At 47.7% G+C, this 115,343-nt stretch carries 100 protein-coding genes, 2 tRNA genes, 3 rRNA genes, 1 pseudogene and 1 other annotated feature (1 of these 107 cut by a window edge); of the genes and pseudogenes, 88 read left to right on the forward strand and 18 right to left on the reverse strand.

What is annotated here, in order from left to right:
- On the reverse strand, positions 1 to 1,258 hold the 5' portion of the coding sequence (gene brnQ, locus LAJLEIBI_RS02190; RefSeq protein ID WP_050765559.1) for a branched-chain amino acid transport system II carrier protein. The gene continues 59 nt to the left of window position 1, outside the view; only the first 1,258 of its 1,317 coding nucleotides appear in the window; it begins with the start codon at positions 1,256 to 1,258; its stop codon lies beyond the left edge, outside the window.
- Positions 1,259 to 1,471: 213 nt separating this feature from the next.
- On the opposite strand from brnQ, the gene LAJLEIBI_RS02195 reads away from it, so the two are divergent.
- From LAJLEIBI_RS02195 to LAJLEIBI_RS02210, 4 genes are all read left to right on the forward strand, one after another.
- Positions 1,472 to 2,173 carry a helix-turn-helix domain-containing protein gene (locus LAJLEIBI_RS02195; protein WP_006444675.1) on the forward strand — a complete coding sequence of 234 codons (702 nt, stop codon included), beginning with the start codon at positions 1,472 to 1,474 and terminating at the stop codon, positions 2,171 to 2,173.
- 15 nt (positions 2,174 to 2,188) lie between these two features.
- Positions 2,189 to 3,448, forward strand: coding sequence for a dicarboxylate/amino acid:cation symporter (locus tag LAJLEIBI_RS02200; protein ID WP_006444674.1), 1,260 nt, complete (start codon positions 2,189 to 2,191; stop codon positions 3,446 to 3,448).
- Positions 3,449 to 3,574: 126 nt separating this feature from the next.
- The gene (locus LAJLEIBI_RS02205; RefSeq protein WP_006444673.1) at positions 3,575 to 4,819 is read left to right on the forward strand and encodes a 5-bromo-4-chloroindolyl phosphate hydrolysis family protein; all 1,245 of its coding nucleotides are present in this window, start codon (positions 3,575 to 3,577) and stop codon (positions 4,817 to 4,819) included.
- Between the two features lie 49 nt (positions 4,820 to 4,868).
- A complete protein-coding gene (locus LAJLEIBI_RS02210; RefSeq protein WP_006444672.1) occupies positions 4,869 to 6,005 on the forward strand; it encodes a toxic anion resistance protein in 1,137 nt (378 codons plus the stop codon).
- Here the strand turns inward: LAJLEIBI_RS02210 and LAJLEIBI_RS02215 are convergent, their stop codons facing one another.
- Together LAJLEIBI_RS02215 and LAJLEIBI_RS02220 are read right to left on the reverse strand one after the other, a co-directional pair.
- Positions 6,006 to 6,293: a hypothetical protein gene (locus tag LAJLEIBI_RS02215; RefSeq protein WP_147570535.1), complete on the reverse strand. Its 288-nt coding sequence runs from the start codon at positions 6,291 to 6,293 to the stop codon at positions 6,006 to 6,008. It abuts the gene before it with no gap.
- 482 nt (positions 6,294 to 6,775) lie between these two features.
- On the reverse strand, positions 6,776 to 8,134 hold the full coding sequence (locus tag LAJLEIBI_RS02220; RefSeq protein ID WP_006444669.1) for an MATE family efflux transporter: 1,359 nt from the start codon (positions 8,132 to 8,134) through the stop codon (positions 6,776 to 6,778).
- Positions 8,135 to 8,274: 140 nt separating this feature from the next.
- Here LAJLEIBI_RS02220 and LAJLEIBI_RS02225 point away from each other — a divergent pair, with 140 nt between their 5' ends.
- A complete protein-coding gene (locus LAJLEIBI_RS02225; protein ID WP_006444668.1) occupies positions 8,275 to 8,802 on the forward strand; it encodes a spore maturation protein in 528 nt (175 codons plus the stop codon).
- A gap of 169 nt (positions 8,803 to 8,971) precedes the next feature.
- On the opposite strand, the gene LAJLEIBI_RS02230 is transcribed toward LAJLEIBI_RS02225, so the two are convergent.
- A complete protein-coding gene (locus tag LAJLEIBI_RS02230; RefSeq protein WP_006444667.1) occupies positions 8,972 to 10,690 on the reverse strand; it encodes a DUF885 domain-containing protein in 1,719 nt (572 codons plus the stop codon).
- Positions 10,691 to 11,244: 554 nt separating this feature from the next.
- Between LAJLEIBI_RS02230 and metG the strand changes: the two are divergent.
- The 12 genes and pseudogenes from metG to LAJLEIBI_RS02290 form a co-directional block, all read left to right on the forward strand.
- A pseudogene (gene metG / locus LAJLEIBI_RS02235) lies at positions 11,245 to 13,152 on the forward strand (methionine--tRNA ligase); the annotation flags it as partial.
- A 118-nt stretch (positions 13,153 to 13,270) separates the two neighbouring features.
- The gene (locus tag LAJLEIBI_RS02240; protein ID WP_006444665.1) at positions 13,271 to 14,257 is read left to right on the forward strand and encodes a diaminopimelate dehydrogenase; all 987 of its coding nucleotides are present in this window, start codon (positions 13,271 to 13,273) and stop codon (positions 14,255 to 14,257) included.
- Between the two features lie 113 nt (positions 14,258 to 14,370).
- Positions 14,371 to 15,150 (forward strand): TatD family hydrolase, encoded by a 780-nt coding sequence (locus LAJLEIBI_RS02245; RefSeq protein WP_006444664.1) that lies wholly within the window; start codon positions 14,371 to 14,373, stop codon positions 15,148 to 15,150.
- A gap of 36 nt (positions 15,151 to 15,186) precedes the next feature.
- Entirely contained in the window at positions 15,187 to 16,062 is an 876-nt protein-coding gene (gene rsmA, locus LAJLEIBI_RS02250; protein WP_006444663.1) for a 16S rRNA (adenine(1518)-N(6)/adenine(1519)-N(6))-dimethyltransferase RsmA, read from the forward strand.
- Between the two features lie 71 nt (positions 16,063 to 16,133).
- Positions 16,134 to 17,504 carry a citrate/2-methylcitrate synthase gene (locus LAJLEIBI_RS02255; protein ID WP_040435877.1) on the forward strand — a complete coding sequence of 457 codons (1,371 nt, stop codon included), beginning with the start codon at positions 16,134 to 16,136 and terminating at the stop codon, positions 17,502 to 17,504.
- An 85-nt stretch (positions 17,505 to 17,589) separates the two neighbouring features.
- Entirely contained in the window at positions 17,590 to 18,540 is a 951-nt protein-coding gene (locus LAJLEIBI_RS02260; RefSeq protein WP_006444661.1) for an alpha/beta fold hydrolase, read from the forward strand.
- A gap of 166 nt (positions 18,541 to 18,706) precedes the next feature.
- Positions 18,707 to 19,564, forward strand: coding sequence for an aminotransferase class IV (locus tag LAJLEIBI_RS02265; RefSeq protein ID WP_040435925.1), 858 nt, complete (start codon positions 18,707 to 18,709; stop codon positions 19,562 to 19,564).
- 17 nt (positions 19,565 to 19,581) lie between these two features.
- On the forward strand, positions 19,582 to 20,316 hold the full coding sequence (gene pxpB / locus LAJLEIBI_RS02270) for a 5-oxoprolinase subunit PxpB (protein ID WP_040435876.1): 735 nt from the start codon (positions 19,582 to 19,584) through the stop codon (positions 20,314 to 20,316).
- On the forward strand, positions 20,307 to 21,215 hold the full coding sequence (locus tag LAJLEIBI_RS02275) for a 5-oxoprolinase subunit C family protein (RefSeq protein ID WP_006444658.1): 909 nt from the start codon (positions 20,307 to 20,309) through the stop codon (positions 21,213 to 21,215). Before pxpB ends, LAJLEIBI_RS02275 begins: the two co-directional genes overlap by 10 nt.
- Positions 21,212 to 22,000: a putative hydro-lyase gene (locus LAJLEIBI_RS02280; protein WP_006444657.1), complete on the forward strand. Its 789-nt coding sequence runs from the start codon at positions 21,212 to 21,214 to the stop codon at positions 21,998 to 22,000. Before LAJLEIBI_RS02275 ends, LAJLEIBI_RS02280 begins: the two co-directional genes overlap by 4 nt.
- A gap of 16 nt (positions 22,001 to 22,016) precedes the next feature.
- Entirely contained in the window at positions 22,017 to 22,787 is a 771-nt protein-coding gene (locus LAJLEIBI_RS02285) for a LamB/YcsF family protein (RefSeq protein WP_040435875.1), read from the forward strand.
- Positions 22,788 to 22,799: 12 nt separating this feature from the next.
- Complete coding sequence (locus LAJLEIBI_RS02290) at positions 22,800 to 23,681, forward strand: DUF4392 domain-containing protein (protein WP_006444655.1); 882 nt, start codon at positions 22,800 to 22,802, stop codon at positions 23,679 to 23,681.
- Positions 23,682 to 23,690: 9 nt separating this feature from the next.
- On the opposite strand, the gene LAJLEIBI_RS02295 is transcribed toward LAJLEIBI_RS02290, so the two are convergent.
- From LAJLEIBI_RS02295 to LAJLEIBI_RS02305, 3 genes are all read right to left on the reverse strand, one after another.
- A complete protein-coding gene (locus tag LAJLEIBI_RS02295; protein WP_006444654.1) occupies positions 23,691 to 24,152 on the reverse strand; it encodes an Lrp/AsnC family transcriptional regulator in 462 nt (153 codons plus the stop codon).
- Between the two features lie 368 nt (positions 24,153 to 24,520).
- Entirely contained in the window at positions 24,521 to 24,997 is a 477-nt protein-coding gene (locus tag LAJLEIBI_RS02300; RefSeq protein ID WP_006444653.1) for an ImmA/IrrE family metallo-endopeptidase, read from the reverse strand.
- A gap of 57 nt (positions 24,998 to 25,054) precedes the next feature.
- The gene (locus LAJLEIBI_RS02305) at positions 25,055 to 25,381 is read right to left on the reverse strand and encodes a helix-turn-helix domain-containing protein (protein ID WP_040435874.1); all 327 of its coding nucleotides are present in this window, start codon (positions 25,379 to 25,381) and stop codon (positions 25,055 to 25,057) included.
- 475 nt (positions 25,382 to 25,856) lie between these two features.
- Between LAJLEIBI_RS02305 and LAJLEIBI_RS02310 the strand changes: the two genes are divergently transcribed.
- The 3 genes from LAJLEIBI_RS02310 to LAJLEIBI_RS02320 are packed head-to-tail and all read left to right on the forward strand — an operon-like array spanning position 25,857 to position 26,770.
- On the forward strand, positions 25,857 to 26,045 hold the full coding sequence (locus LAJLEIBI_RS02310) for a hypothetical protein (protein ID WP_040435872.1): 189 nt from the start codon (positions 25,857 to 25,859) through the stop codon (positions 26,043 to 26,045).
- The gene (locus LAJLEIBI_RS02315; RefSeq protein ID WP_050765558.1) at positions 26,026 to 26,445 is read left to right on the forward strand and encodes a hypothetical protein; all 420 of its coding nucleotides are present in this window, start codon (positions 26,026 to 26,028) and stop codon (positions 26,443 to 26,445) included. The genes LAJLEIBI_RS02310 and LAJLEIBI_RS02315 overlap by 20 nt, the downstream gene beginning before the upstream one ends.
- Positions 26,446 to 26,476: 31 nt before the next feature.
- Positions 26,477 to 26,770, forward strand: coding sequence for a hypothetical protein (locus LAJLEIBI_RS02320; protein ID WP_006444648.1), 294 nt, complete (start codon positions 26,477 to 26,479; stop codon positions 26,768 to 26,770).
- An 11-nt stretch (positions 26,771 to 26,781) separates the two neighbouring features.
- On the opposite strand, the gene LAJLEIBI_RS02325 is transcribed toward LAJLEIBI_RS02320, so the two are convergent.
- Positions 26,782 to 26,866 (reverse strand) — tRNA-Ser (locus tag LAJLEIBI_RS02325).
- A gap of 115 nt (positions 26,867 to 26,981) precedes the next feature.
- Between LAJLEIBI_RS02325 and LAJLEIBI_RS02330 the strand changes: the two genes are divergently transcribed.
- From LAJLEIBI_RS02330 to LAJLEIBI_RS02340, 3 genes are all read left to right on the forward strand, one after another.
- Positions 26,982 to 27,911 carry a ComEC/Rec2 family competence protein gene (locus tag LAJLEIBI_RS02330; RefSeq protein WP_006444647.1) on the forward strand — a complete coding sequence of 310 codons (930 nt, stop codon included), beginning with the start codon at positions 26,982 to 26,984 and terminating at the stop codon, positions 27,909 to 27,911.
- A gap of 316 nt (positions 27,912 to 28,227) precedes the next feature.
- Positions 28,228 to 29,772 (forward strand): DUF1538 domain-containing protein, encoded by a 1,545-nt coding sequence (locus LAJLEIBI_RS02335; RefSeq protein WP_006444646.1) that lies wholly within the window; start codon positions 28,228 to 28,230, stop codon positions 29,770 to 29,772.
- 11 nt (positions 29,773 to 29,783) lie between these two features.
- Entirely contained in the window at positions 29,784 to 30,473 is a 690-nt protein-coding gene (locus LAJLEIBI_RS02340) for a P-II family nitrogen regulator (protein WP_040435871.1), read from the forward strand.
- A gap of 337 nt (positions 30,474 to 30,810) precedes the next feature.
- Here LAJLEIBI_RS02340 and LAJLEIBI_RS02345 read toward each other — a convergent pair whose 3' ends face one another.
- On the reverse strand, positions 30,811 to 31,155 hold the full coding sequence (locus LAJLEIBI_RS02345) for a sporulation initiation factor Spo0A C-terminal domain-containing protein (RefSeq protein WP_040435868.1): 345 nt from the start codon (positions 31,153 to 31,155) through the stop codon (positions 30,811 to 30,813).
- A 150-nt stretch (positions 31,156 to 31,305) separates the two neighbouring features.
- Here LAJLEIBI_RS02345 and LAJLEIBI_RS02350 point away from each other — a divergent pair, with 150 nt between their 5' ends.
- The 5 genes from LAJLEIBI_RS02350 (at position 31,306) to LAJLEIBI_RS02370 (ending at position 39,837) form a co-directional block, all read left to right on the forward strand.
- A complete protein-coding gene (locus LAJLEIBI_RS02350) occupies positions 31,306 to 32,283 on the forward strand; it encodes a LysM peptidoglycan-binding domain-containing protein (RefSeq protein ID WP_006444643.1) in 978 nt (325 codons plus the stop codon).
- Between the two features lie 525 nt (positions 32,284 to 32,808).
- A complete protein-coding gene (locus LAJLEIBI_RS02355; RefSeq protein WP_040435866.1) occupies positions 32,809 to 33,504 on the forward strand; it encodes a response regulator transcription factor in 696 nt (231 codons plus the stop codon).
- Positions 33,505 to 33,516: 12 nt separating this feature from the next.
- Positions 33,517 to 36,144: a sensor histidine kinase gene (locus tag LAJLEIBI_RS02360; protein WP_006444640.1), complete on the forward strand. Its 2,628-nt coding sequence runs from the start codon at positions 33,517 to 33,519 to the stop codon at positions 36,142 to 36,144.
- A gap of 82 nt (positions 36,145 to 36,226) precedes the next feature.
- Positions 36,227 to 37,378, forward strand: coding sequence for a class I SAM-dependent methyltransferase (locus LAJLEIBI_RS02365; RefSeq protein ID WP_040435865.1), 1,152 nt, complete (start codon positions 36,227 to 36,229; stop codon positions 37,376 to 37,378).
- Complete coding sequence (locus tag LAJLEIBI_RS02370; protein WP_006444638.1) at positions 37,378 to 39,837, forward strand: hypothetical protein; 2,460 nt, start codon at positions 37,378 to 37,380, stop codon at positions 39,835 to 39,837. Before LAJLEIBI_RS02365 ends, LAJLEIBI_RS02370 begins: the two co-directional genes overlap by 1 nt.
- Before the next feature lie 76 nt (positions 39,838 to 39,913).
- On the opposite strand, the gene LAJLEIBI_RS02375 is transcribed toward LAJLEIBI_RS02370, so the two are convergent.
- Complete coding sequence (locus LAJLEIBI_RS02375) at positions 39,914 to 40,405, reverse strand: QueT transporter family protein (protein ID WP_006444637.1); 492 nt, start codon at positions 40,403 to 40,405, stop codon at positions 39,914 to 39,916.
- A 283-nt stretch (positions 40,406 to 40,688) separates the two neighbouring features.
- Between LAJLEIBI_RS02375 and asnS the strand changes: the two genes are divergently transcribed.
- Genes asnS through LAJLEIBI_RS02400 form a run of 5 tightly spaced genes read left to right on the forward strand, consistent with a single transcriptional unit; the run spans position 40,689 to position 46,527 of the window.
- On the forward strand, positions 40,689 to 42,080 hold the full coding sequence (asnS, locus tag LAJLEIBI_RS02380; protein WP_040435863.1) for an asparagine--tRNA ligase: 1,392 nt from the start codon (positions 40,689 to 40,691) through the stop codon (positions 42,078 to 42,080).
- Between the two features lie 18 nt (positions 42,081 to 42,098).
- Positions 42,099 to 42,788: a VanR-ABDEGLN family response regulator transcription factor gene (gene vanR, locus LAJLEIBI_RS02385; RefSeq protein WP_006444635.1), complete on the forward strand. Its 690-nt coding sequence runs from the start codon at positions 42,099 to 42,101 to the stop codon at positions 42,786 to 42,788.
- Entirely contained in the window at positions 42,778 to 44,016 is a 1,239-nt protein-coding gene (locus LAJLEIBI_RS02390; protein ID WP_006444634.1) for a sensor histidine kinase, read from the forward strand. Before vanR ends, LAJLEIBI_RS02390 begins: the two co-directional genes overlap by 11 nt.
- Positions 43,922 to 44,983 carry a metallophosphoesterase family protein gene (locus tag LAJLEIBI_RS02395; RefSeq protein WP_040435862.1) on the forward strand — a complete coding sequence of 354 codons (1,062 nt, stop codon included), beginning with the start codon at positions 43,922 to 43,924 and terminating at the stop codon, positions 44,981 to 44,983. Before LAJLEIBI_RS02390 ends, LAJLEIBI_RS02395 begins: the two co-directional genes overlap by 95 nt.
- Complete coding sequence (locus LAJLEIBI_RS02400) at positions 44,980 to 46,527, forward strand: ATP-binding protein (RefSeq protein WP_006444632.1); 1,548 nt, start codon at positions 44,980 to 44,982, stop codon at positions 46,525 to 46,527. Before LAJLEIBI_RS02395 ends, LAJLEIBI_RS02400 begins: the two co-directional genes overlap by 4 nt.
- Before the next feature lie 82 nt (positions 46,528 to 46,609).
- On the opposite strand, the gene LAJLEIBI_RS02405 is transcribed toward LAJLEIBI_RS02400, so the two are convergent.
- Complete coding sequence (locus LAJLEIBI_RS02405; RefSeq protein WP_006444631.1) at positions 46,610 to 47,620, reverse strand: LacI family DNA-binding transcriptional regulator; 1,011 nt, start codon at positions 47,618 to 47,620, stop codon at positions 46,610 to 46,612.
- Positions 47,621 to 47,809: 189 nt separating this feature from the next.
- Between LAJLEIBI_RS02405 and LAJLEIBI_RS02410 the strand changes: the two genes are divergently transcribed.
- The 7 genes from LAJLEIBI_RS02410 to LAJLEIBI_RS02440 are packed head-to-tail and all read left to right on the forward strand — an operon-like array spanning position 47,810 to position 54,892.
- Positions 47,810 to 48,736, forward strand: a complete 927-nt coding sequence (locus tag LAJLEIBI_RS02410; protein WP_006444629.1) for a sugar phosphate isomerase/epimerase family protein — start codon at positions 47,810 to 47,812, stop codon at positions 48,734 to 48,736.
- Entirely contained in the window at positions 48,733 to 49,869 is a 1,137-nt protein-coding gene (locus LAJLEIBI_RS02415) for a Gfo/Idh/MocA family protein (RefSeq protein WP_006444628.1), read from the forward strand. The genes LAJLEIBI_RS02410 and LAJLEIBI_RS02415 overlap by 4 nt, the downstream gene beginning before the upstream one ends.
- A 27-nt stretch (positions 49,870 to 49,896) precedes the next feature.
- The gene (locus LAJLEIBI_RS02420) at positions 49,897 to 51,180 is read left to right on the forward strand and encodes an ABC transporter substrate-binding protein (protein WP_006444627.1); all 1,284 of its coding nucleotides are present in this window, start codon (positions 49,897 to 49,899) and stop codon (positions 51,178 to 51,180) included.
- A 47-nt stretch (positions 51,181 to 51,227) separates the two neighbouring features.
- Positions 51,228 to 52,124, forward strand: a complete 897-nt coding sequence (locus tag LAJLEIBI_RS02425; protein WP_040435860.1) for a carbohydrate ABC transporter permease — start codon at positions 51,228 to 51,230, stop codon at positions 52,122 to 52,124.
- A complete protein-coding gene (locus LAJLEIBI_RS02430; RefSeq protein ID WP_006444625.1) occupies positions 52,121 to 52,954 on the forward strand; it encodes a carbohydrate ABC transporter permease in 834 nt (277 codons plus the stop codon). Before LAJLEIBI_RS02425 ends, LAJLEIBI_RS02430 begins: the two co-directional genes overlap by 4 nt.
- Positions 52,955 to 52,971: 17 nt before the next feature.
- The gene (locus tag LAJLEIBI_RS02435; protein ID WP_006444624.1) at positions 52,972 to 53,910 is read left to right on the forward strand and encodes a sugar phosphate isomerase/epimerase family protein; all 939 of its coding nucleotides are present in this window, start codon (positions 52,972 to 52,974) and stop codon (positions 53,908 to 53,910) included.
- Between the two features lie 25 nt (positions 53,911 to 53,935).
- Positions 53,936 to 54,892, forward strand: a complete 957-nt coding sequence (locus tag LAJLEIBI_RS02440) for a sugar phosphate isomerase/epimerase family protein (RefSeq protein ID WP_006444623.1) — start codon at positions 53,936 to 53,938, stop codon at positions 54,890 to 54,892.
- 102 nt (positions 54,893 to 54,994) lie between these two features.
- Here LAJLEIBI_RS02440 and LAJLEIBI_RS02445 read toward each other — a convergent pair whose 3' ends face one another.
- The 4 genes from LAJLEIBI_RS02445 to murC form a co-directional block, all read right to left on the reverse strand.
- A complete protein-coding gene (locus LAJLEIBI_RS02445; protein ID WP_006444622.1) occupies positions 54,995 to 56,179 on the reverse strand; it encodes a ribose-phosphate pyrophosphokinase in 1,185 nt (394 codons plus the stop codon).
- Complete coding sequence (locus LAJLEIBI_RS02450; protein WP_006444621.1) at positions 56,166 to 57,179, reverse strand: ATP-binding protein; 1,014 nt, start codon at positions 57,177 to 57,179, stop codon at positions 56,166 to 56,168. Before LAJLEIBI_RS02450 ends, LAJLEIBI_RS02445 begins: the two co-directional genes overlap by 14 nt.
- Positions 57,180 to 57,218: 39 nt before the next feature.
- The gene (locus tag LAJLEIBI_RS02455; protein WP_040435858.1) at positions 57,219 to 58,268 is read right to left on the reverse strand and encodes a DnaD domain protein; all 1,050 of its coding nucleotides are present in this window, start codon (positions 58,266 to 58,268) and stop codon (positions 57,219 to 57,221) included.
- A gap of 136 nt (positions 58,269 to 58,404) precedes the next feature.
- Positions 58,405 to 59,784: a UDP-N-acetylmuramate--L-alanine ligase gene (gene murC, locus LAJLEIBI_RS02460; RefSeq protein WP_006444619.1), complete on the reverse strand. Its 1,380-nt coding sequence runs from the start codon at positions 59,782 to 59,784 to the stop codon at positions 58,405 to 58,407.
- 230 nt (positions 59,785 to 60,014) lie between these two features.
- Between murC and LAJLEIBI_RS02465 the strand changes: the two genes are divergently transcribed.
- From LAJLEIBI_RS02465 to spoVG, 3 genes are read left to right on the forward strand one after another with little or no spacing between them, the layout of a single operon-like run.
- The gene (locus LAJLEIBI_RS02465) at positions 60,015 to 61,289 is read left to right on the forward strand and encodes a glucose-1-phosphate adenylyltransferase (protein WP_006444618.1); all 1,275 of its coding nucleotides are present in this window, start codon (positions 60,015 to 60,017) and stop codon (positions 61,287 to 61,289) included.
- Positions 61,286 to 62,404: a glucose-1-phosphate adenylyltransferase subunit GlgD gene (glgD, locus tag LAJLEIBI_RS02470; RefSeq protein ID WP_006444617.1), complete on the forward strand. Its 1,119-nt coding sequence runs from the start codon at positions 61,286 to 61,288 to the stop codon at positions 62,402 to 62,404. The genes LAJLEIBI_RS02465 and glgD overlap by 4 nt, the downstream gene beginning before the upstream one ends.
- Positions 62,405 to 62,434: 30 nt before the next feature.
- Positions 62,435 to 62,728 (forward strand): septation regulator SpoVG, encoded by a 294-nt coding sequence (gene spoVG / locus LAJLEIBI_RS02475; protein WP_006444616.1) that lies wholly within the window; start codon positions 62,435 to 62,437, stop codon positions 62,726 to 62,728.
- A gap of 171 nt (positions 62,729 to 62,899) precedes the next feature.
- On the opposite strand, the gene LAJLEIBI_RS02485 is transcribed toward spoVG, so the two are convergent.
- A complete protein-coding gene (locus LAJLEIBI_RS02485; RefSeq protein ID WP_006444614.1) occupies positions 62,900 to 63,628 on the reverse strand; it encodes an RluA family pseudouridine synthase in 729 nt (242 codons plus the stop codon).
- 97 nt (positions 63,629 to 63,725) lie between these two features.
- On the opposite strand from LAJLEIBI_RS02485, the gene LAJLEIBI_RS02490 reads away from it, so the two are divergent.
- The 16 genes from LAJLEIBI_RS02490 to LAJLEIBI_RS02565 all read left to right on the forward strand — a co-directional run bounded on the left by LAJLEIBI_RS02490 (position 63,726) and on the right by LAJLEIBI_RS02565 (position 81,190).
- Positions 63,726 to 64,691, forward strand: a complete 966-nt coding sequence (locus tag LAJLEIBI_RS02490) for a calcium/sodium antiporter (protein ID WP_006444613.1) — start codon at positions 63,726 to 63,728, stop codon at positions 64,689 to 64,691.
- Positions 64,692 to 64,790: 99 nt separating this feature from the next.
- Positions 64,791 to 65,004: a binding site (T-box leader), on the forward strand.
- Positions 65,005 to 65,094: 90 nt separating this feature from the next.
- Entirely contained in the window at positions 65,095 to 66,537 is a 1,443-nt protein-coding gene (proS, locus tag LAJLEIBI_RS02495) for a proline--tRNA ligase (RefSeq protein ID WP_006444612.1), read from the forward strand.
- 107 nt (positions 66,538 to 66,644) lie between these two features.
- Positions 66,645 to 67,412, forward strand: coding sequence for a transposase (locus tag LAJLEIBI_RS02500; protein ID WP_040435857.1), 768 nt, complete (start codon positions 66,645 to 66,647; stop codon positions 67,410 to 67,412).
- Between the two features lie 160 nt (positions 67,413 to 67,572).
- Positions 67,573 to 68,907 carry a CCA tRNA nucleotidyltransferase gene (locus LAJLEIBI_RS02505; RefSeq protein ID WP_040435856.1) on the forward strand — a complete coding sequence of 445 codons (1,335 nt, stop codon included), beginning with the start codon at positions 67,573 to 67,575 and terminating at the stop codon, positions 68,905 to 68,907.
- Positions 68,908 to 69,059: 152 nt separating this feature from the next.
- Positions 69,060 to 70,151: a protein kinase family protein gene (locus tag LAJLEIBI_RS02510; protein WP_040435854.1), complete on the forward strand. Its 1,092-nt coding sequence runs from the start codon at positions 69,060 to 69,062 to the stop codon at positions 70,149 to 70,151.
- A 49-nt stretch (positions 70,152 to 70,200) separates the two neighbouring features.
- Positions 70,201 to 71,934: a phospho-sugar mutase gene (locus LAJLEIBI_RS02515; RefSeq protein ID WP_040435852.1), complete on the forward strand. Its 1,734-nt coding sequence runs from the start codon at positions 70,201 to 70,203 to the stop codon at positions 71,932 to 71,934.
- A gap of 144 nt (positions 71,935 to 72,078) precedes the next feature.
- The gene (locus tag LAJLEIBI_RS02520; protein ID WP_227056275.1) at positions 72,079 to 72,387 is read left to right on the forward strand and encodes an HU family DNA-binding protein; all 309 of its coding nucleotides are present in this window, start codon (positions 72,079 to 72,081) and stop codon (positions 72,385 to 72,387) included.
- 82 nt (positions 72,388 to 72,469) lie between these two features.
- The gene (locus LAJLEIBI_RS02525; RefSeq protein ID WP_006444606.1) at positions 72,470 to 72,709 is read left to right on the forward strand and encodes an RNA-binding S4 domain-containing protein; all 240 of its coding nucleotides are present in this window, start codon (positions 72,470 to 72,472) and stop codon (positions 72,707 to 72,709) included.
- A gap of 49 nt (positions 72,710 to 72,758) precedes the next feature.
- Positions 72,759 to 73,043 (forward strand): sporulation protein YabP, encoded by a 285-nt coding sequence (gene yabP, locus LAJLEIBI_RS02530; protein WP_040435920.1) that lies wholly within the window; start codon positions 72,759 to 72,761, stop codon positions 73,041 to 73,043.
- 6 nt (positions 73,044 to 73,049) lie between these two features.
- Entirely contained in the window at positions 73,050 to 73,403 is a 354-nt protein-coding gene (yabQ, locus tag LAJLEIBI_RS02535; RefSeq protein ID WP_006444604.1) for a spore cortex biosynthesis protein YabQ, read from the forward strand.
- Positions 73,404 to 73,466: 63 nt separating this feature from the next.
- Positions 73,467 to 73,790, forward strand: coding sequence for an FtsB family cell division protein (locus tag LAJLEIBI_RS02540; RefSeq protein WP_006444603.1), 324 nt, complete (start codon positions 73,467 to 73,469; stop codon positions 73,788 to 73,790).
- Between the two features lie 90 nt (positions 73,791 to 73,880).
- Positions 73,881 to 75,284 carry a SpoIIE family protein phosphatase gene (locus tag LAJLEIBI_RS02545; protein ID WP_006444602.1) on the forward strand — a complete coding sequence of 468 codons (1,404 nt, stop codon included), beginning with the start codon at positions 73,881 to 73,883 and terminating at the stop codon, positions 75,282 to 75,284.
- 70 nt (positions 75,285 to 75,354) lie between these two features.
- A complete protein-coding gene (gene tilS, locus LAJLEIBI_RS02550; RefSeq protein ID WP_040435850.1) occupies positions 75,355 to 76,725 on the forward strand; it encodes a tRNA lysidine(34) synthetase TilS in 1,371 nt (456 codons plus the stop codon).
- Entirely contained in the window at positions 76,709 to 77,236 is a 528-nt protein-coding gene (gene hpt / locus LAJLEIBI_RS02555) for a hypoxanthine phosphoribosyltransferase (RefSeq protein ID WP_006444600.1), read from the forward strand. The genes tilS and hpt overlap by 17 nt, the downstream gene beginning before the upstream one ends.
- Positions 77,237 to 77,252: 16 nt before the next feature.
- Positions 77,253 to 79,100, forward strand: a complete 1,848-nt coding sequence (ftsH, locus tag LAJLEIBI_RS02560; RefSeq protein WP_006444599.1) for an ATP-dependent zinc metalloprotease FtsH — start codon at positions 77,253 to 77,255, stop codon at positions 79,098 to 79,100.
- A 41-nt stretch (positions 79,101 to 79,141) separates the two neighbouring features.
- Positions 79,142 to 81,190, forward strand: a complete 2,049-nt coding sequence (locus tag LAJLEIBI_RS02565) for a glycoside hydrolase family 13 protein (protein ID WP_006444598.1) — start codon at positions 79,142 to 79,144, stop codon at positions 81,188 to 81,190.
- A 126-nt stretch (positions 81,191 to 81,316) separates the two neighbouring features.
- Here LAJLEIBI_RS02565 and LAJLEIBI_RS02570 read toward each other — a convergent pair whose 3' ends face one another.
- Positions 81,317 to 81,652 carry a helix-turn-helix domain-containing protein gene (locus LAJLEIBI_RS02570; RefSeq protein ID WP_050765557.1) on the reverse strand — a complete coding sequence of 112 codons (336 nt, stop codon included), beginning with the start codon at positions 81,650 to 81,652 and terminating at the stop codon, positions 81,317 to 81,319.
- Between the two features lie 120 nt (positions 81,653 to 81,772).
- On the opposite strand from LAJLEIBI_RS02570, the gene LAJLEIBI_RS02575 reads away from it, so the two are divergent.
- From LAJLEIBI_RS02575 to LAJLEIBI_RS02595, 6 genes are all read left to right on the forward strand, one after another.
- Complete coding sequence (locus tag LAJLEIBI_RS02575; RefSeq protein WP_006444596.1) at positions 81,773 to 82,330, forward strand: hypothetical protein; 558 nt, start codon at positions 81,773 to 81,775, stop codon at positions 82,328 to 82,330.
- An 18-nt stretch (positions 82,331 to 82,348) separates the two neighbouring features.
- Positions 82,349 to 83,074, forward strand: a complete 726-nt coding sequence (locus tag LAJLEIBI_RS02580) for a LytR/AlgR family response regulator transcription factor (RefSeq protein ID WP_006444595.1) — start codon at positions 82,349 to 82,351, stop codon at positions 83,072 to 83,074.
- On the forward strand, positions 83,071 to 84,375 hold the full coding sequence (locus tag LAJLEIBI_RS02585; RefSeq protein ID WP_006444594.1) for a sensor histidine kinase: 1,305 nt from the start codon (positions 83,071 to 83,073) through the stop codon (positions 84,373 to 84,375). Before LAJLEIBI_RS02580 ends, LAJLEIBI_RS02585 begins: the two co-directional genes overlap by 4 nt.
- A 25-nt stretch (positions 84,376 to 84,400) precedes the next feature.
- On the forward strand, positions 84,401 to 84,550 hold the full coding sequence (locus LAJLEIBI_RS18025) for a hypothetical protein (protein ID WP_006444593.1): 150 nt from the start codon (positions 84,401 to 84,403) through the stop codon (positions 84,548 to 84,550).
- Positions 84,551 to 84,630: 80 nt separating this feature from the next.
- Positions 84,631 to 87,756: a type 2 lanthipeptide synthetase LanM family protein gene (locus LAJLEIBI_RS02590; RefSeq protein WP_040435849.1), complete on the forward strand. Its 3,126-nt coding sequence runs from the start codon at positions 84,631 to 84,633 to the stop codon at positions 87,754 to 87,756.
- Between the two features lie 156 nt (positions 87,757 to 87,912).
- On the forward strand, positions 87,913 to 88,470 hold the full coding sequence (locus LAJLEIBI_RS02595) for a DUF3795 domain-containing protein (protein ID WP_006444591.1): 558 nt from the start codon (positions 87,913 to 87,915) through the stop codon (positions 88,468 to 88,470).
- Between the two features lie 2 nt (positions 88,471 to 88,472).
- Here LAJLEIBI_RS02595 and map read toward each other — a convergent pair whose 3' ends face one another.
- Complete coding sequence (gene map / locus LAJLEIBI_RS02600) at positions 88,473 to 89,282, reverse strand: type I methionyl aminopeptidase (RefSeq protein ID WP_006444590.1); 810 nt, start codon at positions 89,280 to 89,282, stop codon at positions 88,473 to 88,475.
- 205 nt (positions 89,283 to 89,487) lie between these two features.
- Here map and LAJLEIBI_RS02605 point away from each other — a divergent pair, with 205 nt between their 5' ends.
- From LAJLEIBI_RS02605 to LAJLEIBI_RS02715, 23 genes are all read left to right on the forward strand, one after another.
- Complete coding sequence (locus LAJLEIBI_RS02605) at positions 89,488 to 90,564, forward strand: 6-phosphofructokinase (RefSeq protein ID WP_006444589.1); 1,077 nt, start codon at positions 89,488 to 89,490, stop codon at positions 90,562 to 90,564.
- 35 nt (positions 90,565 to 90,599) lie between these two features.
- On the forward strand, positions 90,600 to 92,174 hold the full coding sequence (gene dnaX, locus LAJLEIBI_RS02610; protein WP_040435848.1) for a DNA polymerase III subunit gamma/tau: 1,575 nt from the start codon (positions 90,600 to 90,602) through the stop codon (positions 92,172 to 92,174).
- 37 nt (positions 92,175 to 92,211) lie between these two features.
- Positions 92,212 to 92,559, forward strand: a complete 348-nt coding sequence (locus LAJLEIBI_RS02615; RefSeq protein WP_006444584.1) for a YbaB/EbfC family nucleoid-associated protein — start codon at positions 92,212 to 92,214, stop codon at positions 92,557 to 92,559.
- Positions 92,560 to 92,573: 14 nt separating this feature from the next.
- Positions 92,574 to 93,170: a recombination mediator RecR gene (gene recR / locus LAJLEIBI_RS02620; RefSeq protein WP_006444583.1), complete on the forward strand. Its 597-nt coding sequence runs from the start codon at positions 92,574 to 92,576 to the stop codon at positions 93,168 to 93,170.
- A 98-nt stretch (positions 93,171 to 93,268) separates the two neighbouring features.
- Entirely contained in the window at positions 93,269 to 94,366 is a 1,098-nt protein-coding gene (locus LAJLEIBI_RS02625; protein WP_006444582.1) for a LacI family DNA-binding transcriptional regulator, read from the forward strand.
- Between the two features lie 267 nt (positions 94,367 to 94,633).
- The gene (gene fsa / locus LAJLEIBI_RS02630; RefSeq protein ID WP_006444581.1) at positions 94,634 to 95,287 is read left to right on the forward strand and encodes a fructose-6-phosphate aldolase; all 654 of its coding nucleotides are present in this window, start codon (positions 94,634 to 94,636) and stop codon (positions 95,285 to 95,287) included.
- 23 nt (positions 95,288 to 95,310) lie between these two features.
- Positions 95,311 to 96,147, forward strand: coding sequence for a transketolase (locus LAJLEIBI_RS02635; RefSeq protein WP_006444580.1), 837 nt, complete (start codon positions 95,311 to 95,313; stop codon positions 96,145 to 96,147).
- Positions 96,135 to 97,073 carry a transketolase family protein gene (locus LAJLEIBI_RS02640; RefSeq protein ID WP_006444579.1) on the forward strand — a complete coding sequence of 313 codons (939 nt, stop codon included), beginning with the start codon at positions 96,135 to 96,137 and terminating at the stop codon, positions 97,071 to 97,073. Before LAJLEIBI_RS02635 ends, LAJLEIBI_RS02640 begins: the two co-directional genes overlap by 13 nt.
- 147 nt (positions 97,074 to 97,220) lie before the next feature.
- Positions 97,221 to 98,396, forward strand: a complete 1,176-nt coding sequence (locus LAJLEIBI_RS02645) for a hypothetical protein (RefSeq protein ID WP_006444578.1) — start codon at positions 97,221 to 97,223, stop codon at positions 98,394 to 98,396.
- Positions 98,397 to 98,516: 120 nt separating this feature from the next.
- Positions 98,517 to 98,990, forward strand: a complete 474-nt coding sequence (locus LAJLEIBI_RS02650; protein WP_149301895.1) for an HD domain-containing protein — start codon at positions 98,517 to 98,519, stop codon at positions 98,988 to 98,990.
- Between the two features lie 114 nt (positions 98,991 to 99,104).
- The gene (locus LAJLEIBI_RS02655) at positions 99,105 to 100,193 is read left to right on the forward strand and encodes a LysM peptidoglycan-binding domain-containing protein (RefSeq protein WP_006444576.1); all 1,089 of its coding nucleotides are present in this window, start codon (positions 99,105 to 99,107) and stop codon (positions 100,191 to 100,193) included.
- 51 nt (positions 100,194 to 100,244) lie between these two features.
- Positions 100,245 to 101,498: a DUF5711 family protein gene (locus tag LAJLEIBI_RS02660; protein WP_040435845.1), complete on the forward strand. Its 1,254-nt coding sequence runs from the start codon at positions 100,245 to 100,247 to the stop codon at positions 101,496 to 101,498.
- A gap of 9 nt (positions 101,499 to 101,507) precedes the next feature.
- Positions 101,508 to 102,425: a CvpA family protein gene (locus LAJLEIBI_RS02665; protein ID WP_006444572.1), complete on the forward strand. Its 918-nt coding sequence runs from the start codon at positions 101,508 to 101,510 to the stop codon at positions 102,423 to 102,425.
- A gap of 360 nt (positions 102,426 to 102,785) precedes the next feature.
- Positions 102,786 to 104,328: ribosomal RNA gene (locus tag LAJLEIBI_RS02670) — 16S ribosomal RNA — on the forward strand.
- 243 nt (positions 104,329 to 104,571) lie between these two features.
- Positions 104,572 to 104,689 (forward strand): 5S ribosomal RNA (rrf, locus tag LAJLEIBI_RS02675).
- Positions 104,690 to 105,093: 404 nt separating this feature from the next.
- Positions 105,094 to 107,984, forward strand: a 23S ribosomal RNA gene (locus tag LAJLEIBI_RS02680).
- The 16S, 23S and 5S rRNA genes sit together here with 1 tRNA gene alongside, the layout of an rRNA operon.
- Positions 107,985 to 108,255: 271 nt before the next feature.
- Positions 108,256 to 108,327, forward strand: a tRNA-Asn gene (locus LAJLEIBI_RS02685).
- A gap of 184 nt (positions 108,328 to 108,511) precedes the next feature.
- Complete coding sequence (locus LAJLEIBI_RS02690) at positions 108,512 to 108,808, forward strand: ArsR/SmtB family transcription factor (RefSeq protein ID WP_006444697.1); 297 nt, start codon at positions 108,512 to 108,514, stop codon at positions 108,806 to 108,808.
- A gap of 62 nt (positions 108,809 to 108,870) precedes the next feature.
- Positions 108,871 to 109,899: a permease gene (locus LAJLEIBI_RS02695; RefSeq protein WP_006444698.1), complete on the forward strand. Its 1,029-nt coding sequence runs from the start codon at positions 108,871 to 108,873 to the stop codon at positions 109,897 to 109,899.
- 150 nt (positions 109,900 to 110,049) lie between these two features.
- Positions 110,050 to 111,417, forward strand: a complete 1,368-nt coding sequence (locus LAJLEIBI_RS02700; protein ID WP_006444699.1) for an FAD-dependent oxidoreductase — start codon at positions 110,050 to 110,052, stop codon at positions 111,415 to 111,417.
- 129 nt (positions 111,418 to 111,546) lie between these two features.
- Positions 111,547 to 112,920, forward strand: a complete 1,374-nt coding sequence (locus tag LAJLEIBI_RS02705; protein WP_006444700.1) for an FAD-dependent oxidoreductase — start codon at positions 111,547 to 111,549, stop codon at positions 112,918 to 112,920.
- Positions 112,917 to 113,792 (forward strand): tocopherol cyclase family protein, encoded by an 876-nt coding sequence (locus tag LAJLEIBI_RS02710; protein WP_006444701.1) that lies wholly within the window; start codon positions 112,917 to 112,919, stop codon positions 113,790 to 113,792. The genes LAJLEIBI_RS02705 and LAJLEIBI_RS02710 overlap by 4 nt, the downstream gene beginning before the upstream one ends.
- Before the next feature lie 99 nt (positions 113,793 to 113,891).
- Positions 113,892 to 115,274 (forward strand): DUF6612 family protein, encoded by a 1,383-nt coding sequence (locus LAJLEIBI_RS02715; RefSeq protein ID WP_006444702.1) that lies wholly within the window; start codon positions 113,892 to 113,894, stop codon positions 115,272 to 115,274.
- Positions 115,275 to 115,343: the final 69 nt, after the last annotated feature.

Raw genomic sequence — 115,343 nt, forward strand, 5'->3', positions numbered from 1 at the left:
TGAGGATATAGCCTGTAAGTCCGAAGGCGGCAGCGGGCAGCACCCACTGGAAACCGTATTCATATAGCGGAAGGGCGGCAATATTTACCGGTACAGGTAAATATGCACTGACGGTGGACAGTGTGCTCACGACAATGGTCCCAAATGCCGCCAGGCGGTAGACTGCAGTGTTCGGAAGCCATTTTTCCGCCAGTCCCATGAAGACCAGAAGAACCAGCACTGGATATAAAATATTCAGGATCGGGGAAGCCAGTGCCAGTATTCTGGTTATACCAAAATTAGAGATTACATAACTGATGCCTGCAAATCCGAACACAAATGCCCGGTAGCTGATCCGCCCTTTTGTCTGCTTCTCGAAAAAGGAAGCCGAGGAGGACAGCAGCCCGATGGCGGGCGTCAGGCAGGCCGCGCATACGAGTGCGCCGAGCAGGACCATACCTTTCTCTCCGAGCAGTGCCTTTACGATCGCGATGAGCAGCGCCACCCGGTCAATATCTGCCGGAAACTGTGCGCACACTGTCGCGCCGAGATAAGCCAGGCCGCCGTACACTACAAATAAGATGAGCGTGGCGAGAAGGCCGGAGGCGGATATGATCTTAAACTGTGATCTCGTGTCTTTATATCCTTTCTGCTTTATGGTGAGCAGTATGGAGGCTGAGAATATCATGGCAGCCATGACATCCATCGTCTGATAGCCGGCGTTGATTCCGTCCCTGACTGCGGCATGGGCCGCAGACTCAAGTTCGATGGCGCCCAGCGGGGATACGATGCCTTTTATGATGAGGAAGAGAAGGGCGGCAAGTATGAGCGGCGCAAAAAATGTACCGATGATGTCGATGACCTTCGACTGCCTCAGGCAGAACAGCACGACCACGAGGAAGAAAACAAGGGAAAATATCTTCGTGTCAAATGACGGAAAGAAGGGGGCGACGGAAAATTCATACGCAGTGGCGGCAGTCCTCGGTATTGCGATAAGAGGGCCGAGACATATGGCGTTCAGCGACAATATTAATATAGAAGGGAGTCTGCCAAGTTTTTCCGTTATTCCCTCGGTTCCCCTGCCGATCCTGGTCACGACAAGAAGAGTCAGCAGGCTGAGTCCGATATCCATGAGAATAAAACAGAGGAAACTCAGAAACCAGCTTTTTCCGTTCATCAGACCGAGGTAGGGCGGAAATATAAGGTTTCCTGCGCCAAAAAACATGGCGAATATGGCAAATCCGATTATCAATATATTCTTTCTTTCTGTCTTTTTCATTCTGCGCACCCTTTGCTTTTTATTCTGTATTGATATCATTCTATCGTTAAATAATAAACAAAACAAATTACCCGAAGTGTCTTGACAGGAAACATTTCGTGTGTTTATCTATTTATGATAAACTTAAAACATAAATTGCCGTGAAAAAAGGAAAGGAATTATTCTGCCGGGGATTTTTCATGAAAAAGGTGATTTATAGGAAACGGAGGCATTATGGCTATTGATGAGAATGTGGGGAAGAACATCAAGAAGTACCGGCTTGCTTACAAACTGACGCTGGAGGAGCTGGCGAAGAAGATACATAAAAGCAAGTCCACCATGTCCAAGTATGAGAAAGGGCTCATATCTCTCGATGTTGCAACGCTTGAGGAGATCGCGGATGTATTCCAGATATCGCCCGCGTATCTGCTGGCCGTTCAGGATGAGGAGCTGCACAGCAGGCTGGAGCCGGGGGAATTTCTGGACAGGCAGTATATGTACTCCTATGACGGACGGAGCAGGCATATACTGAAAAGTGTCATGGAGAGATACCAGATCCCGGGCTCGGAGCAGATCGGGATACAGCTCTTTTATGACGTGCAGGATGAGGAGAGCTGCGGGAACTGCAAGACTTTTTATACCGGGTACAGCAGGCGGTATGAATTTGTGGAGAATTATAACCTGCAGAATCAGAACAATCCTACGGAGCAGGCGTGGATATGCTGTATCAACAGTCTGAACCGTACGAGCAGGAGGACAGGCATGCTGACAGGGCTGTCCTACAAAACAATGATGCCGGTGGCGATTAAGGTCATGCTGTCGGCGGCAATACTAAAGGAAGATGATGAGCTGATCGCTTCACTGCTGCTCACCAGGGAGGATATAAGGATATCCAGAAAATATAACTTGTTTACAATAGACCAATTCATGGAATAAGAGGGAGGAAACGTTTTGAATACACAGAAAGAAAAGAAAAAGGTCTCGCTGACCGTATGGATACTGGCCGCGCTTATACTGGGGATCGCAGCAGGCCTGCTGCTTCAGAAAAACAGTGATATTGCCGAGACGTATATTAAACCGCTCGGTACGATATTTTTGAATCTTGTTAAGATGGTAGTAGTTCCTGTCGTGCTGTTTTCGATCATGCAGGGTGTTATATCCCTTCAGGACATCAGGAAGGTGGGATCCATCGGAGGCAAGACTGTCCTGTTCTATATGTGCACGACCGCATTTGCGGTAACGCTCGGACTTGTGATCGCCAATGTGCTCAATGTTGGGAGCGGATATACGCTTTCCTCGGAATCGCTGGAGGCGTTTGAAGGCGTGTCGGAGACGCCGTCTTTTATCGACACGATCGTGAACATTTTCCCATCCAATGCCATTCAGCCTCTGGCGGAGGCCACGATGCTGCAGATTATCGTGATCGCGCTGTTTTTCGGCTTCGGCATTATACTGGCCGGGGAAAAGGGGAAGATGGCCGGAGCAGTTGTGGAGAGTTTCTCCGAGGTATGCATCAAAGTGATGGGCGTTATCATCAAACTTTCGCCTATCGGCGTATTCGGGCTGATCACTCCGGTAATTGCCACGAACGGCATGGCTATCCTGCTGCCACTGATGAAATTGATCGGCGTTGTCTATCTCGTATGTCTTGTCCATATGGTGCTCGTCTATTCCAGCCTTGTGAAGGCCATGGCGCGGATGAATCCGCTCACGTTCTTTAAGGGGATGGGCGAGGCCATGATCTTTGCGTTTTCCAGCGCAAGCAGTGTGGGGACGCTGCCGTTTAACATGGAGTGCACACAGAAGCTGGGGGCAAGAAAAGAGATATCAAGCTTCGTACTTCCGCTCGGTGCCACGATCAATATGGACGGAACCGCTATTTACCAGGGAGTAAGTGTCATCTTTATCTCTCAGATCTTTGGCATGAATCTCACGCTCTCCCAGCAGATCACCATTATCCTGACTGCTACGCTGGCATCGATCGGAACGGCGGGCGTTCCGGGTTCCGGCGTCATCATGCTTGCAATGGTACTGCAGAGCGTAGGGCTTCCGCTTGAGGGCATTGCGCTCGTTGCGGGCGTAGACCGTATCCTGGATATGGCCAGGACTACCGTCAACATCACAGGCGACGCGGCATGTACGATATGTGTGGATGCGTCTGAGAAGAGACGTGAGCTGAAGAAAGGTGCCGCCCTTGGCGGCAACGGATAGCAGAACGATGGTCTGTGAGCATTGCAATTTTGCCCTGTTTCCATTATACTTTAGATGATATGTGCAGTGAGGGGACAGCCCGGTAATACGGCTGTTTATGGTATGTGAGAGATCCAGGAGGACAGGATGACAAACTGGGATTGGGAAAGATTCGGGGATGATATCCGCAGGACGGTTCAGGATGCGGTGGATTCCAGAAATTTTGATAAATTAAATCAGACGATCAACGATACGATATACCAGGCGGTGGACGGTATCGGAAAGGGTGTGCGAAGCGCGGGGGATGCCGTGGACAGAAGCATGCAGGATATGGCGCGCCGCAGAGGGCAGACCCGGTACGGCAGAATGCGCCGGGACCGTCCGTATCCGGGACAGTACAGCCGCCCGGAAAGCGACACGTATGACGTTCACACGGAGCAGGTGCCTGCGCTCTATGTAAGGACAGGCGGAGCAAAGGCCGGCGCAGTCATTATGGCAGCAGTGGGTTATGTGCTCGGCGGCGTCCTTCTGGTCGGGCTTCCGCTTTCGCTGCTCAGAGAGCTGGCTGGCGGCAGTTTTAATATGGTATTTCAGCTGCTTTTCGGGGCGGGTGTGATCGTGCTGGCGGGAAGTGCGGTGCTGGCGGCGGCCGGACACCATATCCTCGGTAAAGTAAAGCGTTTCAATGCTTATATAAAGGGGATGGAGGGCAGAGAATACGGGGACATAAAAGCGCTGGCAGAACAGGTTAAGAAGCCGCCGAAGTACGTGGCCAGAGATCTGGAAAAAATGATCCGGAAGGGCTGGTTCCGGCAGGGACATCTCGACAGACAGCGGACATGCCTCATGGTGACGCACCGTGCATACAGCCAGTATGAGGAACTCATGGAGCACACGGAGGAACTGAAGCGTCAGGAGCAGGAGCGGAAGGCACAAAAGGAAGAGACGGCTGAACATATGGACCCGCAGATAAGGGAGATCGTCCGCACCGGCGATGAGTATATAAAGAAGATCCACGAGTGTAATGATGCGATCCCGGGGGCGGAGATTTCTTATAAAATATCCCGGATGGAGACGCTGGTGGACCGGATATTTGACCGGGTGGAGCAAAATCCGGGCTGTGTGCCTGAGATCCGCAGACTGATGGAATATTACCTTCCGACAACGGTGAAGCTTCTGGAGGCGTATGAGGAGCTGGATGCCCAGCCGGTGCAGGGAGAGAATATTCTGTCTTCCAAACAGGAGATCGAAAAGACGCTGGACACACTGAACGCTGCGTTTGAAAAGCTGCTGGACAGCCTGTTTCAGGATACGGCGTGGGATGTGTCATCTGATATATCTGTGCTGAAGACGATGCTGGCGCAGGAGGGGCTGACGAAGGACGATTTTTAAGAGAGAATAGAAGACTAAGACCGGCACGGCCGGACGGAGGAAGAGCGCAATGGAAAAAGAATTTGAACAGTTTCAGACGACCCCGGTTTTGACGCTGGAGCCATTTCAGGAGGAACGGCAGACAGCTGTCCCGGTCCGGCAGGAGGAAGCCCAGGTATTTGACGAAAGTATTTTGACGGAGGAAGAGCAAAAAGCGGTGGATGCTTTTGCGGAACAGATCGATCTGACCAATTCGTCCGTGATCCTCCAGTACGGCGTCGGCACGCAGAAGAAGATGGCAGATTTTTCAGAGAATGCCCTTGAGAATGTAAAGACGAAGGATCTGGGGGAAGTAGGAGAGCTGCTGTCCGGTGTTGTGAAAGAGCTGAAAAGCTTTGACGAGGAAGAAGATAAAGGGTTTTTCGGAAATATTTTCAAGAAGACTTCCAACAAGATAACGGCGATGAAGGCCAAGTATGCCAGGGCGGAGGATAATGTAAACCAGATATGCAAGGTGCTGGAAAATCATCAGGTACAGCTTTTGAAGGATGTTGCGATCCTGGATAAGATGTATGAGGTGAATCTTACTTACTTTAAAGAGCTGTCCATGTATATTCTGGCCGGGAAAAAGAAGCTTCGGGAAGTCAGGGAGAGCAGACTTCCGGAACTGATGGATAAGGCGCAGAGAAGCGGGCTGCCGGAAGATGCCCAGGCGGCAAAGGACCTGGATTCCATGTGCAATCGGTTTGAGAAGAAGATACATGACCTGGAACTGACGAGGACCATCTCTATACAGACAGCGCCGCAGATACGTCTCGTACAGGGCAACGATACGCTCATGGTGGAAAAGATCCAGTCTACTATCGTGAACACGGTTCCGCTCTGGAAGAGCCAGATGGTGCTTGCGCTCGGCGTGGAACATTCTGCCCAGGCGGCTGCCGCCCAGCGGGAAGTGACCGATATGACGAACGAACTGCTCCGGAAGAACGCGCAGAAGCTTAAGATGGCTACCGTGGAGACGGCGAAAGAATCTGAGCGCGGCATCGTAGATATGGAGACGCTTAAGATAACGAATGAATCACTTATATCCACACTGGATGAGGTGATGCAGATACAGCAGAACGGCCGCCTGAAACGCCGGGAGGCGGAGCAGGAGATGATGCGTCTGGAAAGTGAGCTGAAGGAAAAGCTTCTCCAGATGGGATGATCAGGTGAGAAAACGGGTGACCCGGGCCGGAGCATTTGCCTGCTGCGCCTGGTCAGAAGCCTGTTGTCCGAGTATCTGGAGGGCAGTGAAATCTGTCTGAGGGGCAGTCAGATTTACGAGGAACGGATAGTCGTGGACAGATACATTGGTGCCTATGGTATCGATTCCCCGTATGTCTCCGAAGATTTGGAGTCCGGTTGCGGGGTCTAAATATAGTCCGATCTCCGGATGGTTAAACATGTCCGGCTCGCCATCGTGCCTTGTGCAGGTGCGGTCCACTTCTGGCAAAGAGAGCAGGCTCACGTGTGGAGTCTGCTTTATTATGTATACTGATAAATATATCAGGATGCACATAATTTCCCGGTGTGTTTTGCGCAGGAAGAGGGACCTGACCGGTGATGGAGGCCAGCGTATCCTTCATTACCGGTTTGTTCTGGTGGTTGATATTGGGAAGATCAAGATGTGCCATGACATGGTGACTGCCGTATGAGACGATGAACACACTGCAGCCGCTGACCCCGCGGGTAACAATCTGTGTTCCCGTAGAGGGAGGAAGGTCAGGACCCCGCCGATTCGGAATGGCGGATATGGGAGCGGCGAAATGAAACTGGTTTCCCGCCGTACTGAATCCCAGGATAGATTCCCATCCGAGCTGAACACCGTTTTGATTTGTGAGATTGTAGCTGATGCCGTGGCTGCCTTGTTGTGTTTTTTCTCGTGATTGTACAATACATGTTCTTACTCCTTTCACATTTATTGACGGAATCAAATTATGTCTGGGACTTGCGAAGCGCCGGCCAGACGGTCAGCATCATTGTTACGAAGCAGGCGGTTCCCCCGATAAAGTTGGAGACTGGTTCCGCCAGGAACACGCCGTCGGTGCCCAGTCCGCCGAGAGCGGGAAGCAGAAGTGTGAGGGGGATGACGATGACGGCTTTTCTGAACAGGGAAAAGAAGACAGCCTGCTTTGATCTGCCGAGCGCCACGAAGACAGACTGACCCGCGAACTGCAGCGCCATCATGAAGATGCCGAAGAAGTAGATGCGCATTGCAGGGACGCCTTCCCTTATCAGCTCAGATTCACTGCTGAACAGATGGATGAAAAAGTGTGGAAAAAAGAAGCTCAGAGCCCATGCGGTGGTGGAAAACAGGATGGAACATATGGTGGAAAAGCGGATGGCTGAGCGCACCCTGTCATATTTTTCTGCGCCGTAATTGTAGCTCATGACCGGCTGGGCGCCGCTTGACAGTCCGTTTACGGGCATGGTGACGATCTCCCGCACGGAATTGATCACGGTCATGATCCCCACGTACAGGTCACCTCCGTAGCGCTGTAAGGCTGCGTTGCACATGATCTGCACAGAGCCGTTTGTGACAGCCATGATAAAGCCGGACAGTCCAAGGCCTGTGATTTCTTTTACAAGTGCCGCCTCCGGTCTCATATATTTTCCTGTAATGCGTATGACGGCCTTTTGGCCTGTGAGAAAGCAAAAGACCCAGACTGCAGAGACGAACTGGGAGATTACGGTGGCTGCGGCCGCTCCCTGTACGCCCATATGGAGGACAAAGATGAACAGAGGGTCGAGAAGCAGGTTCAGCACAGCGCCGATGGAAACGGTCAGCATGCCGGTGACCCCGAAGCCCTGCGCGTTGATGAAGTTGTTCATCCCAAGGCTTGTCATGACGAAGAGGGTGCCGCACAGATAAACGGTCAGATAAGAGTTCGCGTAGGGGAAGGTGACATCGCTGGCGCCGAAAAGGTACAATAGGGGGCGCTTAAATATATAGCAGAGGGCCATGAGAAGTATTCCGGAGAGGAGCAGCATGGAGAGCGAATTTGCCATGATTTTTCTGGCCCGCTCTCTGTCACCGCGGCCGCGCGCCATGGAAAACAGCGGGGCCCCTCCCATGCCGAACAGGTTGGCAAACGCTGTAATGATCGTGATGACCGGCAGTGTAAGCCCGATCCCGGTGAGGGCTTCTGTTGAGGTGTGGGGAATATGGCCGATATAGACGCGGTCTACCACATTGTACAGTACATTGATGAGCTGGGCCAGTGTCATGGGAATGGCAAGCCTCATAATATTTCCCGCTACGCTTCCCTGTCCGAAATCATTTTTACTGTTCATTCTATCACCGTCCTGTCGTTAGTCTCTCGATCCTTCTAGTATATTCTCTTTTTATTTGCCTTTCAATGGAGTAAATTAACCATAAAGACGCAGGAAGCGGCATATATTATAAATAAGCATTTCATGTAAGGAATTGGTCTATGCGGTTATTCATGTATATATCGGACTTCATTGTCCCCCTTGTGATCTTCGGCATTGTGAGTTATGGAGTGCTGATGAAGGTAAATGTCTATGATACATTCGTTAAGGGAGCCAAAAGTGGGTTTTTTACAGTGATCAAGATCATGCCGACACTGATCGGTCTCATGGTGGCGGTTGGGATCCTGCGGGCGTCCGGGTTCCTCGGCTTCATGTCCGGGATCATCGGAAAGGCTACTGAATACATAGGTTTCCCCGGGGAGCTCGTCCCTCTCACCGTGGTAAAGATGTTCTCATCTTCCGCGGCCACCGGCCTGCTGCTCGATGCATTCAAGGAATACGGAACAGATTCCTATATCGGACTCATAGCCTCTATCAGCATGTCATGTACAGAGACGATATTCTATACGATGAGCGTCTACTATATGACGGCAAAAGTGACAAAGACGAGATATACACTGTCCGGCGCCATGTTCGCCACCTTCGCCGGCCTCGTGGCCAGCGTCGTACTGGCAGGAATGATGGGGTAGGAGGGAGTTGGGGACGGGGGAAATTTAAATTTCCCCCGTCCCCAACTCTTTTTCCCCTGTCCCTGATTCATTTTATGGTGTCCCCTGACAATAAAAAGCCGCCGCAAGTGTTGAACTTGCGGCGGTCTTACTCTGGCCCGGAACGTTTGCAAAATGATCATGGGATATATTACTGGAACATATATGTACGGAGTATATCGAAAGGAGCCGGGCCAGCGGTAAGCACTTTCTTGTGGAAGTTTTCCTGGGTAAAAGAATCGCCCCATTTGTCGATAGCTTCCTTTTTCAGCTCCATAAATTCTACGTAGCCGATGTAGTATTTCAGATAGTTTGCCGGGTCAGAAATGATCAGGTCGTATATGCTTTCTACGGTATTGGCATCTTCGATACCGTACTGACGGAAAAAGGAGACAGTATCTGCCAGTTTCCAGCCGTCGTAGTGTATTCCCATATCTGCAAGTGCATAGAGTCCCAATATAACGGAAGTATTGCGCTGCAGGAGTGCTGCCTGTTCTTTGGGGAGGAGGGCATAATAATAACTGAGCATTTCCGTGTATGTGGCCCAGCCCTCCGTGTAGCCGCCGAAGTTCAGCAGATTGCGGATCGGATCTGGTTTCAGGTTCTGAAAATATACGGTCTGGTAAAGATGGCCGGGATATCCTTCATGTGCCAGTGTTGTAAACAGCGAAAGGTCATCCGGCATATGTCCCTGATTGATATAGATAACGTTGTTCGTAGTGCTGTCGATGGCCGGCACCATGAAGAAGGCGGGACTTAAGTATTCTTCCATTGATTTCTGCACGTATTTGATCTCCGTGGAGACGTCGGGCGGGTCGGGAAAGCTGCCCTTAAGCTTGGATTTCAGATTTGACAGGATGGATGTGGGATCCGTGTCCTCAAGTGAAGGTGCTGCATTTGAAAATGTCTCCTTGGAAGAGGAGGTAAGTATTTGCTGCATCGCGGTAAGGTCTTCCAGTATCTGTGACTGGGTAAGTTCCTTCAGTTCGTTGACGGTGCGGCTGGAGCCGGTTTCCCGTTTGACGACAAGTTCATAGTAATCCCGTCCGTCCGGAAGATAACACAGACCGTTGTTATTTTTTCCTGTCGTGCGCAGTGCCTTAAGAGAATCGGCCAGCTTTTTATAAGAAGGATAAATGTATTCCTTCATATTTTCCCTGTTGCGTTTCACATAATCGTCATAATCTGCTTTGTCAAGCTTCATCGCGTCAAGACGCTCTGTGAAGGAAGAGTACAGGTAGTTGTCATCGCCCATTTTGATGAACGCATTGCATTCATCAATAATGTCGTCGGCGGAATAGGAGGCCATAAAAAGGCCCTTTTCAGATTTGGCCTGCTCGAAAGCAATGATAGACTCGAAGTATTCCGGCAGTTTTGTCATAAGTGTCAGATAAGTATCTATATCACCGGTGCTGTTAAACTGGTATTCGGACAGAAGTACCGGAAGCTGTGCCTGCGTGCCTGTAAGCGGAGCCAGCGGTTCGTCATACAGTACATACCCGGCTTCGTCAAGTGAGGTGCTCAGGTAATTGTCCAGTATATCGTAGGTCAGTTTGTTTTTATCTGAGAGCTGGGCGCGGTTATGGGCGTGAAGTGATGCGAGGGCATTTTCCGCCGATGCGCTGATGGCGGCGGTATCCGTCGAGCAGCTGCCGAAGGAGACCGGCGCCTTGTCAATTCCGTAATCGGAAGGATTTTCCAGTGTATAGTGAAGAGAGATCGTGTTGGAGGAAACTTCCTGACAGAACAGGTTATCTGTGTATGCCTCAAATTCTGCATCTGCACTTTTGCTCCCTCTGGAGCATGACGCCAGAGCGGCAAGGGCAAAGAGGAGCGTGACGGTCAGGAGAAGCGATATTTTTTTACGCATGAAGGCTCCTTGGATGTTTTATCTATAAGTATGCGCCGTAAGGCCCGGGTATGAATATTCTAAGCACTGAATTATCAGACGCTGATCATAAGAACAGCGGCTGTTTTGCGGTGTTCCCGGCTTGACAATTGAATATCCGTATGTTACGATTTTTACCATATTAATGAAAAAGTTGAAATAAGATCATGAGCTATATGTAAAACGCAATGACGAAGAGAGTACGTCTTTTGACATTATACAGAGAAGTCCTGAACCGTGAACGCAGCCGGATAAGACCGGGGCTGCACGCGGGGATGCTGAGAGGGATGGATGAAGACTGACGGAAGATGGCTTCTGAGTGGTGCACCGAACATGAAAATGTATGAGGACGTGTAACGGACGGCCCGCATTTTGTGCAAGGCTGCAATGGGTCCGCCCTTTACTGCGGAAAGAGTGCCAGCAGGCACTTGCTGAGGTCTCTGCCGTGAGGCAGGGATGAATAGAAGTGGTAACACGGGATAACTCGTCTTCTCTGATTTTCGGATTAGGGAAGATTTTTTTATTTCAACGACAGGAGGACAAGTAAAGTTATGGAAAAACAAAAGTATTATATTACGACAGCCATTGCCTATACATCAGGAAAGCCCCATATCGGGAACACTTATGAGATCGTACTTGCAGATGCGATCGCCAGGTATAAGAGAAGCCGGGGGTACGATGTATTTTTCCAGACCGGTACGGATGAGCACGGCCAGAAAATAGAGCTTAAGGCAGAAGAGGCAGGGGTTACGCCGAAGGAATTTGTGGACGGTGTTGCCGGAGAGATCAGGCGTATCTGGGATTTGATGAACACTTCTTATGATAAATTCATCCGTACGACGGATGGATACCATGAAAAACAGGTGCAGAAGATATTTAAAAAGCTGTACGATCAGGGGGACATTTACAAAGGCCATTATGAGGGGATGTACTGCACGCCGTGTGAATCCTTTTTTACAGAATCACAGCTTGTGGACGGGAAATGCCCTGACTGCGGACGGGAAGTGCAGCCGGCGAAAGAGGAGGCATATTTCTTTAAAATGAGTAAATATGCAGACCGTCTGATCGATCATATCAACTCGCATCCTGAGTTTATCCAGCCGGTATCCCGTAAAAACGAAATGATGAACAATTTCCTTCTGCCGGGCCTTCAGGACCTGTGTGTGTCCAGGACTTCATTTAAGTGGGGGATCCCGGTGGACTTTGACCCGGAACATGTCGTGTATGTATGGCTGGACGCGCTGACGAACTACATTACCGGAATCGGCTATGACTGCGGCGGGGATAACACAGAGCAGTTCAGAAAAGACTGGCCGGCGGATCTGCACCTTATCGGAAAGGACATTATCCGTTTTCACACGATATACTGGCCGATCTTCCTGATGGCGCTGGATCTGCCTCTTCCAAAGCAGATCTTCGGACATCCGTGGCTGCTGCAGGGAGACGGGAAAATGAGCAAATCAAAGGGAAATGTGCTGTATGCGGATGAACTTGTTGATTTCTTCGGTGTCGACGCGGTTCGTTATTTTGTCCTGCACGAGATGCCTTTTGAAAATGACGGAGTTATCTCCTGGGAGCTGATGGTAGAGCGCATGAACTCAGACCTTGCCAATACACTCGGCAATCTGGTGAACCGTACCATATCCATGACAAACAAATACTTTGGCGGCACGGTCACTGACAAAGGGGTGGCAGGCGAAGCAGACGCTGACCTGAAAGCTATGACAGAGAGCGCGCCGAAGGCAGTGGAGGGCAAGATGGATGAACTGCGGGTTGCCGATGCCATCACAGAAATATTCAATCTGTTTAAGCGCTGCAACAAGTATATAGATGAGACAATGCCGTGGGCTCTTGCCAAGGACGAGGAGAAAAAAGACAGACTTGAGACGGTGCTGTATAACCTGCAGGAGAGCATCAAAGCAGGCGCAGTGCTGCTGGAACCGTTTATGCCGGAGACATCCGGAAAAATACTCGGACAGCTCGGTGACGGTAAAGTGACCGAAAAGCCGGAAATTCTTTTCGCGAGACTGGACCTTGAAGAGGTGCTTGAAAAAGTAGAGGCACTGCACCCTGCGGAGGAAGAAGTGCCGGAGAATGTCATTGACATCAAAGCTAAGCCGGAGATCACATTCGACGATTTCGGAAAGATGCAGTTCCAGGTAGGAGAGATACTCGAATGCGAAGAAGTGCCGAAGTCAAAGAAGCTCCTCTGCTCCAAAGTAAGAGTGGGAAGCGAGATAAAACAGATCGTGTCAGGCATAAAGGCATACTACAAGCCAGAAGAAATGGTAGGTAAGAAGGTTATGGTGCTCGTCAACCTGAAACCGGCCAAGCTTGCCGGCGTACTTTCAGAAGGCATGCTGCTGTGCGCAGAAGACGCAGAAGGCAATCTGGCACTCATGACACCGGAAAAAGAAATGCCCGCCGGCGCTGAAATCTGCTAGAGGGACACGTTAAAATGAATTGGGGACGGGGGATTTTTCAATTTCCCCCGTCCCCGGTTAAAAAAGGGACGGAGGAAATCGAGAAAACCTCCGTCCCCAACTGAGAGGAGATTGAATTATGGATAAAATCAGAATTGGTATTGTTGGCTACGGCAACATAGGAAAAGGTGTTGAACTTGCGGTGGCCCGCAATGAAGACATGGAGCTTAAGGCTGTCTTTACGAGAAGAAACCCGGCAGACGTCAAGATCGAGACAGAATCGGCAGATGTGAAGCATATGGATGACCTGGCTTCCATGAAGGATGAGATCGATGTTATCGTCCTCTGCGGGGGTTCTGCCACAGACCTGCCAGTTATGGGACCGGAAATTGTGAAAAACTTTAACACGATTGACAGTTTTGATACGCATGCCAGAATTCCGGAATATTTTGAAAATGTGGATAAGGCGGCAAAAGATGGTGGAAATGTGGGGATTATCTCTGTCGGCTGGGATCCGGGAATGTTTTCACTTAACCGGTTATACGCGGAGTCTATTCTCGTGCAGGGAAGTACATACACCTTTTGGGGAAAAGGCGTAAGCCAGGGACATTCCGACGCGATCCGACGCATAGAAGGTGTGAAGAACGCAATTCAATACACCGTACCTGTGGATAAAGCTGTGGAAAGAGTAAGAAGCGGAGAGGCTCTGGAACTTACAACGAGAGAAAAACACCTGCGTGACTGCTATGTCGTGCCGGAGGAAGGCGCAGATCTTCAGGAGATCGAGCGAACGATCAAGACAATGCCGAATTATTTCGACGATTATGATACAACCGTTACCTTTATCACAGAGGCAGAATTAAAGCAAAATCACAGCAGCATGCCTCACGGCGGGTTCGTCATCCGCAGCGGAGAGACCGGAACAGAAGGAAGCCGGCACATTATCGAGTATTCTCTCAAGCTGGATTCAAACCCGGAGTTTACAGCCAGCGTGCTCGTATGCTATGCAAGAGCGGCTTACCGTCTTTCAAAAAATGGAGAAAGCGGTGCAAAAACAGTATTCGATATCCCGCCGGCATTATTATCCATGAAGACGCCGGAGCAGTTAAGGGCAGAACTCTTGTAAGGGACACATTAAAATAAAAAAAGGGACACGTTAAAATCAGTTCGGGACGGGGGAAATTTAAAAAACCCCCGTCCCCAACTTCATTACCGTCCCCGATTATATTGGAGGGTATTATGATTTTTGATACGCATGCGCATTATGACGACGATCAGTTTGACGAGGACCGGGAGGAGCTGCTTGGATCCATGCAGGCGGGCGGCGTGGGCACTATTGTGAATATCAGCGCTTCGCCGCGGTCCTGCCGGGAGGTCGTTGATCTGGCTCGGAAATATCCGTTTATGTATGCCGCTGTGGGCATTCATCCGGACCATGTCGGTGATTTGAATGAGGATTTTTTTAAGGAGATGGAAAAGCTGCTTGCGGACAGAAAGGTAGTAGCTGTGGGCGAGATCGGCCTTGATTACTACTGGGACAACGAATCCCATGACTTGCAGAAGTTCTGGTTTATCCGGCAGCTTGAGCTTGCGCGCCGGCATGATCTGCCTGTAGTCATCCACAGCAGAGACGCGGCGGCGGATACGCTGGAAATTATGAAGGAGCATGCGCAGGGGCTTAAGGGGATCATACACTGTTTTTCGTATTCGAGGGAACTGGCCCGGGAGTATGTAAAGATGGGCTTTAGCATCGGTGTCGGCGGAGTCGTCACATTCAAGAACGCGAAAAAGCTCAGGGAAGTTGTGGAGGATACACCGCTTACTTCTATCGTTCTGGAGACAGACTGTCCGTATCTTGCGCCGGAGCCCAACCGTGGAAAGCGGAATAATTCGTTGTATATCCGCTATGTGGCAGAGGAGATCGCACGCATAAAAAATGTGGATTATGACACGGTAGTAAAGCAGACGGAAAGCAATGCGTCAGAATTGTATGGAATTTCGGACAATTTTGTTGTATAATAAGGAACAGCACATTATTCAGGAGTTAAGTGATATATGAGAAAACCGACGCTGGGAAACCCGCAAAATACCATAGAGATACTGCAGAAATATGATTTCTCATTTCAAAAGAAGTTCGGACAGAACTTCTTAATTGATACTCACGTTCTGGATAAAATTATCCGGGCAGCAGACATCACGAAAGAGGATATGGTATTAGAGATCGGCCCCGGAATCGGAACGATGACGCAGTATCTTGCGGAGGCAGCCGGCAAGGTTGTGGCCGTGGAGATCGACAAGAACCTTATCCCGATCCTTACGGACACCCTGCACGATTATGACAATGTTACGGTGATCAATGAGGACGTGCTGAAGCTGGACGTAAGAGAACTGGCCCGGGAGGAAAACGGCGGCAGGCCGCTCAAAGTTGTGGCCAATCTTCCATATTATATAACAACGCCCATTATTATGGGATTATTTGAAAATGATGTCCCGGTGGAAAGTATCACGGTCATGGTGCAGAAAGAAGTCGCAGACAGGATGCAGACCGGACCGGGCAATAAAGACTATGGGGCGCTGTCGCTGGCGGTCCAGTATTATGCAGAACCGTATATCGTCGCAAATGTGCCGCCCAACTGTTTTATGCCAAGGCCCAGGGTGGGCTCTGCCGTTATCCGGCTCACACGCCATGAGAAGCCCCCGGTCGAGGTAAAAGACGAGAAGCTGATGTTTGATATCATAAGAGCATCCTTTAATCAGAGGCGCAAAACGCTTGCTAACGGACTGAACAATTCTGACAAGCTGTCTCTTGCGAAAGAAGAGCTTATCGAAGCGATAGAACGGCTCGGGAAAGGCCCGGGTGTCAGGGGCGAGTCCCTGACGCTTGAGGAATTTGCAGAACTGAGCAATTATATATACGCCCTGAACCGCTGATGTTATGAACGGATATTTCGTCCGCCGCTGGCGGATTGACAATATGAATAAGGACAGAAAGGATGATGACTATGACTAAAAATGTGGAACATGCATTATTTGAGATCACGCCGGAGATCCAGCAGCTGGCACAATTATGTGAGGACAATAATGCCATTGAAAAAGAACTGTATACCAAATATGAGGTAAAACGGGGTCTCCGCGACGTAAATGGTAAAGGTGTACTTGCCGGACTGACAAACATATCCGATGTCTGCGCAAAAAAAATCGTCGACGGAGAAGAAGTTCCGTGCGCAGGAAATCTGTATTACAGAGGGTACAATATCAAAGAATTAGTCAAAGGGTTCCTGGAAGCGAAACATTATGGATTTGAAGAAATTTCCTATCTGTTGCTTTTTGGAGAGCTTCCGACAGAGAAGCAGCTGGCGGCATATCACGAGACACTTGTGGAGAGAAGGACACTTCCGCCGAATTTTGTGAGAGATGTGATCATGAAGGCTCCAAGCAGGGATATGATGAACAGTCTGTCCAGGTCTATTCTGAGTCTGTATTCCTATGACGCAAAGGCAGACGACACGACCATACCGAACGTTCTGCGCCAATGCCTGAACCTGATCAGCCAGTTCCCGATGCTGATGGTGTACGGCTATCATGCATACAACTACCGTCTCGGAGAAGACTTGTTTATCTATGCTCCGTCACCGGAGCTGTCCACTGCTGAAAATATACTTATGATGCTCAGAGAAGACCGGAAGTATACGAAGCTGGAGGCCAAGATACTGGATATGGCGCTTGTGCTCCATATGGACCACGGCGGCGGTAACAATTCTACATTCACGACCCATGTTGTCACATCATCCGGTACGGATACATATTCCACGATCGTAGCGGCGATGGCTTCCCTGAAAGGACCAAAGCACGGCGGAGCCAACATAAAAGTGACGCAGATGTTTGAGGACATGAAGCAGAAACTTACCGACTGGAAGGATGAGGATGCCGTAAGACAGTACCTGTGCGATCTGCTGGACAAGAAAGCATTTGACCAGAAAGGATTGATCTATGGTATGGGGCATGCGATCTATTCCGTGTCCGACCCAAGAGCAGACATCTTCAAGAAATTTGTAAAGCAGCTGGCGAAGGAAAAAGGCTTTGAGGAAGAATATGCCCTCTATGAGATGGTAGAACATATGGCTCCGGATGTTATCGGAGAAAAGCGCAGAATATACAAAGGCGTCAATGCCAACGTAGACTTCTACAGCGGACTCGTGTACAGCATGCTCGATCTGCCGCCGTCACTTTACACGCCGATATTCGCCGCCGCACGTATCGTAGGATGGAGCGCGCACAGACTGGAAGAGCTTAAGAACGTAGACAAGATTATCCGGCCGGCATACAAGCCGCTGGCGCCCCACCGGGATTATATTAAAATGGATGACCGCTGATACAGCGGTCTTTTCCATCATGTAATTCCGTACGTATGTGAGGCCCGCGTACAGCACAGCCAACTTAGAGACAGGAGAGGTATCAATGAAAAATGATTTCTACTATCCGTCAAGCGACGGCCGGACTAATATACACGCCGTAGAGTGGGTGCCAAAGCAGGAGATAAAAGCAGTCGTCCAGATATGCCACGGAATGGTGGAATACATCGAGCGTTACGATGAATTTGCCGCTTTCCTTACAGAACGCGGAATCTACGTGACGGGACATGACCATCTCGGCCACGGTAAATCGGCTGCCGATGAGGAAAGCCTCGGGTATTTTGATGAGACAAACGGGAATAAATATGTTATCGCTGACATCCACAGGCTGCGGGAACTGACGCAGGAAAAATATCCGGATGTGCCGTATATCATGCTTGGACATAGCATGGGTTCTTTTCTGCTCCGGCAGTATCTGACATCATACAGCCGGGGACTTGCGTGCGCGGTCATTATGGGTACCGGCTGTCAGGGGAGCGCCCTGCTGGCCATGGGCCGGATATTGTGCAGGATCATCGCGCTCTTCAAAGGCTGGAAGCACCGCAGCGTCCTGGTCAACAACTTAAGCTTCGGAAGCTATAACAAAAGATTTGAGCCGGGAGATACGCCGAAAGACTGGATCACCTCCGACAAGGAAAAGTGTGCGTCGTATGTAAGCGACCCCCTCTGCAGTTTTGTGTTTACCGTCAGCGCATACTACCAAATGTTTGCCGGCATGAAAGTGCTGACCAAGAAGGCAAATATGGAAAAGATCAATAAGGACCTTCCGCTTCTGCTCGTCTCAGGCGCAGATGACCCGGTCGGAGATTTTGGAAAGGGAGTAAAAAAGGTATACGGACAGCTCAGAGAGGCCGGTATCCGGGACGTGTCCATGAAGCTTTACGACGGGGACAGGCATGAGATCCTGAATGAGACGGACCGGGAACAAGTATATGAGGATATTTACCGCTGGATTTCCGAAAAAATTGCGAAAGATAAAGGTGGGAACGAAAAATAATTCGGAATCAGACGAGATTTATTGACATTGATTTATTAAGAGAATAGAATAAAACAAAATTTAATGAGCAGGTACACAGACAAAGGTGTCAGAAACTTTGTTTGTGTACTTTTTTTATGCATTTTTTTATGGACAGGGCCAGGCCCGGAAAACGGAGGGAAAGAAAATGAAAACATTAGGTTACTACAATGGCAGATTCGGAGAACTCGATGAGATGACCGTTCCAATGAACGACCGGGTGTCATGGTTCGGCGACGGAGTGTACGATGCGGGACCTTCCAGAAACTATAAAATATTTGCGCTTGATGAGCATATCGACAGATTTTTTAACAGCGCGGGGCTTCTGAAGATTCAGATGCCGGTGACAAAGAAGGAACTGAAGGAACTGCTGCAGGAGATGGTAGACAAGATGGATACAGGCGATCTGTTCGTCTATTATCAGGTGACGAGAGGGACCGGGATCCGCGACCACGTATTTACAGAAGGCCCGGGCAACTTGTGGATCATGCTGAAGCCGGCGGAGATATCTGACGGAAAGGAACCGATACGTCTCGTGACAATGGAAGATACGAGATATCTCCACTGCAACATTAAGACGCTGAATCTCATCCCATCCGTCATGGCCGCGCAGAAGGCAAAAGAGGCGGGCTGCCAGGAGACCGTGTTTTACCGTCCGGGAGGGCGCGTCACCGAGTGTGCCCACAGTAATGTCCACATAATCAGAGACGGCATTCTCGTGACCGCGCCGACAGATAATCTCATACTTCCGGGCATTGCAAGAGCCCACTTGATCAAAATATGCAGACAGCTTGGCATACCGGTAAACGAGGCGCCATATTCACTGGATGACCTGTACAATGCCGAGGAGATCATCGTGACGAGTTCCAGCAACCTCTGCCTTCACGCAGATGAGATCGACGGGAAAGCGGCAGGCGGCAGAAATCCGGAACTGCTGGAAAAAATCAGAGCTGCTCTGCTGCAGGAATTCTATGACGCAACACCGGCAGAACAGAGAGAAAAATAAATGGGGAAGGTGATGTTTTGAGAGAAGTAAAATTTTTGCGCGCAGGAGACCGCGCCATGACCGTTGAGTTCGGAAGAACAGTTGACCCAAAGATCAATGACCAGGTCCATGCGCTTGCCGCAAAGCTTAGGAAAGAAAATATGACCGGTATCAGAGAACTCGTCCCTGCCTTCCGGTCGCTGACCATATATTACGATCCGCTGGAGACTTCCTTTCAGGCGGTGAGACAGAACATACTCTCTTACGGAGACATCTCGCAGGAAGGCGGCGCCGTAAAAAAAAGAATATGGAAGATCCCGTGCTGCTACGGGGCAAGATTCGGATGTGACCTGGCGGATATGGAAGCGTTTACCGGACTTGACCGGGATGAGATCATCGCCATTCACAGTTCGGTGGACTACAAGATCTATATGATGGGATTCCTTCCAGGCTTCGTCTACCTCGGCGGGCTTGACAAGCGGATCGAAATGCCGAGGCTTAAGACACCGAGAGTAAAGATCCTCCCCGGAGCAGTGGGGATCGGAGGCAGCCAGACCGGTGTATATCCCGTGGCTTCCCCCGGAGGATGGCGTCTGCTGGGCGGGACGCCGGTGGAATTCTATGATCCCGGCAGAAAGGAGCCGGTTCTCTGCAAAGCCGGTGAATATATCCGTTTTGTCCCGATAACGATCAATGACTATTATGACATCCGCCGGATGGTGTCCAAAGGTGAGTATGAGCCGGAAGTTGAGGAGGAGAGTATATGCCAGTAAGAATAGTGATACCCGGAGCATTCACAACAGTACAGGATGCAGGAAGATACGGATACCAGTGCTTTGGGATCGGACCGTCCGGCGTCATGGATGAAAAAGCATACGCGGACGCCGGATATCTTGTGGGAAATGAGGCAAACGAGGCAGTGTTGGAGGCAGCCCTGTTCGGCGGGGTGATGGAATTTACAGAGGATACGGTAGTGGCCGTGACAGGGGCGGACATGGAGCCAAAGCTCAACGAAAGCCCTATTTCCATGAACACTCCCATACAAATAAAAGCGTCCGATTCTCTCTCGCTTGGAATGGTAAAAACGGGCTGCCGTACGTACATTGCGTTTGCCGGGGGCATTGACGTTCCGGCAGTGATGGGCAGCCGCTCTACAAATGTCAAATGCCGGCTCGGCGGATATGAAGGGAGAGCGCTGAAGGCGGGAGATGAGCTTCCTCTCGGAACAGGAAAAAGCTATGAGGAAGTAAAAGGAAGAAAGATAAAAGCACAGGAATATCCTTCTGAAATAAATGTAAGAGTCATCCCCGGACCGCAGGACGATTATTTTACGGAAGAAGGAAAGAAGACATTTTACAGCGGCGTATATACCATATCGGAACAGAGCGACCGCATGGGCTGCCGGCTTGACGGTCCTGTGATCGAAAGCAGGAACGGTACAGATATCGTCTCGGATGCCATAGCCCTTGGTTCCGTCCAGGTTCCCGCGGACGGCCGTCCGATCGTTCTGCTGGCAGACCGGCAGACAACTGGCGGATACGCCAAGATCGCCACCGTTTGTTCCTTTGACATTCCGAAGATCGCTCAGGGGAAACCGGGAGATAAAGTAAAGTTTACAGCCATATCAGGAGCAGAGGCAGAGCGGATCAACAGAAAGCAGGTGGGAAGATGACGGACTATTACGACATGAGCCCGCAGAAGGCGAGAAAATTAGTGCGCAGCGGCCGGATCACCGGCCCTACTTCGGGAATGTGCGCGGGATACGCCCAGGCGAATCTCGTCATACTGCCCAGAGAGCTGGCCTATGATTTTCTTCTGTTTACGCAGAGAAATCCAAAGTCGTGCCCGGTGCTGGAAGTGAGCGACACAGGGAGCAGACAGCTGCGTTATCTTGCGCAGGACGCCGATATCGCGACAGATTTCCCGAGGTATCGGATCTATAAAAAGGGGGAACTTGCCGGGGAGTATACGGATGTGGAAAAATTCTGGAGAGATGATTTTGTAAGCTTTCTTATCGGGTGCAGCTTTTCTTTCGAGTCGGCGCTGCTGGACGCAGGCGTACCGGTGAGAAATATAGAAGAAAACTGCAATGTGCCCATGTATAAGACAAATATAGCGTGCACGCCCGCCGGTATATTCTGTGGAAGTATGGTAGTGAGCATGCGCCCTCTTCCCAGGGAACAGGTGGCGGAGGCAGTGCTCGTGACCGGGGAGATGCCCAGGGTGCACGGGGCCCCCATACATATCGGGGACCCGGAGGCCATCGGCATTACGGATATCACAAGGCCGGACTTTGGTGACAGTGTCACGGTGCGCGAAGGAGAAGTTCCTGTTTTCTGGCCGTGCGGGGTGACACCGCAGAATGTTGTGATGAATGTAAAACCGGAAATCGTCATCACCCATTCGCCGGGACACATGTTTATCACAGATGTTAAAAATGCAGAACTCAAATATTAAGCAAGGAGGATGTCTGATGTATACCGTAGATTTAAACTGTGACCTGGGAGAAAGCTTTGGCAATTATAAATGCGGCATGGATGAAGAGGTGATCCCTTATATATCATCTGCCAACGTAGCGTGCGGATTTCACGCGTCGGATCCGGTGGTGATGGCAAAGACAGTGGCTCTGGCAAAAGAAAGCGGTGTGTGCATAGGTGCACATCCGGGGTACCCGGATCTGGCCGGTTTCGGAAGGCGGAATCTGGACGCTTCCCCGGAGGAAGTAAAGGCGATGGTACAGTATCAGGTCGGAGCGCTGCATGCTTTCTGCACCGCTCAGAGAGTGAGGCTTTGCCACGTAAAGCCCCACGGGGCAATGTACAATATGGCGTGCCGGGATCAGGCGCTGGCAGAGGCAGTCTGCGAGGGGATCTTTGAAGTGGATCCGGGGCTCATCCTGCTCGGACCTGCAGGAAGTCAGCTATTGAATGCTGCGGAAGCGTTCGGACTAACGTGTGCCAGAGAAGTATTTGCAGACCGGGCATATGAAGAAGACGGCTCCCTTGTGCCTAGAAGCAGGCCGGGAGCAATGATCACCGATGAAGACGAGGCGATCACAAGAGTCATACGGATGGTGAAGGACAAAAAAGTGACGGCTGTGACAGGCAGAGATATTGAGGTGACGGCAGATTCTGTGTGCGTACACGGAGACGGACCGAAGGCGCTTGCTTTTGTTGTAAAGATAAGAGAAGCACTGAAAATTGAAAATATTCAGGTTGTTCCATTTGGAAAGCTGGACGGTTAGGAGTGAGATGCGATGGACAGTACGGCAAAAAGAAGGACAGAGACGGTGGAGGATGTGGTGCTGCGTTATTCCTGCAGAGGCATGCATATCCTCCGCACATACATGGATGCAAAGTTCTGCAGAAAAGCGGCCTTAAAACTGCTTTCACTGGAAAAAGGGAATATCCTGCTGACAACCGGCTTTTATGTAGACGGACATGCGGAGACAGACGGACCGCCCGGGACAATGGCGCTGGCCGTAGCGCTCAGGAAGCTTGGTTATCATCCCGTCATCGTCACAGATAAATATTGCAGAGGCTTTTTTGAGATGGAAAATCTGGAAGTCAAATATATGAACATTGACGATGGCCGAAACGCGTATGAGAATCTGCTGGAACAATACAGACCGGCGGCCCTCATTTCCATTGAACGGTGCGGGCGAAACGAGGAGAAAGACTATGCAAACATGCGGGGAGCAAGCATTAAATCAAGGACAGCCAGAGTAGATCTGATGTTTGAGAAAGCCGCAGAGATGAACATCCCCACATTTGGAATCGGTGACGGAGGAAACGAGATAGGGATGGGCAATCTAAAAGAAGTGATACGCGCGAAGCTGTCACTCGTTCCGTGCGAGGTGGAAGTAGACACTCTTGTCATATCCACGGTGTCGAACTGGGGAGCTTACGCGCTGGCGGCTTATATGCAGCAGATAAAAAAAATAAGGCTGCTTCCGAAATTTAAAGAGATAAAAAAGTATCTCGAAGCGATCGTAAAGATGGGGAGCGTAGACGGTGTCACAAAACAGCAGACTCTGAGCGTAGACGGTTTTCCGCTGGAGGTGGAGAAAGAAATTTTAGATGCGCTCAACAGGACGGCCCTTCTGGCAGAAGAAGAGGAAGAAAGAAAAGCAGGATAGCTCCTGTTCTCAGACTTCTTCCTCTGCTGCGGGCAGGGAGGAATGTATATTCTTTATCGTGCTGAGCACATAGTGGGTCCTCGTCTGACGTACGCCTGAACGGCCCTTCACCCACTTGTGTATTTCTTCAAGATGTTCAGACGACTTACAAGTTACTTTCAGAAGAAAGTCAAATTCACCGGTTAGATAATAGCATGCGATCACATACGGATTGGCAGTCACATTTTCAATAAAGTCCTCATTGAACTGCGGGTGTTCCATGCTCACTTCGATGAGTACGGTCACGTCATTGCCGACTTTGGCGTCATCTGTGATGATCGTATAGGATTTGATAATGCCGGCAGCCTCCATCTTGCGGATACGGTCAATGACCGTGGAGACAGAAAGGTGGACTTCGCGGCTTATCTCCGAGGCGCGCTGTCTTGCATTGCTCTTCAGTTTTTCAAGTATCTGATAGTCAAGAGAATCCATGGAACAGCCTCCTTTGTATTGTCACAACAATTAAATACATTCTACCACAGGTTAATAAAAAAAGAAAGAAGCCTCTGTCTCTGAAATGGAACTGCAGGAGACAACGGCGAAACCCGTCAGCCGGCCGGCCAACGGGTTTCGTTGTTGTTATAGTTATTTAAAGGAATGAGAGTAAAGTGCGACACCGGGGAATAAAAATTTCCCGGTGCGTTTACTTTATGAGGGGGGAGATAGTTGTGTGTTGTTCAACTATCTGAATCTAGTATAAAATAAAAATGTGACCAAAATATGTTTAAAATATAAAAGAAAGCGAAAGTTTCTTAAGCGATTCTTAAATTCTTATATTTGTTAAAGCCGAAACCGGTCCATCACAATGTGAAATCGATCTTTCCGATCATCAGGCTTGGGATGAACATGATATAATAGCCGTCCGCTATAGTGCCTGTCCCATATCTGCCGCAGTAATAATCAAGTGCTTCCTGCAGGAATTCTTCCGTGACTTCCAGAAATTCTGCGGTGTCATGGCGGTTGCTGCATTTGTGTTCATAGGCGGAGATCAGACCCTTTAAGCCTATCTGCTTATTGTAGGCCCATACTCTGGCCTGGCGCTCCTGCTTCCGGTTGCCGGAGGACGTAAGGTCCACGATGTTGCCCACGGTCGTGTGGTGATGTCCGAGCTCTTCCGCGAGCACACACGCTTTTTCATCTGTTGTCTTCAGACTGGATGAAAGCGCAATATTGTTATCTACATATAAGCCCGAAGTCTTTCCGCTGAAAGTGTAATTCTCATCGATCGATATACCTTCGGCTGCCGCTTCGCCTAACAATTCTTCGTATCTGTTCATTCTATCAACTCCTGTTACCAGTATAGGCGGCCTGTTGTATCATAAACAGGACTTTCTTTAGGTTCTGTTCCTTTTTGCCTTGATAAATTCGATATAATTTTCCACGTCTTTTTTTTCATCGTCTGTCAGATCCTCTGTATCAAAATGCGCGGCAACCGTGCCGGGATAAGCGGTGCGCGCCGCGTTCGTCCTGCCGAGCAGGTAATCGGTATCTACCTTAAAAAAATCAGCGATCAATTCCAGAGTTTCAAAATTGGGCTGGCGTTCTCCCCGCTCATACATATTGACAGCGCTTTTGGATATCCCGAGTGAGAGAGCAAGTTCCTGCTGGGAGAGCCCTCTTCCATTTCTTAACAGACGAAGTACATTTGCAAAATCAGCCATTGGCCCACTTCCTTTCATGATTTATCTGTATTATACACAAAGTGTGCTTAAAAGTAAAGATGAAGTTCACAAAATGTGCTTGACAAATGAGCACGAAACGTGTACTTTATAAGTGAGCACAAAACGTGCACGAACAAAAAGGCAGAATTTATATTCAGCGGTATTCATTTCCGCCTGAGATAGAACCTTGACAACTTAATATTGAATGTTATCCGTTTTTAGCACATTTTAAAAATTTGCATAAAAAAGCCAGAGCGAAGTGCCCTGGCAGAAGGAAAAGTTATGAAAAGAAAATCTATATAAAAAGCGCTCCCGCTTGTTTGATTATTAATATAGAACGGAAATGTGACAGAATTGTGATGCCTGAATGAAGTATATATAAAGATTTTAAAAATAAAAAATGAACTTCTGAACATGAGATCTACGCAATAAAGCCGCCGCCAGCCAGGCGGCAGATAAAAAAGGAGATGATAATTTGAGCAGACAGAGAAGAACGAGGACCGTATGCAGAATGGACCGGCAGGACCGGCTGAGAGCGCTTGCGGACCACAGGCCGGACGCAGCCGCGGCCAGGCAGTTTGTCCATAAGGCATATGAAAGTTATACGGTTGACGAATATATAAAGAGTAAGGGGATGAGGAATATTGGACAACAGTCTTCTTAATGAGTATGCGGCAATGAAAGCAGAGATCAAAAACCTGCGCCGCGGGATAAGCCGGCTGAAGCATGAAATAAAAAACCCGCCGTCTCTGTTTCACAAGAAGCAGGAAAAAATGATGGAACTGGTAATGATGCTGGAATCCCGGGAAATAGAATTTCTTGATATGACGATAGAAGTGGAAAGATTTATAGAGACAATTGAAAAGAGCGAGATGCGCATTATGTTCAGGCTATACTATATAGAAGATTATTCTTACATAAAAGTCGCGGATGAGATGAATCAGATGTTTCCAAGAAGAAGCATTGCCTACTCGGACGAAAATGTGAAAAAAAGAATACAGAGATATTTGGTAAATGTGCCGCAATGCGCGGAAAGAAAATGCCGGCATGCCGGGATCAGATAGATGATGTACACAGAAAAGGAGGTATCATAATGTGAAAGAATGGGACGTTGTGCTTGTCATTGTAGTTTTGCTCAATATGGTCCTGAGTATCTATAATCCGATATCCAAGAACCAGAAGGAGAATACGAAAGCGATGACGGAGCTGACGATGACGATAAAAACTATTTCTGAAAAGATGGCTGTTTATGAAAAAGATATGAATGCTCTTGATGTAAAGAACCATGAGTCACATAAAAGACTGTGGGATAAAAACGAGGAGCAGGACAGGCAGATCAAGGAGCATGAAAGCAGAATTGTAAAACTGGAGGGAAATAAAGGAAAATGACCAATAAAAAACGCAGCAGAAGGGATTCGAACCCCCGGAGCCTTTCGGCTCTTCAGCTTTCGAAACTGACGCCTTCGACCACTCGGCCACTGCTGCATTCCTATTATAGCACAAGTAGGTATAGTTTTAAAAGACCGATATTTGTACAAAGTTGAAAAAAATGTGTGTCTGTGATAATCTGTGAGATATCAGTCAAAAAAGGGGACGAATTATGGGTACATATAAAAGGGGTAAAAGAGTAAAGAATTTGAGGAACAGTGTGATCCTCCTCTGTCTGGCGCTGCTGCTGTCAGGATGCCAGTTAAAGGAGCATGTGCAGGAATATGTGCAGGAACAAGACGGGGGCGCTGCTGATTCCGGGGAGGATGCGCAGGATGTATCAGGTGAGATGCGGGTCACATTTCTGGATGTGGGACAGGGAGACTGTACGATCGTTCAGGCGTCCGGCCACAATATGGTGATCGACGCGGGCAATAACGGACAAGGCGGTAAGGTAGTCTCTTATCTGGAAGAACTGGGGATTGAAAAGCTGGACTATTTTATTTTGACACATCCTGACGCGGACCATATCGGCGGAGCGGACGACGTAATGGAAAATGTCGAGGTGAAACAGATCATCATGCCGGATGTATCAAATGATACAAAGACATATGCGGACGTAGAGCACGATATCGTTACCATGGATATTCCGGTCATAGACCCGGAAGTAGGGGCGGCTTATAAGCTTGGCGATGCGTCTTTTGAAATACTGTGCCCGAGTGAGATAAAGGACAATGATCTGAATGTGTCTTCCGCAGGCATTAAACTGACACACGGGAAAAAATCATTTGTAATGTGCGCAGATGCAGAAGCGCCTTCCGAGAAGGCTATGACAGAGACCTTCGGCAGCGGCCTGGAGTGTGATGTACTTAAATGCGGACACCATGGAAGCGCCACGGCCACCTCGGAAGAATTTCTGGAAAATACAGACCCTGTGTGGGCGGTCATAAGCTGCGGGGAGAATAACCGGTACGGGCATCCCCATGCGGAAGTGATAAGCAGGCTTGAGGACGCGGATGTACAGATATACAGGACAGATAAGCTTGGAACGATCACCGCGGTAAGCGACGGAGAGAATATCAGCTGGAAAAGTGAAAGATAAGCAGGTGGCAGTAACAGCGAAAACCCGCCGGCCATAAGGCCTGCGGGTTTCGTTGTTGTTATAGTTATCTAAAGGAATGAGAGTAAAGTGCGGCTCCAGAAAGTCTGGCGCGTTACTTTATGAGGGGGGAGATAGTTGTGTGTTGTTCAACTATCTGACTCTTAGTATAAAAGATAATTATGTCCAAAGTATGTTATATCTCTTAAAGAAGCAGAAAATTTCTTAAGCGGTTCTTAAAAATCTCTTTACTTTTCCAAAATGTAAATTTATGTTATAATAACATACACAAAACAAACAAGAAAGGCAAGAGTGCGTATTGAGAATACACCAAACGAAATTATTAGAAAAATTACAAGAGTCATTAGGAGCTGTCTTACCGATTATTGGAATCGTTCTCTTTCTGTGCTTTACGATCGCGCCGATTCCGACCAGCATCCTGATGGCTTTTATTATTGGCGCCGTGCTTCTCATAGTGGGTATGATGTTTTTTACCCTCGGGGCAGAAATGGCGATGACGCCCATGGGAGAGCGTATTGGCACGAGGATGACGCGGACGAAGAACATCGCCGTTATCGTCCTGCTCTGCTTTGTCCTTGGCGTTATCATCACGGTATCCGAACCGGATCTGCAGGTGCTGGCGGAGCAGGTGCCGTCTGTTCCAAACTATACACTTATCGTGGCAGTGGCAGCAGGCGTCGGAATTTTTCTCGTGGCGGCAGTGCTTAGGATGTTGTTTGGAATTCCGCTGTCTTATATGCTTATCGCCTTGTATCCGGCGGTATTTATACTGGCATATTTTGTGCCGGAAGATTTTCTGGCCGTTGCATTTGACTCAGGCGGAGTAACGACCGGACCGATGACAGTTCCGTTTATCATGGCGCTCGGTATTGGTTTTTCGGCGGTGCGAAGTGATAAGCACGCGGAGAATGACAGCTTTGGCCTTGTCGCGCTCTGTTCGGTCGGACCGATCCTGGCGGTTCTCGTTCTCGGGATGATATATAAGCCGACGGGGAATTCCTATACGCAGACTGTCATACCGGATGCTGAGAATTCGGTTGAGATGTGGCGCCTGTTTTCATCGGGGCTTCTTCATTATATGAAAGAAATGCTGGTCTCCCTGCTTCCTGTCGTACTGTTTTTTGTATTCTTTCAGGTCATTTCCCTTCATCTTAAGAAGAAAACGCTGGTGAAGATATCGATAGGAATTGTATTTACATATATCGGACTGTTCTTATTCCTCACAGGGGTTAACATAGGATTTATGCCGGCGGGCAATTACCTCGGCCAGATCATAGCGGGGCTTCATTACCGCTGGATCATCATTCCCATTGGCATGGTGATCGGTTATTTTATCGTAAAAGCGGAGCCGGCGGTCTATGTCCTGACGGAACAGGTGGAAGAACTGACATCGGGGGCCATATCAGGCAGAGCCATGGGGTACAGCCTTTCCATAGGCGTTGCGGTATCGCTGGGACTTGCCATGGTCCGGGTGCTGACGGGCATATCCATCCTCTGGTTTCTGATCCCCGGATATACAGCGGCGGTCTTACTGTCATTTTTTGTGCCAAAGATTTTTACCGCGATCGCGTTCGACTCGGGCGGGGTTGCGTCCGGGCCGATGACCGCCACATTTCTGCTTCCCTTTGCGGTGGGGGCGTGTGAGGCGGCGGGAGGAAATATCGTCACAGATGCGTTTGGCGTCGTTGCCATGGTCGCCATGACCCCGCTGATCACGATCCAGATACTGGGCTTCATCTATCAATTACAGGAGAAGAGATCCGCAGAACAGGGCGCTTCAGAGGAAACGGTGCCGGTGCTGCCTTTGGAAGCCTTTGACGACAACGATATTATTGAACTGTAGAGGAGGATATGATGAGTAAGCTATATATGATGGTCGCCATAACAAACCGCAGCATGAAGTATAAATTTCAGGAATTTTATAAGGAAAATGATCATATGGTCGTCTTTGGAACGCTGGGGCGGGGGACGGCAAACAGTGCTGTTCTGGATTATTTTGGACTGGAAGCGTCGGAGAAAATGATTTCATTTTCTGTAGTGACAGAAGAGATGTGGAGAAAATTAAAGCGGGGACTCATCATTAAAATGCAGATCGACGTACCCGGCACAGGAATTGCTTTTACGATTCCGCTCAGCAGTATCGGAGGGAAGAGGGTACTTCAATATTTGATTCAGAATCATGAGTATGAAAAAGAGGAGGAGACAATATTGAGAGAAACAGATTATGAACTGCTCGTTACGATCGTGAATCAGGGATGCATTGATTCGGTCATGGATGCCGCCCGCGGCGCAAACGCAGGCGGGGGTACGGTGATACACGCGAAAGGCACGGGAATGGAGAGCGCTGAGAAATTTCTCGGGGTATCTCTGGCGTCCGAGAAGGAGATCATTTTTATCGTTACGAGAACAAAAGATAAAAATCAGATCATGAAGGCGATCATGGAGAAGACCGGGCTTGACAGCAGGGAAAAAGCGATTGTGTTCTCGCTGCCTGTCACAAGTACGGCCGGTCTGCGGATGAGAGAAGACGAGATCGGTGATTAAAGACAGACAGCGAAAACCCGTTAACCAGATGGCTAACGGGTTTCGTTATTTTTATAGTTATCTAAAGGAATGAGAGTAAAGTGCGGCACCAGTATGTCTGATGCGTTACTTTATGAGGGGGGAGATAGTTGTGTGTTGTTCAACTATCTGACTCTTAGTATATAGGGTAAATATGTCTAAAGTATGTTAATAATCTAAAAGAAATCGAAAATTCCTTAAGTGAATCTTAAGAAGCGCTTAAGGCAGAGACAGAAATTACAAACAGACTGAGAGACGGCTGTCCGCCCTGTCTCAGTCTGTTTACGCGGGGAAAGGTAAGTACAGTCAAATTGTTGTATTATAGCTTATCCAGACAGTCCTGTCTCAGATAATGGACCAGTATATCCAGAAATACGCTGGAAGTCGGTCTGGTATTCAGCGGGCGCAGAGAAATGTCCTCGAGCAGCTGCCGGTTGCCTCTTTCCCAGCATACATTGATGACCGTACGGATATCCCGTTCAACACTGCTGCTTGTAGCCTGGTATTTTTTTGCTATCTGCGGATAAAGCAGTTTGCTTACGGACAGAAGATAATTTTCGTCCTGCATACATAGCTTGATCCCGAAATTAAGATACCGGTATCCCCGGTAAGTTGCACCTATACCCAGTGTGCGGACCAATCGTTGGATTTCTCGTTCTCTCATAGTTCGTTCCCCCAAGTTGCTGACTTTACATTGAAAAACTGCGGATATGCCTCAACACACCAGCTATATAATACAGCATAGCGTTTTAAGTTTCGACACAGTATTCAAAATGAAGCATAAAATAATAAAAAAAGTATAGAGGTAATAAGTATGAGTATTCATGGAATCGATGTAAGTCAGTTTCAGGGTAATATAAATTGGACAAATGTAAAAAGTACAGGCACCCAGTTTGTAATGATACGCGCCGGATACGGACAGGGCAATATAGATCCTGAGTTTACAAGAAATGCGCAGGAATGCAGCAGACGTGGCATTCCTTTTGGCGTATACTGGTTTTCTTACGCATATACGGAAGAGATGGCAAAGAGAGAAGCAGAGTATTGTATACAGGCAGTTGAAAATTATGAAGTTCAGTATCCGGTATGCTTTGATTTTGAATATGCATCTGTCAATTATGCGGCGGGCGAGGGCGTAACGGTCACCCGGCAGCTGGCTTCAAGTCTGGTGAACGCATTTTGCAGCAGGGTCGAAGAGCTCGGCTATTTTGCGATGTACTACAGTAATCTGGACTTTTTAAACCGTATGTTTGACGCGTCATTGAGAAAAAAATATGCATTGTGGTATGCGCAGTACGCGAATGAGCCGTCCGCCAGCGGTATGGCGATGTGGCAGTACAGCGACAGCGGGAGTATAAGCGGTATCTCGGGAAATGTAGACCAAAATATTGCGTATTATGATCTGGCAAGTGTGATCTCCAAAGCAGGGTTAAACAAAATAAAAGGAGAAGTCACGACGCCTGCGCCGTCGCCGTCTTCTCCGGCAGATGTCATTATATATACAGTGAAGCCGGGGGATAATCTGAGCAGTATAGCAGCCAGGTACGGTACGACATATCAGACACTGGCTTCTTATAATAATATTGAAAACCCAAATCTGATCTATGCAGGCCAGAAGATACGGATCCCGGTCGGACATTATGAAACTTCCGCGCGGTATTATACGATCAAATCAGGGGATACGCTGAGCGGGATCGCGCTGCGCTTTGGCACTACAGTGGCGGAACTTCAGCGGCTGAACGGGATCCAGAACCCGAACCTGATATACGCAGGAACGACTATAAGGGTATAATCTTATAAAAATATTATTATATGACATAAAAAGGATTGTGCAGATTAAAAAAGCGCGATATGATAAAAAAAGATAATGCCGGCTCTGACGGGGATATAAATATCAGTTTCGGAGTGCGGTCTGTCTCGTGCGGACAGCGGGAGAGTGATTAGTCCGGTTTTATAACTGTGCATAGGCCATACAGGCCAGAGTTGCTTGGAGATTTCGGATTCCAATGATACTACGGGATGAAACTGGGATTTTGTCCGTGTGGGGCAGCCGTATCTGCCGGAACTGAGAAATAGAAATGACATGGATACCGGTGGCCGCCTGTGACGCAGCCCTGTAAGCACATGCGACGGGATCCGGTATTCTGATTATTTGTCTCCGATATAACGCCGGTATTATCTTATACTGATCAAAATGTTGTTTAAAGGCCTGGATTCTGAAAGGATCCGGGCCTTTTTCATACAATCTTAAGAAATTTCTGTCGAAGCTCTTAAAAATTCCCTGCTATTCTTGTATAGTATAAGGGAGGTGATGAAAATGTCTAAAATATTAGTATGTGATGACGACAGAGAGATCGTGGAAGCGATCGATATATATTTGACACAGGAAGGTTATGAAGTATTAAAGGCATATGACGGTGAAGAGGCGCTTAAAGTGCTGCAGTCAGAAAAAGTAGATCTTCTGATCATTGATGTCATGATGCCAAGACTTGATGGAATCAGAGCCACCCTTAAGATACGGGAACAAAATAATATGCCTATTATTATCCTATCTGCAAAATCAGAAGACGCAGATAAGATACTTGGCCTGAATGTGGGAGCGGATGATTATGTCACAAAACCATTTAACCCGCTGGAACTTGTCGCGAGAGTCAAATCCCAGCTTCGCAGGTACACTCAGCTTGGAAGTACAGTAAGCGGTGACAGTCAGGCGGTATATGAGGTTGGGGGTCTGTCTATCAATGACGATCTCAAAGAGGTCACGGTGGATGGCGAGCTTGTTAAGCTTACGCCGATCGAATATAATATTTTGTTGCTGCTCGTAAAAAATCAGGGAAAAGTGTTCTCCATTGACCAGATATATGAAAATATCTGGAATGAAGATGCCATTGGAGTAGATAATACGGTGGCGGTACATATCAGACATATTCGAGAGAAGATAGAAATCAATCCAAAGGAGCCGCGTTATCTGAAAGTGGTCTGGGGGGTCGGATATAAGGTGGAGAAACTTTAGAAGGGAGTTTATATGAATCAATGGTATAAGACCAATCTGACAAAAGGGATCTTGATCGTGGCGGAACATGTCCTTGCAGTTGTAGCTGCAGCCAGTCTGGTCTGGGTTCTGACATATCCCGCTTTGATGGGGGATCTGTTTTCAGGGCATGCGGCCAAAAAGTTTGAGGATTCTACTGCGTTCAGCGGCCAGCTTCAGACGGCCACGACCGGAATACTGGAAGGCGTTAACACGCGGGGACTATTTGAGACAGAGGGCAGATACGATCCGGAACGTATTGTAGATATAAAAGAATTTTATGATAATGATAATATCAATAATAAAAACAGCAGCGGTCTGGCTTACAGACTGGGGGATCTGAGAAAATGGGCGGAAAGCTCTCCTTATTCGGACGGCAATATCATAGATGACAGTAAAGAACCGATTATTGTATGTAAGCGGTCGGACGGAACATTCCGGTATTATTATTTTGCAGAGCTGGAACAACTTGTCAATGACGGGGAACTGAGTTTTGTGATCGCAAATAACTCCAGCGGTGAGGAGGTGTCTTCAGACCAGATCCTATACGAGCTTCGCAACGGCGGAAGAAGCGACGTAATGTACAGCACAGAAACAGAAGCTGAATTCAAGGGCCTGCAGAACCGGGAAGGCAAAATTGAATTTATAGACTGTTGGAATTATGACGGATATCAGATCGAAGAAAAATATGCGCCCCTCGGTGCGGCAAACCTGCTTGAGATAGCAAATGAGAACCCGGCATGGAACGGGAAGCTCAACGATGTATTCCAGATGCTGGAGGGCAGCTTATACAACATATATAACCGGACGGAAACATATGAGTCGTGGGAGAACAGCTGGAAAGAGGGGGACACGAATCTAGTCTATCTGTATGCAGATACGGTAAATAAAAAGATATATACAAACAAAGAAGAATACAAGGACTTCAGCAGGCTGGATGAAAGTCTCAAGGCGATGGCAAAGAACGGGAAATATCTGATCGTAAAGCCGAAGCTGTCTGACTTTTCATCAAATATTGAGAACGAAGACGCAGCTACATGGAAAGACCTTGTAAGGTTCAGCGGGCCGGCAAAAGAGAATTTTGTATATGCGGTAGGTGTGGATACGTCCTATCCGATCCAGGACAGTTTTTATTCTCAAAATAAAATATATGAGAAATATGGTTCCCGGATCCAGGGCATAGCGATCCTTGGCCTTACATCAGCGATCCTGTTTATGGTGGGGATCGTCTGGCTGACGATTATAGCTGGCAGAAATAACAGAGACGAAGAACTGCACCTCAACTGGTTTGACCGGTGGAAGACAGAGCTTGCCGCCGCATTAGTGATAATGCTGTGGATCGGGCCGGTGCTGTTTGTGGGAAGCGGCATTTCTCAATATTTTGCGGGTCAGGTTCCGGATTACAGTGATACTTATGCCATGGCCGTATACAGCTATAATGCAATTCCAGGCGTGGTGCGAAGCGGTATCGTAGCCGCATACACATGCGGGCTGTTCCTGATAGGGTATATGAGTCTTGTGCGCAGGATAAAGACGAGAACCGTGTGGAGCAACAGTATAATAAAAAGTCTGTGCAGCTTTATAAAGCAGCTGTTTGTCAATATGCATTTCGTATGGAAGACGGTGATACTGTTCTGCCTGTTCGGGTTCGTACATTGGCTGGCAGTGCTCAGCGGCGCTATTGTCAACTGGTTCTGGTTTTTGGTCATGCTGATCGTGGAGGCGCTGGCGTTCATTTACCTTGTACGCATGTCCATTGCCCGGCAGAAGATCCGGTCGGGTATTGAGCATATCTCATCCGGAGAAGTCAATTACAAGATACCGCTCGACGGTCTGAAAGGCGAGCAGCTGATGCTGGCAGAGAGGGTGAATTCCATCGGGGAAGGCCTTGACGCGGCGCTGGAAGAAAGCATGAAGAGTGAACGGCTGAAGACAGATCTCATAACAAATGTGTCCCACGATATAAAGACACCGCTCACTTCGATCATCAATTATATAGATCTGCTCAAGCTGGAACACCTGGAGGATCCGAAGATACAGAGATACCTGGAAGTTCTGGAGGCCAAGGCACAGCGGCTGAAAACGCTGACCGAAGATGTTGTCGAGGCGTCCAAGGTAAGCTCCGGGAATATAACACTGGACTTTATGAATATAAATCTGGTCGAGATGATACAGCAGACGAGCGGCGAATTTGAAGAGAAGTTTACGCAGAGAAATCTGAATGAGGTGCTGAACCTGCCGGAAGAAGAGGCGGTCATACGTGCCGACGGAAGACGCATGTGGCGCGTGCTGGAAAATATATACAACAATGCCGCCAAATACGCGATGGAAGGAACCCGGGTGTACGCTGATCTGAGGATCACGGATTCGACAATAACCTTCAGTCTGAAAAACGTATCAGACCAGCCGCTTAATTTTACAGCCGACGAACTGACGGAGAGATTTCTGCGGGGGGATGTGTCCAGAAGCACGGAAGGCAGCGGTCTCGGATTATCCATAGCCAAGAGCCTGACATCCATGCAGGGCGGATCGTTTGACTTGTATCTGGACGGCGACCTGTTCAAAGTGACGATAACATTTCCGCGTGTGGCAAAAGCTGTGGAAAATGTGGAAAACGAATGATTTTTGTTGGGGACGGGGGTTTTTTAAAAAACCCCCGTCCCCAACTTGCTTATATATGGAAAAAACAGTACAATATACTATTATGGAAGAGATAATAAAATTATTAAACGAAAATTTAAACGATACTTTTTTAAACGCGGTTTTGAGTAATCCGAGGAAGGCGGACGGGCCGTCCAAGATAAAGGTGCGCCCTGTTCTCATTAAGGATGAACGGATGATCCAGCTGGAGGTATTCAAGGGCAATCAGGCATTTCACCGGAATGCGGCGATGGAGGAAGCCGGCTTTATAATAGCGGAACAGATGGAGAATATGAAGCAGATGCAGCTGGAGACTTCGGAGGCGCTTTATACGGTACTTATAAGCAAGAAGGGCAAGGTCACGGTCAGGAGAAAAAGCCGGAAAAAGGAAGCCGGTCCGGCGGATATAAGCCATAACAGGAAGAAACAGTATATACTTAAAGAAGGTGTCGCTGTTCCGTTTCTCAAAGATCTGGGGGTCATGACAGAGGACGGTAAGGTCGTGAATGCCAGATTCGACAAATTTCGGCAGATCAACCGTTTTCTGGAGTTTATTGAAGATATTCTGCCTCAGCTTGACAAGGGGAAAGAGGTTTCCATCCTTGACTTTGGATGTGGGAAGTCTTACCTTACATTTGCGATGTATTATTATCTGCATGAGCTGAAAGGGTATGATGTAAGAATAATCGGACTGGATTTAAAGAGCGACGTGATCCGCCGATGCAATGAGCTGAGTGAAAAGTACGGATACAGCAAGCTTCATTTTTTAGAAGGAGATATAGCCGACTATACAGGGGCGGATAAGGTGGATATGGTCGTTACGCTTCACGCGTGCGACACAGCGACCGACTATGCGCTGGCAAAGGCAGTCGGCTGGGATGCGAAGGTCATCCTGTCTGTGCCGTGCTGCCAGCATGAACTGAACAGCCAGATAAAAAATGATGTGCTCGGCCCGGTTATGAAGTACGGGCTTTTAAAAGAGCGTTTTGCGGCTTTGGTCACCGACGGACTGCGCGCGGAATATCTTGTGAGCAGGGGGTATGACGCCCAGATACTGGAATTTATCGATATGGAGCACACGCCGAAAAATATTTTGATTCGTGCGGTGAAGACGGGAAGAAAAGGGGAAAATCAGGATACAATAAATATATGTGAAGAATTTCTTCATGTATCACCAGCCTTGGGCAGGTTGTTAGATGAAAAAGGGGAACTGTAATGAACATAAAGAACCGATTGATCAACGCCGGCATATTAACAGCGGTTTTTATTGCGGCTGTATTTGTATTCAGTTTTATCACAAATCGTGGAAACGACAATATGACGGCAGATATGGGAGTGACGACCTATCCGCAGGTATCATTTTCCTGTGAAGGGTTTAATGTCAATCTGTTGTCAGGCTATGCCAAGAAGATGGACATACCATCCATGAGAGATACTATCACGCCGGTAAGCGGACAGTCGCTGGATCTTAACATTGAGGCCTATGACAATAAGATCAACAGGCTTAAATATGCGGTGTACACGCTGGACGGGAAAGATAAGCTGTTTGAAAAGAAAGTGAAAAAGGCCGGGAAAAATGTCAGTCTGGAGCTGACCGGCGGGGAACTGCTCTCGCAGGAGCGGGTACTGGAGATCGTGCTGAGTCTGGATGGAGACAGATCTGTATATTTTTATACACGTATCGCAGATTCTTCCAATGACAATGTGGCAGAATGTCTGAATTATATCAGTGATTTTCATGAAAATGCGCTGGCTAAGGCAGAAGGAACCGGCGTCGGGGCGGCAATAGAGCCAAATGAGGAAGGAGATAATTCCACATTTCAACATGTGACGATCCATTCCGATTATAATCAGGTGACATGGGGAAGCCTTGAGCCGTCGGTAGAAGGCGGCGAGCGCTGGTACATCAAGGAGACAAACAGCACATACACCTCCGTGCAGCTGGAATATAAGGTGCGCTGCAAAGGGGAGGAGAACGAAGAGGATGTATATAAAGCGAAAGAATTCTTCCGCGTCCGCCATATTGCAGATGCGCAGAAGACATATCTGCTCGACTATGACAGGACAATGGAACAGATCTTTGATCCGACCAGGAAAGTGCTGAGTGAGAAAGGCGTTCTGCTCGGGATCACATCACATGATGTGCAGTATATGGTGAGCAAGGACGGCAGCATAGTCTCCTTCGTGCAGGCAGACGAGCTGTGGAATTATAATAAAGATACGGACGAGCTCTCCCTTGTGTTCAGCTTTTCCGACGCTGAAAATACAGACGTAAGAAGTCTGACGGCAAAGCATGAAGTAAAGCTTCTGGCATCGGACGACGAGGGAAATGTAACGTTCGCAGTGTACGGTTACATGAACAGGGGAGAACATGAAGGCGAAGTGGGCGTTGCCATCTATTATTACAATATAGACCAGAACTCCGTGGAGGAGAAGGCATTTATATCAAGTGATAAGTCGTACGGCACGGCAGTGTATGAACTCGGCAGATTCGTCTACTACAGCGTGGATAAAGACATGCTGTATGTAATGGTCGATGGGACCCTCTATGAAGTAAACGTAGAGAAAAAAGGGAAAGAGACGAAGGAAGTTATAGTAAAAGGGCTGCAGGAAGGGCAGTATGTAGTCTCTGACGATGGCCATATGATAGCGTATCAGTCCAACGGAAAGCTGACGGAGGCAACGGAAATACAGGTTATCAATTTCGCAAATGGCAAGAAGCGTAAAGTGACATGCGCGGACGGTGAAGTTGTACGTCCTCTTGGATTTGTAAAAAATGATTTTGTATATGGAGTTGCCAGGACGTCAGATACCGGAAAAACAGTTTCCGGGGAGACCGTAGTGCCCCTTTATAAGACAGAAATACAAAATGGGAAGAGTAAAGTCATAAAGACATATGAACAAAAAGATATATATGTGCTTGAAGCTGAATTTGACAATAATATGATCACCCTTTCCAGAGTCAGAAAAGACGGAAGCACGTATACAGGAATCGCGGATGATTATATTACGAACAATGAAGAAAAAGAAGAGAGTAATATTTATCTTGAATCATATGTGACAGAATTAAAAGAGACACAGTACCGGCTCACTTACGCCGACGGAATCTCCGATAAAGAGCCAAAAGTGCTGAAGCCCAAACAAGTCCTCTTTGAAAATCCTACCGCTATAACGTTTGACGACGTAGATGCAGCCGCCAAATGTTATGTGTACGGTTATGGAGAACTGCAGGGCATATATGAAAAAGCAGGCGCCGCAATACAGAAGGCGAATGAATATAACGGCGTCGTCATATCCTCCCGCCAGTCTTATATATGGGAGCGGGGAAACAGAGACCTGCAGCATGCCATCACAGGAAAAGACAACGAGATCCAGTCTGTGAGAGAACGTCTGAACGCCGGGGATGCCCCGATAGAGATAATGAATGAAATATCGAAGGATAGAGGAATGGATTACACCGGATGTACGACGGAACAATTGCTATACGTCATCAATCAGGATATACCGGTCATCGCCATGCTGGATGCATCCACATCCATAATCCTTACCGGTTATACAGAAAGTACGATTAGTTATGTAGATACCGCCAGCGGTGAGAAAAGGAATGCGTCATACGAAGGCATTGACGAAATGACACAGGGCAGCGGCCACGCGTATATAGGATATATCAAATAGGGACACGTCAAAACGAATTGGGGACGGGGGTTTTTTAAAAAACCCCCGTCCCCAATTCGTTTTGACGTGTCCCCGTTTAATAACAGGGCTTAAAAACCATATTTTTATATTTATTTAAAGCAAAGTATAAAACCATTCCAAGTACGCCGCAGGATACAATTTCTCCGATCCCTACAGTGAGCATCATAAGTGGAACCGGCAGCGCTACGCCGTAACCGAAACGCAGGACAAACGGCACGATGATGGTATTAGCGGCTATAGGGGGCAGCGGAGCGAGGAACTTATTGTTGTTTTGCAGGCGGCGGGTGAATACTGCACCGATCAGGGTTGCGAGGCTTCCAAAGATGATGTCCGGAAGTATGGCGCCCCCAAGTATGTTTCCGATGAGGCATCCCACGAATAATCCCGGGATGGCGGCGGGGGTAAACAGCGGAAGGATCGTCAGAGCTTCTGCGATTCTTACCTGGACTTCTCCGAATGAGAACGGTGCAAAGAAATAAGTGAGCACCACATAGATAGCAGCTATCATGGCTGCTTGTGTCATAAATGAGATATTCTTGTTGTTCATTTTCTTTCTCCTTTAGTTTTGTTTTACGAGTGGAAGGTCTCGAACACTCGGTAGTTACAGCCCTTCAGACCTTGGTTTTATGGGCTCCTGAACGGTTTGTAGTATAGCACAGAAAGGGGATAAATGCAAGGAATGTCCGAAAGATCCCCAGGAAGTGTGTCAGGGCAGGCAGAACCGGAGCTGCGCCGCAGATTCAATTATATAATAGATGTAAATTTCAATTCACCCTCCTTGACGGATGTGTTATAATGACAACATGAATAATATAAAGGAGTCAGTTGGTATGGATTTGATAACTATCAGAGAATTGTATAAAAACAGAGAAGAATATCTGGACAAGGACATTACAGTCGGGGGATGGGTGCGCAGTATCCGGGATTCCAAGGCATTTGGATTTATCGTCGTGAATGACGGGACCTTTTTTGAGCCGCTGCAGGTAGTGTACCACAATACGATGGATAATTTTGATGAGATATCCCGGCTTAACGTAGGGGCCGCTATCATAGTGACGGGTACACTTGTAGCAACGCCTCAGGCAAAGCAGCCATTTGAGATACAGGCAAAAGAGATAACAGTGGAAGGAGCGTCCGCGCCGGACTATCCGCTCCAGAAGAAACGCCACAGCTTTGAGTATCTGAGAACGATCGCGCACCTGCGCCCGAGGACCAATACATTCCAGGCTGTATTCCGCGTGCGTTCCCTCACGGCATATGCGCTCCACAAGTTCTTCCAGGAGAGAGGGTTTGTCTACGTTCATACCCCGATCATAACGGGAAGCGACTGTGAAGGAGCCGGAGAGATGTTCCGCGTCACAACGCTCGACATGCAAAGCATTCCGAAAGACGACAGCGGAAAGGTTGATTATTCCCAGGACTTCTTTGGCAAAGAGACAAGCCTGACGGTCAGCGGCCAGCTCAACGGCGAGACATATGCCCAGGCGTTCCGCAATATCTATACATTCGGACCGACATTTCGGGCGGAGAATTCCAACACGACCCGGCATGCGGCTGAGTTCTGGATGATAGAGCCGGAGATGGCCTTTGCGGATCTGGATGACGATATGATGCTGGCGGAGGCAATGCTGAAATACGTGATCAGTTATGTGCTGGAGCAGGCGCCGGAAGAGATCAATTTCTTTAATTCATTTGTGGACAAGGGACTTCTGGAAAGGCTGAACAACGTAGTGTCCTCCGAATTTGCGAGAGTCACCTACACAGAGGCGGTGGAGATCCTGGAGAAGAACAACGATAAATTTGAGTATAAAGTATCCTGGGGGACAGACCTTCAGACAGAGCATGAGCGCTATCTGACGGAAGAAATATACAAACGTCCGGTATTTGTGACGGATTATCCGAAGGAGATCAAGGCATTTTATATGAAGCAGAACGACGACGGGAAAACGGTTGCGGCTGTGGACTGCCTTGTGCCGGGTATCGGAGAGATCATCGGGGGGAGCCAGAGAGAAGACGACTATGATAAACTGCTTGCAAGAATGAAGGAGATGGATCTGAAGGAAGAGGATTATGAATTCTATCTTGACCTCAGAAAATATGGTTCCACGAGACATTCCGGTTTCGGCCTCGGGTTTGAACGGTGCATCATGTATCTGACGGGTATGGGAAATATCCGCGATGTGGTTCCATTCCCGAGAACGGTAAACAACTGCGAGCTGTAATTTACCTGGAGGGTAAGTATGAATATATTGGTGGTAGATGATGAAAAGGAAATTGCAGATGTGATCGAACTTTATCTGCAGAGTGACCAGTACGATGTACACAAATGTTATACAGGGCAGGAAGCGCTGGATTACATCGGCAGCATGAAGATCGACCTGGCGATCCTGGATATCATGCTTCCGGATATAGACGGCTTCCAGATCCTGAAGCAGATACGCGGGAAATATACATTTCCGGTCATCATGCTTACAGCAAAAACAGAATATATGGACAAGATAACGGGACTGACGATGGGTGCGGACGACTATATTCCAAAGCCGTTCAACCCGCTGGAGCTTGTGGCCCGCGTGAAGGCGCAGCTTCGGCGCTGCACGCAGTACAACGACGGCAGCAGGGAGGAGGGCGACATCATTGACTTTGGCGGCCTCTTCCTGAACAGGACCTCACATGAGTGCGTCTACAATGAGGTTCCGCTGACGCTCACGCCGATCGAATTTGATATTCTCTGGCTGCTCTGCGAGAACAGAGGAAAAGTGATCAGTTCCGAGGAGCTGTTCGAGAAAGTGTGGAATGAACAGTATTATAAGAACAGCAACAACACGGTGATGGTGCATATCAGGCATCTGAGGGAGAAGATGAGTGCGCCGACCGGAAAATCAGATTTCATCAAGACAGTATGGGGAGTGGGTTATAAGGTTGAAGAATAATTATCGGAAGTTAAAATTCAGTATCCTCCTGCAGACGGTGCTGGTCACAGCACTTACTGTTCTCGTGGGCGGATTTATACTGAATTATATAATTGACGGTATCTATAATGACAGCTTTGCCAAGGCGTTCGTCCGTATTATGATGGATCTAAATGTCAAAGAGCAGACGGCGATCGATTTATACTGGAGGCTTATCGGAAACAATAAGACCTTCTTTATGATCGTCGGTTTTCTGCTCTTATTTGCGTTATTTTTCTATGTGGCGCTCTCGAAGATGACAAAATATCTGGACCAGGTGGGGGAAGGGATCGAGAATATCCTGTCCGACTCTACGGAGCCGATCCATCTTATCACAGAGCTTAAGCCGATCGAGATCAGGCTCAATGAGATCAAGGCCACACTGAAGCGTCAGGAGCTGGAGGCGGTAGAGGGGGAGAAGAAGAAAAATGACCTCGTTGTATTTCTGGCCCATGATCTGAAGACGCCCCTCACTTCCATAGTAGCTTACCTGACGATGCTTGACAGCTACCCGGAGATGGCGGAGGAAGAGCGGGCGAAATATATCCACGTGTCGCTGGAGAAATCCATACGGCTCGGGGAGCTTATCAATGAGTTTTTTGACATAACGAGATATAATCTTCAGGATATCGAACTGGAGCCGGTGGAGATCAACCTGTCCATGATGCTTGAGCAGCTGGCGGATGAACTGTACGGCGTGCTGCAGGAGAAGCATTTGACGTGTGAGGTGCAGGTGGAGGAGAATCTGGAAGTATATGGAGATCCGGACAAGCTGGCCCGCGTATTTGACAATTTATTAAGAAATGCGATAGCCTATTGTTACGATCATACAAAGATAGAGATCGGCGCCCAGATGAAGCGGGGAGATATAGAGATCATATTTACCAATGAAGGCGACAAGATTCCGGGGACGATGCTTCAGACGATCTTTGAAAAGTTTTACCGTGTGGACGGTTCCAGATCGAGCGGCACCGGGGGCGCGGGACTCGGACTGGCGATAGCCAAAGAAATCGTGGAGCTTCACGGAGGCCTGATCCGTGCCAAGAGTGACGACATAAAGACGCAGTTTATCGTGACACTGCCGTCTAAGAACATAGAGGAAGAAGGAGCAGCAGATGAAGTTCATACACATCGCAGACGTACATTTAGGTGCAAGCCCGGACGCAGGAAGCGCATACAGCAAAAGCAGGACACAGGAGATCTGGAATAGCTTCGCGGGAGTGATCGAAGCCTGCAGAGAAAATGAGACGGACGTTCTTCTGATCGCAGGGGATCTGTTTCACCGACAGCCTCTGCTGAGAGAATTAAAAGAAGTAAATTTTCTGTTTTCAGGCATTCCCCATACGGAGGTATTTATCATAGCGGGAAACCATGATTATCTGAAAAAAGATTCCTATTACCGGACATTTTCCTGGGCGGAAAATGTGCATATGATACGGAGTGAACAGATCACATGCGTGGAAGTTCCACGGCTTGATCTTGCGGTATACGGCCTGAGCTACGTCCAGAAGGAAAATACCGAAAGAGCTTATGACCGCGCAGTGCCTTTTGGAAAGCAGAAGTATGAGATCCTGCTCGGCCACGGCGGCGACGATAAGCACATACCGTTCCGGGCGGGGGATATCGCGAAACTCGGGTACGATTATGCGGCGTTCGGCCATATCCATAAGCCCCAGCAGCTCATCCCTGATAGAGTGTATTACAGCGGCGCACTGGAGCCGACAGACAAGAACGATACCGGCGCCCACGGATATATTTCCGGAGAGCTTACAGAAAGCGGCTGTACGGCTTCCTTTGTCCCGTGCGCGGCGAGAGAATATATCCACATGGACATACCGGTGACAGAAAACATGACCGGATACGGTGTGCGCGGGGCGATACGGAGCGCGGTCGAAGATAAGGGCGTTCAAAATATATATAAGATCATACTGACCGGACAGAGAGATCCGGAAATATTATTTGATCTGACGAACATGGACTCTTACGGAAATATCATTGAGATCGCGGATAATACGAGACCGGCCTATGATTTTGAAAGACTGTACGAACAGAACAAGGGAAATCTTCTTGGAAAGTTTATTCAGAACCTGAACACCGGGGATAAGGAAAGTATCGAATACTGTGCGCTTTGCGAAGGTGTACAGGCATTGATGGAGACGAGAAGAGGCTTTAAATGAGAATTAAAGAACTGATGGTAAAGAATTTTGGAAAAATAAAAGACAAAAATGTAACGCTTTCCGATGGCGTCAACCTGTTGTACGGGGAGAACGAATCCGGGAAGTCTACTTTACATACGTTTATAAAATGCATGCTGTTCGGGCTGGAGCGGGGGAGAGGAAGAGCCTCCGCCAATGATACGTTCAGCACGTACGAACCGTGGGAGAACCCGAATTATTATTCCGGCATACTGAAGTTTGAAAGCGGAGGAAAAAGCTTCTGCCTGAGCAGGAACTTTGACAGATATTCCAGGAGCGCGGAACTCATATGCGAGGATGACGGGGAAGAACTTTCTGTGGCGGACGGAGACCTGGAGATGATTCTGGGCGGACTCACCGGGGCGGTATATGACAACACCGTATCTGTCGGACAGCTGAAGGCAGAACCGGGACAGACGCTGGCCGCAGAGCTTAAGAACTATGCGTCCAATTATTATGCGGCCGGCAGCAGTGATATTAATCTGGAAAAAGCGACCGGCGCCCTGCGGGCCCGGCTCCGGGAGCTGGAGCGGGAAGCCAAGGAGGCCCTGGAGGAGAAGCACCGCAAAAGAGAGAAGATCGAGCTGGAAGCTTCCTACGTGTGGCGCGACGTCCACCGGCTGGAAGGAGAACGGGAGCGGATCGGTGAGGAGCTGGAATCCCGGAGGAAAAAGGAGCGCGAAAGGCAGGAGGAACCAGAGAATAAGGGGGTGATCGATGAACTGCGCCCCAACAAATGGCGCATCCATCCGGTCGAGATCGTCCTGTTCGCGGTCGTTGTTGTATTTGCGTTCGCGCTTATTCCAAAACCGTGGAACTATCTCGTGGCGATCATCCTCTTTCTTCTGTGCGGAATCTACGTGTGGAACCGCATGAAGGTAGATAAAAGGACGGTCAAAACAGAACCGGAGATCATTCTGGAAGAGATAACGCCGGAGGAAGAAAAGATACCCCTTGAGAAGCTCAGATGGGAGATGAACCATGTCTGTGAAGAACTGCGGGAGAAGCAGGTGCAGTACGATAATCTGCGGGAACAGCTCGAAGAGCTGGATGAAGTGAGCAGTATGTCCAGGGAGCAGGAGCGTAATATCCAGGGCGTCAGGCTTGCCATGGAAAGATTAAGCGAACTTGCGGCAGGGATGCAAAAGGAGCTGGAGCAGAAACTGGATGACAGGGCATCTGAGATCATGAGCGAGATCACAGGGGGCAGATATACGAAACTTGTCGTAGAAGATGATCTGCATATGAACCTGATCTGCGGGGGCAGGAAAATACCTGTTGAACAGGTGAGCCGCGGCACTATAGAGCAGACGTACTTTGCCCTTCGTATGGCGTCGGCCGGGCTGCTGCATGAGGAGGAATACCCGGTGATCCTCGACGATACCTTTGTGTACTATGACGATGTGCGGCTTGAAAATACGCTGAGATGGCTTGCTGAAAACAAAAAACAGGTGATCATATTTACATGCCAGAAGCGGGAAGAACATATTCTGGATGAGCTTGGAATAAAATACCGAAAAATATAAGTAACATACAAGACCAGGCGGCAGGGCCGCAGAGCGCAAATGCTCTGCGGCCCTGCCGCCGCTTTGTACATATCCTGTCCGGTCAGTTTATCCGGCTGCCAGTGGAATCCCGGATCACTAGCTCTGTATCGAGTATGACATGCTTGATGGCGGAGGACGGATTTTCGATCTGGTTTATGAGGATATCGCACGACTGCTGGCCGATCTGGAAGCTTGGCTGTCTGATCGTCGTAAGCGACGGGACGGTCATCGTTGCCAGGCTGATGTTGTCAAATCCCATGACGGCCACATCTTCCGGCACGCGCAGGTTCAGGCTGTGCGCGGCTTTGATGACAGCCGCGGCATATACGTCGGACACACAGAAAAAAGCGTCCGGCCGTTCTTCCATGGACAGCATACTGACGGCGGCAGATACGGCCATGTCAAAATTAATGTCCGCTATATGGGCGATCCAGTCCAGATTTAACGTAAGCCCCGCGTGCTTCAGCGCATGCAGTACCCCCTTCTCCCGGTGCTTCGCGTAGTTGTTTTTCAGCATACTGTTGATAAATGCGATCTTCGTGCGTCCGATCGTTATAAGATAATTGATGGCATTCTGCGCCGCGATATTATCATCGATGGACACAAAGGATACGTTGGATCTGTCACAGTGCTCGGAACACATGACGACCGGGAAACGAAGACGCAGGTCGTCCAGAAGTTCCAGGTCCACCACATTGTGAACGAGCAGTATGCCGGAAAACTGATGCTTTTTCAGAATACTCTCGTAGTCAGACAGCGCATTTTTAAAATCCTTTGCTTCATAGTAAAAGGTCTGGTATCCACGGCTCAGGGCGACGGACTGTATGCCGTCTATGACATCTCCGTTAAATGGATTGTGAAAGTCAGGAAGACAGACAAGAATTGAGTTGGTATTCCGGATGGAATCCGGATTTTTCTGATTAAAGTCCAGTTCATCCATGGCGTCCAGTATTTTCTTCCTTGTCTCCGGTTTTACATAGCCTGTCTTGTTGATGAGTCTTGAGACCGTAGCTACCGATACTTGCGCGGTCTCGGCTATCTGTGAAATCGTGATTTTCTTGTAAGAACTCATAAAACTCCTTTCTCAATATGTAAAATTTTTACGTGGATTTGTGCAAAATATACTAAAAAACAGGAAAATGAAACAACAATTATACGAATATTATAAAAGATGTTGCAAAATCTGTCAATATTGTTATAATAAAAACATAATAATTTACACAAAAACATGTAAAATTTACGCAAAAAGAAGGGAACAGAAATGAGACAAGGATTTGTTAGCGCAGCGCTTGGAGGGCTCAGCTTTGAAGAAGTTGTGGACTTCGCCGGGCAGAATGGTTTTACCTGTGTGGAGATGGCGTGCTGGCCGAGGGGGAAAGCCGACAGGAGATATGCAGGAGTCACACATATTGATGTGGATAAACTGGATGACGCAGGTATGCAGTATGTACTTGGCTACTGCAGGGACAGGGGGGTAACGATATCTTCTCTGGCCTATTACCCCAACATTATGGATGCGGACCTTGAAAAGAGAGAATACGTCATCCGGCACTTGAAAAGACTTATATGTGCTTCCGCCGATATGGGAATACACATGGTGTCCACGTTTATCGGAAGAATGACAGATAAAAGTGTGGAGGACAACCTGAAAGAGTTCGAGAGAGTGTGGGAGCCGATCGTAAGACTTGCAGAAGAGAAGAAGGTACGCATAGCGATCGAAAACTGTCCGATGTTTTTTACGTCAGATGAATGGCCGGGCGGGCAGAACCTTGCGTCTACTCCGGCGATATGGAGACAGCTTTTTTCGATCCTTCCGAGTGATTATCTCGGGCTGAATTATGATCCCTCGCATTTTGTCTGGCAGAAGATGGACTATATCAGGCCTGTATATGAGTTCTGCGACAAGATCTTTCACGTGCACTACAAGGATATCAAGCTGCATGAGGACCGGCTGTCGGATGTAGGCGTGATGGCGCCGCCTCTTCAGTATATGACGCCCAGAATACCGGGCCACGGCGATGTGGACTGGGGAGAATATATAGCGGCGCTTCTGGATATAGGCTATGAAGGCGCGGCATGTATCGAGATAGAGGACAAAGCGTTTGAATATTCGCCGGAAGGGATCAAAGAGGCGCTTCTCATCAGCCGCAGATATCTGTCACAGTATATAGGAGGTGATAATACATGAACGTATTAAAGACAGCGGTCACAGGCATGGGATTTATTGGAAGACAGCATGCGGAGGCGGTGCGCAGAGTGCCGAACGTGAAGATCACCGCAGTATCCGATCCGGATCCCTCTGTCGGAAACTGGTGCGAAGAGAACGGAATTCCTAACTATTATGCAGATTACAGGGAGATGCTCGCAAAAGAAGACATAGACGTAGTACATAATTGTTCTCCCAATCATCTGCATTTTGAGATCAATAAAGCGGCCATAGAGCATGGCTGCCACATCTACAGCGAAAAACCTCTTACACTGAGATCGTCCGAGGCAGAAGAACTGACAGAGATGGCAGCCAAAAGGGGAGTCCGGTCGGCCGTAAATTTTAATTACCGCAACAATGTGATGGTACATGAAATGAAAGGGCGGTTTGCGGAGGGGCGGCTTGGCAGGACAAGCCATATACAGGCAGAATACCTGCAGGACTGGCTTCTGTATGAGACGGATTTTGACTGGAGGATCCGAAAAGAAATCGGTGGGGATTCCAGGGCGGCGGGCGATATCGGCTCCCACTGCTTTGACGCGGTACAGTTTATAACAGGGAAAAAGATCACGTCTGTTTATGCCAGATATTTTACACTGTACCCGGAGCGGAAGCAGTATAAAGGAGGAGGAACGTTTGCAGAAGGCCCGAAAGAAGGGCGCGCCGGAATCGTTCCGGTGGAGACGGAAGACGCGGCTTCTATATTGTTTCAGATGGAAGACGGCATGCAGGGAACGCTTGTTATCAGCCAGGTCTGTGCCGGGAAAAAGAACGGCATGAAAATACTCATCAGCGGAAATAAGGAATCTGTGGAATGGGAACAGGAAAGGCCGGACAGACTTCTTATAGGGAAGAGAGACAGCGCAAATGAGATATTGTATGCGGACCGGAAATATCTGACAGAGTACGCCGGGATGAATGCCGTGCTTCCAAACGGTCATCCGGCAGGATGGACAGATGCGCTGGCAAACGCGCTGAAAGATTTTTACCATTCCATACAGGAACCCGGCAGCACGTACCGGTACGCGGATTTTGCCCAGGGATATTATGTGACAAAGATAGTGGAGGCATGTTATGAAAGCAATTTAAAGAACTGCTGGATTGACATAGAGTAACTGCAGTACAAGGAAAGGAGATTTATTATGAAAGGGAAGAAACTGATTAGTATCGCGCTTGTTTTATCCATGCTGGCGGCATGTGCGGGGTGTGGGAAAAAGGAAAGCGCACAGAAGGACGAAAAAGAAGGAAAAGAGACATTGACGATCCTCATTGACGGAAGTACAGAAGGTACGGACGGCGGATTGATCACAGAAAATATCAAAGGTTTTGAGGATAAGTATAATGTAAAAGTGAACTTTGTTGAGACGCCGTACGCGGAGCTGCATCAGAAACTGATGAATGTATCGGCCAGCGGCGGGGATGATTTCGACGCGGTGTTTGTGGAGACTGATTTTGTGTCACAGATGGCCAAAGCCGGTGTGCTGGAGCCGCTGGATAAGTATGAAGAAAAATCAGAGACGCTGAAGTTTGATGATTTTATCGATTCAACGATCGAAAGAAATACGGTGGACGGTTCTGTTTATGCGATCCCGCAGGTGGCAGACGTGCAGACGACGATCTATAATTCCGATGTGTTAAATGATCTCGGATTCGAGAATCCGCCTGCTACGATCGATGAGTTCATTGATTACTGTCAAAAAGCTGAGGCAAAGGGGTATCTGCCATTGGCAGTGCGCTATAATTCCACTGCCATCGCGTGCCAGCTCATGGGGCTGTTTCTTTTCACCGACGGCGGAGCCTTTGTAAAAGAAGACGGGGACAGCTGGAAGGCTGATTTAAATAACGCGACCGGTGAAAAATGGATCGAGAACACGAGAAAAATCTTTGCGACAATAGATGGAGATACGCTGGCGACCATGGACGACACTGCAATGTATGAAGCGCTGAATTCAGGGCATGCCGGATGTACCATCGGCGGAGCCTGGATGTATGACGCGCTGAATGAGGACGTGAGAGGCAAGCTCGTGACCGCGCCGTTCCCGAAGGGCTCAGGCAGCGAGGTAGCGCTTATGAGCGGATGGAATCTCGGAGTATTTGCCAATTCAAAAAATAAAGACATGGCATTTAAGTTCCTTGAATACAAGGCAGACCCGGAAAACGCGGGAAAAATGACAGCAGGCTTAAGCGGAAGAAAAGATGCGGAAGAGCATTTTACAGAAGAGCAGAAGAGCTATTATCCAGAATTTCAGGATCTGATGCAGTATGGCGTGGCGATATCACCGGTCGGCTTCCAGCTCAGGAGCGAGATGACCACCGCATTCCTCCCTGTATTCCAGCAGATCACATTTGATGATAAGACATCACTTTCCGATGCGGCAAAGCTGGCAAACGACACGATTCAGAAAGTAATTGATGACAATAAATAAAAGAGAGGGCCGGCTCGTACGGCCCTTTATGGCAGGAGTGGATAACTTTGAGAAAAAAACTGAATAATATCATGCCATATTTGTACAGCACCCCCTTTTTTATTCTGATATTTCTGTTTATGCTCTGTCCGTTTGTGCTTAACATAGGAATCAGTTTTACAAACTACAGCATGAACGGACGAAAGCTTCAGTTTGTCGGTATAAAAAATTATACAGATGTGCTGTCTAATCCGGGCACATGGAGCGCCATACGGCTGACCGTTGTTTTTATTATCGGCTGTGTATGCCTGACCATGCTGCTTGGGATGTTCTATGCGATCGTAATGACCTTCCGGATCAAAGGGAGCATCCTCATCAAAGCCTTTATACTTATGCCGTGGATCATACCGGAATCTGTAACTGCATATGTGTGGAAATGGCTGTTTTCCTCGGATACAGGTATGATATATTATATACTGCGTGAGACAGGACTTATTGCGGACGGCACGTCGTTTTTCTTTGACGGCGTCCTTGCCATGGCAATGGTCATTATGGCGAATGTGTGGAGGACGGCACCGTTTGTCGCTGTGATGACATATGCCAAATTGAGCGCTGTGCCGGACTCTTATATAGAAGCGGCTAAGATGGACGGCGCCAATGCGCTGCAGACGTTCCGGTATATCAAGCTGCCCTGGATCGGCCCTATACTGAGCCGCTGTATGATGCTGCTTTTTGTCTGGTCCTTTAATTCATTTTCAATTATATATATACTTACGAACGGCGGGCCGGCCGGCGCCACGACGACATTGCCGTATCTCATCCGGCAGGCCGGATTCCAGAACTTTAATTTTGCCCAGGCCACTGCGCTGAGTGTCATCGCGCTTGTGATCATACTGGTATGCTTCGCGGCTGTTAAGGCGGGGGCAGCAATTTTGAAAATGAGCAGGAAGGAGGCGGTATCATGAATAAAAAGCTGACAACAAAGATTTTGCAGTATTTTTCACTGCTCGTTACATTGGGTATCATTATATTTCCCGTATATTGGATCATCATAAGTTCATTTAAGACGAAGGATGAAATACTGACATATCCGCCCAAATTGTTTCCGGATACATTTACCTTAGATAATTATGTCACGGCATTCCGTGAATATGATGTACTTACATTTTTGAGGAACAGTCTCATCGTCACCATCGCAACTATGCTGCTGACTGTGATCATCGCGGCGTTTGCGGCGTATGCCATGTGCTTTTTCAAGTTTGCTCCGGCAAAGATGCTGACAAATCTTCTATATATAATGCAGATTCTTCCTACGATCACGATGATGGTGCCGCTCATGACGATATACCGGATGATGGGGATCCAGAACACATATGCTTCACTTATTCTGACATATACGGCGTCGATAACCGGCATCCCCATTGCCCTCATACTGATGACGGGACATTTTACAGGCATACCGAAAGAGCTGTTTGAATCTGCCGCCATCGACGGGGCAAGTCCGACAAAAGCATTTTTCAAGATACTGCTTCCCCTTGGGATGCCGGGGATCGTATGTACCGCGATCTACGTATTTGTACAGGCATGGCAGGAATTTATGTTTGCGGTGAATCTCATCACCACGCCGGGAAAATATACGCTTCCCATCGGACTTCAGAGCTTCGTCGGCATGCGAAGCACAGACTGGGGAGGAATGATGGCTACCTGTACGCTCATAGCAGTACCTGCAGTGCTGCTGTTTACATTGGTGCAGAACTATTTTGTAGATAATATGTCAGGAGCTGTAAAAGAATAGAAAGAAGGAGAAATGATATGGCGATGAAAGTAGGCTGTGCGGCCTGGACATGGACGGAACCGGCTCACAATCCTCCGTATGAAGGGGCGATCCGCTCCATCGGGGAGCTTGGGTTTGACGGAATGGAGCTGATCCTCCGTGATTTTGAGGACATCCATGGTTATTGGACGCCGGAAAAAAGGAAAGAGATAAAGAGAATGCTGGATTATTACGGACTGGAGGTATCCCAGTTCGCCATGTTCCAGAATGTGATGGACGGGCTTGCGAGCCTGGATAAAGAAAGAATAGAGCGCTCTGTGGACGCGTTCAAGGCGGGGTGTGAGATAAGCGCGGATCTGGGGTGCGGTATTGTGAACTTTGTATCTCCATGGCCGGATGTCATAACTGCTCCGAATTCTTATCTTCCAGAATATTATTATATCAATGTACCCGGGGTGGATCCGAGGATCCGCGCGCTTCAGACGTTCCAGACAAAGCTGAAGTATAACTTTCCAAAGCCGTTTGATTGGGAACGGTACTGGGAAAGCCATGTGGACGCAGTGCGCCGGGTGACGCAGACCGCAAAAAGTTATGGGTTCAGACTCGCCATCGAAAATCATGCCAACACGATGACTCCTCACACAGATTCTGTGATACGACTGTGCGAAGAGGTGGGAGAGGATAATATCGGGGCCAATCTCGACACAGTGTGGGCATATCTGCAGAGGGAATATCTTCCGTGGTCTGTCCATAAGTACGGAAAGCGGCTGTATCACGTCCATATGCGCGACGGCGACGGGCTGGCGGCGTATAATCTTCCGGTAGGGTACGGCAATACGGACTGGGAGGAAGTGGTCAAGGCGCTGAAGGACATAGGATATGACGGATACCTGTCTCTGGAGTGGGCCCATGACTCGGAAAAGACAAGACACTGTACAGAAGCGCTGCAATACTTGAGGGCGCTCATTGACGCGTGAGAAGCCGGTGAAAGGAGGGCATAATATGGCAGTAAAATATGGATGTACCGTCTGGACTCTTATGGAACCGGATTATCATGCACCTTATGATGAGGCGGTAAAGAAAGTGGCGGAGGCCGGTTTTGACGGGATCGAGCTTATGGTGGATGACGAGAGGGAACTGGAGGCGTACTGGACAGATGACACGGTGTCGCATATGAAGGAATTGCTGGAACAAAATGGGCTGGAGCTAATACAGCTGTGTATGTTCCAGAATATGATCGGGGGTCTGGCAAGTCTGCGCCCCGAAGAACAGGACCGCGCTGTGGAAAATCTTGGCAGAGTCTGCCGGCTGGCAAAACAGCTCGGAGCCGGCGCGGTTTCGTTTACCGCCCCGTATCCGCAGGACGATATTACGGTGAGGACGACGGCCACGCTTCCGGAATACTATTACCTGAATCTGCCGGACATGGTTCTGCCGGGCGGGGAGACGAGGAGCGTGGAAGGGTGGAGATTTGACGCTAAATTCCGGCTCTATTTTCCGGACGATTTTGAGTGGGAAACATACTGGGAGAATTTTATCGCGGGAATGAAACGGGCCGAGGATACCGCCCGTGCGGAGGGAATGCCGTGCAGGATCGAGAACCGGTATAATACGATGGCGCCTCATACGGATACGATGCTCAGGATGCTGAAACAGCTGAAAGGCGATTATATGAGCGTATCATTTAACACGGCCCAGGCATTTATCCAGCGGGAGATACTTCCGTGGGCCGTCCATAAGTATGGCGGCAGGCTGACTCACGTACGCGCCTGCGACGGAGACGGGCTCGCCTGTTATAATCTGCCGGTGGGAGCCGGGATCTGTGACTGGGCTGGGATACTCGAGGCGCTCTGTGAGATTGGATATGACGGATACATTTCATTTGAATGGCTGAACGACGCCGACAAGGAGGAAAATGTAAGGGAAGCGCTGGAATATCTGAAGAGAAGGCAAAAATAAAAACGGACGGATGTATGGATCTGCCTGTCTGTAAATAAAAAGACGCGGAGCACTCAGGTTTTACGCTGAGAACTCCACGTCTTTTTATTTTTGGATCAGGAACTATATTTCTTCGCCTCTCCGGTATTTCTGGAGGACATTCTGAATTCTTTCGTTTGGATCGAGAATACTGCTGATGGAACCGTCGTGGTTCAGCGTGTCGATCATAAGGGCGATGTATTTGCTCATATCACAGCTGATATAATATGGTTTTTCGAGCAGCTCCTCAGTCTGGTAAATGAGGTTTGTCGTCAGGATAGCGTCGAAGAGGCCTTCTTCATAAGCCTTGTCAAACTTGTCCATTCCATTTGTGAAAAGGCCGAAGGTGGCCGCCGCAAAGATTCTTTTCGCCTTCCGCTGCTTCAGCTGCTTTGCCACATCCAGGATACTGTCGCCGGAGGATATCATATCGTCAAGAATGATCACGTCTTTTCCCTCCACGGAGGAACCGAGAAATTCGTGGGCTACGATCGGGTTGCGGCCGTTTACGATCCTGGTGTAGTCGCGGCGCTTGTAGAACATGCCCATATCCAGGTTCAATACATTGGCGAGATAGATGGCCCGCTCCGTCGCGCCTTCATCCGGGCTGATCGCCATCATGTGTTCACTGTCTATGCTCAGGTCTTTGAAGTGACGCAGCAGACCTTTGATAAACTGGTAGGTCGGGCGGACGGTTTCAAACCCGCTCAACGGAATTGCGTTCTGTACTCTTGGGTCGTGGGCATCAAAGGTTATGATATTATCTACGCCCATTCTGACCAGTTCCTGCAGCGCAAGGGCGCAGTCCAGTGATTCGCGGCTGCTCCGTTTGTGCTGGCGGCTCTCATAGAGAAACGGCATGATGACGTTGATGCGCCGGCCTTTGCCGCCGACCGCCGCGATGACCCGCTTCAGATTCTGGTAATGGTCATCCGGAGACATATGGTTCGTGTGTCCGGTCAGGGAATACGTGAGGCTGTAGTTGCAGACGTCAACCATGAGGTACAGGTCTCTTCCCCGGACAGACTCTCCGAGAATACCTTTGGCCTCACCGGAACCAAAACGCGGTACTTTGGCATTTACAAGATAAGTATCGCGCTCATATCCGTTGAACACTATGTCATTTTTGTATTCCGGCCCGTCTTCACGGCGCCATTTAACGATATAATCGTCGACCCTTTTGCCCATCTCCTTGCACCCGTCGAGAGCGATGATGCCCAAAGCCCCCACCGGTATATTTTCCAAATTACGTTCGTTACGGCGTAACATCCTTTGTACCTCCTAGGTTTAATAATTTTTTTTGGATTCTTATATCGTCTCCGGTGAGCCGGAGCATGGTAAAGTTGCTGCTCAGACGTGAGAACGTCCGCTCGGAATATATGGATTTCAAATCTTCCAGTGCAAGATTTGTCGAGATCATTGTCGATTTCTGCCGAAGTATTCTTTCATTCAGGCATACGAACAGCTGAGAGGTCGTGAATGAGTTCGGGAGTTCAGTGCCGAGATCATCGATAATAAGCAGGTCGCAGCTGTAGATGTGTTCAAAGGAGTCATCCTTTGCATCCTCTCTCCTGCCGAATGTATTTTGTGCAAATACGTCGAATAACTGGGCCGCAGTAAAATATATAACAGAAAATGAGTCATCGATCAACTCTTTTGCGACACAATGTGTGAGAAATGTCTTGCCGACGCCCGTGTCTCCGTATAATAGTATGTTGCGAAACTCTGAAGAAAATGTATCCACAAATCCGCGGCATGCCTTCAGGGCGGTTTCTATGGCTTCCCTGGAAGAGCGGCCTTTCACCGGATCGATGTGGTTGCTTGAATAATAATCAATGCAGAAGGTCGAGAAGTTTTCCTTCTCCAGTATTTCCTGCAGATTAGACTGTGTGTACAGCAGGTCGACGATCGCTTTTTTAAAGCAGTGGCATTTTTTCGTGCCTCTGTAACCGGTGTCCTTGCAGTCCGGACACGTGTAATGAAGCTCGAGATAATCGTCCGGGTATCCGTTATCTTTTAACAGCTGTATTTTTCTGGCGGAGAGTTCCGCTATGCTTTCTTTCAGGGAAGAGAGCGCCTGGCCGTCTCCTTCCAGCAGTCTGCGTGCCTGTGCCACACTAAAAGCGGAGATAGAATGATCTATCTCCTCCAATTCCGGAATTCTGCTATATACATTTTCGTACCGCCTGCGAAGACGGCTTTCGTTATCCAGCTGTTTCTGCTCGTACGTGCGCATTAAAAATTCGTACTGGGAATTCGAAAGTGCCATGTCAGCAGTCTCCTTTAACTTATTTTGTAACTGAATTTATTACTGGACGAGCTTGCGTTCCAGGTCATTCATGTCATAATCGCGGCCTTCAAAATTATTGAATTTGTTGTTCCTGCTGCCGGAAGGCGCGGCTGCTTTTGTTTCTTTTTTCTTTTTGCGCTCTTTTTCGAGCAGATATTCCGCATCGAGCGCTTCCACATCTTTCAGATGCTTTACGCCTTTGGCGAGCCAGCTCTTTAGTATGGATTCTGTGTAATCAAAGCTTGGCTGGTGGATGGTGTTCATTGTGCGGCTGCACGCCTCAAGTATGAGCTCGAGTGAAAAGCCGTATTCTTCGTTCCACCGGCGGATACAGGTGATCTCGGACGCCGCGGGCACCCGGCCTTTGATCCCGTAAGCATTCAGTACAGAGTAGCAGTTTTTGTTGTAAAGTATGGTGTTTGCCTTCGCTCCGGCGACTGTCGTGATCTTCTGTTCAGCCCAGGACAGCGCCACCTTCTGTACGTAATGCATGCTCTTATGTCCGTTTTCGACGCAGTATTCAATGAGATACTCGATCAGGTCGGTGGACATATGGAGCGTATCATAAAAATATGTAATGGTGTCGATCTCAGTTGCAGACAATGTTTTGCCGAGGTATTGTTCCGCCACAAAAAGCAGTTCTTTGAATTCCTCCCGTTCCCTCCGGTTGCGGTACGGCTGGATATTCTGCGTGGGGGCGGCTGCGGCAGGCGGCGCCGCTGGCTTATCAGCAGATTCTTCCTGGACAGGCGCAACATGCGCCGGTACAGTACGTGCGGCGGCCTTCTCTGCGGAAGGAGCGCCGTTCAGCTCTGCCGGGTCAAAGTCGAGAAGCCCCCGTTTTTTCCAGTAATTGAGCGCCCGGATAACATCCTTTTCCGTGTCATCCAGAATATCGGCGATCTGGGAAACACTAAGGCTGCCGTCGGGATTATTTAAATGGCGCAGAAGAAGAAGATACACCTTCACATATTCTCCGTTTGCCTCGGCCATGTATTGGTCGATAAATTCGTTTTCCAGTACGGTTGTCTTCTCTTGTGCGTGATTGGTCAATGTCAGCTTCTTCATAACTTTACGCCAGTCCTCCCTCATGATTATGTCTTACGTAGAGATATTATAGCATTAGAAGGACAGGCAAAAAAGTAATTTCTAAGGCAAAAAAGCAGTTTTTTGTTGATAAAATTGTGTGGAAACTGTGGATAACCTATCTCTTAAGGATACTTTCCCCAATATTTACAACATCTCCTGCGCCCATAGTTATCAACAAATCCCCTTTATGACACATATCCAGACAAAAGTCTTCGATCTCTTTAAATGTAGAGAAATAGTAAGCGTCACATTCTTTTTCTTTCAGGGCATCCGCGATATCCCGGGATGAGATACCGAGTGTGTCTGTCTCTCTGGCTGCGTATATATCTGCCAGTATAACGTGGTCTGCGAGTGCAAGTGCATCTACAAATTCGTGGAACAAGGCTTTTGTCCTTGTGTAAGTGTGCGGCTGGAACACGCACCAGAGTTCCTTGTGCGGATAGTGGGCCGCCGCGGTAAGGGATGCTTTGATCTCTGTCGGATGATGGGCATAGTCGTCAATGACGGTAAAGCCGTTCTTTTCTCCTTTGTGTTCAAACCGGCGGTTTGTTCCCGCGAACTCCTTAAGTCCTCTGCATATATCCGCCAGCGGAACTGACAGAATATCCGCCACCGCGACCGCGGCGAGGGCGTTGGATACATTGTGGTCTCCGTTCACTGAGAGTTGGACGCGCTCCATAAACTCACCGTTCTTTACGAGGTCAAAGGACGCGTCGCCCTTTTCATTGTGTGAGATATTGGAGGCGCTGTAATTCATGGAATGCTCTGTGCCATAGGTCACGACGCGGCATGAAAGTCCGGCAGTGATCTCTTCGAGATTCTCGATCTCTCCGTTGATGACAAGTGTTCCGTCGGCCGGAAGGAGCGCGGCAAAGCGGCGGAAGGAATTCCTGATGTCATCCAGATCCTTGAAGAAATCGAGATGATCTTCGTCAATGTTCAAAATGACACTTATTTTGGGAAAGAAGTGAAGAAAGCTGTTGGTGTATTCACACGCCTCCGTCACAAATAAACCGGATGTGCCGACCTTGATATTACCGCCGATCGCTTTGAGGATCCCTCCGACAGATATGGTCGGATCCAGGTCTCCCGCCAGGAGAATATGGGAAAGCATGGAAGTTGTGGTCGTCTTTCCGTGGGTTCCGGACACTGCGATCGGGACGTCATAATTGGTCATGAGCTGCCCGAGCAGTTCGGCGCGGCTGAGCATGGGGATCCCCTTTTGCGCTGCCGCCTTGAATTCTTCATTGTCTTCGTGTATGGCAGCTGTATAAACTGCCACATCTATTCCGTCTATTATATTAGAAGCCTTCTGTCCGTAAAATATTGTGGCGCCCAGACTGCTGAGGTGGTCTGTCAGGGCAGACTCTTTGTTGTCTGAACCTGAGACAGTAAATCCCTCCTTGAGGAGTATTTCCGCGAGACCGCTCATGCTGATGCCGCCGATGCCGATAAAATGTACGTGTACCGGTTGTTCAAAATTGATTTTATACATAAGATACCTTCCTGTTTTATAAAATTATACGTAAGGACCAGATATTGGAATAAAAGTTTATCCCTATTCATATTATTATAAACATATATGCAAAAAAAACCAAGCCGTATTTTTTTGTAATAAATTAATAAAAAGTTAACAGAAAATTCAATTTTTTTGTAAATGTTGTTCACTCAAAATAAAAAATATGATATAATGTGGGCAACGAATTACTGAGAAGGGGTGATGACATGATTAAGAAAGAGATGATAGCAATGTTGCTGGCAGGAGGACAAGGCAGCAGGTTGGGAGTCCTTACGGCAAAAGTGGCCAAGCCAGCCGTTGCTTTTGGAGGTAAATACAGGATTATTGACTTCCCGCTCAGCAACTGCATTAACTCAGGAATCGATACTGTAGGAGTGCTAACGCAATATCAGCCGTTACGACTGAATACACATATCGGAATTGGTATTCCGTGGGATTTAGACCGTAATATCGGCGGCGTGACCATACTTCCGCCGTATGAGAAAAGCAATAGCAGCGAATGGTATACTGGCACGGCCAATGCCATTTTCCAGAACCTGGATTACATGGACACGTTTAATCCGGATTACGTATTGATTCTGTCCGGCGACCACATTTATAAGATGGACTATGAAGTTATGCTGGATTACCACAAGGAAAATAAAGCGGACGTCACAATTGCCGCCATGCCGGTTCCAATGGAGGAGGCAAACCGCTTCGGAATCGTGATCACGGACGAGGAGGGCCGTATTACTGAATTCCAGGAGAAACCGCCGGAGCCGAAGAGCAATCTGGCATCCATGGGTATCTACATATTCAGCTGGCCGGTGCTCAAAGAGGCGCTCCTTGCACTTCAGGACGAGCCGGGATGTGATTTTGGAAAGCATATCATTCCGTACTGCCACGACAGGGAAGACAGGCTTTTCGCGTATGAGTACAACGGCTACTGGAAGGATGTCGGTACGCTCGGCTCATATTGGGAAGCAAATATGGAACTGATCGATATTATTCCTGAGTTTAATTTATATGAAGAATTCTGGAAAATATACACAAACAGCGATATTATTCCTCCGCAGTATGTGTCCGGGGATGCGGTGATCGAGAGAAGTATCATCGGAGACGGTTCGGAGATATACGGTGAGATACATAACTGCGTGATCGGTTCGGGCGTTACGATCGGCGCCGGAACTGTCGTGAGGGATTCTATTATCATGAAAGACGTTGCGGTTGGGAGCAACTGTGTGATCGACAAGTCGATCATCGCAGAGAGTGTAAAGGTCGGCGATAATGTTACGCTGGGGATCGGAGCGGAAGTGCCCAACAAACTGAAGCCGTCGGTTTATTCATTTGGTCTTGTGACCATTGGCGAGAACTCGGAGATACCTGGAGGAGTCCAGATTGGAAAGAATACTGCCATAAGCGGTGTTACATCTAAGGAAGACTACCCGGACGGAATACTTGAGAGCGGAGAAACATTGATAAAGGCAGGTGAACGAGTATGAGAGCAGTAGGTCTTATTTTAGCAGGCGGTAACAGCAACAAGATGCGGGAACTTACCCACAAACGGGCCGTGGCGGCGATGCCTGTCGCGGGCAGCTACAGGGCGATCGATTTTGCACTGAGTAATATGTCCAACTCGCACATTCAGAAAGTGGCGGTGTTAACTCAGTATAATGCGCGTTCACTGAACGAGCATCTGAATTCATCCAAATGGTGGGACTTTGGAAGAAAGCAGGGAGGGCTGTATGTATTTACCCCTACGATAACTGCGGATAACGGATACTGGTACAGGGGAACGGCCGATGCCATCTATCAGAATCTGGATTTTCTTAAGAGATGTCATGAACCTTACGTGATCATTACGTCCGGCGACGCGGTCTACAAGATGGACTATAATAAAGTGCTGGAATATCACATTGCCAAGAAGGCGGATATTACTGTGGTGTGCAAGGACCTTGAGGCAGGCGAGGACGCCAGCAGGTTCGGCACGATCAAGATGAACGAGTCCATGCGTATTGAGGAATTTGAAGAAAAGCCTATGGTGGCGACTTCAAATACGATATCAACCGGGATCTATGTGATCAGAAGACGACAGCTGATCGATCTGATTGAGCACTGCGCAGAGGAGGAAAGGCACGATTTTGTAACCGACATTCTTATCAGATATAAGAATCTGAAAAAGATATACGGTTATAAGATAAAAGATTACTGGAGCAACATTTCCACAGTGGATGCTTATTACCGCACAAATATGGATTTCCTGAAGCCGGAAGTGAGAAACTACTTCTTCAAGGAACATCCGGATATTTTCTCCAAGGTAAGCGATCTGCCGCCTGCGAAGTATAATCCGGGCTCGGTCGTAAAGAACAGCCTTGTTGCAAGCGGAAGTATCATCAACGGAACGGTGGAAAATTCCATCTTGTTCAAGAAGACATTTGTGGGGAACAATTGCGTGATTAAGAATTCCATAATTCTGAACGACGTATATCTCGGGGACAATACGTACATTGAGAACTGTATTGTAGAAAGTCGTGACACAATCAGAGCAAATACGCGCCACGTTGGTGAGAACGGTGTGAAGGTAGTCGTGGAAAAGAACGAGAGGTATGCACTATAGTGCACGGCTGACAGAAAGGGGCTTGAAAAAATGCAAATCACAGATGTACGCGTACGTAAAGTAGCAAAAGAGGGAAAACTTAAGGCGGTAGTTTCCATTACTATGGATGATGAATTCGTAGTACACGACATTAAAGTAATCGAAGGAGAAAAGGGACTCTTTATTGCTATGCCCAGCAAAAAAGCATTAGACGGCGAATATCGGGATATTGCGCATCCAATCAACTCGGGAACAAGAGAGCGGATTCAAAGTATTATCCTCGAGAGATACGAAGAAGCGTTACAAGAAGAGCCAGTTGCAGAGCCAGATATGGCAGAAGTATAGAACTTGGCGGTCATTGAGATTTGAGAGAGATCGGAAAAGGACATCCTTGCGGGGATGTCCTTTTTGGCGGAGATGGGACGGCAGAACGGGGCCGGCCGGGGACGGGGGAAATTGAGATTTCCCCCGTCCCCGCTGACGTTTTCCGTGTCCCCTTTTGAGGTATCCATGTCCCTACAATAAAGAAAAATCCATCTGCCGTCCTGTTCTGGGGTGGCGGAAGCTTAATTTATATGCGCACAGCTGTATTTGCTGCCATTCTCCATCATTTGGAGCGCCAGGGTTATATTTTGTATCGCCGGCAATTGGACAGCCTAAATGGGCCATCTGAACGCGTATTTGGTGGTGGCGTCCGGTGTCCAGCTGAATATCCAGCTCGGTCTGCGGGCCGGCCGGGGACGGGGGAAATTGAGATTTCCCCCGTCCCCGTTTCGTTTCGCCGTGTCCCTTTTTGAAATAACCATGTCCCTCTTGGATTATTTTATAATGCAGCCGGGCTTGTTTGGCGCCGGGGGTATCTGGTGTGCAGATGCGGGAAGTATTTGTCCGCCCGTCTTTCAGCATGTAGTTTTCCAGTGTATCTTCTTCTCGCGGTGGAATGCCGTCCACCAGTGCCCGGTAATATTTTCCGAAGCCTTTATTTTGCAGCTGCCGGTTCAGCTCTTTCGCAGCAAAGGGGGACTTGGCGAATACGAGGATTCCCTCCACAGGCTGGTCCAGGCGGTGGATTACGGCAAGATAAGGCTCTCCGTTTTGCGGTTCCTGAGAAAAAATATGTGTTTTGAGCATACTTACCATATCCGGAGCCGATGTATTTTTAGTCTGGACAGCGGTTCCATGAGGTTTTACACATACGATTATATCTTTATCTTCATACAATATATCTAAACGGTTACTTTTCATAGAGAAATCTCCTTGACTTTGGTTGAATGGACTCTTATCATTTAAACATAGTGCATGAAAATATGCAAATATATTGAGCGGAAGAGGATAGTTGACTATGGAGTATGTAAAGCTGATATTGGGCTTTTTATTATTGATAAAGGGAGCAGATCTGTTTGTGGACGGAAGCTCCAGTGTGGCAAAGATATTAAAGGTGCCGGCCATCATCATCGGTCTGACCGTTGTGGCGTTTGGGACAAGCATGCCGGAACTTTCCGTCAGTGCAACGGCAGCCCTGAAGGGGAACAATGATCTTGCGGTGAGCAATGTGCTCGGATCAAACCTGTTTAATCTTCTTGTGGTACTGGGATGCTGCGCGCTCGTGCAGCCTGTGAGGGCCAAATGGTCACTTCTGAGAAAAGAGTTTCCTTTTTCCATATTTATTACACTTATTCTGCTGCTGCTGAACTCTGATTTTTCAATTACAAAGGTATTGAAAGGTGACCAGATTTTTGTTCTCGGTAGATACAGCGGTCTGCTATTATTGACGTTGTTTGTGGTTTTTCTTTTTGCAACAGTACGATCTGCGCTGAGATCGAGGAATGAAATGCCGGTCGATGAGGAAGACTATAAGGTAATGAGCCCATTAAAGAGCGGGGTTTTTATTGCCGTCGGCCTGGCAGGTATCATATGGGGCGGAGACCTTGTTGTTGACAGTGCCAGCAGTATAGCAAAAGACTTTGGACTAAGCCAGACATTTATCGGCTTGACCATCGTGGCTCTGGGCACATCACTGCCGGAGCTGGTGACCTCCATGGTAGCTGCCGGCAAGGGGGAAAATGACCTTGCAGTGGGAAATGTCGTCGGTTCCAATATTTTCAATATTCTGCTGATACTGGGCGTGTCTTCCGTCATAACCCCTATAAAGCTTGACGTGACAGCAGTGTATGATACCCTCATACTTGTCGCTGCCAGTATCATCGTGTATGTGGCGGCCATCAGCAAACATGAAATAAAAAAGACAGAAGGGGTCATGTTCCTGTTGGCATATCTCGCATTTTTTGTGTACATTTTATTGAGATAAAATGTATCAGCCGGTAAAATTATGCTTGACAAATATAGTCTGCTAAAGTAAAATTACGTTTAACTAAATATCTGCCGGCAATGCTAGTTGCACAAGGCAGAATGGGCGATGAAAAGGAATAGTAGTTGCAAAGGAAATTCCACAGAGAGAGAATCCGCGGCGCTGAAAGATTCTTGTTTTGAAATGCGATGAACCTACCTTGGAGCCACTGTGCGAAAGCACAGCGTTTCATCAGCGTTAATGGTGATCAGAGAGAGCTGCGAAAGGGTCGCAGTTAACTAGGGTGGTACCGCCGAGCTTTTCGGTCCCTTTTCAGGGAAACGAAAGGCCCGGCGTTTTTTGTTTCCCGGCGAAAATTAAATAAGTGGGGCAAGGGCCCTGCGGTTAAAAGGAGAAGAGAAACATGGCAAAGGAAAAAAAATTAGTAGAAAATATCACACCACGTGATGAGGATTTTGCACAATGGTACACAGATGTTGTACGTGAGGCGGAGCTTTGCGATTATTCCAGCGTAAAAGGCTGTCTCAACTATCTGCCGAACGGCTATGCTATTTGGGAACTGATCCAGGCAGACTTGGACAAACGTTTTAAAGAGACCGGAGTAGAAAATGTATACCTTCCTACTCTGATTCCTGAGAATCTTCTTGAAAAAGAGGCCGACCATGTAGAAGGATTTGCTCCTGAGGTTGCATGGGTTACCCACGGCGGTATGGAGAGACTTCAGGAAAGGCTCTGTATCCGTCCTACATCTGAAACTTTATTCTGTGATTTATGGTCAAAGACCGTTCAGTCATACAGAGACCTTCCAAAAGTGTGGAACCAGTGGAACTCTGTACTTCGATGGGAGAAGACGACAAGACCGTTCCTTCGTTCCAGAGAGTTCCTGTGGCAGGAAGGCCATACGCTTCATGCGACTTATGAAGAGGCGGAGGAGCGTACGATACAGATGTTCCATGTATATGAGGACTGCTACAAAGAGACGCTCGCCATTCCTTTCGTATCAGGAAGAAAAGCAGAACATGAAAAATTTGCCGGAGCGCAGGACACGTATACGATCGAAGCGCTTATGCATGACGGAAAAGCGCTTCAGTCAGCGACAAGCCACTTCTTTGGAAGCGGATTCCCTGACGCATTTGATATAAAATATGTAGATAAGAACAACCAGCTTCACAGCGCCTATGAGACATCATGGGGATGGTCCACGAGAAGTATCGGCGCGATCATCATGGTCCACGGTGATGACAGCGGGCTTGTACTTCCTCCTCATGTTGCTCCTGTAGAATGTAGGATCATCCCGATCGCACAGCACAAAGAAGGCGTGCTTGACAGGGCAAACGTACTGCTCGATGAGCTGAAAAAGGCCGGTTACAGAGTGAAGATCGATGATTCAGAAAAGAGTCCGGGATGGAAATTCTCTGAACAGGAGATGCTTGGTATTCCTACACGAATTGAAATCGGACCAAAAGATATCGAAAAGAATCAAGTTGTTGTTGTCCGCCGGGATACCCGGGAAAAGATCATCGTTTCTCTGGATGAAATCGCTACAAAGCTGCGTGACATTTTGGAGACGATCCAGGAGGATATGTACAACAGAGCGGTAGACTTCCTGAACGGTCATATAGACACAGCTGTTGAAATGGACGAAATGGTTGAAAAGTTCAAAGCAAACCGCGGATTTGTCAAAGCCTGCTGGTGCGGAGATCCGGAATGCGAAGGTGAAGTAAAATACGCCACAGGCGGAGCTGCTACACGGTGCCTTATAGAAGATGAAGAGATGATATCAGATAAGTGCATCTGGTGTGGAAAACCTGCAAAACACATGGCATATTGGGGAAAATCATATTAATTTTAATTTGGGGACGGAAGTTTTTTAGAAAACCTCCGTCCCCAACTAAGATAGTCATGTCCCCAAACAAATTTACCCTGTCCCCATCTGCTGGGAGGATAAAATATATGTCAAGGCATAGAAGAAGAGAAAGTATAACAGGGCTGTACCATGTTATGGCCCGCGGATTAAACCGCGCTGCAATATTTGCGGAAAACAGAGAACGGAAAAGATTTATAAGTCTACTACGGGATAACCTATCCCAGTTTAATGTGGCAGTATATGCATACTGCATAATGCCGAATCACATACATCTGCTTGTCAAAACAGAAATTCAGGAGCTTTCATCATTTATGGCTAAAGTCTTAGCCGCATATGCCCAATATTATAACTACAAGAATAACCGAATAGGATATGTGTTTCAGGACCGCTTCAAGAGCCAATGCATCGAAGAAGAGGAGTATTTCTGGAACTGTCTTAGGTATATCCACCTTAATCCCCTGATGGATAGAGATTTGAATAAACTGCAAAGCTATAAATTCTGCAGCTTCCATGAGTATTGCCACCGTAAAGGTGACATTTTGAGCGAACATGCATTTATAGTAAAAGAAAAAAGATTTCAGACAAACAAGCAATTTCTGGCATTTCATAAAAGGGATAACAGGGATGTATTTGTGGATGTTTCGGAAGACACACACTGGAATAATCTGAGAATAGCACGAGAAGTGCTTTTCGATATGCAGTGGCAGCTGGGGGTACCTGAAGAGGAAATATTGGAATACATAGACACGCGCAGGCTGTTTGGTGAAGTTTTAATGAAGTCTCTGGGAATTTCAAAAAAAGGTGCGGATGAGATTCAGGCAGTTCTTAGAAAAGAAATAAAAGGAACCGGTTAACCAAAAGAGGGACATGGTTATTTAAATTTGGGACAGGGTAAAATGCGTTGGGGACGGAGGTTTTTTAAAAAACCTCCGTCCCCAACAATATTTATATTGCAGAAGATGTTAAATAAAGGGTATGATATTACTATGTAAATTTTCAGGGGAGGTCATTGTTTTGCCAGATTTAATAATTAAACTGCCTGCGAAAGTAAATGATATCATTACGACGCTCCAGGCACATGGGTTTGAGGCGTATGCTGTGGGCGGCTGTGTCAGGGACTCTGTTCTCGGGAGGACTCCGGAGGATTGGGACATCACCACTTCTGCGATGCCGGAGCAGACAAAGTCACTGTTCCCCCGAACTTTTGATACTGGTATCGAACACGGTACAGTGACGGTATTGCTCGAGCATGAGGGATTCGAGGTCACGACTTACAGAATCGACGGGAAATATGAAGATAACCGGCATCCAAAGGAAGTTACGTTTACAAGAAGTCTGAAAGAGGACTTGCTGCGCCGGGATTTTACGATCAATGCCATGGCATATAATGAAAAAGACGGTCTGACAGATATATTTGGCGGAATGAAGGATTTAGAGAGCGGTTTGATCAGATGTGTCGGTGATGCGAAAGAAAGGTTTTCCGAAGATGCACTGCGTATCTTAAGAGGGGTGCGTTTTGCGGCCCAGCTTGGGTTTGATATAGAAGATGAGACAAAAGAGGGAATGCGCAAGCTTGCTTATACATTGAAAAATATCAGTGCAGAGCGTATACAGACAGAGCTTGTTAAGATGGTAACATCAAAGCGGCCCCAGCTTCTTATGACAGCTTATGAACTTGGCATCACGAGAGTATTTTTGCCGGAGTTTGACCGGATGATGGAGACAGAGCAGGAGACACCGCATCATATGTACAATGTGGGAGAACATACGCTCCACGCAATGAACAATGTAAGGCCGGATAAGATCTTGAGGCTTACCATGCTTCTGCACGACACAGGAAAACCAGCATATAAGACAGTAGATGCAAACGGCGTGGCACATTTTAAAAAGCATGCCCTGGAAAGTGAAAATATTGCCAGAAGTGTGCTAAGAAGGCTGAAATTTGATAATGATACACTACACAAGGTATCGAAGCTTGTCTATTATCATGATTACCGTATGCCTGCAAGAGCAAAGAACATACGCCGCGCCATGAACATGATCGGAGAAGAATTGTTCCCATATTATATGGAAGTGAGAAAAGCAGATGTTTTGGCCCAGAGTGAATATCTCAGAGAAGAGAAGATACAAAACCTGAGTGAGATAGAAAGCATATACAAAGAAATAAAAGCGGCCGGACAATGTGTGTCGCTGAAAGAGCTGGCAGTGACAGGGAAAGACCTCATAGAAGCGGGCATGGCTCCGGGGAAAGAGATAGGTGAGAAACTTAGCGAATTGCTGGCTCTTGTAATAGAAGAACCGGAGATGAACACGAAAGAAAAGCTGCTGGACCGTCTGGGGATAAAATGAAACATACGGGGGACAGGGTAAAATGAGTTGGGGACGGAGGTTTTTTAAAAAACCTCCGTCCCCAACTCATTTTACCCTGTCCCCCTTGCATATTCCGTTGTTTTATATCATACGTTAGAAAGAATATGTTATATAAAGTGCAGGGGAATGTTATGCAAGAATATGAGCTAAATGTATTAGACCAATATAATATAGATGTCACCGGCACCCGTAAGACAAGGGGTGCTATTTTATGCGACACACAACAGGGGCTTCTGCTGCTTCGGGAGGTGACGACTTCTGAGAAACGTATTCCTGCGCTTTGCGAGCTGTATGAGTATCTGAAGAGCCAGGGCTACGAATGGACGGATCCGATTCTCCTGAACAAGGAGGGAGAATACGTCAGTACAGCGGAGGACGGCGGCAAATATATATTGAAGCAGTGGTATCAGGGACGTGAGTGTGACATCCGTAAACCGGCAGAACTGCTGGCGGCGGCAGGGAATCTTGCTAAACTTCACACCGTAATGTGCCATGAACTGGAGCAGGGCGCCCCGGCCGGAGCGCATCTCGGGGAGGAATATATCCGGCATAACCGTGAGCTTAAGAAAGTGCGGAGATTTATGCGGGGGCTCTCGCCCAAAGGGGAATTTGAATTTGCATTTTTGAAATACTTTGACCAGATGTACCAGTGGGCGGACCTGGCGCTGGAGGAGCTGGAGCGTTCGGATTATGACGCATTGTACGAAGACAGCATGGAACGGGGATGCATGACCCATGGTGAATATAATTATCATAATATTCTCATCCTCTCAGGAGCCGCGGCTGCGGGGGAAGCTGTCCCGGCTTCAGTTTCCGGAAGAAACGCGCCCAGAGGAGCGGACTACAGACCGCACGGAAGCCATTCTGCGAGAGAACCACTCCGGATCGCGACGACAAATTTTGACAAATTTAAAAAAGATATCCAGGTAGAAGATTTGTATTATTTTCTCAGAAAGGTTATGGAAAAGCACGGCTGGAAAGAACGGCTCGGCGATAATATGCTGAATGCGTATTCCGCCATACATCCGCTGTCCTCCGGGGAGACCGAGTATATCAAAAACCGGCTCATATATCCGGAAAAATTCTGGAAGATCGCAGATTCTTATTATCACTCCAACAAAGCGTGGATATCAGTGAAAAGTATTGAGAAACTGAATGTGGCGATCAGGCAGACCGAGGAAAAGAAGCGGTTTTTGGAGAATATATTTTCTTTCCATTTATAGAATCCTGTTGTATAATATGAAGCATATAAGAGACAGGAGGTACTTATTTATGGAATATCTTGAAAAGTACAGAGAATGGCTGGAGAATCCATATTTTGATGAAGACACTAAGGCCGAACTTAGGGAAATCGCGGGAGACGACAGCGAGATCAAAGAGCGTTTCTATAAAGACCTGGAGTTCGGAACCGCAGGTCTGAGAGGAATTATCGGAGCAGGCACGAACCGCCTGAATATCTATACGGTCAGGAAAGCTACACAGGGACTTGCAAATTATATCATGAAACGTAACGGACAGGACAGAGGCGTTGCCATCGCGTACGATTCCAGACGTATGTCACCGGAATTTGCCGATGAGGCAGCACTCTGCCTTGCCGCTAACGGGATCAAGGCATATGTGTTCGAGACACTTCGGCCGACACCGGAGCTGTCATATGCCGTGCGTGCGCTTGGCTGCATTGCGGGTATCAATATCACGGCCAGCCACAATCCGCCGGAATACAACGGATATAAGGTATACTGGGAAGACGGCGCGCAGATCACGCCGCCTCACGACAAAGGAATTATGGACGAGGTAAAGGCTGTCACCGACTACAATACAGTAAAGACGATGGGCCTTGCAGATGCAAAGGCTGCCGGAATGTACGAAGTTATCGGCGCGCAAGTAGATGACGGTTACATCGCAGAACTGAAAAAACAGGTCATTCATCAGGACGCCATTGACGAGATGGGAAGCGAACTGAAAATTGTGTACAGCCCTCTCCACGGGACGGGGAACATACCCGCCAGAAGAATATTAAAGGAACTCGGATTTAAAAATGTTTATATCGTAAAAGAACAGGAGCTTCCCGACGGAGAATTTCCTACTGTCTCATATCCAAACCCTGAAGCGGAAGAAGCATTTACGCTCGGACTGAAATTGGCCAGGGAAGTAGATGCCGATCTCGTGCTCGCGACAGACCCGGATGCGGACCGTCTCGGTGTATACGTAAAAGATGCAAAATCAGGCGAATATAAAGTGCTCACCGGAAATATGTCAGGCTGTCTTCTGGCAGATTATGAGCTCGGCCAGCGCAAGGCGGCAGAGGGGCTTCCGGAGGACGGATACCTTATCAAAACGATAGTAACGTCCAACATGGCCGACGCCATCGCAAAAGGCTACGGCGTAGGGCTTATAGAAGTGCTGACCGGCTTCAAATATATCGGGCAGCAGATCCTGGGATTTGAGACGACCGGAAAAGGAAAGTATCTGTTCGGATTTGAAGAAAGCTATGGCTGCCTGATCGGAACACATGCAAGGGACAAGGATGCCATCGTTGCGACAATGGCTCTCTGTGAGGCGGCAGCCTACTACAAGACGAAAGGCATGACGCTCTGGGATGCAATGGTGGACATGTATGAGAGATACGGATACTATAAGGATTCCATCCAGTCCATAACATTAAAAGGAATAGAAGGGCTTCAGAAAATTCAGGAGATCCTGGAGACGCTGCGTAAGAATCCGCCGATGGAAGTCGGGGGCTACAGAGTTCTGAAGGCGAGAGATTACGAGGCTGATATCATCAAGGATATAACGACCGGAGAAGTGACGCCTACCGGACTGCCGGCATCCAATGTACTTTACTATGATCTTACAGACGATGCATGGCTCTGCGTGAGACCGTCAGGAACAGAGCCTAAGGTCAAATTTTACTACGGCATAAAAGGCACGTCTCTGGAAGATGCAGATGAAAAATCGCGCATGCTCGGCGAGGAAGTTTTGTCCATGATCAATACCATGTTATAATCGGTAAAACCCTTGGAAATACGGCAAAAACTGCGAAATTCCCTTGACAAACATAGGGAAAGAAGGTATAACAGTAACTAAGGGCAACGCCATATGGATGAAGGCGCGGGCCGTTTTTTAAAAACAGTAGAATTTTAGTAAGGGATTCTATATCTAAACAAGAGGAGGAAATTATCCATGAACAAAACAGAATTAGTAGCAGCTATCGCTGAGCAGGCAGAATTATCAAAGAAAGATTCAGAAAAAGCTTTAAAAGCTTTTGTTGATGTAATTACAGCTGAACTTAAAAAAGGTGAGAAAATTCAGTTAGTAGGATTTGGTACATTTGAAGTAAGCGAAAGAGCAGCAAGAGAGGGCAGAAACCCACAGACAGGCAAGACAATGAAGATTGCTGCATGCAAAGCTCCTAAATTCAAAGCTGGTAAAGCATTAAAAGACGCTGTTAATGCATAAGGATTAAGGCGGTTTAACAAGTAGAGAGCATACTGCTCTCTACTTTTTTAGTTCACAATAGACAGGAGGACATAGACAGATCATGCGTTTGGATAAATTTTTAAAAGTTTCCCGGCTCATTAAGCGCAGAACGGTTGCAAACGAGGCGTGCGACGCCGGCCGTGTGACGGTAAACGGAAGCGTTGCCAAAGCTTCGGTTAAGGTGAAACCGGGGGACATTATAGAGATCCAGTTCGGGACAAAGACAGTGAAAGTCGAAGTGCTCGATATACAGGAGACGACGAAAAAAGAAGAGGCAAAGGACCTGTTCAAATATTTGTAATAAAGAAGAACAACCTGTCATATGATTATGAAGAAAGGTTGTGATGCACATGGAAGAGAGACCAGTACAAAAAGGACATAAGCTGGTAGTTAATAATAGAAAAACCAGCCTGGTGACAGGCGTTATAGATGTATTATCTTTTGATTTAAATGAGATTCTTTTAGAGACAGAGCAGGGGATGATGATGGTCAAAGGGACGGATCTGCACGTAAACCGCTTAAGCCTGGAAAAAGGCGAGGTAGACTTGTCCGGCAATATTGACAGCATCGCTTACTCTGACGTTCATGCAGCAGGAAAACAAGGGGAGAATTTGTTTTCCAAACTGTTCAGGTAACTGCATATGCCGGGAATCAGAGAAGAATTTATTGTATTTGTACTGGCCGTATTGTCAGGGGCGATCGTGCGTCTTATATATAAATGTATCAGCAGTTTCAGGGAAATCGTAAAGCACAGCCTTGCCGTGATAGGGGTGGAGGATTTCTTTTTCTGGCTCGGCTCGGCGCTGTATTTGTTTGTGCAAATTTACCATACAAGTGATGGTAGCATTCGGTGGTACTTTATACTAGGTGTTGTGATTGGAGCCATTTTGGCCGCTTTTTTGATCAGGCAGGCCGAAAAAGTACACAAAAAAATGTACGCCCGCGGCAAAAAGAATTTGTCCAAAACTATTGATAAATCAGGCAAAAAAAGATAATATTATTATGATTAACGGGTGAGTATTCTGGTCTGCGGGCCGGAAAAAAGGGTGAGTATAACAATGAATGGAATTAAACAAAAGAGCCGCAGGAGACGGCAGAAAAAGCGTGTTCAGCGCCACAAAAGAAGTGTGCTGGCTATCAGTTCAGTCATACTGCTGCTACTCGTGATGGTATCCATCAACGGGATAACGCTTCGCGCGAAGGAAAAATCTTATGTCGCACAGGAGACAGAGCTCAAAAAGCAGATAAAAGAAGAAAAAAACCGGGCGTCCAAGATCGACGAACTGGAAGATTACGTAGGCACTGATGAATATGTAGAAGATGTGGCAAGAGAAAAGCTCGGCCTCGTCCACGAAGGTGAGATCATATTCAAGGCAAAATAGATTAGATGATATAATACACAGATGATGAAGCTTTAGGAAACAATATTCCTAAAGCTTTTTTGTGTTCAATAAATAAAAGGGGGAGCTATCATGGCTGAAGTAAAAGAAAAGGGTACGTTTCTGAACCCTTATGTCATACAGATGGACAAGTTCGCAGATTCACTTATGCACTTGTCCAGGACATTCCTTACACTGGAAGACTACAAAGGAACGTTCTCCAAAGAAGAGATCGAGGATATGTTTGTAAAAATAACGGACAAGGTGTGCGAAAACTGCGAGAAAAAAGAATGGTGTCTCGGCGAAAACCGGGTACATACATATCAGATGCTTTACGAAATACTATGCACGGTAGAAGAATACGGCGCCGAGCTGAATGTAGAGATAAAGAGAAAGCTTCAGAAAAAATGCATATCAGCGCCCCGGTTTCTGAGGGAGACACTGGAAGTGTTTGAAAATGCCAAGCAGATCCTGCTCTGGAACAACCGGATCGTGCAGAACCGGGAAGGGTACGCCATTCAGCTCAACAGTTTTGCAAGGATGATCCAGTACACGACAAGAGAACTGGACGCCGGCATTTTTGAGGACGAGCATCTGGAGAAAAAGCTGAAAAATCACTTGAAAAAGTTTGGCATCCGCATGCTTTCCTCTGTATTTTTCGTGACTGCCGAGGGAAAATATGAGATACATGTGACGGTAAAAGCCTCAAAAGGGCACTGTATAGCCACAAAGGAGCTGGCGGCGGAGATCGGCAGATGCGTAGGCCGCGTCATGATGCTGGAGCAGGGGGAGCGTCCGATCATCGGGGAGGACTACTGTACGGTCGCCTGTGTGGAAGGCGCCAGGTATCATACGCTGCAGGGTGTGGCCAAGATTGGAAAAGGCTGCGAAAAAATATCAGGGGACACCTTCCTTATGACAGACCTGCCCGGGGGAAAAAAAGGAGTGGCGCTGTCCGACGGCATGGGTTCCGGGGAAGACGCCCTTCGGGAGAGCACTATGGTCGTAGAGATGCTTGAGGAACTGCTGGAGGCAGGTTTCCCGGTCAAGACGGCAATTCAGATGATGAACACCGCTCTTGTCATCGGCAGAGAAGAAGTGCGCTTTTCCACGATCGACGTAAGCCTGTTTGATCTGTACAGCGGAAAATGTGAATTCGTTAAGGCGGGCGCGTCCACAACATTTATCAAAAGGAAAAGCGGGGTGGAGAGAATCAGTTCCACGACACTGCCCATCGGCGTCATACAGGATATAGAGATAGAATCTGTGGAAAAAGAGCTGGAGTCGGGAGACTTTATCATCATGGTGACGGACGGAGTCATGGATGCCCTTCCTGTTGGTGAACAGGATGTACTTATGAGTACCTTCATAGAAGGCTCCAATATTGTCAATCCGAAGGAACTTGCGCATCATATACTCGGACAAGTGCTGGAATGGACGGGGGAAGTCCCGATAGACGATATGACCGTGCTGGCGGTCGGGATGTGGAAACTGTGAGGAAAACTTGCAATTTAGAGGGAACTTCTATATATTTAAGATAAGAAAATATAAGAACTGGTGGATAAACATGTATCAGCGTGTCAAAGAATATGCGGCAGAATATCATATGCTGCAGCAGTCAGACAGAGTCATAGCAGGCGTATCGGGAGGGGCAGATTCCATATGCCTTCTTTTCGTGCTTCTGGAATTGAAAAAGGAGATAGGCTTCTCCGTGACGGCAGTTCATGTCCACCACGGGCTGCGGGCAGAGACTGCGGACAGGGATGCGCAGTACGTTGAAAAGATCTGCCGCGAACAGAAAGTAGAGCTTTTAGTTTATCATGAAGACGTGAAGACATACGCGGCTGAACACAAGCTGACGGTGGAAGAGGCCGGCAGAGAGGTGCGCCGCGCCGCGTTTAAGGAAGTGCTGAGAAAGAAACAAGGCACGAAGATAGCGCTGGCCCATCATCAGAACGACAATGCGGAGACGCTGCTTCTAAATCTCTGCCGTGGAACCGGACTTAAAGGCATGGGCGGGATCCCGCCGGTTGAAGGGGTGTGGATCCATCCACTTTTATGCCTGAAAAGGAAAGAAGTGGAATCATATCTTGAAGAACGGGGAATATCATATTGTACGGATGAAACAAATTCAGAGGACAGCTATGCCCGGAATAAGATCCGCAACCAGGTGATTCCCTATCTGGAAAAAGAGATCAACGCGCAGGCATCTGAACATATGGCGGAGACGGCAAGGCAGATGCGGCTTCTCGGAGCATACGTGGATTCACAGGCCGCGGAGCAGGAAAAAGCCTGCGTGGACACAGACGGGGCGGGGAGAAGTCTGCTACTGAAGAAGGAGTTTGCGCGTGTGCCGGAAGTGCTGAGACCGTATGTGATACACCGCATTCTCTGCCGGACTGCGGGCAGGAGCAAAAATATAGAAGCGGTCCATGTAAGGCTTATAACAGAACTCATGCACAGGCAGGTGGGCAGACGGCTCTGTCTGCCTTACGGTGTGACGGCTGTGCGGTGTTACGAAGGCATCCGCTTTACAAAGGAAGGCCGGCAGTCTGCCGGCGGCGGAAAAACGGAAGATATGCATATGACATGCCGCGTGATCGAGAGGACAGGCGAGATGAGAACATTTCCCAAATCCCCCTACACGAAATGGTTTGATTATGATATAATAAAGAATACTGTTAAAATGAGGCACAGGGAGCCGGGAGATTACCTTACCATTGACAGAGACGGCAGGACCCAGAAGCTGAAACAGTTTTTTATCAATGAAAAAATACCACAGGAAGAAAGAGACCAGATATGGCTCGCGGCCGACGGACATCATATTATGTGGGTGGTGGGCGTAAGGCAGAACCAGAAATATCAGGTAACGGAAGAGACGAAAAGAATTCTGGAAATAGAAGTAGACGGAGGAAAAAGAGATGGCAGAGACTGTTAAAGTATTGTTGTCGGAGGAAGAAGTTGCAAAGAGAATCGATGAATTAGGCAGGAAGATCAGTGAAGATTATGCAGGACGCCAGGTACACCTTATCTGTGTGTTAAAAGGCGGAGTGTTCTTTATGTGTGAACTGGCAAAGAGAATCACAGTTCCGGTATCCATGGACTTTATGAGCGTCAGCAGCTACGGGGACGGCACGTCCTCAAGCGGTGTCGTAAAGATCGCCAAGGATCTGGATGAGGCGCTGGAAGGCAAAGATGTACTCGTTGTTGAGGACATCATTGATTCAGGAAGAACGCTGTATTATCTGCTCGACATACTTGCCAAGAGACATCCAAACAGCATGAAGCTGTGCACACTGCTGGATAAGCCGGAGAGACGCGTAAGAGACGTCACGGTTGACTATGTCGGGTTTGAGATTCCGGACGAATTCGTAGTGGGATATGGGCTGGATTACGCTCAAAAATATAGAAATCTACCATACATCGGTGTAGTAGAAGGTGTGGAGTAGAAAGGGGCTATAAACATTGAACGAGAAAAAAGGAAGAGGGCTGAGCGGTGTGACCCTGCTTATCTTTGTCGTGTTTTTATTCGCGGCGCTGTGGTTCACCAACCAGTTTGACCAGAAAGAAAAAGAATTGACCTGGAAGCAGTTCCAGAAGGTGATCGAGAAAGACAATGTAGAGTCTGTGGTGGTCTCTCAGAATAAAAATGTTCCTACAGGCCGGGTGGAAATAGAGCTAAAGGACAAAAAGACCTCGGACAGCGAGGTAAAATACTATTATGTATCTGATGTCAATGACATTCAGGACTATCTGAAAGACAAGAACATAGAGTATGAGATGCCGGATGTGCCGCAGGACAGCTGGCTGACAACTACGATCGTTCCCATGCTGCTCATGTTCGGCGGTATACTGATCATATTCTTCTTCATGAACCGCCAGGGCGGCGGCGCCAACGCCAAAGCCATGAGCTTTGGGAAGAGCCGGGCGCGGCTGAGCACGGAAATGGACAAAAAGATAACATTTGCCCAGGTTGCAGGTCTGACGGAAGAAAAAGAGGAACTGGAGGAAATCGTAGATTTCCTTAAGTCACCGAAAAAGTATATTCAGGTGGGAGCGCGTATCCCGAAAGGCGTACTGCTCGTGGGCCCTCCGGGGACAGGAAAGACACTTCTTGCCAAAGCTGTGGCAGGAGAAGCCGGTGTGCCATTCTTTACGATCTCAGGTTCTGATTTTGTGGAAATGTTCGTCGGCGTCGGCGCTTCCCGTGTACGTGACCTTTTTGAGGAGGCAAAGAAGAACGCCCCCTGCATTATATTTATCGATGAGATCGACGCGGTGGCGAGACGGCGCGGAACCGGTATGGGCGGCGGCCACGATGAAAGAGAACAGACGTTGAACCAGCTGCTCGTAGAGATGGACGGATTCGGGGTGAACGAGGGAATTATCGTGATGGCCGCAACAAACCGTGTCGATATTCTCGACCCTGCGATACTTCGTCCCGGACGATTTGACAGGAAGGTCATGGTAGGACGGCCTGACGTCAAGGGCAGGGAAGAAATACTGAAGGTGCACGCAAAAGGAAAGCCGCTCAGCGAGGAAGTGGACTTAAAGCAGATCGCGCAGACTACAGCCGGATTTACCGGCGCGGATCTTGAAAATCTCTTAAACGAGGCGGCCATCATTGCGGCAAAAGACAGCCGGATCTATCTGAAACAGGAAGATATAAGAAAAGCGTTTGTCAAAGTCGGAATCGGGGCGGAAAAGAAAAGCCGCGTCATTTCCGAGAAAGAAAAACGGATCACTGCGTTCCATGAGGCCGGGCATGCGATACTGTTCCACGTACTGCCGGATGTAGGGCCGGTGTACAGTGTTTCCATTATACCGACCGGGGGCGCAGGCGGATATACAATGCCTCTTCCTGAAAACGATGAGATGTTTAACACGAGAGGAAAGATGCTGCAGGATATAACGGTTGCGCTCGGCGGCCGCGTGGCTGAGGAAGAAGTGCTGGATGATATCACGACCGGCGCGTCACAGGATATCAAACAGGCGACAAGTCTTGCGAAATCCATGGTGACAAAATTCGGTATGTCGGAGGCGGTAGGCCTTATCAATTATGACGACGACAGTGATGAGGTCTTTATAGGCCGCGACCTGGCGCACGCGTCCAGAGGATATGGGGAAAGCGTTGCCACAGTTATCGACCAGGAAGTAAAACGTATAATAGACGACTGCTATGCCAGGGCAAGAAGCATAATCAAAAAGTATGATGATGTACTGCACGCATGCGCCCAGCTGCTGCTGGAAAAAGAAAAAATATCAAGGGATGAATTTGAGTCTTTATTTACAGGAGAGGTGTCTGAGGCTTAAAAATATATTATATATAAAAATATAGAGAGGAATTGAGTTGCATGAAGGAACAAGCTTTGTTTTGTGATGGGACCGCAAGCTATGTCAGTCCGCCGGAGCCGGCGGAAAACGAGATGGTGACGCTGAGGTTCCGTACAGCCAAAGATGATGTGGAATGCGTCCGCCTTGTAACCAGAGTTGGGGGTTACGAAATGGAAAAGTCAGATACAAGAGGCGGATTTGACTATTACACGATCAACTGGCGGCTGAATGAGGAGCGTTTCCACTATTGCTTTGAAATCCGCTCTGGTGAAGACGTCTGTTTTTACAACAGATGTGGTGTGTCAAAAGAGGTTGTAGAATTTTATGATTTTGTAATTGCACCGGGATTTTCCACACCGGATTGGGCAAAGGGAGCAGTGATGTATCAAATATACACCGACCGCTTCTGCAATGGGGATAAGTCCAATGACGTAGAGTCAAATGAATACTTTTATATCGGAGGCTACAGCAGGAAAGTCACGGACTGGAACAAGTATCCCGACACGATGGGCGTGCGTGAATTTTACGGCGGAGACTTAAAAGGTGTTATGCAAAAGCTCGACTATCTGCAGGAGCTTGGAGTAGAGGTGCTGTATTTTAATCCGCTGTTCGTATCTCCGTCAAATCATAAATATGACATTCAGGATTACGATTATATAGACCCTCATTATGGAGTGATCGTGGAAGACGGAGGAGAGGTCCTGCCTGAGGGCGTGACCGATAACTCCCAGGCAGGCAAGTATCAGAAACGTACGACAGACCGCAGAAATCTGGAAGCCAGCAATCAGTTATTTATAGAACTGGTACAGGAACTTCACAGGCGGGGAATGAAGATCATACTGGACGGGGTGTTCAATCATTGCGGTTCATTCAATAAATGGATGGACAGAGAGAGAATATATGAAAGCCAGAGCGACTATGCCAAAGGGGCATATGTATCCCCGGACAGTCCGTACAGGAGTTATTTTAGATTTTATAAAGAAGAGCCGGAAAACTGGCCGTATAATTCTAACTATGACGGATGGTGGGGACACGATACTCTGCCGAAATTAAATTATGAAGATTCTGTAAAACTGGAAAATTACATTTTATATATCGGGCGCAAGTGGGTATCACCACCATACAGTGTGGACGGCTGGCGCCTTGACGTGGCGGCGGACCTTGGCCGGAGCAATGAGTATAACCATCAGTTCTGGAAGAAATTCAGAGAGGCGGTAAAGGACGCCAATCCCGACGCGATCATACTTGCGGAACATTACGGCGATCCAAGCGACTGGCTCAGAGGCGACGAGTGGGATACGGTCATGAACTATGACGCATTTATGGAGCCGGTCACCTGGTTTCTGACTGGTCTTGAAAAGCACAGTGATGAAGCGCGCGAAGAGCTGGCGGGCAATGCGGACAATTTTGTGGGCTCTATCTCACACCATATGTCCAATATGCTCACCCCGTCTCTTCAGGTGGCCATGAATGAGCTGTCAAATCACGACCACTCAAGATTTTTGACGAGGACAAACCACATGGTGGGCCGCGTTGAGAAGCTTGGTCCCAAGGCGGCAGAGGCATATGTGAATCCCGCCGTCATGCGGGAGGCAGTCGTTATACAGATGACATGGGTAGGGGCGCCGACCGTATATTACGGAGATGAGGCCGGTGTCTGCGGATTCACAGATCCTGACAACAGACGTACGTATCCGTGGGGAAATGAAGATATGGAGATGCTCTCCTTTCATAAAGAGATGATACGCATACACAAAGAGCACAAAGCGCTGCGGACGGGCTCGCTGAATATGCTGTCATGGGAAGAAAATGTCCTGACATACGGGCGCTTTCTTGAGGAGGAGCAGATCATCGTGATCATCAATAACAGAAGCGAGCTCACGGAAGTGACCGTGCCGGTATGGAGGGCCGAAGTGCCGGAGAAATGCAGGATGAAACGGCTCATATACTCTTATTCTAAAGGACATACGGCGGAGTATGAAGAATATCTTGTTGCGGACGGGGAACTGGTCGTCAATATGGGAGCCCATTCCGCGCTTGTTCTGGAGACGATCAAAGAAGAAAAATAAGGACATAAAAAGAATAAACAAGAAAAACAGGCAGAAATGCCTGTTTTTTATTAACCCCGGACATACCTGTTTGGGGACATAAATTCACTGTTTAAAGACAAGGATACAAAATAGTTTATAAACGTGTTATCTTTTATCCATAAAGTTATTAAATGACTCAACAAATGATAATAAATATTGTTTTTCAGGAACAGTCATCATATCCACTTGATAAAAGATTTGTTCGGTAAGTGCATCTGAAGGCTCGCCCGTATGACGAAAAAAATCACGGAGTAAATCTTCCAGACCTACGTTCATTATATCGGCCAGCATAAGAAGTTTCTTGATGCTTGGAAGAATTTTCCCATTTTCGAGACGGCTGATAAAGCTGGAAGACATGTTCGCCTTTTCGGCCAGTTCTTCCTGCGTAAGACCGGCATTTAGCCGTGCCTGCTTAACTCTGAATCCGATTTTTTCTTCCATAATGGCTCCTTTCACTTTTGGGATTAGTTTAACAATATTTTCAGAAAATATGAAATAACTAATATGCATACATCTTTACTAATATGCAAGTAGTTGGCATGTAAGACGGAGACGGAATGAATGATAAAACATACGAGGGAGAACGCAGAGACTATCCGGCTGGCCGTAATGAATTTGGAGAGAGAAGGACTTGAGACCGGTAAAGTGCTTATGGGTAGTATAAGATGGCTTTATGAAAAGTATCTGATAACCGGTGACGAGAGGTTTGTGCGATTGTCACTGGCGCATATTCAGGTGTATCTTGAGCTGGGAAACAGCTACGAAGACAACGGCAGTTTATTTGACAGTATTATAAAGCTTCTCGACATAAAGAAGGAAGAACTGTTCCTTGAACTGTATAAAGACTGCCCGGTGATAAGGGCGAACAAGAGCCAGGTAAGGAGCATGATCGGAAGATGGAATCCTCATATACATTCGATGTCGATTCAGGAAGTAATTGATGATATAATAGAGAAGGTAAATAATGGAAAAGACGGAGTATATTACTACTACAGCGGGAAAAAGCTGGACAGCAGCAAAAATGTTGTGCCAAAGGATAAATACCGTCTGACGATACAGGGGGAACGGGCACAGTTTTGGGACATGCGCCGCAACCGGTATTTTACGATAAAAAGATAAAGGTTAGAGAGATACGTTATGATTAGAGTGGCGATCGTTGATGACAATCAGGAAATCGTGGATTTAGTCTACAAGATTGTCGTGGACAAAATGGGGAAAAATCAGGAGCAGCTTGACAACATCAAATGCTTTACAAAACCGGTAACGCTCAAATATGAACTGGAAGAAAAGAGGCAGTATGACTTGTATCTTCTGGACGTTGAGATGCCGGGTGTGAACGGGATAGAGCTGGCAAAATATATAAGAAAAGTACAGGAAAATGCGTATATCGTATTCCTTACGTCTCATCCCGAATTTGCCATATACAGCTATGACCTGAGCATTCAGGCTTACCAGTATATTTTAAAGGGCAAAATGAAGACAACACTGCCGTATGTTCTTGAGAAGATTCAGAATAACCTGAAAAACAAGACAGAGCAGTTTCTCGTAATACATAATAATATACGTTACGAAAAGATAGATCATCAGAAGATAATCCGTATGTACAAAGAAGGCAAGAATACAGTCATAGTGACCGACAATGAGATTCATAAGAAGAGGTCAACGCTGGAAAAAGTCCTCAAGGAGCTGGAAGGTTCTTCTTTCATACAGATTGAACGGGGAAGTATTGTAAATATAGAGCGCGTTGACAAGATTTTGAGAAATGAAGTCCATATGGATAACGGCGATGTCCTGGAGATAAGCAGGGCTAACGTCAAGTCAGTGAAGCAGAGGATCAACCAATACTGGGGAGAGCATATATGATCGTGGAAATACTGCAATTCTTTCTGGCGCTGGCGGAGATCGGAGTCTGTTTTTGGGCCTGTGATAAGTTGATCTATCATGGCGAAGTTGTGGGGAGACATCGTGGGTATTTTGCGGTGTGCACTTGTTTGATGGCGATCCTTGTAGTCTATAATAGAAGAGTTGCATTTTTATCTTTCTTAGTATTAGGGGCTGAAATTGCCACATTATGGTTGGGGATATTCGTTTATTATCGTAAAAAGGCTTTATTAAGTTTTATTTTTGTTTTTGACACCTTGCTGCTTACAACTCTTTTGGATTTGGGATTCTCATTTTTTTCGATAAGTATTTTAGGTGAAAGCTTTTGGAGTAAAGTCTATTATAATATAAGTTTAGGACGAATTTGTATTTACGCCGTATCAAGAGTCGTACTGTGTGTTATATGTTTTGTCCTTCAGCACTGTGCCAAAAAGTTTCGGTTTCAAGTTGAGGATTATAAGGGAGTATTGTTTGGTTTTGGAACTATTGGCTGTATATGGGGCTGGTGGCTTCTGAGAACTTTGCTTGACAGAAGCAGTAAAAATAATTTGGGGGATAGTTTATTTGTAATTACGTGTCTTGCGATACTGATTGCACTCATGGCTATTGAACTTAAAAGTATTTATCTAAAGATGCAGTCACAGATGATACAAATGAAAAATGAACTGCTTGAAAAGAATTACGACAATTTTTCGGATTTATATGAGAATAGCAAATATATTTATCATGATTTCAAAAACCATATGATACTATTAAGGAATTATTTGGAACGTGAGGAATATATAAAGGCGAAGCAATATCTGGAAGACATAGTAGAGCCTTTGGAAGAACTGAGTAATTATACCTATTGTAATTCCCAAGTCTTAAATTTAGTGCTTAATTTGAAGGGATACGAGTCAAATCAAAAAGGGATCAGATTTTGGACTGAAATTGAGAATATTTCATATCAGTATATTGATGAAAATGATTTAGGTATTATTTTCTTTAATCTTCTAGATAACGCGATCGAGGCATGCGAGAAAATTGAAGAAAAGGAAAAATGGATCCATGTTGCAGTTAGAAATAAAAAACAAATGTCCATTATTAAAATAGAAAATAGTATTGAAAGACAAGTTTTAGTCAAGGATGGAAAATACATTACTGAAAAAGAAAATAAGACAATACATGGGCTTGGCTTACAATCAGTGAAGACGTTAGTTGAGAAATATGATGGTGAGGTGCAGTGCAGCCATACCGAGGATATATTTTCAGTGGTAATTACATTCTTTGAGAATGGATTATAAATATTGATTAAAGGAGGAGATTAAAATGCAAAGAGAAGAGAAAAATGTAGAGATTACTGGGGATTTAAGTCTGGAGTTTAAAGAAATGCAGAAATTAGTTGACGAAGAAGTCGGCGTGCCATATTCTACATGGTCAAAAGCATGTACTACATTCTTTACAATAATCTGCTGTTAAGTTGAAAAAGGGTAAGGGCTTGATGCTCTTACCTTTTCTTAAACTATAAATTATATAAAATGATTACTTATGAGGTGCATATGAGCGACACAAGAGAATCTTATCTATGGGAGCGAACTTACGATAACACAGAATATACTCCCCCAAAGACAGACACGGAAGAACTAAAATTCTGGAACAGAACGATGGGAGAAGAATTTTTTAAAGAACTATACACCAACATCCCGAAAATACAGAGCTATTTAACGAACCAGCCATATGAGACGGATCGCGGGGAAGCTGCGCGGCTTTTTAATAAATATGAATGTAATGAACGTGGAATTCCCCAGGAAGCAGCGGATTTTATAGCTAAATATGAGTCTGAGAATTTTATTCAGTTTTATACGCCTTATCTGGCAGCGGGAATATTGAGGCTGAAACATCTTATTGTGAAGGATGACATATGCAGGCCGGAAGTATATGAGCAGTATTTGCGCTCTCTGTTTACAAAGATTCAAAAAATATGTATCCGAACTTTGATACATGAGATACGGCAGTGCAAAGTAAATGGGGAGCTGGAAGGGAAGGACGCTTCTGGTGAATATGAGTATTTTATAAAACAAGTGGTGACCGGGGAGTGGAGAAACAGCCTTTTCGGCAAATACCCGGTTCTGGCAAGAAGTGTAGCGGAAGCGGTGGAGCTGTCGGCTCAACTGTATGCTGAGGCGGTAAACAGGCTCAGTGATGCGTCCAAAGAAATCACAGAACAAATTTGTGAGGAGAGGACATTTACATATATTACCGGCATAGAAGGGGACATCGCGGACTCCCACAGGGGCGGAAAGAGTGTGCTCAAAATAAGTCTCGACAACGGCATGACAGTTATATACAAACCGCACAGCCTGGAAAATGAAACGGTATTCCACGAGCTTCTCCGGCAGCTGGGGAACAGATGCGGGATGGAGATGTACCGGATGAAGAAGGTAGAAGGCAGTGACTGGGGGTTTTGTGAATGTGTGAAACATCAGGAGTGTGCCTGCCGGGAAGAAATGGAACGGTATTACCGCAGAATGGGGCTGTGCATTTTCGTATTTTATCTGCTCGGTACGAATGATATCCACAGTGAAAATATTATTGCCCATGGCGAGTATCCGGTGCTTGTAGACTTGGAGAATATTATGAGCGCGCCGGAGGAGTTCGAGGCAATGAACATTACAGAGAAGGTACAGTATTTTCTGCATAAGTCTGTGCTGTATTCCGGCGCGCTCCCGAGCTGTAAGTGGATAAGCGGCGGCGGTAATGTCAATGTGAGCGGAGTCGGAGGGCGGGGAGGCAGCCGGATGCCGTTTAAGGTGCCCCGGGTCGTAAACAGCAGATCATCCGATATACAGATACAGTATGTACATCCGGTTCTTGACCCGGACGACAATATACCTGTGCTTCAGGGAAGGCCGGCGGATCCGGAGCGGTATCTGGACGATATGACAGAGGGCTTTAAAGCAGCGTATATGTGGGCGCTTTGTAACCGCAGGGAGCTGCAGCAGTGGACGGAACCGCTGAAATGCGTAGAGAGCCGGTATCTGCTTGCGGATACACAGCGTTATGTCATGTGCCAGAACAGTTCGTATCACCCGGCGCTTATGACAGACGGGGCGAGACGCCAGATATATCTGTACACGATGTGGTATGGAAGAAGTATGGAAAGTAAAGGTGACAGGCAGGTCGTTGAGTGGGAGGTAAAGGACCTGCTGAATCACGATATACCGTTCTTTTATTTCATTTCCTCAGAAAAGCATTTGTATCATGCGGACGGAAAACGGCTGGAGGGGTATTTTGCCAGAACGTCCTATGATATGCTGCTTGAGCGGATCCAGGATCTGAATGAAGCAGATATGTCAAACGAGCTTGAGCTGATTGAAATGACGATTGTGCTGCAAAGTCAGGCGGAAAAGGAACTTATGAACGAGGGGACAGAAGACGGAGGCAGTGTAGCGGGTGAATTTAAACCGGATGAGAAAAATAAGCTGCTTGAGATGGCGGTTGAAATAGGGGAGAGGCTTCTTGCGGGGGCGGTAAATGTTGACGGCAGCGAAAAAGGATGGTACATGGCTTGTGTGACTACGGACGGAAGTCTTGGCTGGATGATTCAGCCGGTAGATATGTATCTCTACAGCGGAGTTATGGGAATTGCTGTTTTTCTGCATCTGCTGCACGAGTATTCCGGCAGCAGGGAGTTCGGCTGCGCGGCGTCACAACTGGACCGCCAGTTATTTGCCTATACGGACTACATGCGGGAGACTAAGGCGGATGACATGGCGTCGGGGATCTACAATGGAGAGGCGTCCATCGTGTATGGTTATCTGTTTCTTTATAAGAGGACGGGGAATGAGGAGTATCTGACATATGCCCGGAGGCACGGGGAGATCGTCGTAAGATGTGCCTGCAGGGATGTAAACTATGACTTGCTGGACGGGCTGGCAGGGGCGGTTTACGCATGCTGCCTGCTCTATGAGTGCACAGAGGATGAGGGCTGGCTTAAATGCGCGAAGGAGGCGGCAGGGCGCCTGATTAAAGCGGCGGTAAAGACCGAAGACGGCCTGTGCTGGAAAAATGCTCAGTCAGAGGAGGCGCTGCTTGGTATGTCTCATGGAAATGCCGGTATTATGACTGCATTTGCGGCGCTCTGCCGGGTGTGCAAAAAGGCAGAGTATATGGAGGCGTTCAGGCAGGCGCTTTGTTACGAGGATAAATGTTATGATCCCGGGCTGAAAAACTGGACGGACTTCAGGGCAGTCAAAAGTGCAGACAGGAAGTTGGCGGATACGGTGGCCTGGTGTCATGGCGCGGGTGGAATTCTCATGTCCAGACTTATGTCGGCAAACATGGAGCAGGAAGAGCTTGGGGACCTGATCGAGTTTGATGTGAAACGGGCGTCTGCAAAGCTTGCCGGGAAATGCGTAAGGGAGGGAATGTGTCTCTGCCACGGGAGTCTCGGGAATCTGCTCATGCTGCAGGAGTATTGTAAATTTACAGGAGACAAGGAGGCGGAACACATCAGGCAAAGAAATTTAAAGTATGTATATGAGAAACTGAAAGACAATGATTTCTGCCTTCTGCCCCAGGAAAGATACAATCCGGGTCTGATGAGCGGATATACGGGAGTCGGCTATGGGCTGCTCGCCCTGTATGATGACAGGCTCGCTGATATTCTCTGTCTGGAGATTTAGTATGTACAGAGAGCTATGGTTCTCTTGAAGAATTTCCTGTTTTTGTATTGTCGAATGATGTTATAATGAAAACATATTGAGTATTCCTTATGATCTGATGTTTCGGATATTTGATGGGCGGCCGGGAGGATCGGGGGAACAGGAGGTACTGCGTTAATGAAAGATTTTAAAAGGGATAACTTATTGTTGTCGCTCTGCGGGCTGAACTGTGGTCTTTGCCCTATGCGGCTGGGGGATCACTGCCCCGGCTGCGGAGGGGGAGAGGGCAACCAGTCATGCCGGATAGCAAAATGCAGCCTGTCCCATGACAAGGTGGAATATTGCTGTGAATGCGGCAGTTATCCGTGCGGTAAGTATGAAGGCATCGATGAATTTGACTCCTTTATAACGCACCGCAACAGGAGGAAAGATCTTCAGAAGTTAAAGCAGGCAGGGGTGGATCTCTATGTGGCGGAGCAGGAAGAGAAAGTGCGCATACTCCGCTTTCTGCTGGAGAATTATAACGACGGGAGGCGCAAGAATTTTTTCTGTGTGGCCGTGAATCTTCTGGAACTGCAGGATATAAGACGGATCGTAGAGCAGGCCGAGGCGGAGACTAAGCAGGACGGATCAGAATTAAAAGAAAAGGCTGCCTGTATAGTGCGGTTATTCAGGGAAACGGCAGACGGGCAGAATATAGAGCTGAAACTGAGAAAAAAACCCGGTAAGAAATAATTTTACCGGGTTAAAACTTCTGCACCTTTCTCGGTGATCAGAACCATATATTCGATCTGCGCGGACAATCCGCCGTCCATTGTGTATACGGTCCAGCCATTTTTTTCATCTACATAAAAGTCCGGGCCGCCTTCATTTATCATAGGTTCTATTGTAAACATCATTCCGGGGACGAGCACCATTTCACTGCCCTTTGGTGTGACATAGCTTACATACGGGTCTTCGTGGAATTCAAGTCCGATTCCGTGTCCGCCGATGTCTTCCACTACAGAATAGCCATTTTGCCGGGCGTGTGTGTTGATCGCACTGGCGATATCGCCGAGATGGCCCCACGGTTTCGCTTCCTTTAATCCGAGTTCTACACATTCCTCTGTCACTTTCACGATTTTTGCGGCACGCCCGGAGATGCTGCCGATGGTGAACATTCTGGAGGCGTCGGAAAAATATCCGTCCAGTATCGTGGACACATCTACATTAATTATATCTCCATTTTTAAGAATCTCATTTTCATCCGGAATCCCGTGGCAGACGACATTATTGACAGAAGTGCAGACACTCTTCGGGAACCCCTGGTAATTCAGCGGCGCCGGAATCCCGCCGTGCGCTGTTGTATAGTCATACACGAGCCGGTCGATTTCTGCTGTATTCATACCTTCACAAATATGAGCCGCAACATGATCAAGCACTGCCGTATTCAGAGCAGCGCTTTTTTTGATGGCCTCGATCTGATCCGGCGTTTTCAAAAGAGAACGGTCTGGTACGATCTGCCCCTTGGCAGCGAGCGACCAGAGTTTGATATCTAGTTTATCCATATTTTCCCTGCTTTCTGTTTATTCATAATATACAATATGCTATATTATAGCACTTTATATGCGATTAGGGACACCCTGAATTTGGCTGGGGACGGGGGAAATTTAAATTTCCCCCGTCCCCAGCCAAATTCAGGGTGTCCCTAATTGTCTTCGCGCCGGAAATGGGTTATAATACTTATAAGTATGCACAGAAAGGAGTGGGTATATGTTTCGAATAGGAATGCTTACAAGCGGTGGAGACTGCCAGGCATTGAACGCCGCCATGCGCGGGGTGGTCAAAGGAATTTGTTCTAAGATACAGAATGTTGAGATTTATGGATTCCAGGAAGGTTATAAAGGTTTAATATATTCTAATTTTAAAATGCTGACTTCCAAAGATTTTTCAGGGATACTGACTTTGGGAGGAACGATTCTCGGGACGTCCAGGCAGCCGTTCAAGATGATGCGGGTGCCGGATGAGGACGGGCTTGATAAAGTAGAGGCCATGAAGCACACTTATCACAAGCTGAACCTGAACTGCCTTGTTGTGCTTGGCGGCAACGGGACTCATAAGACGGCAAATATGCTGCGCGAAGAAGGGCTCAATGTGATAACGCTTCCGAAGACGATCGACAACGACCTCTGGGGGACGGATATGACGTTCGGTTTCCAGAGTGCGGTCGACATTGCCACAGACACGATTGACCGGATACACACGACCGCAACTTCTCACAGCAGGGTGTTTATTATTGAAGTTATGGGCCATAAGGTAGGATGGGTCACGCTTCATGCAGGTATTGCGGGCGGTGCGGATATTATTCTGCTCCCTGAGATCCCGTATGATATTGATGTGGTAGTGGATGCGATCAATAAGAGGAAAGACGCCGGAAAGCGTTTTACGATCATTGCGGTAGCCGAGGGCGCCATATCAAAGGAAGATGCAAGCCTTTCCAAGAAGGAGCTTAAGGCTAAGCAGGCGAAGAATTCGTATCCTTCTGTGGCTTATGAGATTTCTGAGAAGATCCAGAAAAAGACAGACCAGGAGGTTCGTATTACGGTGCCGGGCCATACGCAGAGAGGCGGCTCACCGTGCGCGTATGACCGTGTGCTGGCGACGAGGCTTGGCGCTGCGGCGGCAGAGGCGATCATGGATGGAGATTTCGGCAACATGGTGGCGGTGAGGAATAATGAGACTGTCCGTGTTCCGCTGGCCGAGGTTGCAGGAAAACTAAAATATGTAACTCCGACAAGTGATATCATTAAAGAAGCAAAGCTTACAGGGATCAGTTTCGGGGATGCATAGACAACAAACAGAAAACAGGCAGGAGTGTAGATAAAATGTCATACATGGCATTATACCGGAAGTTTCGTCCGGATGAATTTGAAGATGTTAAGGGGCAGGATGCAATAGTCAAGACGCTGAAAAACCAGATAAAAGCAGACCGTATCGGACATGCCTACTTGTTCTGCGGGACAAGAGGGACAGGGAAGACAACGGTTGCAAAAATATTTGCAAAAGCGGTAAACTGTGAGCATCCGGTTGACGGAAGCCCCTGCGGGGAATGTGCGATGTGCCGTACGATCGCCTCAGGGACTTCCATGAACGTGATAGAGATCGACGCCGCTTCCAACAACGGCGTGGACAATATCCGCGAGATACGGGAAGAAGTTGCATACAGGCCGACGGAGGGCCGCTTTAAAGTATACATTATCGATGAGGTCCATATGCTCTCCATCGGAGCGTTCAATGCACTGCTCAAGACGCTGGAGGAGCCGCCGGAATATGTGATCTTTATACTGGCTACTACCGAAGCGCATAAAATACCGATCACTATATTGAGCAGGTGCCAGCGCTATGATTTTAAACGGATCTCTATTGAGACCATATCCGGCCGGCTCCGGGAATTGATAGAAAAAGAAGAGTGGGATGTGGAAGAGAAGGCAGTGCGCTATATCGCAAGGATGGCGGACGGTTCCATGAGAGACGCGCTCAGTCTGCTTGACCAGTGCGCCGCGTTTTATATCGGGGAGAGGCTTACGTATGACCATGTGCTTGAGGTGCTGGGAGCTGTGGATACGGAGGTGTTCAGCCGTCTTCTCAGGGAGCTGCTTGACATGGACGTCCATCAGGTGATCGAGACGGTGGAAGAGCTCGTTATGCAGGGGAGAGAACTGTCGCAGCTGGCGGCCGATTTTACGTGGTATCTGAGGAACTTATTGCTTGTGAAAGGCTCCGACAATATGGAGGATGTACTCGATGTGTCTACCGAAAATCTCATTCAGCTCAAAGAAGAGGCACAGATGATTGACAACGACACATTAATCCGCTATATTAGAATTTTCTCGGACCTTACGAATCAGCTGAAGTTTGCGACTCAGAAGAGAGTGCTTCTTGAAGTTACGCTCATTAAATTATGCAGACCGGCTATGGAGACGAAGCCGGATACGCTTCTTGACCGTATCCGGGCAATAGAGAAGCAGCTGGGACAGGGGCTTCCGGCGGCGGAAGTGAAAGAAAAAGTAGTCTATGTAAATGCAGATGAAGCCGCACAGCCGGCGCAGAAGCCAAAACCGCAGCTTCCGGCGGCGCTGAATGAGGATGTAAAAGCAGTGGCACAGGATTTCCGCGGAATCGCAAACGAGGCGTCTCCCATGCTGCGCAACTATCTGAAACGGGCCAGGCTAAGCGCGGGCGAAGGCAACCGCCTTCTCATAGTGCTCCCCGATGAAGTGAGCGCGGGTGTAGTGGGAACCGAGGCGCACAAGGCAGAGGTGGAGCAGCTCATTGAGGACAGGATCGGGAAAAAGGTAGTGCTGGAAGTCCGGTTTGTTGAGACGGGACGCCAGTTTGAAGACAGCTTTGTGGACATAGAAAAGCTTATCCACATGGATATAACTGTAGAAGACGAATAATATTAAAAATAACAGAAAAGACAGGAGGATTTAAATCATGGCAAAAAAGGGTGGATTTCCGGGCGGAGGAATGCCTGGCAATATGGCCAATCTTATGAAGCAGGCACAGAAGATGCAGCGCCAGATGGAAGAGCAGGCAAAGGAAATGGAGACGAAGGAATTCACGGCTTCAGCCGGAGGCGGAGCTGTAGAAGTTACAGTATCCGGCACAAGGCAGGTGCTGAAGGTAAAACTGGATGAAGAAGTGGTGGACCCGGATGATATAGAGATGCTGGAAGACCTGATCGTGGCAGCAGTGAACGAAGCGATCGGGAAGGTGGAAGAAGAATCCGCATCTGCCATGTCCAAACTTACAGGCGGCGGACAGATGCCCGGATTATTCTAGCAGGAGCGAAAAGAATGGATTACTACAGTAACCAGATCAGTAAACTAATTGAAGAACTGTCATGTCTGCCCGGCATAGGTACAAAGTCAGCGTCAAGGCTGGCTTTTCACTTGATACATATGCCGGTGGAAGAGGTGAAAAGACTTGCAGATACAATGGTGGAGGCCAGGGAGAATGTGCGCTACTGCTCCGAGTGCTATACACTGACAGACCAGGAACTCTGTCCGATCTGCAGGAATGAAGCCAGGGATCATAAGACGATCATGGTCGTGGAGACGACAAGAGACCTGGCTGCCTACGAAAAGACCGGAAAGTACGAAGGCGTATACCACGTACTGCACGGCGCCATCTCACCGATGCTTGGGATCGGTCCGGAGGACGTTAAGCTGAAAGAACTGATGGAACGTCTTCGCAAAGATGTCGACGAAGTGATAATCGCAACAAATTCCAGCCTGGAAGGCGAGACAACTGCCATGTACATCAGCAAGCTTATCAAGCCGACAGGGATAAAAGTCAGCCGTATCGCAAGCGGAGTGCCTGTCGGAGGCGATCTGGAATATATCGATGAGGTGACCCTGCTGAGGGCGCTGGAAGGAAGAACCGAAATCTAAAAGGGGACAGGGCAAAACGTAATTGGGGACGGGGGAAATCTAAAAAAACCCCGTCCCCAATTAAAACATCCCCAATTAAAACCTGATGGAGAGCTGATATGGGAAAAAAGAAGGTTACATCTACGGATATTGCCAGGGCGGCGGGGGTATCTCAGTCGACGGTGTCCATGGTGCTGAATAAAAAGTATAATGTATCTTTTTCTAAGGAGACGGTCCGGAAGGTGGAGGAGGCGGCAGAGGCGCTTGGTTATGCGGCGCCGGGCAGAAAGAGCCGAAGAGGGAGCCGGAAAGAAAGGCTTCTTGTCGTCTTCTGTTCTAATCTGACAAATCCTTATTATGTCATGCTGCTGCAGGGGATCGAGTCCCGTGCCAAGGAGCAGGGGTTCGGCCTGTTCGTATGCAACACCCAGCGGGATCTGCGGATGGAAGAGCGGTATCTGAAGATGATGTGGGAGCTCCGGCCGCTGGGGATCATCTACACGTGCAATCCGAGTGAATGCTTTATGGGGCTGGTAGAAGAATTGTCTGTGCATATTCCGGTTGCCATCATCAACAACCAGAATGAGAAATTGAATGTGGATGCGGTCGAACTGGACAATTCCAAGCTGGGCCGTATGATGGCGCGCCATCTACTGGAGCTGGGCCACCGGAATGTGGCTTACATCGCCCCTCCTCTGACAGTCAGGCAGAAGCAGCGCTCCAAACGGGTGGAAGGATTTTTGAAAGAGTTTGCCGAAGCGGGCATTAAAGAAAATGTCATTATAAAGGCGGCAAAGGAAGAACTGGACCTGGACATCGCCCATATCGATTCTGAGTATAAGATCGGTTATGACCTGACAAAGGAGCTGCTGAGCGAGACGAAGGACATTACCGCCATAGTAGGGCTCAATGACATGATCGCGTTTGGAATTCTGGATGCTCTTTACGAGGCCAAGATCAAGGTTCCCGGCGACATGTCCGTGATGGGATGCGACAATACACTTTTTGCGCGCATGCATAAAGTGGCGCTGACGACGATCGAGCATTTCGTCATATTTAAAGGCCGGGACGCCTGCGACATTATTATGAAGAAAATAGCCTCCCACAACTCGAAATATTCGGAGATCGAACCAATCAGCACTTATCATGTGGAATATGAGCCAAAGCTCATTGTGAGAGGGACGACATCTTATGTAAGAAGACGTAAGAAAAAATAAATTAATGTAAACAGAGAAATTATTATTAATAATTATCTGATGATATACCATGCAATAACCGAAAAAGCGGTAAAAATGCCGGAAATATGTTTGGATTGTTTAATAATACACGATGATGCAATTAATAATATTAAATTATTAGCAGAAAAAATTACTAATAAAATTTAAAGCTATTGACCGATAATCCCCTCATGAGATATAATTTTATCATGTGGCAAAAAGTAGCGAACATGTGTAGGAATTACATATTTAAAGGAGGAAAAAAGAATGAAATTTTTCATCGACACAGCGAATGTAGAAGACATTAAAAAAGCAAATGACATGGGAGTGATCTGCGGGGTTACAACAAATCCTTCTCTCATTGCAAAAGAAGGAAGAGTATTTGAAGAAGTTATCGCTGAGATCGCATCTATCGTGGACGGCGCGATCAGCGGAGAAGTAAAAGCAACGACAGTTGACGCAGAAGGGATGATCGCGGAAGGACGTGAGATCGCAAAGATCCATCCGAACATGGTAGTAAAAATTCCTATGACAGTAGAAGGCTTAAAAGCTTGTAAAGTTCTTTCTTCCGAAGGCATCAAGACAAACGTGACATTGATCTTCAATGCAAACCAGGCGCTTCTGGCTGCAAGAGCAGGCGCGGCATACGTGTCACCATTCCTCGGCCGTCTGGACGACATCAACGTAAGAGGCGTGGACTTGATCAGTGAAATTGCAGAGATCTTTGCGGTATCCGGGATCGATACAGAAATCATCGCGGCAAGCGTCCGCAACCCGATCCATGTGACAGACTGTGCGCTTGCAGGCGCTGACATTGCGACAGTACCGTACAAAGTGATCGAGCAGATGACAAAGCATCCTCTCACAGACGCAGGCATTGAAAAGTTCCAGGCAGACTACAGAGCCGTATTTGGAGAATAAATAAAAATCAGGAGGCAATTTTCATGAATAAATCAGAGTTAATGAAGACTGCCAACGAAATCCGCAAAGGCGTGGTAACGGCGACACACAGCGCCAAATCCGGACACCCGGGCGGTTCGTTGTCAGCAGCAGATATCTATACATACCTTTATTTTGAAGAGATGAACATAGATCCGAAAGACCCTAAGAAGGCGGACAGAGACCGTTTCGTACTTTCCAAGGGACACACAGCGCCGGGGTACTATTCCACACTGGCACAGAGAGGATTTTTCCCGGTAGAAGACCTGAAGACACTGCGTAAAGTAGGTTCTTACCTTCAGGGACATCCGGATATGAAGCATATCCCGGGCGTAGATATGTCATCAGGTTCCCTCGGACAGGGAATCTCAGCGGCAGTCGGAATGGCGCTGTCCGCAAAACTTTCCGGCGATGACTACAGAGTATATACGCTGCTCGGAGACGGAGAGATCCAGGAAGGACAGGTCTGGGAGGCAGCCATGCTTGCGGCACACAGAAAACTGGACAATCTTGTGGTTATCGTTGACAATAATAACCTTCAGATCGACGGGGCGATTGATGAGGTAAATTCCCCATATCCGATCGATAAGAAGTTTGAAGCATTTAATTTCCACGTGATCAACATCGATGGACATGACTTTGATGCGATCGACGCGGCATTCAAAGAGGCAAAGGCGGTAAAAGGACAGCCAACCGCCATCATCGCCAAGACAGTTAAAGGAAAAGGCGTATCCTTTATGGAGAACCAGGCGTCATGGCACGGGGCAGCTCCAAATGATGAGCAGTATGCAACAGCTATGGCAGATTTAGAGAAAGCAGGTGAAGCATTATGTCAGAAGTAAAGAAGATCGCAACAAGAGAAAGCTACGGTAATGCTTTGGTTGAACTGGGAAATAAACATGAGGATGTAGTTGTGCTTGACGCCGACCTCGCTGCGGCTACCAAGACAGGTACATTTAAGAAGGCGTTCCCGGAGCGTCACATCGACTGCGGAATAGCAGAGTGCAACATGATCGGCGTGGCGGCAGGGATCGCAACGACAGGGAAAGTGCCTTTCGCAAGTTCCTTTGCCATGTTTGCGGCGGGACGCGCGTTCGAGCAGGTAAGAAATTCTGTAGGCTACCCGAAGTTAAATGTTAAGATCGGTGCGACTCACGCCGGTATCTCTGTCGGAGAAGACGGAGCGACCCACCAGTGTAATGAAGATATCGCGCTTATGAGAACGATCCCGGGAATGGTAGTCATCAATCCATCCGACGATGTGGAGGCAAAAGCAGCGGTAGAGGCAGCTTATGAGCACGTAGGACCAGTGTACCTCAGATTCGGAAGGCTGGCAGTTCCGGTTATCAACGACAAGCCGGACTATAAATTTGAACTCGGCAAAGGCGTGGTACTCAGAGAAGGCAAGGATGTGACGATCGTTGCAACCGGCCTTCCGGTATCAAACTGTCTCGAGGCAGCTGAGAAGCTGGCGGCAGACGGAATCGACGCAAAGGTTATCAACATCCACACGATCAAGCCTCTTGATGAGGAACTGATCGCAGAGGCTGCAAAAGAGACAGGCAAGATCGTGACCGTAGAGGAGCATTCTGTTATCGGCGGTCTTGGAAGCGCAGTGTGCGATGTAGTGGCAGAGAAGGCGCCCGCCAAGGTTTTGAAGATCGGTATCAATGATACATACGGCGAATCAGGCCCGGCAGTAGAGCTGGTGAAGAAATACGGCCTGGACGCTGACAGCATCTATGAGAAAGTAAAAGCATTCTGTTAAAATAAATATTTAAGCGGAAGAATAAGGGACATGGCAGAGAGAATGATACTGCCATGTCCCTTTTAAAACCTTGAGAAAATGTAAGGGGACATTTAATATGGTACTTATTCAATTCAGTACTGCGTTTGTACGATAGGAGGAAGGCGTATGTATGTCTATGAGCAGAGGAAAAAGCAAAGTAAAAAAACAGGGCTGAAATTTACAGATCCCGTGATCCAGATGAACAGAGACCAGTTTAATGAGTGGTGCCGCATCAGGCAAGTTCCATATAACGATGAACGTACACCTGATGAAAATATATTAGATGCAATAAGGCGGTGCATGGTGAGGGACAGGCAGCTGAATACGATGGGACATGATGTGAGCATAACTGTGGAGGCGCTGATGCAGCTGCTGGACGGCATGGAATATGGAAATGACGACGATGAGGGACTTGATTCTGTCCGCGGAGTTTACAACCTCATGAAAAGCAGATACTCATTTGCTAGTGCCACATATGTTATTATAGCGGCCTCGAAGCTGGGGATATGGCCAAGTCCGTCTGCGGGAGAGGGAGAATCACGTCCCTTTGAAGACATGGCGGTAGAAGAAGAGGAATTTGCGGAAGACATAAGAATACCATCGATGGTACCGGCAGACGAGGAAGAAATGGAGGAAGAAGCGCTGGATACAGAGGATGAACTATCAGATTTTCATTCAGAATCTGACGATGATTTTGCAGATCATTATACGCAGTCCGCCTCCCTGGAAGAATCACACACATCTAATGCGGTCACGTTTTACGATACCCCTCTTCCCGTAACAGAGCTGGAAGGAGATGCAGAAATAATCCATCGCGAGACTATGCGCAAAGCGGATGATACGGCGGACAAGGTAATAACAAGAGGGCATTCGGCAAAGACGATCTGTTGTTCTCAGTTTCAGACAAAGAGAGGCTTTGTTAAGATCGTATTTGCCAACGCGCGCGCAGTACCGCGCTTCTGCCGGCAGAAAGCGCAGGAGATGGGATATCTTATCGGCCACGGGACAGTGGCGCATGCGGAATTGAATATGTCCTTTTACCGCGATAAACACAGAGGGCATCTCAAATACATATGCCATGCCTGTGATAAGGCCGCCTGCCCGCAGTGCAGGAAGGTTTTGATCAAACGGTTTGGAAGGACTGTGTCCTTTGGTACAAAAACGAGGCAGGCCGGAAAATACAGCAGGAAATATAAGGTGCTGCGCTATCCGCCTTCGGTGAGAGATATATATTACAGCATGATCAGCAAACACTATAAAAGCACAGGTGATCTGCTCACTGATTCTGACAGCGAGGACTAACTATTGCAAAGATAAGGCTAACAAGGTAGAATATAGAATGTAAAAATTTAAACAGACGATTTGTTTTATTATCTATAAAGAATGACAGAAAGAGCTGACATGTTAAATATAAGAAGATCAATGATAAAAAAACTGCACGGACTGCGCCGGAAATGGAAGGACGACTTTTACGACAGTATAAAAGATGTAGCCCGTCATCCGGTGGTACTTAGGATGAAGCTGTATCCTCACCACGGAAACACGAACTGCTACCAGCACTGCATGAATGTTGCCTACTACAACTATCTATGGTGCCGGTTCTTTCATCTTGACGCAGAGTCGGCGGCCCGCGCCGGCATGCTGCACGATCTGTTCCTGTACGACTGGCATACACACGCCGCAAGGACCGGTGACAAGTTTCACGGACTGACACACCCGGATGTGTCATTTAGAAATGCTTCAAGGCTGTACAAACTGAATAAAGTAGAGAAAGATATTATACGGAATCGTATGTGGCCGGTGACATTTTTCCGCTTTCCAAGGACAAAAGAAGGATGGGTTACGACCGTTACAGACAAGTATTGCGGCGCCTGTGAAACAAGCCGTCGAAAATAAAAGGAAATGACCGTAACATGCCGGAAATTTCATTGGACAAGTCCCATCATATGATAAAATGCGCACGATCCATATGCTATCATAAGCAAAAATATGCAGATGAGGTGAGAGTATATGGAGAAACAATTTCCCAAGAATGTAAGGCAGATAGGGAACGTCAGCGATGAGCCTAAGATATATGTAGAAGACTATGTAGACACCTATTTGAGCCAACTGCGTGAGAAAGCGGCAGAGACAGCCATAGGGGCTGCCCTTGTCGGAGAGATCCAGTCTCTGGAAGACCAGAATGTGGTCTACATATCAGGGGCGATACAGATGAAAGAGCTGGAAGTCAAAGGGACGGAGATAAACATAGAAGAAGAGACATGGAAACAGCTGGAGGAGGATAAGAAGGAATACTTCCCGTCAAAAGAGCTGGTGGGCTGGTGCCTGATCGAGACCGGACATCCCATGGGGCTCAACAGCGGCGTAAAGAAAGTGCACGAGGCTTCGTTTTCCACGGAAAACAGCATATTTATCTGGAAGGACGCACTGGAGACGGACGAGATATATTATGCTTATAAATACCATGAGCTGATGCAGATGGGGGGACACTATATTTACTATGAAAAAAATCCTTCCATGCAGAATTATATGATAAATACACGTAAAAAGATCGGCGTTACACCCAGTGAAGTGGTTGAGGATCGAGCTGCAAAGGATTTTCGTAGTGCAGTAAGGGAGAAGATGGAATATAAAGAGCAGAAAGGCAGTTCCAAATTCACTTACGCTACGAGCGTACTGCTTGTTGTAGTAGTACTGGCGATTGGTATCTCAACCGTTAATAACTTCGATAAAATGGAAGCTGTCCAGACATCGCTTGAGTCATTGTCACAGTCAGTGAACAAACCGGAGAGCAAGACAGGGACCGTCAACGAAAACGAGGGAGAAGATCCGGATAAAAATGCTGCCGCAGATGATACGAAGGCTGAGGATACAGACGCAAAAGATAAAGAAGTTTCCGGAGGAACGGTTCCGGAAACTTCTACTATTCAGGAGCAGCTCGGCGATGAAGACTACTATGTAGTCCAAAAGGGCGACACCCTGGACAGTATAAGCGTGAAGTTATATGGAAATACCTCCCACGTGGAGGCGATCTGCAAGATGAACGGACTGTCTGACGGCAACCTTATTTTCATCGGACAAAAATTGTTATTACCATAGAAGTAAAATATGATATACTGAACACAAATGACAAGACAAAAGGAGATACAGATGTTACACAGAAGAAATAAAAACTTGCGTGTAGTAAGTGAATCTGGAGATCCGACAGATGCAATTATTGACCAGATAATGACGGAGTTAAACAGTGAAGACAATCCCGTTGAAAATATGGAGGCACAGATCAAACAGCATAAAATAAGATTCAGACGGCGTATCATAATAGCCGGAGCGGCTGTTGTGGCGGCGGCCGTCGGCATCTACCTCCTCATACATCTGCAGACATACACTGAGGCAAGAGTCAGCGACACTTATACGATCAAAGGGGCTGCCAACAACAGCTATGAAGAATTCGCGGACGGAGTGCTCAAGTACAGCAGAGACGGCGTGGCGTATCTGAACCACAAAGGGGAGGAAGAATGGAACCAGCCGTACCAGATCAAAAATCCGTTTATAGACGTGTGCCAGGAGTCCGCCGCTCTTGCGGATAAAGGCGGAAACGACATTATGGTTTTCAAAAAGGACGGGCTGAAAGGGGAGATCCACACAACATTGCCGATAGAGAAGGTGTCAGTGTCAGGGCAGGGGATCGTGAGTGTGATATTAAAAAACGAATCTTCCCCGAAAGTAATATGCTACGACACAGCGGGAAATGTGCTCGTTGAGATAAAGGCTTCTCTGGCAGGGGCAGGTTATCCTGTTGATGTGGCGCTGTCGGAGGACGGAGAAGTCATGCTCGTATCTTACCTGTACACGCAGGACGGCAAAATAACGTCAAAGGCCGTATATTATAATTTTGGAGAGGCAGGGGAGGAGAAAGCGGACCGCCAGGTAGCGTCCAAAGAATATGAAGGAACGATCATGCCGTCGGCCTTTTTTATGAAGGGGAAGACTTCTGCGGTCGTAGGCGATGACAGGCTCGTTATATATAAAGGACTGGACAAACCGGAGGAACAGGTGAGTGTCAGGATCAAAAAAGAAATAAAAAGCGTGTTCCACAATGAGAAATATATAGGGATGGTTCTTAAAAACGAAGGCAAAGAGGGGTATGAGCTCCGGCTTTATAATGCCAAAGGCCGCCAGATAATGACCAAAGATTTTACCGGGGATTACAGCGAGGTGAAACTGAGCGGAAGCCAGGTGATCATGTATGACGGCAAAAAGTGCACGATCTTTTTGAGGACCGGAGTCAAAAAGTTTGACGGAGAGCTGAAGTCCAATATAATGGAGATGTTCCCGATAGCAGGAGTAAATAAATACATTGTGATGAATGCAGACGGAATGGAAGTAGTCCGGCTTGTAAAATAAGGAGAAAACATGAACTGGATATTAATAGCGACAGGAGTAATATTTCTAATCTGTATTGTAGTGGGAATCTGCAGGGGAGCGATCAAAATAGCGGTATCACTGGCGGCCACCCTGCTTACTTTGCTGCTCGTTTATTTTGCCACGCCTTTTGTAGCGCAGGGGATAACAAAGTACACCCCTCTTGATGAAATGATCGAGGACCAGGTGATCAGTACGATGGCCGGGGCCGCGGCATCACAGCTTGCGGACGGCGACACCGGCGGGCTGACGGAGGAGGATGTCAGAAAAGCGTTAAATGCAGCCGGGGTGACAGAGGACATGCTGTCTCAGTATGGGGTTACGATCCAGGATATTGTGGACGGCAAGATCAAAAGCTCAGATTTAGAGAAATATGGGATATCCGGAGATCTGCTGAAGGGGCTCGGTGGGGAAAAGAAAAAAGAGGTGGAGGATGCGATAAACAATGCAGACATCCCACGGGACCTTCAGGTTGCGGCGATCGATAAAGCAGATCTCCCGGAATTGTTTAAGGATATGCTGACGACAAATAATAACAGTGATATGTACAAGGAGCTGGGGGTGGAGACGTTTGCCCAGTATGTCGGACATTTTCTGGCGAAGCTTATAATCAACATTATCGCGTTTCTGTGTACCTTTATCTTAGTTACCATAATAATACGGGCGATCGTATTCGCGCTTGACATTATCTCTGAGCTGCCGGTGCTCGGCGCTGTAAACCGTCTGGCGGGAGGGGCGGTCGGGGCGGCAGGCGCCCTGATCATCGTATGGACATTGTTTGTTATTATAACTTTGCTTTATACGACGGACATCGGAAAGCAGATGTTCGACATGATCGAAAGCAACAGCCTGCTGAAAATGTTGTATGACTATAACCCAATAATGAAGCTTGCCACAATTTTTAGATAAATTGGGATAAAATCCCTTGACTTTAAAAATGAAAAATGCTATTATTAAACTCCACCGCGGGAACGTGGTGGATTTTTAAGCGGGACAAGCAGATGAGAATCAGCAGAATCGCTTAAAAAAATAAAAAAAGATATCGAAAAGGTGTTGACAAAACAATCCAATATATGGTATCTTATAAAAGTTGTCGCTGACCCAAACGGGAACGCAAAGAACCTTGATAATTAAACAATAGACAACAACCCTGAAAATTTCTTAAAAGAGAAAAATTCAGAACGGACATCAAAAAAAGATGTCAACCTAAAAAACAGTAATAACGGGATAGGATTAGCTAGTAGTTAATCCTGACCGCGATTAAACACTTTTAACGAGAGTTTGATCCTGGCTCAGGATGAACGCTGGCGGCGTGCTTAACACATGCAAGTCGAACGAAGCAATACTGTGTGAAGAGATTAGCTTGCTAAGATCAGAACTTTGTATTGACTGAGTGGCGGACGGGTGAGTAACGCGTGGGCAACCTGCCTTACACAGGGGGATAACAGCTAGAAATGGCTGCTAATACCGCATAAGACCTCAGTACCGCATGGTAGAGGGGTAAAAACTCCGGTGGTGTAAGATGGGCCCGCGTCTGATTAGGTAGTTGGTAGGGTAACGGCCTACCAAGCCGACGATCAGTAGCCGACCTGAGAGGGTGACCGGCCACATTGGGACTGAGACACGGCCCAAACTCCTACGGGAGGCAGCAGTGGGGAATATTGCACAATGGGGGAAACCCTGATGCAGCGACGCCGCGTGAAGGATGAAGTATTTCGGTATGTAAACTTCTATCAGCAGGGAAGAAGATGACGGTACCTGACTAAGAAGCCCCGGCTAACTACGTGCCAGCAGCCGCGGTAATACGTAGGGGGCAAGCGTTATCCGGATTTACTGGGTGTAAAGGGAGCGTAGACGGCATGGCAAGTCTGAAGTGAAAGCCCGGGGCTCAACCCCGGGACTGCTTTGGAAACTGTCAGGCTAGAGTGTCGGAGAGGCAAGTGGAATTCCTAGTGTAGCGGTGAAATGCGTAGATATTAGGAGGAACACCAGTGGCGAAGGCGGCTTGCTGGACGATGACTGACGTTGAGGCTCGAAAGCGTGGGGAGCAAACAGGATTAGATACCCTGGTAGTCCACGCCGTAAACGATGATTACTAGGTGTCGGGAAGCAAAGCTTTTCGGTGCCGCAGCCAACGCAATAAGTAATCCACCTGGGGAGTACGTTCGCAAGAATGAAACTCAAAGGAATTGACGGGGACCCGCACAAGCGGTGGAGCATGTGGTTTAATTCGAAGCAACGCGAAGAACCTTACCTGATCTTGACATCCCGGTGACAAAGTATGTAACGTACTCTTTCTTCGGAACACCGGTGACAGGTGGTGCATGGTTGTCGTCAGCTCGTGTCGTGAGATGTTGGGTTAAGTCCCGCAACGAGCGCAACCCTTATCTTTAGTAGCCAGCATTTGAGGTGGGCACTCTAGAGAGACTGCCAGGGATAACCTGGAGGAAGGTGGGGATGACGTCAAATCATCATGCCCCTTATGACCAGGGCTACACACGTGCTACAATGGCGTAAACAAAGGGAAGCGACCCTGTGAAGGCAAGCAAATCCCAAAAATAACGTCTCAGTTCGGATTGTAGTCTGCAACTCGACTACATGAAGCTGGAATCGCTAGTAATCGCGAATCAGAATGTCGCGGTGAATACGTTCCCGGGTCTTGTACACACCGCCCGTCACACCATGGGAGTCAGTAACGCCCGAAGCCGGTGACCTAACCGAAAGGAAGGAGCCGTCGAAGGTGGGACCGATAACTGGGGTGAAGTCGTAACAAGGTAGCCGTATCGGAAGGTGCGGCTGGATCACCTCCTTTCTAAGGAAAAGAAGAAGTAGGGGTTGTTGTTTATTGTTTAGTTTATCAAGGAGTGAGTGCGCAGACTGGAAGCCAGTCCTGAGACGCAAGCGGGCTTGCAGGAGCAGGAATGGAAGACAGGATGCATAAGAAGGATTGAGTCTACCGAGAAGGAACGAAGTGGATTCGAGGTAGAGGAAAGACTGCACTCACGGAGTAAAACTGAAAGAGCTTTTTTAAGCCTTCAAAAGTTTAAAAAGGACTGCTGGTGGCGATGCGCCTGGGGGAAACACCCGTACCCATCTCGAACACGATGGTTAAGGCTCAGGCGGCCGATGGTACTGCACTGGAGACGGTGTGGGAGAGCAGGTGGCTGCCAGCACTAAAAAAAGAGCAGATGCAGAACCGCTGCAAATGTTCGGGATTTAGATAAATACAGGCAAAGATGAGCAACAACTTATCACCGCCAACCCAGTCAGCAGGGCAGTGCTGTTCAGATAACTGGTTTTACCAGTGATTAGATAAGAAAAGCCATTTTCTTATGTAATGACTGATAAAGATTCAGTCTCTATGTACCTTGAAAATTGCATACAAAGAAATAAAGATTAAATATCTTATTTAATCAAGACATCCGAGGTAATGAAAGACTTGCTGGACGTTAGGTCCGGTGAGAAAACATTATTTATATTCGAGACAACGAATCAAAAAAACAAACCTAAGAAACCAACGCATATCACGCTAGATATGTGTAGCGAGGGAGACACACCCGTATCTCCTGAGCATGTTGGTCATGCTAAAAAGAGCATATGGTGGATGCCTTGGCACTAAGAGCCGATGAAAGACGTGATAAGCTGCGAAAAGCTTCGGGGAGGAGCAAATATCCTTTGATCCGGAGATATCTGAATGGGGAAACCCAGCTGAGGAAACCTCAGCTATCCTTACGCCAATCCATAACGTAAGGAAGGGAACCCGGTGAACTGAAACATCTAAGTAGCCGGAGGAAGAGAAAACAACATGTGATTCCGCAAGTAGCGGCGAGCGAAAACGGAAGAGCCCAAACCAGGGTGCGTGCACCCTGGGGTTCGGACCGCACAATTGATTCAGGAAGAGTAGCAGAACGGTTTTGGGAAAGCCGGCCAGAGAGGGTGAAAGCCCCGTAAGCGAAAGTCTGACTGACATGGCGGTATCCAGAGTACCACGAGACACGAGAAACCTTGTGGGAACATGCGGGGACCACCCCGTAAGGCTAAATACTCCTTAGTGACCGATAGCGCATAGTACTGTGAAGGAAAGGTGAAAAGGACCCCGGGAGGGGAGTGAAAGAGAACCTGAAACCATATGTTTACAAGCTGTGGAACACCCTTATGCGGTGAACCGCGTACTTTTTGTAGAACGGTCCGGCGAGTTACGCTGGCTGGCAAGGTTAAAGACTGAAGGTCTGGAGCCGAAGGGAAACCAAGTCTTAATAGGGCGAATGAGTCAGTCAGAGTAGACCCGAAACCGGGTGATCTATCCATGTCCAGGTTGAAGTTGCCGTAAAAGGCAATGGAGGACCGAACCCACATCCGTTGAAAAGGGTGGGGATGAGGTGTGGATAGGGGAGAAATTCCAATCGAACCCGGAGATAGCTGGTTCTCCTCGAAATAGCTTTAGGGCTAGCCTCATACAAGTCTTGCGGAGGTAGAGCACTGAATTTCCTAGGGGGCGTCAAAGCTTACCGAAGAATATCAAACTCCGAATGCCGCGTAGATGATGTATGGGAGTCAGACTGCACGAGATAAGTTGGGTAGTCGAAAGGGAAAGAGCCCAGACCTGCAGCTAAGGTCCCAAAATGTGTGTTAAGTGGAAAAGGATGTGGGATTTCAAAGACAACTAGGATGTTGGCTCAGAAGCAGCCATACATTCAAAGAGTGCGTAATAGCTCACTAGTCGAGAGGTCCTGCGCCGAAAATGTCCGGGGCTGAAACACACTACCGAAGCTCAGGGATGTACGAAGTACATCGGTAGAGGAGCATTGGATGCGGGAAGAAGCAGTACCGTAAGGAGCTGTGGACTGCATCGAAGAGAGAATGCCGGAATGAGTAGCGAGAGGAAGGTGGGAATCCTTCCGGCCGAATATCTAAGGTTTCCAGAGTAAAGCTGATCTGCTCTGGGTAAGTCGGGGCCTAAGGCGAGGTCGAAAGACGTAGCCGATGGACAACAGGTTGAGATTCCTGTACCACGATATAACAGAACTGTGGGGACACGTGTGGAAAGCATAAGCCGGGAATGGAAAGACCGGCGCAAGCGGGGTAGGCGTACATCAGGCAAATCCGGTGTGCAAACCAAATCCGTGACGCGTACCGAACTTAAAGTAGGGAAGTATGTGAGCCATGCGTCAAGAAAAGCCGCTATCGTTTATATCGTGCCCGTACCGTAAACCGACACAGGTGGATGAGGAGAGAATCCTAAGGCCGACGGGAGAAGCATTGTTAAGGAACTCGGCAAAATGACTCCGTAACTTCGGGAGAAGGAGTGCCAGAGAGATCTGGCCGCAGAGAATTGGCCCAAGCAACTGTTTAGCAAAAACACAGGTCTATGCAAAACCGAAAGGTGAAGTATATGGGCTGACGCCTGCCCGGTGCTGGAAGGTTAAGGGGAGAGGTTAGCGCAAGCGAAGCTTTGAACTTAAGCCCCAGTAAACGGCGGCCGTAACTATAACGGTCCTAAGGTAGCGAAATTCCTTGTCGGGTAAGTTCCGACCCGCACGAAAGGCGTAATGATTTGGGCACTGTCTCAACAATGCACCCGGTGAAATTGAAATACCAGTGAAGATGCTGGTTACCTGCGCCAGGACGGAAAGACCCCATGGAGCTTTACTCCAGCTTGATACTGGGATTCGGTATTGCATGTACAGGATAGGTGGGAGGCGAAGAAGTGATGACGCCAGTCGTCACAGAGCCGCTGTTGGGATACCACCCTTGCAGTATTGGATTTCTAACCATCAGCCGTGAACCGGCTGGGGGACAATGTCAGGTGGGGAGTTTGACTGGGGCGGTCGCCTCCGAAAGGGTATCGGAGGCGCTCAAAGGTCCTCTCAGAATGGTCGGAAACCATTCGCAGAGTGCAAAGGCAAAAGAGGGCTTGACTGCGACACCGACGGGTGGAGCAGGTACGAAAGTAGGACTTAGTGATCCGGTGGTATAAAGTGGGATTGCCATCGCTCAACGGATAAAAGCTACCCTGGGGATAACAGGCTTATCACTCCCAAGAGTTCACATCGACGGAGTGGTTTGGCACCTCGATGTCGGCTCATCGCATCCTGGGGCTGAAGTAGGTCCCAAGGGTTGGGCTGTTCGCCCATTAAAGCGGTACGCGAGCTGGGTTCAGAACGTCGTGAGACAGTTCGGTCCCTATCCGGCGTGGGCGTAGGATATTTGAGAGGAGCTGTCCTTAGTACGAGAGGACCGGGATGGACTGGCCGCTGGTGTATCTGTTGTTCTACCAAGAGCATGGCAGAGTAGCCAAGCCGGGACGGGATAAACGCTGAAGGCATCTAAGCGTGAAGCCCCCCTCAAGATGAGATATCCCTGCGCAAGCAGTAAGACCCCTTGAAGACGACGAGGTAGATAGGGCAGAGGTGGAAGTGCAGCAATGTATGGAGCTGACTGCTACTAATCGGTCGAGGGCATGACCAAGAGCGTAGAGAGCGCGGAGTACAGGAATGATATGTGGAAAGAGGAATGCTTGCATTCCGAAGGGAACATAGCAGGCCTGGACAGAGCATTCGCGGAGCGAAGGCACTGAGAAAACGAAGTTTTCGAAGTGAGCGCTCGGAATAACGCATCTCGAAGCGAGAAGGTGGATAGGTAATGGATGTAATATTTATTTCTTGTATGCAGTTTTCAGGGTACATAAATAAAACCTCTTGCATAAGTTGGATGTAAGGGGATATAATAATATAGGTGATCCTCGATAGCTCAGTGGTAGAGCATTCGGCTGTTAACCGAAGGGTCGTTGGTTCAAGCCCAACTCGGGGAGTTGTGAAGATCCTGTAAGCATTTATGCTTGCAGGATTTTTTTGTTTACTTAACTATTAAACGGAAGTGAAATGTAATGTATGGGATGCATAAAACATATTCAAAAAAGTTGATATGTATATTGACAAATAATTATTTGTGCTGTATCATAAACATATCGAAAATAATAGATATGAGGTGCTGTTATGAATAATGAATATACGAAAGACGCAGGAATTTTCAAAGCTCTTTGCGATGAAAAAAGACTAAAGGTTTTAAATCTTTTGAGAAGTGGAGAAAAGTGTGCGTGTGTTTTAATTGATGATATGAGTATAGGGCAATCCACACTTTCTTATCATATGAAAATATTGTGCGATTCCGGTATTGTTGTCAGCCGGCAGGAGGGAAAATGGACATATTACAGACTCAGCGAGTCAGGAAGCAGATATGCATTAGAAAGACTTTTGAAAATAACAACACCTGAAATAAGTAATACAAAGTGAAAGTCATCACGAGATGACTTTTATTAAGAGTTAAATATCGAAAATATTCGATATGAGAAAAAATGGAGGTAATAACATTGGAGACTTTAAAAATCATTTTTCTATTTATCCAGGACGAGATTCTTGGAATGAAATGGTTAAATGACCTTATTCAAAAGATACTCATTTCTGCAGGCATAAACATTGACTCTAAGGTGGGCGCCAGTATCCACTTCTTTATTTATGACATAATTAAAATAAGCGTATTATTGTGTATATTGATTTTTATCATATCGTATATACAAAGCTATTTTCCACCGGAACGCAGTAAAAAGATACTGGGCCGTTTTCATGGTGTCTGGGCAAATATAGTTTCGGCTTTACTCGGGACTGTGACTCCATTTTGCTCCTGCTCGTCAATTCCGCTTTTCATCGGCTTTACGAGCGCGGGCCTGCCGTTAGGAGTGACCTTTTCGTTTTTGATATCTTCACCTATGGTAGATTTGGGCAGCCTTGTTTTGCTCATAAGTATATTTGGCACTAAGGTTGCGGTTGCTTATGTCATAGTCGGCCTGGTGATCGCAGTAGTGGGCGGCATATTTATTGAAAAGCTTCATATGGAAAAATATGTGGAAGATTTTATCAAAAAGGAAGACAGCGTGGATATTGAGTCACCGACTTTGACAAAACGAGATCGGGTACAGTTTTCTAAGAAACAGGTGATTGAAACATTGAAACAGGTATTTCCGTATATAGTGATCGGAGTTGGCATAGGTGCATTTATACACAACTGGATTCCCGAAAGCTGGATAGAGACCGTATTAGGCAGCAAAAATCCGTTTGGCGTTGTTTTGGCGGCATTAGTAGGAATTCCTATGTACGCAGATATCTTCGGAACGATTCCGGTAGCAGAAGCGCTGCTTTCAAAAGGTGCGCAGTTAGGAACGATACTGGCCTTTATGATGGCAGTTACAACATTGAGTCTGCCGTCGTTGATCATGCTGAGGAAGGCTGTTAAACCTAAATTGCTTGCGTTATTTATTGCTGTGTGTACAATGGGAATCGTCATTGTCGGCTATTTGTTTAATTTATTTCATGCATTTTTTATATGATAGGGAAAGGAGGCCATAGAGACAAATACTTTGGGTAAAAGTGTATGTACGCGCATGGAATAAATAATAGCTTGACATGGATAACTGTACATGATATAGTTACAGTATAAACTGTAACTAATAAAATTACATATATTGTGGAGGTTTGCCATGTCAGGTAAGAGAAAAAGTTATGATGCGGTCGTGATCGGTTTTGGAAAAGGCGGGAAGACGATAGCCGGCGCCCTGGGCAGCGCCGGGAAAAAGGTTGCGATGATTGAACAGTCAACGAAGATGTATGGAGGTACATGTATCAATGTCGGATGTATTCCGACCAAATCTCTCGTAAACAGCGCAAAAGAGGCTGCTTTTGGATGCAGGGACGGCAGGGAAGTGTATGCCGAGGCGGTGCAAAGAAAAGCGCAGCTCGTAGAAAAGCTGAGAGGGAAGAACTATCAAAAACTGGCGGGAGATCCGAATATAACTGTTATTGACGGCAAGGCCAGATTCGTTTCTCCGCACGAGGTTGAGGTTGACACTGCGGAGGAAACATTGATCGTTTCCGGAGAACAATTTTTTATCAATACAGGTTCTGTACCATTTATACCTCCTGTGAAAGGAATTGAAAATAATCCTTACGTATATCTGAGTGAAACACTGCTGGATATGGAAGAACTGCCGGAGCGCCTTGTCATTATAGGGGGCGGTTATATCGGAGTGGAATTTGCTTCTATCTATGCGGACTTCGGGTCAAAGGTCTCTATCCTTCAGGACGGTCCAGTGTTCCTGCCGCGGGAAGATGAGGAGATAGCCAGGGAAGTGCGCGGCAGCCTGGAACGCCGCGGAGTACGCGTGCTCACAGAGGTAAAGGTGGAGGAAGTGAAAGAGGCGTCCGGTCATGCGGAAGTAGTGATCAGTACGAAAGAGGGCACAGATCTCCTGGAAGCAGAGGCTGTGCTTGCGGCAACCGGGAGAAGGCCAAATACGAAGGGGCTTAATCTGGAGGCCGCCGGTGTTCAGGTAAATGAAAGAGGCGGTATCATAACCGATGATTCAAGAACTACGACGGCTCCGCATATTTACGCCATGGGCGACGTAGTCGGAGGGCTGCAGTTCACTTATATTTCGTTGGATGACTATAGGATCGTGCGCTCAAAGATAATGGGAGACGGAAGCTATACTCTTGATAAGAGAGGGGCTGTCCCTTACAGTGTATTTCTGAATCCTCCATTCTCCAGAGTGGGCATGAGTGAAGCCGAAGCCTTGAAAGCGGGCCATAAAGTAAAGACAGCCCGTCTCGGGGCTGCCGCAATACCAAAAGCGCAGGTTTTAAGGCAGCCGGAAGGGCTCCTGAAGGCTGTGATCGATGAAGATACAGGCAGAATATTAGGAGCACATCTCTTCTGTGAGGAATCTCATGAATTGATCAATCTTGTGAAGATTGCAATGGATGCAGGTCTTCATTATACGGTGTTGAGGGATATGATATTTACGCATCCGACTATGGGAGAAGCGCTGAACGATCTTTTTAACGTATAGAGTGCGGTGCGGGCAGTGAGAAAATAACGGCCTGTTCATATAGGAGCCAGACGGATTTATCCGTCTGGCTTTTGCGGCGCATACATAAATTTTCCAGAAACAGGGCATCCTGTACGGGAGGTGAATAATATGCAGAAAAAGTCGTACTGGAATGAGACAGTATCAATTCCTGCGCGCAATCCGCTTGCGGGGGACATCAGTATAGATACAGTGATCATCGGCGGTGGAATGGCGGGCATCCTGACCGCTTTTTTGCTTAAGAAAAAGGGCAGGGAATGTATTGTACTGGAAGCGGAACGCATCGGAGGCGGGCAGACGGGATGTACAACCGCAAAAGTGACATCCCAGCACAATCTCATATACGCAGATCTGATAAAGACAAAAGGAGAAGTTCTGGCGAGGCAGTATGCCCAGGCGAATGAGGCGGCCATCAGAGAATATGAGTCAGTGATCCGGCAGAATAAGATAGACTGTGACTGGAAGGAATGTCCGGCATATCTGTACGCAGACAGAAAGAAGACAGAACTCCATAATGAGTACATGGCGGCGCTGCATCTCGGCATTCCGGCCAGGTGGACCGAGGATACGGAGCTGCCGTTTCGGGTAGAAGGAGCCCTGCGGTTCGACGCGCAGGCCCGGTTTCATCCGATAAAGTTTCTGAAGGCTGTCTCCGACGAGGTCACAGTATTTGAGAACACGAAGGTCATAAAAGTCACGGATAATGGCGTCGAGACAGATAAAGGCAACGTTCAGGCAGCCAATATCGTATTTGCATGTCATTACCCGTTTGTAAATATACCGGGATATTATTTTATGAGAATGTACCAGGAGCGAAGTTATGTACTTGCGGTAAAAGGGGCGCCTCCGTTAAATGGGGTATATCTGGGCGTTGACCAGGACAGCCTTTCACTGAGAACAGCCGGGGAACTGCTTCTTATCGGAGGAGAAGGCCACCGGACAGGAGAGGATACATGCGGCGGCCAGTATGGGAAACTAAAGAGCGCAGCGGCCAGATGGTGGCCGGACAGCAAAGAGGCATACCGGTGGTCGGCACAGGACTGTATGACACTGGACAAAGTCCCCTATATCGGTAGATACAGCAGGCGGAAACAGAACTGGTTTGTGGCGACAGGATTCCAAAAATGGGGAATGACGTCTTCTATGGTCTCTGCCATGATACTTTCTGATATGATAACCGGTGAGAAAAACCGTCATGAAGAAGTATTTTCTCCCCAAAGGCATATTGGGCAGGACGCCGCAGGAAACGTATGCAAAGAGAGCGGGCATACAGCCGTTACTCTGACAAAGCCGTCCGGACTTCCGGAAGATAAAAAGGAGAAGGTGAGGACTACGCGCTGTTCTCATCTGGGCTGCCACTTGTCCTGGAATCCGGAAGAAAAGACGTACGAATGTCCATGCCACGGCTCAAGATTTGACTGCAGGGGAAGAGTGATAGACGGCCCTGCGCAGAAAGACATAACTGCGGGAGGAGGAGACGAATGAAAAAATATCCGTATTTTGAAGGATGGTACCTGAAGCATCAGGCAAATGGTGAAATGATAGCATTTATCCCGGCGGTACACGCAGGGATCACCGGGGAGTGGGAGGCGTCCGTACAAGTCATCACCGGGGAAGGGGCTTGGAATTTTCCCTACCCGGTCTCTGAATGTTCCATAGATAAGAAGAATTTCAGAATCAAGATAGGAGATAACCTCTTTTCCAAAAAGGGCATTAAAGTAGATTTAAAAAACCGTGAAATGTCAATAAAAGGGGGGATCAGCTATGGGCCGTTCACTGGTCTTAAAAAGGACATTATGGGACCGTTCCGGCTGCTTCCGTTTCTGGAATGTAATCATGGCGTGGTCAGCATGAGGCACCGCGCCAGGGGGAGTGTGACTGTCAATGGGAAGACGCTGGATATGACAGGCGGGACAGGGTACATTGAGACAGACTGGGGACACTCTTTCCCGAAGGAATACGTTTGGACACAGTGCCTGTTCAATGGGAAGCAGGAGGGAAGCATTATGTTGTCTGCCGCAGATGTGCCTCTTTGGGGGAGAAGCTTTCGGGGCGTGATCTGTGCGGCATATCTTGGAGGGCATATGTACCGTATGGCAACATACCTCGGGGCACGGATCGTCCGTTATAATGAAAGGGAAGTATATTTGAAGCAGAGGAAGCTGTTTCTTAAAGTCACAAAACTGGGAGAACGCTCTTTTGGCCTGTACGCGCCGCAGAAAGGAAGCATGTCCAGAATTATCAGAGAGAGCCCGGTATGCAGAGTGAGATATCAGATGTGGTACGGCAAAAAATCAATATTGGACATTACAGATAACAACGCTTCGTTTGAAGCTGTAAGAGCACAGCAGCCGTAAATATTTGGCTGCTGTGCTTTTCATATTATCGGATATATGGCATAATAGAGGTAAATTATCTTAAGGCATTTGTGTGTTACAAAAGAGGGAGGAGAAATTATGAAAAAGAAATTACAAAACGTCAGGCTGCTTGGGCTTGTGCTGGCTGCTGTGGTGCTGATGGCCGGAGGATGCGGCAAAAAGGCAACGCCGGAAAACCTGTTGTCAGACATGAGTAAGAACTGTGCAGAAATAAAGTCCGCGTCAAGCAATATGAAGCTGGCAGCCGAAATGGGTGATAATACAGATACAATGGCATTAAATCTGGATGTGGATATTGTTTCCACAAAGAAACCGGAAGCAAGCCATATGGAAGGCAAAATCAGTTTTAAGTTTTCCGGAACAGATATGGGGACCGACATTGAGGTGTATCAGGTAAAGGAAAAGGATGAGGTCGTATCTTATTTAAATGTTCAGAACGAGTGGACAAAACAGATCACGGAAGCAGGGGAGAATCTGCTGGACGAGGAGCTGTATGAAGAACTCAAGGAGGCATATGAATCATTTGAGCTCAAAAAGGACCTTGTAGAAGTCAATGATAAAAAATGTTTTGAGCTTTCCGGAAAGGTTGACGGCGGCATTTTAAGCGGTATCATAGACCAGGATGTGCTCGATTCCGCCACCTCGGGTATGGATCTGGATGCTGATGCCATAAAAGACGCAAAAGTTCCGTGTGTCATCGACATTTACAAGGAGAGCGTTCTGCCTGCTAAGATCCGTGTAGATATGAAAGATATCCTCACGAAAATTATGGGGGATAAATATGAAGGATTTGAAGTGAAGGATTATTACATAGAGATCGTCTACAATGAATATGATAAGGCAGAGAAAATAAAAGTTCCGAAGGAGGCGAAAGAGGCTGAGGAAGCAGGGAACAGTTCTGACTGGGACGACGATGGGGATGATGCGGGCCAGGCAGCTGCTGAACCTGTGAAGCAGAGTAAAGAACTTGGAGAAAACTGGGACAGCTATACAGTACAGATCGGCGAAAAAGTTGTAACATTCCCATGCAGTATATCAGACCTTGAGGCGGCGGGGCTGGCCCTGGACACCGAAGATACTCCGGAAGATACGGCTGTAGAGGCTGATGATTATATACTCGTATATTTTGAGGATAAGAAGGGCAATGAGATCATGGTCGATCTTATCAATACATCAGGGGAGCCTATAAAGGCAGCGGACTGTCTTGTGGGAGGCATTTCAGTTGATGATTTCGGACTCGAAGAAGGAGGACTGGATATTCTTTTCCCAGGAGGGATAACGATAGGAGCCGCTAAGGAAGACGTCCTGGCAAAATATGGAGAGGCGGCGGATACATACGAAGGCGAGTCGATGCATATGTTTACATGGGCGGATGAAAGCAGTTATGACAGACTGTGTGAGATCGATATAGACCCGGAGACGAATAAAGTGTGCGAGATGTCTATCAGAAAATATGATTGATGATTACAGTTTAAAGGCAGCCGGATACTGACTCCGGCTGTCTTCGGTCCCAGCCTCCGTTATTACACA

This window comes from [Clostridium] hylemonae DSM 15053, from assembly GCF_008281175.1.
Lineage (GTDB): Bacteria > Bacillota > Clostridia > Lachnospirales > Lachnospiraceae > Extibacter > Extibacter hylemonae.

Excerpts from the sequence above, each read along its gene's own strand:
- LAJLEIBI_RS02435 (WP_006444624.1), top strand. The coding sequence starts at position 52,972 with ATGGCGATGAAAGTAGGCTGTGCGGCCTGGACATGGACGGAACCGGCT.
- LAJLEIBI_RS02205 (WP_006444673.1), top strand. The coding sequence starts at position 3,575 with ATGACAAACTGGGATTGGGAAAGATTCGGGGATGATATCCGCAGGACG.
- LAJLEIBI_RS02275 (WP_006444658.1), top strand. The coding sequence starts at position 20,307 with ATGCCAGTAAGAATAGTGATACCCGGAGCATTCACAACAGTACAGGAT.
- LAJLEIBI_RS02245 (WP_006444664.1), top strand. The coding sequence starts at position 14,371 with ATGATTTTTGATACGCATGCGCATTATGACGACGATCAGTTTGACGAG.
- LAJLEIBI_RS02715 (WP_006444702.1), top strand. The coding sequence starts at position 113,892 with ATGAAAAAGAAATTACAAAACGTCAGGCTGCTTGGGCTTGTGCTGGCT.
- LAJLEIBI_RS02240 (WP_006444665.1), top strand. The coding sequence starts at position 13,271 with ATGGATAAAATCAGAATTGGTATTGTTGGCTACGGCAACATAGGAAAA.
- LAJLEIBI_RS02570 (WP_050765557.1), bottom strand. The coding sequence starts at position 81,652 with ATGGAAGAAAAAATCGGATTCAGAGTTAAGCAGGCACGGCTAAATGCC.
- vanR (WP_006444635.1), top strand. The coding sequence starts at position 42,099 with ATGAATATATTGGTGGTAGATGATGAAAAGGAAATTGCAGATGTGATC.
- LAJLEIBI_RS02465 (WP_006444618.1), top strand. The coding sequence starts at position 60,015 with ATGATTAAGAAAGAGATGATAGCAATGTTGCTGGCAGGAGGACAAGGC.
- LAJLEIBI_RS02420 (WP_006444627.1), top strand. The coding sequence starts at position 49,897 with ATGAAAGGGAAGAAACTGATTAGTATCGCGCTTGTTTTATCCATGCTG.
- LAJLEIBI_RS02700 (WP_006444699.1), top strand. The coding sequence starts at position 110,050 with ATGTCAGGTAAGAGAAAAAGTTATGATGCGGTCGTGATCGGTTTTGGA.
- tilS (WP_040435850.1), top strand. The coding sequence starts at position 75,355 with ATGTATCAGCGTGTCAAAGAATATGCGGCAGAATATCATATGCTGCAG.
- LAJLEIBI_RS02305 (WP_040435874.1), bottom strand. The coding sequence starts at position 25,381 with ATGGCTGATTTTGCAAATGTACTTCGTCTGTTAAGAAATGGAAGAGGG.
- glgD (WP_006444617.1), top strand. The coding sequence starts at position 61,286 with ATGAGAGCAGTAGGTCTTATTTTAGCAGGCGGTAACAGCAACAAGATG.
- LAJLEIBI_RS02220 (WP_006444669.1), bottom strand. The coding sequence starts at position 8,134 with ATGAACAGTAAAAATGATTTCGGACAGGGAAGCGTAGCGGGAAATATT.
- LAJLEIBI_RS02265 (WP_040435925.1), top strand. The coding sequence starts at position 18,707 with ATGAAAACATTAGGTTACTACAATGGCAGATTCGGAGAACTCGATGAG.
- LAJLEIBI_RS02710 (WP_006444701.1), top strand. The coding sequence starts at position 112,917 with ATGAAAAAATATCCGTATTTTGAAGGATGGTACCTGAAGCATCAGGCA.
- LAJLEIBI_RS02410 (WP_006444629.1), top strand. The coding sequence starts at position 47,810 with ATGAGACAAGGATTTGTTAGCGCAGCGCTTGGAGGGCTCAGCTTTGAA.
- recR (WP_006444583.1), top strand. The coding sequence starts at position 92,574 with ATGGATTACTACAGTAACCAGATCAGTAAACTAATTGAAGAACTGTCA.
- LAJLEIBI_RS02650 (WP_149301895.1), top strand. The coding sequence starts at position 98,517 with ATGATAAAAAAACTGCACGGACTGCGCCGGAAATGGAAGGACGACTTT.
- LAJLEIBI_RS02210 (WP_006444672.1), top strand. The coding sequence starts at position 4,869 with ATGGAAAAAGAATTTGAACAGTTTCAGACGACCCCGGTTTTGACGCTG.
- LAJLEIBI_RS02575 (WP_006444596.1), top strand. The coding sequence starts at position 81,773 with ATGATAAAACATACGAGGGAGAACGCAGAGACTATCCGGCTGGCCGTA.
- LAJLEIBI_RS02490 (WP_006444613.1), top strand. The coding sequence starts at position 63,726 with ATGGAGTATGTAAAGCTGATATTGGGCTTTTTATTATTGATAAAGGGA.
- fsa (WP_006444581.1), top strand. The coding sequence starts at position 94,634 with ATGAAATTTTTCATCGACACAGCGAATGTAGAAGACATTAAAAAAGCA.
- LAJLEIBI_RS02605 (WP_006444589.1), top strand. The coding sequence starts at position 89,488 with ATGTTTCGAATAGGAATGCTTACAAGCGGTGGAGACTGCCAGGCATTG.
- LAJLEIBI_RS02690 (WP_006444697.1), top strand. The coding sequence starts at position 108,512 with ATGAATAATGAATATACGAAAGACGCAGGAATTTTCAAAGCTCTTTGC.
- LAJLEIBI_RS02330 (WP_006444647.1), top strand. The coding sequence starts at position 26,982 with ATGGGTACATATAAAAGGGGTAAAAGAGTAAAGAATTTGAGGAACAGT.
- LAJLEIBI_RS02355 (WP_040435866.1), top strand. The coding sequence starts at position 32,809 with ATGTCTAAAATATTAGTATGTGATGACGACAGAGAGATCGTGGAAGCG.
- asnS (WP_040435863.1), top strand. The coding sequence starts at position 40,689 with ATGGATTTGATAACTATCAGAGAATTGTATAAAAACAGAGAAGAATAT.
- LAJLEIBI_RS02440 (WP_006444623.1), top strand. The coding sequence starts at position 53,936 with ATGGCAGTAAAATATGGATGTACCGTCTGGACTCTTATGGAACCGGAT.
- LAJLEIBI_RS02365 (WP_040435865.1), top strand. The coding sequence starts at position 36,227 with ATGGAAGAGATAATAAAATTATTAAACGAAAATTTAAACGATACTTTT.
- LAJLEIBI_RS02510 (WP_040435854.1), top strand. The coding sequence starts at position 69,060 with ATGCAAGAATATGAGCTAAATGTATTAGACCAATATAATATAGATGTC.
- rsmA (WP_006444663.1), top strand. The coding sequence starts at position 15,187 with ATGAGAAAACCGACGCTGGGAAACCCGCAAAATACCATAGAGATACTG.
- LAJLEIBI_RS02340 (WP_040435871.1), top strand. The coding sequence starts at position 29,784 with ATGAGTAAGCTATATATGATGGTCGCCATAACAAACCGCAGCATGAAG.
- LAJLEIBI_RS02545 (WP_006444602.1), top strand. The coding sequence starts at position 73,881 with ATGGCTGAAGTAAAAGAAAAGGGTACGTTTCTGAACCCTTATGTCATA.
- LAJLEIBI_RS02580 (WP_006444595.1), top strand. The coding sequence starts at position 82,349 with ATGATTAGAGTGGCGATCGTTGATGACAATCAGGAAATCGTGGATTTA.
- spoVG (WP_006444616.1), top strand. The coding sequence starts at position 62,435 with ATGCAAATCACAGATGTACGCGTACGTAAAGTAGCAAAAGAGGGAAAA.
- LAJLEIBI_RS02395 (WP_040435862.1), top strand. The coding sequence starts at position 43,922 with ATGAAGTTCATACACATCGCAGACGTACATTTAGGTGCAAGCCCGGAC.
- LAJLEIBI_RS02585 (WP_006444594.1), top strand. The coding sequence starts at position 83,071 with ATGATCGTGGAAATACTGCAATTCTTTCTGGCGCTGGCGGAGATCGGA.
- LAJLEIBI_RS02230 (WP_006444667.1), bottom strand. The coding sequence starts at position 10,690 with ATGCGTAAAAAAATATCGCTTCTCCTGACCGTCACGCTCCTCTTTGCC.
- LAJLEIBI_RS02345 (WP_040435868.1), bottom strand. The coding sequence starts at position 31,155 with ATGAGAGAACGAGAAATCCAACGATTGGTCCGCACACTGGGTATAGGT.
- LAJLEIBI_RS02350 (WP_006444643.1), top strand. The coding sequence starts at position 31,306 with ATGAGTATTCATGGAATCGATGTAAGTCAGTTTCAGGGTAATATAAAT.
- LAJLEIBI_RS02485 (WP_006444614.1), bottom strand. The coding sequence starts at position 63,628 with ATGAAAAGTAACCGTTTAGATATATTGTATGAAGATAAAGATATAATC.
- LAJLEIBI_RS02370 (WP_006444638.1), top strand. The coding sequence starts at position 37,378 with ATGAACATAAAGAACCGATTGATCAACGCCGGCATATTAACAGCGGTT.
- LAJLEIBI_RS02645 (WP_006444578.1), top strand. The coding sequence starts at position 97,221 with ATGTATGTCTATGAGCAGAGGAAAAAGCAAAGTAAAAAAACAGGGCTG.
- LAJLEIBI_RS02635 (WP_006444580.1), top strand. The coding sequence starts at position 95,311 with ATGAATAAATCAGAGTTAATGAAGACTGCCAACGAAATCCGCAAAGGC.
- LAJLEIBI_RS18025 (WP_006444593.1), top strand. The coding sequence starts at position 84,401 with ATGCAAAGAGAAGAGAAAAATGTAGAGATTACTGGGGATTTAAGTCTG.
- LAJLEIBI_RS02615 (WP_006444584.1), top strand. The coding sequence starts at position 92,212 with ATGGCAAAAAAGGGTGGATTTCCGGGCGGAGGAATGCCTGGCAATATG.
- yabP (WP_040435920.1), top strand. The coding sequence starts at position 72,759 with ATGGAAGAGAGACCAGTACAAAAAGGACATAAGCTGGTAGTTAATAAT.
- LAJLEIBI_RS02255 (WP_040435877.1), top strand. The coding sequence starts at position 16,134 with ATGACTAAAAATGTGGAACATGCATTATTTGAGATCACGCCGGAGATC.
- yabQ (WP_006444604.1), top strand. The coding sequence starts at position 73,050 with ATGCCGGGAATCAGAGAAGAATTTATTGTATTTGTACTGGCCGTATTG.
- LAJLEIBI_RS02405 (WP_006444631.1), bottom strand. The coding sequence starts at position 47,620 with ATGAGTTCTTACAAGAAAATCACGATTTCACAGATAGCCGAGACCGCG.
- LAJLEIBI_RS02595 (WP_006444591.1), top strand. The coding sequence starts at position 87,913 with ATGAAAGATTTTAAAAGGGATAACTTATTGTTGTCGCTCTGCGGGCTG.
- LAJLEIBI_RS02665 (WP_006444572.1), top strand. The coding sequence starts at position 101,508 with ATGAACTGGATATTAATAGCGACAGGAGTAATATTTCTAATCTGTATT.
- LAJLEIBI_RS02400 (WP_006444632.1), top strand. The coding sequence starts at position 44,980 with ATGAGAATTAAAGAACTGATGGTAAAGAATTTTGGAAAAATAAAAGAC.
- LAJLEIBI_RS02430 (WP_006444625.1), top strand. The coding sequence starts at position 52,121 with ATGAATAAAAAGCTGACAACAAAGATTTTGCAGTATTTTTCACTGCTC.
- LAJLEIBI_RS02375 (WP_006444637.1), bottom strand. The coding sequence starts at position 40,405 with ATGAACAACAAGAATATCTCATTTATGACACAAGCAGCCATGATAGCT.
- LAJLEIBI_RS02640 (WP_006444579.1), top strand. The coding sequence starts at position 96,135 with ATGTCAGAAGTAAAGAAGATCGCAACAAGAGAAAGCTACGGTAATGCT.
- LAJLEIBI_RS02590 (WP_040435849.1), top strand. The coding sequence starts at position 84,631 with ATGAGCGACACAAGAGAATCTTATCTATGGGAGCGAACTTACGATAAC.
- LAJLEIBI_RS02300 (WP_006444653.1), bottom strand. The coding sequence starts at position 24,997 with ATGAACAGATACGAAGAATTGTTAGGCGAAGCGGCAGCCGAAGGTATA.
- LAJLEIBI_RS02455 (WP_040435858.1), bottom strand. The coding sequence starts at position 58,268 with ATGAAGAAGCTGACATTGACCAATCACGCACAAGAGAAGACAACCGTA.
- LAJLEIBI_RS02360 (WP_006444640.1), top strand. The coding sequence starts at position 33,517 with ATGAATCAATGGTATAAGACCAATCTGACAAAAGGGATCTTGATCGTG.
- LAJLEIBI_RS02565 (WP_006444598.1), top strand. The coding sequence starts at position 79,142 with ATGAAGGAACAAGCTTTGTTTTGTGATGGGACCGCAAGCTATGTCAGT.
- LAJLEIBI_RS02285 (WP_040435875.1), top strand. The coding sequence starts at position 22,017 with ATGTATACCGTAGATTTAAACTGTGACCTGGGAGAAAGCTTTGGCAAT.
- LAJLEIBI_RS02540 (WP_006444603.1), top strand. The coding sequence starts at position 73,467 with ATGAATGGAATTAAACAAAAGAGCCGCAGGAGACGGCAGAAAAAGCGT.
- LAJLEIBI_RS02445 (WP_006444622.1), bottom strand. The coding sequence starts at position 56,179 with ATGTTACGCCGTAACGAACGTAATTTGGAAAATATACCGGTGGGGGCT.
- LAJLEIBI_RS02260 (WP_006444661.1), top strand. The coding sequence starts at position 17,590 with ATGAAAAATGATTTCTACTATCCGTCAAGCGACGGCCGGACTAATATA.
- LAJLEIBI_RS02195 (WP_006444675.1), top strand. The coding sequence starts at position 1,472 with ATGGCTATTGATGAGAATGTGGGGAAGAACATCAAGAAGTACCGGCTT.
- LAJLEIBI_RS02660 (WP_040435845.1), top strand. The coding sequence starts at position 100,245 with ATGTTACACAGAAGAAATAAAAACTTGCGTGTAGTAAGTGAATCTGGA.
- dnaX (WP_040435848.1), top strand. The coding sequence starts at position 90,600 with ATGTCATACATGGCATTATACCGGAAGTTTCGTCCGGATGAATTTGAA.
- LAJLEIBI_RS02290 (WP_006444655.1), top strand. The coding sequence starts at position 22,800 with ATGGACAGTACGGCAAAAAGAAGGACAGAGACGGTGGAGGATGTGGTG.
- LAJLEIBI_RS02225 (WP_006444668.1), top strand. The coding sequence starts at position 8,275 with ATGCGGTTATTCATGTATATATCGGACTTCATTGTCCCCCTTGTGATC.
- LAJLEIBI_RS02295 (WP_006444654.1), bottom strand. The coding sequence starts at position 24,152 with ATGGATTCTCTTGACTATCAGATACTTGAAAAACTGAAGAGCAATGCA.
- LAJLEIBI_RS02655 (WP_006444576.1), top strand. The coding sequence starts at position 99,105 with ATGGAGAAACAATTTCCCAAGAATGTAAGGCAGATAGGGAACGTCAGC.
- LAJLEIBI_RS02525 (WP_006444606.1), top strand. The coding sequence starts at position 72,470 with ATGCGTTTGGATAAATTTTTAAAAGTTTCCCGGCTCATTAAGCGCAGA.
- map (WP_006444590.1), bottom strand. The coding sequence starts at position 89,282 with ATGGATAAACTAGATATCAAACTCTGGTCGCTCGCTGCCAAGGGGCAG.
- LAJLEIBI_RS02280 (WP_006444657.1), top strand. The coding sequence starts at position 21,212 with ATGACGGACTATTACGACATGAGCCCGCAGAAGGCGAGAAAATTAGTG.
- LAJLEIBI_RS02705 (WP_006444700.1), top strand. The coding sequence starts at position 111,547 with ATGCAGAAAAAGTCGTACTGGAATGAGACAGTATCAATTCCTGCGCGC.
- proS (WP_006444612.1), top strand. The coding sequence starts at position 65,095 with ATGGCAAAGGAAAAAAAATTAGTAGAAAATATCACACCACGTGATGAG.
- LAJLEIBI_RS02625 (WP_006444582.1), top strand. The coding sequence starts at position 93,269 with ATGGGAAAAAAGAAGGTTACATCTACGGATATTGCCAGGGCGGCGGGG.
- LAJLEIBI_RS02415 (WP_006444628.1), top strand. The coding sequence starts at position 48,733 with ATGAACGTATTAAAGACAGCGGTCACAGGCATGGGATTTATTGGAAGA.
- murC (WP_006444619.1), bottom strand. The coding sequence starts at position 59,784 with ATGTATAAAATCAATTTTGAACAACCGGTACACGTACATTTTATCGGC.
- hpt (WP_006444600.1), top strand. The coding sequence starts at position 76,709 with ATGGCAGAGACTGTTAAAGTATTGTTGTCGGAGGAAGAAGTTGCAAAG.
- LAJLEIBI_RS02450 (WP_006444621.1), bottom strand. The coding sequence starts at position 57,179 with ATGGCACTTTCGAATTCCCAGTACGAATTTTTAATGCGCACGTACGAG.
- LAJLEIBI_RS02500 (WP_040435857.1), top strand. The coding sequence starts at position 66,645 with ATGTCAAGGCATAGAAGAAGAGAAAGTATAACAGGGCTGTACCATGTT.
- LAJLEIBI_RS02515 (WP_040435852.1), top strand. The coding sequence starts at position 70,201 with ATGGAATATCTTGAAAAGTACAGAGAATGGCTGGAGAATCCATATTTT.
- LAJLEIBI_RS02695 (WP_006444698.1), top strand. The coding sequence starts at position 108,871 with ATGGAGGTAATAACATTGGAGACTTTAAAAATCATTTTTCTATTTATC.